At 56.6% G+C, this 114,573-nt stretch carries 106 protein-coding genes, 1 tRNA gene and 1 pseudogene (1 of these 108 only partly in view); 63 read left to right on the top strand and 45 right to left on the bottom strand.

What is annotated here, in order from left to right; genetic code table 11:
- The 8 genes and pseudogenes from ACRZ9X_RS16480 to ACRZ9X_RS16445 form a co-directional block, all read left to right on the top strand.
- Window positions 1-529 carry the 3' portion of a hypothetical protein gene (locus ACRZ9X_RS16480; RefSeq protein WP_480520803.1) on the top strand. The gene continues 92 nt to the left of window position 1, outside the view, so only the last 529 of its 621 coding nucleotides appear in the window; the start codon falls outside the window, past its left edge; it ends in the stop codon at window positions 527-529.
- A complete protein-coding gene (locus ACRZ9X_RS16475) occupies window positions 526-1,833 on the top strand; it encodes a DNA cytosine methyltransferase (RefSeq protein ID WP_480520801.1) in 1,308 nt (435 codons plus the stop codon). Before ACRZ9X_RS16480 ends, ACRZ9X_RS16475 begins: the two co-directional genes overlap by 4 nt.
- Before the next feature lie 100 nt (window positions 1,834-1,933).
- Window positions 1,934-2,071, top strand: a pseudogene (locus ACRZ9X_RS16470) (IS30 family transposase); the annotation flags it as partial.
- A 207-nt stretch (window positions 2,072-2,278) separates the two neighbouring features.
- Complete coding sequence (locus tag ACRZ9X_RS16465) at window positions 2,279-3,001, top strand: N-acetylmuramoyl-L-alanine amidase (RefSeq protein ID WP_480520799.1); 723 nt, start codon at window positions 2,279-2,281, stop codon at window positions 2,999-3,001.
- A gap of 21 nt (window positions 3,002-3,022) precedes the next feature.
- Window positions 3,023-3,463, top strand: coding sequence for a hypothetical protein (locus ACRZ9X_RS16460; protein WP_480520797.1), 441 nt, complete (start codon window positions 3,023-3,025; stop codon window positions 3,461-3,463).
- A 26-nt stretch (window positions 3,464-3,489) separates the two neighbouring features.
- The gene (locus tag ACRZ9X_RS16455; protein ID WP_480520795.1) at window positions 3,490-4,671 is read left to right on the top strand and encodes a S8 family serine peptidase; all 1,182 of its coding nucleotides are present in this window, start codon (window positions 3,490-3,492) and stop codon (window positions 4,669-4,671) included.
- 11 nt (window positions 4,672-4,682) lie between these two features.
- Complete coding sequence (locus ACRZ9X_RS16450) at window positions 4,683-6,164, top strand: hypothetical protein (protein WP_480520793.1); 1,482 nt, start codon at window positions 4,683-4,685, stop codon at window positions 6,162-6,164.
- Window positions 6,165-6,379: 215 nt separating this feature from the next.
- Complete coding sequence (locus tag ACRZ9X_RS16445; RefSeq protein ID WP_480520791.1) at window positions 6,380-7,096, top strand: hypothetical protein; 717 nt, start codon at window positions 6,380-6,382, stop codon at window positions 7,094-7,096.
- 101 nt (window positions 7,097-7,197) lie between these two features.
- On the opposite strand, the gene ACRZ9X_RS16440 is transcribed toward ACRZ9X_RS16445, so the two are convergent.
- The 7 genes from ACRZ9X_RS16440 to ACRZ9X_RS16410 all read right to left on the bottom strand — a co-directional run bounded on the left by ACRZ9X_RS16440 (window position 7,198) and on the right by ACRZ9X_RS16410 (window position 15,132).
- Window positions 7,198-8,121 carry a response regulator gene (locus tag ACRZ9X_RS16440; protein ID WP_480520789.1) on the bottom strand — a complete coding sequence of 308 codons (924 nt, stop codon included), beginning with the start codon at window positions 8,119-8,121 and terminating at the stop codon, window positions 7,198-7,200.
- Complete coding sequence (locus ACRZ9X_RS16435) at window positions 8,118-10,460, bottom strand: ATP-binding protein (protein ID WP_480520787.1); 2,343 nt, start codon at window positions 10,458-10,460, stop codon at window positions 8,118-8,120. Before ACRZ9X_RS16435 ends, ACRZ9X_RS16440 begins: the two co-directional genes overlap by 4 nt.
- Window positions 10,461-10,854: 394 nt before the next feature.
- Entirely contained in the window at window positions 10,855-12,429 is a 1,575-nt protein-coding gene (locus ACRZ9X_RS16430; protein WP_480520785.1) for a relaxase family protein, read from the bottom strand.
- Complete coding sequence (locus tag ACRZ9X_RS16425) at window positions 12,423-12,851, bottom strand: plasmid mobilization protein (RefSeq protein WP_480520783.1); 429 nt, start codon at window positions 12,849-12,851, stop codon at window positions 12,423-12,425. The genes ACRZ9X_RS16430 and ACRZ9X_RS16425 overlap by 7 nt, the downstream gene beginning before the upstream one ends.
- A gap of 19 nt (window positions 12,852-12,870) precedes the next feature.
- Entirely contained in the window at window positions 12,871-13,791 is a 921-nt protein-coding gene (locus tag ACRZ9X_RS16420; protein WP_480520781.1) for a hypothetical protein, read from the bottom strand.
- Window positions 13,792-13,815: 24 nt separating this feature from the next.
- A tRNA-Pro gene (locus ACRZ9X_RS16415) sits at window positions 13,816-13,892 on the bottom strand.
- Between the two features lie 124 nt (window positions 13,893-14,016).
- Window positions 14,017-15,132, bottom strand: a complete 1,116-nt coding sequence (locus ACRZ9X_RS16410) for a THUMP domain-containing class I SAM-dependent RNA methyltransferase (protein WP_480520779.1) — start codon at window positions 15,130-15,132, stop codon at window positions 14,017-14,019.
- Window positions 15,133-15,423: 291 nt separating this feature from the next.
- Here ACRZ9X_RS16410 and ACRZ9X_RS16405 point away from each other — a divergent pair, with 291 nt between their 5' ends.
- The 6 genes from ACRZ9X_RS16405 to nqrF are packed head-to-tail and all read left to right on the top strand — an operon-like array spanning window position 15,424 to window position 21,296.
- Window positions 15,424-16,767 (top strand): Na(+)-translocating NADH-quinone reductase subunit A, encoded by a 1,344-nt coding sequence (locus ACRZ9X_RS16405; protein ID WP_480520990.1) that lies wholly within the window; start codon window positions 15,424-15,426, stop codon window positions 16,765-16,767.
- Between the two features lie 5 nt (window positions 16,768-16,772).
- On the top strand, window positions 16,773-17,981 hold the full coding sequence (locus tag ACRZ9X_RS16400; RefSeq protein WP_480520777.1) for an NADH:ubiquinone reductase (Na(+)-transporting) subunit B: 1,209 nt from the start codon (window positions 16,773-16,775) through the stop codon (window positions 17,979-17,981).
- Window positions 17,974-18,801, top strand: a complete 828-nt coding sequence (locus ACRZ9X_RS16395; RefSeq protein WP_480520776.1) for a Na(+)-translocating NADH-quinone reductase subunit C — start codon at window positions 17,974-17,976, stop codon at window positions 18,799-18,801. Before ACRZ9X_RS16400 ends, ACRZ9X_RS16395 begins: the two co-directional genes overlap by 8 nt.
- The gene (locus ACRZ9X_RS16390) at window positions 18,801-19,454 is read left to right on the top strand and encodes an NADH:ubiquinone reductase (Na(+)-transporting) subunit D (protein WP_170710614.1); all 654 of its coding nucleotides are present in this window, start codon (window positions 18,801-18,803) and stop codon (window positions 19,452-19,454) included. The genes ACRZ9X_RS16395 and ACRZ9X_RS16390 overlap by 1 nt, the downstream gene beginning before the upstream one ends.
- Window positions 19,454-20,062, top strand: a complete 609-nt coding sequence (gene nqrE, locus ACRZ9X_RS16385; protein ID WP_480520774.1) for an NADH:ubiquinone reductase (Na(+)-transporting) subunit E — start codon at window positions 19,454-19,456, stop codon at window positions 20,060-20,062. Before ACRZ9X_RS16390 ends, nqrE begins: the two co-directional genes overlap by 1 nt.
- Window positions 20,063-20,072: 10 nt before the next feature.
- A complete protein-coding gene (nqrF, locus tag ACRZ9X_RS16380; protein ID WP_480520772.1) occupies window positions 20,073-21,296 on the top strand; it encodes an NADH:ubiquinone reductase (Na(+)-transporting) subunit F in 1,224 nt (407 codons plus the stop codon).
- 33 nt (window positions 21,297-21,329) lie between these two features.
- On the opposite strand, the gene ACRZ9X_RS16375 is transcribed toward nqrF, so the two are convergent.
- Window positions 21,330-22,343 (bottom strand): NAD-dependent epimerase/dehydratase family protein, encoded by a 1,014-nt coding sequence (locus tag ACRZ9X_RS16375; protein WP_480520770.1) that lies wholly within the window; start codon window positions 22,341-22,343, stop codon window positions 21,330-21,332.
- A gap of 165 nt (window positions 22,344-22,508) precedes the next feature.
- On the bottom strand, window positions 22,509-23,033 hold the full coding sequence (locus tag ACRZ9X_RS16370; protein WP_480520768.1) for a CBS domain-containing protein: 525 nt from the start codon (window positions 23,031-23,033) through the stop codon (window positions 22,509-22,511).
- 375 nt (window positions 23,034-23,408) lie between these two features.
- Between ACRZ9X_RS16370 and ACRZ9X_RS16365 the strand changes: the two genes are divergently transcribed.
- The 6 genes from ACRZ9X_RS16365 (at window position 23,409) to ACRZ9X_RS16340 (ending at window position 30,445) form a co-directional block, all read left to right on the top strand.
- Window positions 23,409-24,434 (top strand): FAD:protein FMN transferase, encoded by a 1,026-nt coding sequence (locus ACRZ9X_RS16365; RefSeq protein ID WP_480520766.1) that lies wholly within the window; start codon window positions 23,409-23,411, stop codon window positions 24,432-24,434.
- 15 nt (window positions 24,435-24,449) lie between these two features.
- The gene (gene nqrM, locus ACRZ9X_RS16360) at window positions 24,450-24,680 is read left to right on the top strand and encodes a (Na+)-NQR maturation NqrM (protein WP_480520764.1); all 231 of its coding nucleotides are present in this window, start codon (window positions 24,450-24,452) and stop codon (window positions 24,678-24,680) included.
- A gap of 15 nt (window positions 24,681-24,695) precedes the next feature.
- Window positions 24,696-26,366 carry a sulfatase-like hydrolase/transferase gene (locus ACRZ9X_RS16355; protein ID WP_480520762.1) on the top strand — a complete coding sequence of 557 codons (1,671 nt, stop codon included), beginning with the start codon at window positions 24,696-24,698 and terminating at the stop codon, window positions 26,364-26,366.
- Window positions 26,367-26,450: 84 nt separating this feature from the next.
- Window positions 26,451-27,968: a 2,3-bisphosphoglycerate-independent phosphoglycerate mutase gene (gpmI, locus tag ACRZ9X_RS16350; protein WP_480520760.1), complete on the top strand. Its 1,518-nt coding sequence runs from the start codon at window positions 26,451-26,453 to the stop codon at window positions 27,966-27,968.
- Window positions 27,965-29,095, top strand: coding sequence for a murein hydrolase activator EnvC family protein (locus ACRZ9X_RS16345; protein WP_480520758.1), 1,131 nt, complete (start codon window positions 27,965-27,967; stop codon window positions 29,093-29,095). The genes gpmI and ACRZ9X_RS16345 overlap by 4 nt, the downstream gene beginning before the upstream one ends.
- Window positions 29,096-29,101: 6 nt before the next feature.
- Window positions 29,102-30,445: a S41 family peptidase gene (locus ACRZ9X_RS16340; RefSeq protein WP_480520756.1), complete on the top strand. Its 1,344-nt coding sequence runs from the start codon at window positions 29,102-29,104 to the stop codon at window positions 30,443-30,445.
- 63 nt (window positions 30,446-30,508) lie between these two features.
- On the opposite strand, the gene ACRZ9X_RS16335 is transcribed toward ACRZ9X_RS16340, so the two are convergent.
- From ACRZ9X_RS16335 to ACRZ9X_RS16325, 3 genes are all read right to left on the bottom strand, one after another.
- Window positions 30,509-32,035 carry an MFS transporter gene (locus ACRZ9X_RS16335; RefSeq protein ID WP_480520754.1) on the bottom strand — a complete coding sequence of 509 codons (1,527 nt, stop codon included), beginning with the start codon at window positions 32,033-32,035 and terminating at the stop codon, window positions 30,509-30,511.
- Between the two features lie 93 nt (window positions 32,036-32,128).
- The gene (locus tag ACRZ9X_RS16330) at window positions 32,129-32,494 is read right to left on the bottom strand and encodes a hypothetical protein (protein ID WP_480520752.1); all 366 of its coding nucleotides are present in this window, start codon (window positions 32,492-32,494) and stop codon (window positions 32,129-32,131) included.
- An 11-nt stretch (window positions 32,495-32,505) separates the two neighbouring features.
- Window positions 32,506-33,267: a DUF6478 family protein gene (locus ACRZ9X_RS16325; RefSeq protein WP_480520750.1), complete on the bottom strand. Its 762-nt coding sequence runs from the start codon at window positions 33,265-33,267 to the stop codon at window positions 32,506-32,508.
- 241 nt (window positions 33,268-33,508) lie between these two features.
- Between ACRZ9X_RS16325 and ACRZ9X_RS16320 the strand changes: the two genes are divergently transcribed.
- Genes ACRZ9X_RS16320 through ACRZ9X_RS16305 form a run of 4 tightly spaced genes read left to right on the top strand, consistent with a single transcriptional unit; the run spans window position 33,509 to window position 39,748 of the window.
- Complete coding sequence (locus tag ACRZ9X_RS16320) at window positions 33,509-36,604, top strand: ABC transporter transmembrane domain-containing protein (protein ID WP_480520748.1); 3,096 nt, start codon at window positions 33,509-33,511, stop codon at window positions 36,602-36,604.
- Entirely contained in the window at window positions 36,588-37,484 is an 897-nt protein-coding gene (locus ACRZ9X_RS16315; RefSeq protein ID WP_480520746.1) for a CPBP family intramembrane glutamic endopeptidase, read from the top strand. Before ACRZ9X_RS16320 ends, ACRZ9X_RS16315 begins: the two co-directional genes overlap by 17 nt.
- A 60-nt stretch (window positions 37,485-37,544) precedes the next feature.
- Window positions 37,545-38,477 carry an acetyl-CoA carboxylase, carboxyltransferase subunit beta gene (gene accD, locus ACRZ9X_RS16310; protein ID WP_480520744.1) on the top strand — a complete coding sequence of 311 codons (933 nt, stop codon included), beginning with the start codon at window positions 37,545-37,547 and terminating at the stop codon, window positions 38,475-38,477.
- Window positions 38,474-39,748, top strand: a complete 1,275-nt coding sequence (locus tag ACRZ9X_RS16305; protein ID WP_480520742.1) for a bifunctional folylpolyglutamate synthase/dihydrofolate synthase — start codon at window positions 38,474-38,476, stop codon at window positions 39,746-39,748. Before accD ends, ACRZ9X_RS16305 begins: the two co-directional genes overlap by 4 nt.
- Before the next feature lie 66 nt (window positions 39,749-39,814).
- On the opposite strand, the gene zapE is transcribed toward ACRZ9X_RS16305, so the two are convergent.
- The gene (zapE, locus tag ACRZ9X_RS16300) at window positions 39,815-40,873 is read right to left on the bottom strand and encodes a cell division protein ZapE (protein WP_480520740.1); all 1,059 of its coding nucleotides are present in this window, start codon (window positions 40,871-40,873) and stop codon (window positions 39,815-39,817) included.
- A gap of 146 nt (window positions 40,874-41,019) precedes the next feature.
- On the opposite strand from zapE, the gene ACRZ9X_RS16295 reads away from it, so the two are divergent.
- The gene (locus ACRZ9X_RS16295; RefSeq protein ID WP_480520738.1) at window positions 41,020-42,258 is read left to right on the top strand and encodes an MFS transporter; all 1,239 of its coding nucleotides are present in this window, start codon (window positions 41,020-41,022) and stop codon (window positions 42,256-42,258) included.
- 95 nt (window positions 42,259-42,353) lie between these two features.
- Here ACRZ9X_RS16295 and mtnA read toward each other — a convergent pair whose 3' ends face one another.
- From mtnA to ACRZ9X_RS16270, 5 genes are all read right to left on the bottom strand, one after another.
- Complete coding sequence (gene mtnA, locus ACRZ9X_RS16290; RefSeq protein ID WP_480520736.1) at window positions 42,354-43,448, bottom strand: S-methyl-5-thioribose-1-phosphate isomerase; 1,095 nt, start codon at window positions 43,446-43,448, stop codon at window positions 42,354-42,356.
- Between the two features lie 115 nt (window positions 43,449-43,563).
- Entirely contained in the window at window positions 43,564-44,019 is a 456-nt protein-coding gene (locus ACRZ9X_RS16285) for a YaiI/YqxD family protein (RefSeq protein WP_480520734.1), read from the bottom strand.
- Window positions 44,016-45,476, bottom strand: coding sequence for a Si-specific NAD(P)(+) transhydrogenase (sthA, locus tag ACRZ9X_RS16280; RefSeq protein WP_480520732.1), 1,461 nt, complete (start codon window positions 45,474-45,476; stop codon window positions 44,016-44,018). Before sthA ends, ACRZ9X_RS16285 begins: the two co-directional genes overlap by 4 nt.
- A gap of 3 nt (window positions 45,477-45,479) precedes the next feature.
- Window positions 45,480-46,313 (bottom strand): S-formylglutathione hydrolase, encoded by an 834-nt coding sequence (gene fghA, locus ACRZ9X_RS16275; protein ID WP_480520730.1) that lies wholly within the window; start codon window positions 46,311-46,313, stop codon window positions 45,480-45,482.
- A 101-nt stretch (window positions 46,314-46,414) separates the two neighbouring features.
- Complete coding sequence (locus ACRZ9X_RS16270) at window positions 46,415-47,344, bottom strand: AEC family transporter (protein WP_480520728.1); 930 nt, start codon at window positions 47,342-47,344, stop codon at window positions 46,415-46,417.
- 172 nt (window positions 47,345-47,516) lie between these two features.
- Between ACRZ9X_RS16270 and ACRZ9X_RS16265 the strand changes: the two genes are divergently transcribed.
- The 3 genes from ACRZ9X_RS16265 to ACRZ9X_RS16255 all read left to right on the top strand — a co-directional run bounded on the left by ACRZ9X_RS16265 (window position 47,517) and on the right by ACRZ9X_RS16255 (window position 51,485).
- Entirely contained in the window at window positions 47,517-48,140 is a 624-nt protein-coding gene (locus ACRZ9X_RS16265; protein ID WP_480520726.1) for a TetR/AcrR family transcriptional regulator, read from the top strand.
- A gap of 406 nt (window positions 48,141-48,546) precedes the next feature.
- Window positions 48,547-50,772 (top strand): ATP-binding protein, encoded by a 2,226-nt coding sequence (locus ACRZ9X_RS16260; RefSeq protein WP_480520725.1) that lies wholly within the window; start codon window positions 48,547-48,549, stop codon window positions 50,770-50,772.
- Window positions 50,772-51,485 carry a response regulator gene (locus ACRZ9X_RS16255; protein ID WP_480520723.1) on the top strand — a complete coding sequence of 238 codons (714 nt, stop codon included), beginning with the start codon at window positions 50,772-50,774 and terminating at the stop codon, window positions 51,483-51,485. The genes ACRZ9X_RS16260 and ACRZ9X_RS16255 overlap by 1 nt, the downstream gene beginning before the upstream one ends.
- A 109-nt stretch (window positions 51,486-51,594) precedes the next feature.
- Here the strand turns inward: ACRZ9X_RS16255 and ACRZ9X_RS16250 are convergent, their stop codons facing one another.
- Together ACRZ9X_RS16250 and ACRZ9X_RS16245 are read right to left on the bottom strand one after the other, a co-directional pair.
- Window positions 51,595-52,509, bottom strand: a complete 915-nt coding sequence (locus tag ACRZ9X_RS16250) for an AEC family transporter (RefSeq protein WP_480520721.1) — start codon at window positions 52,507-52,509, stop codon at window positions 51,595-51,597.
- Between the two features lie 61 nt (window positions 52,510-52,570).
- Window positions 52,571-53,473 carry a LysR family transcriptional regulator gene (locus tag ACRZ9X_RS16245; RefSeq protein ID WP_480520719.1) on the bottom strand — a complete coding sequence of 301 codons (903 nt, stop codon included), beginning with the start codon at window positions 53,471-53,473 and terminating at the stop codon, window positions 52,571-52,573.
- 120 nt (window positions 53,474-53,593) lie between these two features.
- Here ACRZ9X_RS16245 and ACRZ9X_RS16240 point away from each other — a divergent pair, with 120 nt between their 5' ends.
- From ACRZ9X_RS16240 to ACRZ9X_RS16220, 5 genes are read left to right on the top strand one after another with little or no spacing between them, the layout of a single operon-like run.
- Window positions 53,594-54,373 carry a 5-oxoprolinase subunit PxpA gene (locus tag ACRZ9X_RS16240; protein WP_480520717.1) on the top strand — a complete coding sequence of 260 codons (780 nt, stop codon included), beginning with the start codon at window positions 53,594-53,596 and terminating at the stop codon, window positions 54,371-54,373.
- Window positions 54,374-54,394: 21 nt separating this feature from the next.
- Window positions 54,395-54,631 (top strand): acetyl-CoA carboxylase, encoded by a 237-nt coding sequence (locus tag ACRZ9X_RS16235; RefSeq protein WP_480520715.1) that lies wholly within the window; start codon window positions 54,395-54,397, stop codon window positions 54,629-54,631.
- A gap of 4 nt (window positions 54,632-54,635) precedes the next feature.
- Window positions 54,636-56,003 carry an acetyl-CoA carboxylase biotin carboxylase subunit gene (locus tag ACRZ9X_RS16230; protein WP_480520713.1) on the top strand — a complete coding sequence of 456 codons (1,368 nt, stop codon included), beginning with the start codon at window positions 54,636-54,638 and terminating at the stop codon, window positions 56,001-56,003.
- A 15-nt stretch (window positions 56,004-56,018) separates the two neighbouring features.
- Complete coding sequence (locus ACRZ9X_RS16225; protein ID WP_480520711.1) at window positions 56,019-56,894, top strand: 5-oxoprolinase subunit B family protein; 876 nt, start codon at window positions 56,019-56,021, stop codon at window positions 56,892-56,894.
- Window positions 56,884-57,855 (top strand): 5-oxoprolinase subunit C family protein, encoded by a 972-nt coding sequence (locus ACRZ9X_RS16220; protein WP_480520709.1) that lies wholly within the window; start codon window positions 56,884-56,886, stop codon window positions 57,853-57,855. The genes ACRZ9X_RS16225 and ACRZ9X_RS16220 overlap by 11 nt, the downstream gene beginning before the upstream one ends.
- Here ACRZ9X_RS16220 and ACRZ9X_RS16215 read toward each other — a convergent pair.
- From ACRZ9X_RS16215 to ACRZ9X_RS16155, 13 genes are all read right to left on the bottom strand, one after another.
- Complete coding sequence (locus ACRZ9X_RS16215) at window positions 57,852-58,820, bottom strand: CobW family GTP-binding protein (RefSeq protein ID WP_480520707.1); 969 nt, start codon at window positions 58,818-58,820, stop codon at window positions 57,852-57,854. The genes ACRZ9X_RS16220 and ACRZ9X_RS16215 overlap by 4 nt on opposite strands.
- Window positions 58,821-59,114, bottom strand: a complete 294-nt coding sequence (locus ACRZ9X_RS16210) for a hypothetical protein (RefSeq protein ID WP_480520705.1) — start codon at window positions 59,112-59,114, stop codon at window positions 58,821-58,823.
- A gap of 52 nt (window positions 59,115-59,166) precedes the next feature.
- Window positions 59,167-60,069: a polysaccharide deacetylase family protein gene (locus ACRZ9X_RS16205; protein ID WP_480520703.1), complete on the bottom strand. Its 903-nt coding sequence runs from the start codon at window positions 60,067-60,069 to the stop codon at window positions 59,167-59,169.
- Window positions 60,070-60,116: 47 nt separating this feature from the next.
- A complete protein-coding gene (locus tag ACRZ9X_RS16200) occupies window positions 60,117-61,469 on the bottom strand; it encodes an amidase (protein ID WP_480520701.1) in 1,353 nt (450 codons plus the stop codon).
- Between the two features lie 15 nt (window positions 61,470-61,484).
- On the bottom strand, window positions 61,485-62,588 hold the full coding sequence (locus ACRZ9X_RS16195) for an ABC transporter ATP-binding protein (RefSeq protein WP_480520699.1): 1,104 nt from the start codon (window positions 62,586-62,588) through the stop codon (window positions 61,485-61,487).
- 82 nt (window positions 62,589-62,670) lie between these two features.
- Window positions 62,671-63,888: an ABC transporter substrate-binding protein gene (locus ACRZ9X_RS16190; RefSeq protein ID WP_480520697.1), complete on the bottom strand. Its 1,218-nt coding sequence runs from the start codon at window positions 63,886-63,888 to the stop codon at window positions 62,671-62,673.
- Between the two features lie 67 nt (window positions 63,889-63,955).
- Complete coding sequence (locus tag ACRZ9X_RS16185) at window positions 63,956-64,711, bottom strand: SDR family NAD(P)-dependent oxidoreductase (RefSeq protein ID WP_480520695.1); 756 nt, start codon at window positions 64,709-64,711, stop codon at window positions 63,956-63,958.
- Entirely contained in the window at window positions 64,708-65,430 is a 723-nt protein-coding gene (locus ACRZ9X_RS16180) for an SDR family NAD(P)-dependent oxidoreductase (protein WP_480520693.1), read from the bottom strand. Before ACRZ9X_RS16180 ends, ACRZ9X_RS16185 begins: the two co-directional genes overlap by 4 nt.
- Window positions 65,427-66,278 carry an ABC transporter permease gene (locus tag ACRZ9X_RS16175; protein WP_480520691.1) on the bottom strand — a complete coding sequence of 284 codons (852 nt, stop codon included), beginning with the start codon at window positions 66,276-66,278 and terminating at the stop codon, window positions 65,427-65,429. Before ACRZ9X_RS16175 ends, ACRZ9X_RS16180 begins: the two co-directional genes overlap by 4 nt.
- A gap of 2 nt (window positions 66,279-66,280) precedes the next feature.
- Window positions 66,281-67,147, bottom strand: coding sequence for an ABC transporter permease (locus ACRZ9X_RS16170; RefSeq protein ID WP_480520689.1), 867 nt, complete (start codon window positions 67,145-67,147; stop codon window positions 66,281-66,283).
- Window positions 67,144-68,226, bottom strand: coding sequence for an ABC transporter ATP-binding protein (locus tag ACRZ9X_RS16165; protein WP_480520687.1), 1,083 nt, complete (start codon window positions 68,224-68,226; stop codon window positions 67,144-67,146). Before ACRZ9X_RS16165 ends, ACRZ9X_RS16170 begins: the two co-directional genes overlap by 4 nt.
- 238 nt (window positions 68,227-68,464) lie before the next feature.
- A complete protein-coding gene (locus tag ACRZ9X_RS16160) occupies window positions 68,465-69,442 on the bottom strand; it encodes a GntR family transcriptional regulator (RefSeq protein WP_480520685.1) in 978 nt (325 codons plus the stop codon).
- Window positions 69,439-70,674 (bottom strand): ABC transporter substrate-binding protein, encoded by a 1,236-nt coding sequence (locus tag ACRZ9X_RS16155; protein WP_480520683.1) that lies wholly within the window; start codon window positions 70,672-70,674, stop codon window positions 69,439-69,441. Before ACRZ9X_RS16155 ends, ACRZ9X_RS16160 begins: the two co-directional genes overlap by 4 nt.
- A 151-nt stretch (window positions 70,675-70,825) precedes the next feature.
- On the opposite strand from ACRZ9X_RS16155, the gene ACRZ9X_RS16150 reads away from it, so the two are divergent.
- The 3 genes from ACRZ9X_RS16150 to ACRZ9X_RS16140 all read left to right on the top strand — a co-directional run bounded on the left by ACRZ9X_RS16150 (window position 70,826) and on the right by ACRZ9X_RS16140 (window position 72,350).
- Window positions 70,826-71,467 carry a Crp/Fnr family transcriptional regulator gene (locus ACRZ9X_RS16150; RefSeq protein WP_480520681.1) on the top strand — a complete coding sequence of 214 codons (642 nt, stop codon included), beginning with the start codon at window positions 70,826-70,828 and terminating at the stop codon, window positions 71,465-71,467.
- Window positions 71,468-71,532: 65 nt separating this feature from the next.
- Window positions 71,533-71,733: a YgaP family membrane protein gene (locus tag ACRZ9X_RS16145; protein ID WP_480520679.1), complete on the top strand. Its 201-nt coding sequence runs from the start codon at window positions 71,533-71,535 to the stop codon at window positions 71,731-71,733.
- Window positions 71,730-72,350 carry a rhodanese-like domain-containing protein gene (locus ACRZ9X_RS16140; RefSeq protein WP_480520677.1) on the top strand — a complete coding sequence of 207 codons (621 nt, stop codon included), beginning with the start codon at window positions 71,730-71,732 and terminating at the stop codon, window positions 72,348-72,350. Before ACRZ9X_RS16145 ends, ACRZ9X_RS16140 begins: the two co-directional genes overlap by 4 nt.
- Before the next feature lie 145 nt (window positions 72,351-72,495).
- On the opposite strand, the gene ACRZ9X_RS16135 is transcribed toward ACRZ9X_RS16140, so the two are convergent.
- Entirely contained in the window at window positions 72,496-73,170 is a 675-nt protein-coding gene (locus tag ACRZ9X_RS16135) for a TetR/AcrR family transcriptional regulator (RefSeq protein ID WP_480520675.1), read from the bottom strand.
- A 254-nt stretch (window positions 73,171-73,424) separates the two neighbouring features.
- Between ACRZ9X_RS16135 and ACRZ9X_RS16130 the strand changes: the two genes are divergently transcribed.
- From ACRZ9X_RS16130 to ACRZ9X_RS16095, 8 genes are all read left to right on the top strand, one after another.
- Window positions 73,425-74,531: a sugar ABC transporter substrate-binding protein gene (locus ACRZ9X_RS16130; RefSeq protein WP_480520673.1), complete on the top strand. Its 1,107-nt coding sequence runs from the start codon at window positions 73,425-73,427 to the stop codon at window positions 74,529-74,531.
- Between the two features lie 93 nt (window positions 74,532-74,624).
- Window positions 74,625-75,590, top strand: a complete 966-nt coding sequence (locus ACRZ9X_RS16125) for an ABC transporter permease (RefSeq protein WP_480520671.1) — start codon at window positions 74,625-74,627, stop codon at window positions 75,588-75,590.
- A 10-nt stretch (window positions 75,591-75,600) separates the two neighbouring features.
- Window positions 75,601-77,109, top strand: a complete 1,509-nt coding sequence (locus ACRZ9X_RS16120) for a sugar ABC transporter ATP-binding protein (protein WP_480520669.1) — start codon at window positions 75,601-75,603, stop codon at window positions 77,107-77,109.
- Between the two features lie 10 nt (window positions 77,110-77,119).
- Window positions 77,120-78,061, top strand: coding sequence for an ABC transporter permease (locus ACRZ9X_RS16115; RefSeq protein WP_480520667.1), 942 nt, complete (start codon window positions 77,120-77,122; stop codon window positions 78,059-78,061).
- Window positions 78,058-79,095 (top strand): zinc-dependent alcohol dehydrogenase, encoded by a 1,038-nt coding sequence (locus ACRZ9X_RS16110; RefSeq protein ID WP_480520665.1) that lies wholly within the window; start codon window positions 78,058-78,060, stop codon window positions 79,093-79,095. Before ACRZ9X_RS16115 ends, ACRZ9X_RS16110 begins: the two co-directional genes overlap by 4 nt.
- 21 nt (window positions 79,096-79,116) lie before the next feature.
- Entirely contained in the window at window positions 79,117-79,674 is a 558-nt protein-coding gene (locus tag ACRZ9X_RS16105; RefSeq protein WP_480520663.1) for a hypothetical protein, read from the top strand.
- A 27-nt stretch (window positions 79,675-79,701) separates the two neighbouring features.
- The gene (locus tag ACRZ9X_RS16100) at window positions 79,702-81,204 is read left to right on the top strand and encodes an aldehyde dehydrogenase family protein (RefSeq protein WP_480520661.1); all 1,503 of its coding nucleotides are present in this window, start codon (window positions 79,702-79,704) and stop codon (window positions 81,202-81,204) included.
- On the top strand, window positions 81,204-82,805 hold the full coding sequence (locus ACRZ9X_RS16095; protein ID WP_480520659.1) for a GMC family oxidoreductase: 1,602 nt from the start codon (window positions 81,204-81,206) through the stop codon (window positions 82,803-82,805). The genes ACRZ9X_RS16100 and ACRZ9X_RS16095 overlap by 1 nt, the downstream gene beginning before the upstream one ends.
- Window positions 82,806-82,877: 72 nt before the next feature.
- Here the strand turns inward: ACRZ9X_RS16095 and ACRZ9X_RS16090 are convergent, their stop codons facing one another.
- The gene (locus tag ACRZ9X_RS16090; RefSeq protein WP_480520657.1) at window positions 82,878-83,696 is read right to left on the bottom strand and encodes an aldo/keto reductase; all 819 of its coding nucleotides are present in this window, start codon (window positions 83,694-83,696) and stop codon (window positions 82,878-82,880) included.
- Between the two features lie 146 nt (window positions 83,697-83,842).
- Here ACRZ9X_RS16090 and ACRZ9X_RS16085 point away from each other — a divergent pair, with 146 nt between their 5' ends.
- Genes ACRZ9X_RS16085 through ACRZ9X_RS16075 form a run of 3 tightly spaced genes read left to right on the top strand, consistent with a single transcriptional unit; the run spans window position 83,843 to window position 86,520 of the window.
- Window positions 83,843-85,423: an acyl CoA:acetate/3-ketoacid CoA transferase gene (locus tag ACRZ9X_RS16085; protein WP_480520655.1), complete on the top strand. Its 1,581-nt coding sequence runs from the start codon at window positions 83,843-83,845 to the stop codon at window positions 85,421-85,423.
- Window positions 85,420-86,190 carry an enoyl-CoA hydratase/isomerase family protein gene (locus tag ACRZ9X_RS16080; RefSeq protein WP_480520653.1) on the top strand — a complete coding sequence of 257 codons (771 nt, stop codon included), beginning with the start codon at window positions 85,420-85,422 and terminating at the stop codon, window positions 86,188-86,190. The genes ACRZ9X_RS16085 and ACRZ9X_RS16080 overlap by 4 nt, the downstream gene beginning before the upstream one ends.
- 18 nt (window positions 86,191-86,208) lie before the next feature.
- A complete protein-coding gene (locus tag ACRZ9X_RS16075) occupies window positions 86,209-86,520 on the top strand; it encodes a Dabb family protein (RefSeq protein WP_480520651.1) in 312 nt (103 codons plus the stop codon).
- Between the two features lie 103 nt (window positions 86,521-86,623).
- Here the strand turns inward: ACRZ9X_RS16075 and cynS are convergent, their stop codons facing one another.
- Genes cynS through ACRZ9X_RS16055 form a run of 4 tightly spaced genes read right to left on the bottom strand, consistent with a single transcriptional unit; the run spans window position 86,624 to window position 90,285 of the window.
- Complete coding sequence (cynS, locus tag ACRZ9X_RS16070; RefSeq protein WP_480520649.1) at window positions 86,624-87,094, bottom strand: cyanase; 471 nt, start codon at window positions 87,092-87,094, stop codon at window positions 86,624-86,626.
- Window positions 87,095-87,139: 45 nt separating this feature from the next.
- Entirely contained in the window at window positions 87,140-88,045 is a 906-nt protein-coding gene (locus ACRZ9X_RS16065; protein ID WP_480520647.1) for an ABC transporter ATP-binding protein, read from the bottom strand.
- An 11-nt stretch (window positions 88,046-88,056) separates the two neighbouring features.
- Entirely contained in the window at window positions 88,057-88,893 is an 837-nt protein-coding gene (gene ntrB / locus ACRZ9X_RS16060; protein WP_480520645.1) for a nitrate ABC transporter permease, read from the bottom strand.
- A gap of 3 nt (window positions 88,894-88,896) precedes the next feature.
- Entirely contained in the window at window positions 88,897-90,285 is a 1,389-nt protein-coding gene (locus ACRZ9X_RS16055) for a CmpA/NrtA family ABC transporter substrate-binding protein (protein WP_480520643.1), read from the bottom strand.
- A 202-nt stretch (window positions 90,286-90,487) separates the two neighbouring features.
- On the opposite strand from ACRZ9X_RS16055, the gene ACRZ9X_RS16050 reads away from it, so the two are divergent.
- Entirely contained in the window at window positions 90,488-92,344 is a 1,857-nt protein-coding gene (locus tag ACRZ9X_RS16050) for a sigma 54-interacting transcriptional regulator (RefSeq protein WP_480520641.1), read from the top strand.
- A 12-nt stretch (window positions 92,345-92,356) separates the two neighbouring features.
- On the opposite strand, the gene ACRZ9X_RS16045 is transcribed toward ACRZ9X_RS16050, so the two are convergent.
- The 4 genes from ACRZ9X_RS16045 to ACRZ9X_RS16030 are packed head-to-tail and all read right to left on the bottom strand — an operon-like array spanning window position 92,357 to window position 96,291.
- Complete coding sequence (locus ACRZ9X_RS16045; protein WP_480520639.1) at window positions 92,357-93,217, bottom strand: sugar phosphate isomerase/epimerase family protein; 861 nt, start codon at window positions 93,215-93,217, stop codon at window positions 92,357-92,359.
- Window positions 93,218-93,220: 3 nt separating this feature from the next.
- The gene (locus ACRZ9X_RS16040) at window positions 93,221-94,369 is read right to left on the bottom strand and encodes a dihydrodipicolinate synthase family protein (RefSeq protein WP_480520637.1); all 1,149 of its coding nucleotides are present in this window, start codon (window positions 94,367-94,369) and stop codon (window positions 93,221-93,223) included.
- 9 nt (window positions 94,370-94,378) lie between these two features.
- The gene (locus tag ACRZ9X_RS16035; RefSeq protein WP_480520635.1) at window positions 94,379-95,149 is read right to left on the bottom strand and encodes a 3-ketoacyl-ACP reductase; all 771 of its coding nucleotides are present in this window, start codon (window positions 95,147-95,149) and stop codon (window positions 94,379-94,381) included.
- Window positions 95,146-96,291, bottom strand: coding sequence for an acyl-CoA dehydrogenase family protein (locus tag ACRZ9X_RS16030; protein WP_480520633.1), 1,146 nt, complete (start codon window positions 96,289-96,291; stop codon window positions 95,146-95,148). Before ACRZ9X_RS16030 ends, ACRZ9X_RS16035 begins: the two co-directional genes overlap by 4 nt.
- Window positions 96,292-96,447: 156 nt before the next feature.
- On the opposite strand from ACRZ9X_RS16030, the gene ACRZ9X_RS16025 reads away from it, so the two are divergent.
- The 9 genes from ACRZ9X_RS16025 (at window position 96,448) to ACRZ9X_RS15985 (ending at window position 106,451) form a co-directional block, all read left to right on the top strand.
- Window positions 96,448-97,464 carry an aldo/keto reductase gene (locus ACRZ9X_RS16025; protein WP_480520631.1) on the top strand — a complete coding sequence of 339 codons (1,017 nt, stop codon included), beginning with the start codon at window positions 96,448-96,450 and terminating at the stop codon, window positions 97,462-97,464.
- Window positions 97,461-97,910, top strand: a complete 450-nt coding sequence (locus ACRZ9X_RS16020; RefSeq protein WP_480520629.1) for a MaoC family dehydratase — start codon at window positions 97,461-97,463, stop codon at window positions 97,908-97,910. The genes ACRZ9X_RS16025 and ACRZ9X_RS16020 overlap by 4 nt, the downstream gene beginning before the upstream one ends.
- Window positions 97,911-98,173: 263 nt before the next feature.
- The gene (locus tag ACRZ9X_RS16015; protein WP_480520628.1) at window positions 98,174-100,204 is read left to right on the top strand and encodes an ABC transporter substrate-binding protein; all 2,031 of its coding nucleotides are present in this window, start codon (window positions 98,174-98,176) and stop codon (window positions 100,202-100,204) included.
- Window positions 100,205-100,274: 70 nt separating this feature from the next.
- On the top strand, window positions 100,275-101,279 hold the full coding sequence (locus ACRZ9X_RS16010) for an ABC transporter permease (protein ID WP_480520626.1): 1,005 nt from the start codon (window positions 100,275-100,277) through the stop codon (window positions 101,277-101,279).
- Window positions 101,279-102,409, top strand: a complete 1,131-nt coding sequence (locus tag ACRZ9X_RS16005; RefSeq protein ID WP_480520624.1) for an ABC transporter permease — start codon at window positions 101,279-101,281, stop codon at window positions 102,407-102,409. The genes ACRZ9X_RS16010 and ACRZ9X_RS16005 overlap by 1 nt, the downstream gene beginning before the upstream one ends.
- Window positions 102,406-103,419, top strand: a complete 1,014-nt coding sequence (locus ACRZ9X_RS16000; RefSeq protein ID WP_480520622.1) for an ABC transporter ATP-binding protein — start codon at window positions 102,406-102,408, stop codon at window positions 103,417-103,419. Before ACRZ9X_RS16005 ends, ACRZ9X_RS16000 begins: the two co-directional genes overlap by 4 nt.
- Complete coding sequence (locus ACRZ9X_RS15995) at window positions 103,406-104,422, top strand: ABC transporter ATP-binding protein (RefSeq protein WP_480520620.1); 1,017 nt, start codon at window positions 103,406-103,408, stop codon at window positions 104,420-104,422. Before ACRZ9X_RS16000 ends, ACRZ9X_RS15995 begins: the two co-directional genes overlap by 14 nt.
- Window positions 104,415-105,932 (top strand): sulfatase-like hydrolase/transferase, encoded by a 1,518-nt coding sequence (locus ACRZ9X_RS15990; protein WP_480520618.1) that lies wholly within the window; start codon window positions 104,415-104,417, stop codon window positions 105,930-105,932. The genes ACRZ9X_RS15995 and ACRZ9X_RS15990 overlap by 8 nt, the downstream gene beginning before the upstream one ends.
- A gap of 9 nt (window positions 105,933-105,941) precedes the next feature.
- Complete coding sequence (locus ACRZ9X_RS15985; protein ID WP_480520616.1) at window positions 105,942-106,451, top strand: hypothetical protein; 510 nt, start codon at window positions 105,942-105,944, stop codon at window positions 106,449-106,451.
- A 19-nt stretch (window positions 106,452-106,470) separates the two neighbouring features.
- Here the strand turns inward: ACRZ9X_RS15985 and ACRZ9X_RS15980 are convergent, their stop codons facing one another.
- Together ACRZ9X_RS15980 and ACRZ9X_RS15975 are read right to left on the bottom strand one after the other, a co-directional pair.
- Complete coding sequence (locus ACRZ9X_RS15980) at window positions 106,471-107,475, bottom strand: LacI family DNA-binding transcriptional regulator (protein ID WP_480520614.1); 1,005 nt, start codon at window positions 107,473-107,475, stop codon at window positions 106,471-106,473.
- A 368-nt stretch (window positions 107,476-107,843) separates the two neighbouring features.
- Complete coding sequence (locus ACRZ9X_RS15975; protein ID WP_480520612.1) at window positions 107,844-108,626, bottom strand: IclR family transcriptional regulator; 783 nt, start codon at window positions 108,624-108,626, stop codon at window positions 107,844-107,846.
- Window positions 108,627-108,783: 157 nt separating this feature from the next.
- Here ACRZ9X_RS15975 and ACRZ9X_RS15970 point away from each other — a divergent pair, with 157 nt between their 5' ends.
- From ACRZ9X_RS15970 to ACRZ9X_RS15945, 6 genes are all read left to right on the top strand, one after another.
- Complete coding sequence (locus tag ACRZ9X_RS15970) at window positions 108,784-110,106, top strand: extracellular solute-binding protein (protein WP_480520610.1); 1,323 nt, start codon at window positions 108,784-108,786, stop codon at window positions 110,104-110,106.
- Window positions 110,107-110,175: 69 nt separating this feature from the next.
- Window positions 110,176-111,069 carry a carbohydrate ABC transporter permease gene (locus tag ACRZ9X_RS15965; protein WP_480520608.1) on the top strand — a complete coding sequence of 298 codons (894 nt, stop codon included), beginning with the start codon at window positions 110,176-110,178 and terminating at the stop codon, window positions 111,067-111,069.
- Between the two features lie 4 nt (window positions 111,070-111,073).
- The gene (locus ACRZ9X_RS15960; protein ID WP_480520606.1) at window positions 111,074-111,937 is read left to right on the top strand and encodes a carbohydrate ABC transporter permease; all 864 of its coding nucleotides are present in this window, start codon (window positions 111,074-111,076) and stop codon (window positions 111,935-111,937) included.
- 4 nt (window positions 111,938-111,941) lie between these two features.
- Entirely contained in the window at window positions 111,942-113,036 is a 1,095-nt protein-coding gene (locus tag ACRZ9X_RS15955; protein ID WP_480520604.1) for an ABC transporter ATP-binding protein, read from the top strand.
- A 6-nt stretch (window positions 113,037-113,042) separates the two neighbouring features.
- The gene (locus ACRZ9X_RS15950) at window positions 113,043-114,152 is read left to right on the top strand and encodes a mandelate racemase/muconate lactonizing enzyme family protein (RefSeq protein WP_480520602.1); all 1,110 of its coding nucleotides are present in this window, start codon (window positions 113,043-113,045) and stop codon (window positions 114,150-114,152) included.
- A complete protein-coding gene (locus ACRZ9X_RS15945) occupies window positions 114,152-114,481 on the top strand; it encodes an L-rhamnose mutarotase (RefSeq protein WP_480520600.1) in 330 nt (109 codons plus the stop codon). The genes ACRZ9X_RS15950 and ACRZ9X_RS15945 overlap by 1 nt, the downstream gene beginning before the upstream one ends.
- Window positions 114,482-114,573: the final 92 nt, after the last annotated feature.

The raw sequence follows: 114,573 nt of genomic DNA, 5'->3' as shown, positions 1-114,573 counted from the left end.
CCAACTTGATGCACCGTACCAGTCTAGAAGCTCCAATGGAGTTAGGCCAACTAGGGGTTGCTCGAATGCCACGGAATGTGAGGCCTGTGGAGGGATAGAGTATCTTTCTAGAGAGTTTTGTCGTTGCGGCCATTACTTACGTGGCCAACTAGAAGACGAGTACTTGTCTTGGTTGTGTAGGTTGGAGCATGAGGCTGACGAAATATCTACGGACTTTTTGCAGAAGCAGAAGAAGTTAAAAAAAGGATTGATGTTTACGGTGCTTTTTCTCATCGTTCCGATAGCAGTTCAAGTTATCAGCCCAGATCTAATGGGGTTTTTCGCGTACCTATGGATACTAGCCGGACTCGTTGTGGTGTTCATTCTTGCGCTCATCGAAGCAAAACTTGCGCGCCCAACCAAAGAAGCCGCTGAATTTCTGCGAAATTTTTCTATCCAAGACTATCTAGAACAAAGAAATTTAATCTTGAACTCAAGTCCAGATGCTCCTGGACAAGCCAATTCCCTCAAAAGTATGATGGAAGCATGAGTTTTAGTTCTATCGACTTATTCGCGGGCTGCGGCGGCCTTTCGCTCGGCCTTCATCAAGCCGGCTTTGATCACCTATTTGCAGTTGAAGCACACCAACACGCCTTTTCGACCTATTATCGAAACTTGGTTTTAGGGAAGAGTTATGCAACGCGATGGCCCAATTGGTTGGCGCAGAAAGAACACGACATCGTCCAAGTTTTGAAGCAACACAGAACAGAGCTCCACAAATTGCGAGGTCATGTTGATCTAGTTGCTGGCGGTCCGCCGTGTCAGGGCTTTAGTATGAACGGGCGCCGTGATCCCAACGATCCGCGAAGCAGAATGATCAACGCCTATCTAGAGTTTGTCGAAGCAACGCAGCCAAGGTTGGTGTTGCTTGAGAATGTTCAAGGTTTCGCCTCGATGCCACACGGTGATGGAGGTAAGTATCCCGACTACGCGAAACATCGCTTAAGCGAGCTTGGTTACAGCGTTTATGACTCGATACTGTATGCGTCAGATTGGGGCGTACCACAAAGACGGCCGCGCTATATTCTCGTGGGAATAGAGAGCGGGAAGCTACCCGGAGTAAATCCAATCGAACGATTGAAAGTGCAGCGAAAGCACTTCCTTCAAGCTAGAGGGCTTGGAAAAGCAGGCACTTGCGTTGAGGATGCGCTGCGCGATCTCCTGACTGAAGATGCATCCCTCCGACCTGATCCTGAATACGGGAACATGGGCTTTATGTCGTTGAATTATCGCGTGCCTGCCAAAAAGTCGGCATACCTTCGACTAATGCGCGACGGGTGGAGGGGTAAACCGACTGATATGCGTCTTGCTCGCCACTCCAAGGTAGTAAGTGAAAGACTGCAATTGATATTGGAAAGTTGCGAAAAGGGGCAATCGATATCAAAAAGTGATCGTGAACGTTTTGGCATTAAGAAGCGTTCGGTAACCCCTCTTGATCCAAATTCGCCGTCGCCAACGATTACAACGCTTCCGGACGACTTGGTTCACTACTGCGAGCCCCGCACAATGACGGTACGGGAACATGCAAGAATACAGTCGTTCCCTGACTGGTTTCAATTTTGTGGTCCATACACGACCGGCGGGCGCAGAAGGAAACACGATTGCCCTCGGTACACTCAAGTTGGGAATGCCGTTCCACCCTTGTTGGCATGCGCAATCGGTGAAATGCTTGTCAGCTTACTAGTCGACCAAAATCCTTCGAATTTCTCGCAAAGCATGCAGGTTGGAAAGGAAGTTCTTCCTATAGTCAGGGAAGTCAGCGACAGTTACATAGACATTGCCGTCTCGGCCTAAGAACTGCCGAACACGCTCTTTTTTCTTTTGAAGCGTGTTCTAACATGCTTTCGGGTCTACTCTACCAGAGCTCAAAGGTCTTCGCCAATTTGCGGAGCGTTTTCGTTCGCTGACATGGGATCGGAGCTTATTGATGAAAGGTCACCTGACATTCAACATGGCCACCAAAATCGACCTCTTCTATTGTGATCCCCAATCACCATGGCAACTCGGAACCAACGAGAAAACGAACCGGCTTCAACCGGCCACGCTCATGCATCAATGATCCGACGCCACAGGAATATGCCCACTAGTCAGTGGAAGAGAAAATACTAGCTAACTCAAATAGTAACGTAGAACGAAATAGCAGTGGATCAATGGATACGAATCTGCCCGAGTTAGAAATTCTTGACTCTCGTACCGGCGCATACGCTATGATTTGCAATATTGTTGATGGAATATTGCGATGAAACATAATGAAGAAGAACTGTTCGCCCGGTTACTTGTTGAAGACAAGATATCATATGATGAGTTTCAAGCTATCCTTGCGCTGAAAGAAAAGGCGGATGATCTTCAGGACATGCTGGAGGGCGGTAATACCGACCTATCAGTACCGCCACCTGGCACCCTTACAAAGAAACCTGGCTTAGCCGTGATTGTGGGCCACACGAGAAAACGTCCAGGTGCTCAGGGCGCAGCTCCGATAAGCTCTCATGAATATGCTTTCAACTCAGATCTCGCCCGTTCAATCCATAGCTACTGCCAGACCAAAGGCGTTCGCAGCAATATCTTCACTCGCGACGGAATAGGAATCGCCGGGGCCTATAGAGAGGCGGTTGTTTGGGGAGCTACATTTGCTGTTGAGCTGCATTTCAATGCATTTAACAAGAGTGCGAACGGCACCGAGACGCTGTACGATCAAGAAAATCACAAGAACGCGTCAACGTGGGCGTCTCACTTGCAGGATAGAATGCTTGAATCGCTCAAACTTCGAGACAGAGGCCTCAAGCAAGTCGATAAGGGTGGTCGTGGATATCGCAGTTTGTCGGCTGCAAACATACCAATTGCAATTATTGAACCGTTCTTTGGTGACAACCCTGCAGACGCCGCCGTAGGCTTTGAGAAAAAAATGCATATTGCAGAGGCGGTAGCTGATGCGGCAGTATCGTTCACTGCCGCCGTTTCGTAGCTTATTCCGGGAGTGGAGCCAGTGATCTCAACAACTGAATTTGTTGCTAAAGCACAAGCCAAAGACAATAATGGCATGGACGGGGAAGAATGGCTCCTTGAACAACTTGGTGACACAGCGGTGGGCTTCGCGCAGACTATCGATTTTGATCAGGTTGGAGACGATGTCAGGTTTGGCATACGAAGTAGGGAAGAGAGAACCGCGATTGGTCGTCGAATATTTAGACGTCTTGAACGAGAACTTTACACCCTCCTATGCGGTAATGGGGAAGAAGAAAAGGATGATCGACAAAGTCTCGGATTGAGCGGTGATGCGCTCATAGGGATCATTACTACAGCATTGACAACAGGATTGTCCGTTGGGCCTCAGGCAGCCGCAATAGTCGCAGCTCTAATTGTTCGAAGGCTTGTTCAACCCACCACAGACGAGTTGTGCAGCTATTGGAGCGAAAGGCTGACGTAGATTGTCTTTTATAGATCGGTGATGAGATGTCATTTAAATTAAGAAACAATTTGGAAATTACGATCCACGCTCCTAGTGAGCCAATGACGAAGCAAGGTCCCGGTTTGGCAGCCAAAACTAAATCGAAAATAGCACCTGTGGTTGGAGTTTCTGAGAAAACCAGTAAGAACAAACCCAGTGGTCCGGAGCCTTTTCCAGTAAGACTGCTGCCAAGCGACTCTGTTGCTAAGTCAAACAAAGAAGTAGTCGAAGATGCTATTAATGATGGAGTGGTCTGGGGTGTCGAATTCTTAGAGGCGCACGGGAACTCCTTGAACGGGGAGGGCGTGACAATCGCGATCCTCGATACTGGGATCAATCAAGATCACGAAGCTTTTCAAGGGATCAAAATTGAGACTAAGAACTTCACCGACAGCAGCGAAGACTGGGACACCGATGGTCACGGAACGCATTGTGCGGGCACCATACTCGGGAGACAACTCAAAAATGGAGTGAGAATTGGCGTAGCACCTGGTGTAGAGCGCGCATTGATTGCGAAAGTCATAGGCGATAACGCTGGAAGTGATCGACTAATGGAAGCGCTTCAGTGGGCGGTTAAAGAGGGTGCTGACATCATATCAATGTCGCTCGGATATGACTTCCCTCTCTATCGGAAACTACTTCAAGAATCTGGAAAGCCTGAACATGCGGCGACCTCCGACGCTCTTGTAGCATATGCAAGAAACGTTGAGCTCTTCAGTTCATTCTGCGAATTCGCCAGAAACTTGAGAGGAGACGATGACTCTCCCATGTTTATTGCCGCTGCCGGAAACGAGAGCGAACGAGGCGACTACTCGGTGGAAAAATCCCCGCCTTCGTCAGCTAAAGGGGTGATCTCGGTCGGTGCAATTGATAGCAACAGGCAAGTCGCCAAGTTTTCAAATGGCAATCCCATGTTTGTTGCCCCCGGAGTGGATATCGTTTCGGCTTCCCACGATAGTACAAACGGACTGTCAATAAAGTCAGGAACAAGTATGGCTTGCCCACACGTAGTGGGACTCGCTGCTTTGTATTGGCAGCATTTCGTTATTGGTGGCCTGCCTAAGGATCAGGTTGCTGCAGAAGTCGTGAGCGGACTACGAAATAGTGCTGCTGGAACACGTGGGATAGATTTTCCGAACTATTCTTATGAAGAGTATGGTCTTGGAGCGCCAAGGGCACCGGCGTAGGAGGGGGAGTAATGACCGGAACGGCAGGAGTAGTAATTCTTGACGAGTTCGATGACGACTCCATCGTAGACCTTGAGGGTGCAAAAAACAGCGCAGAACTAATTAAAACCATCTTAGAGAACGGACGGCAAAAGCTCAGACCTCTCTTTGGCATTGGGGAGGTTTCACGCAATGATAATCCTCTAAAGGTAGAGCAGTATCTTGAGCGAACTTTCAAAAATACTGAGAAGGGTGAAACAGTCTTTCTGTATGTAGTAGGCCACGGGGTGGTGCCTAAGGATAGCAAGGACAAAAACCTCTGGCTTCCGACAAAAAAAACAATAGTGAAGGAGGGTGGAGAGGCCAATTGGATCAAATTTCGTGGTAACATAGCTTCAAAATTGATGCGCGTCGGTGACTTTTCTCGAGCAGTTGTTTTCGTCGATACTTGCCATTCAGTTGAAGAAGACGATAGCGAAGAGACTGACGCGATTTCGCAAGACGCCTCAGGAGTATTGTCAAACTCAGAAGCAAAAAAAATCAACTTAGATGCTCTGGAAGACAGTGTCGGAAATAGGGAGATTATATACTTTACCTCTTCGTCGATTCATCAGAGTTCTTTTGAAATTACACCTTTTGAACATGAACGTTATTCCAAACTTCTCGCCGCTTACAAAGAATGGAAATACGCGCCGGGTGATGCCAAGAGAATGACCGCGTTTGCTCATGCTATCGGTATGGCGCTATTCATTGGGGACACAGGCGCTAAGGGGCTTGAGGCTCTAAAGCTGGACATTGACGAAGCTGATTTGGCTAGTGGTGTTCTCAAGAAGATGATTTACGATGAAGAAGGCGATGTTTCTCTTTTGAATCTTAAAGATGCAGTTCAGCTTATCCTCACAAAATTAGAGACCCAGCAAACACCCCAACTGCTGCCATCAGATAGCGATGGGTTGGCCGCCAACCTAGCGGGTGTTCGCACCCTCAACCCCGCAAAAAAGGATCTAAGGCGCAAGCTCTATTCATACATTCAAAGCCTTCAGCATGCTACTTCTGGCACACAATCAGAACTTCAAGATTTCGCGAAGAAGTTGCAAGATAATGCAAGATCAGCGTTTCCTACGCAGGCATTTGAAGTGCCTAATGAAGATGATATCAGGTGGGAGGAAAAGCTCTTTGGTTATATGGAACTATCGGAACCTGAGTTCCTAGAGTCTTTTTTGATCGGAAAGATGGAACGAAAGATTGAAGAAGCTGTCTCCAAGGCAAAACAGGAGACGGCGGATGAAGTGAGGCTAAGTCTAGAAAGCCGAAACAAAAGAATCCTTCAACTTGAGGATGATCTTGAGGCGGAAAAAGAAAAGAACTCGACGCTAGAAGCAGCCGCAGACAAAAAGAAAAAAGAATTGAACGGTAAGGTTAGGTTTTGGCGTGTAGCAGCACAGTCACTAATGAGTATCGTTTTTGCGATTTTTACTTTTTATATGATATGGCTGCTTACATCATCGACATAGGGTGCACAAATTGAGGATAGAAAAATGATAGCCGACAGAATAACTTGGTCTTCTTGCTTGGCCTCAACCGCCAGAGCGTCGTGTCGGATAGTATTTTTGTCAGCACTATTGGCCGCTGCCTCACCAGCGCTGGCATGCCCATCGGGCTATGTATCCTGTGGCAAGAATAGTTGTTGTTTGGGATGAAGTGGCTGGTTAACCTGCGCTGAAGTTAGATGCCCTGGTACACACGTTTCTTAATCTCCGCGACCATAGGCGTAGCCTTAGCGTTTGCTTTCTTGATATTTTTAGTATCTCATATCACAGAACGCGAAGCTATTTTATACAGCGGTTTCTATCCTCCTGATATTGAAGGTCGTTCGTTGGAGGTGGGGGACTTCTTCGTTGTCCAAAACGAAACATCTATTCCGTTGGAGGGTCTAAAGAACAGTTGTCCTGGCCTGGCCATCTCGCTTAGAAAAAAGTACGAAGCCACTAAGATCGAAGTAGAAGTTCGGAGCGTTCTGGCTGACAAGATCGGTTTCGTGGGGAGCATAATTCCGAGCCTCAAAGGTACTACGAGGGTTCTTGCTTCAAACACAATTTCCGGCCCGGATATAGTTGCAGCACTTGCGGAGACGACGGCGTTGCCAACTGACAGCGATGAACAAGTCAGTTGCGAGACACTGGTCGCAAAAGAATCTGATGGCAGATGTGTCGTTGTTGTAACCAATGTCCAGAGTACAAGTGTTTCCCCGACGGAGAACGAACTCTACGGCTTTTCGTTCCCAAGAGGCTGCCAACTCGTAGGCTTCAAATCAGCACCGGATGGTTGGAGCCAACCAAGAGTATCCTTTGATCGTGCATTCGGTGTTGGACGACTTGAGCGACTATGGATACAGCTTACGCAACCGTTGATACAAGTTGTCGAAAGACCCGCCGACCTGTCCTGAGCATCCAATTTTGAATTGCAATTATTGGGCGTTCGCAGCAGAGACAAAAAACGCTAAATAGGCGCTGATTATTGGCAGGTGCTAGTCTCAAGCCGTACCAGCTAGTCGATCAAAATCCTTCGAATTTCTCGCACAGCGTGCAGGTTGGAAAGGAAGTTCTTCCGGTAGTCAGGGAAGTCAGCGACGGTCATATAGACGTTGCCGTCTCGGTCTAGAATTTGCCAACCACGGTCTGTCTTCTCTTCTAAGGCATGTCCCAACACGTTCCGAACCTGAATGACGTTGTCGCTATATCTTCGAGTCTGATCTCGCAGTGCTCGCAGCTGATCTTTTCTGTCGCCATTTGGAAGCGTTGAAGTGTACTTTCTGACCAGTTCTCTAAACAATTTGAAAGTTTTCGTACTATCAGCCGCTGGATGCTTCAATCTATGCTCAAGGGTCTCGAGCAAAGGGAAATCATTCGCGTTCTTTGCAGACTGTTCTTGCACAGCCTGATCAAGAAACTTTACTGCATGTTCTTCGTGTCCCTGAGAAGCAATGTGCATAATAATGGACTGGCATGCAGTATCAACTTCAGCGACTACTTCCATCGCAAGCCCTCTCATGCCCGATAGTCGGTTAAGGGAATGAGCGTAGTCCTGAATCATTTCGCCAGCACAAGCTGTAAAGCGTTCTCGTGAGGCACAGAAAACACCTTCGATCTTGTCGGCTGCCATGCGCTGCCTAAGGCCATCTTCGCTATCGCTGCCGCTGTAAAACAAGATGGGTGTCGTGCGAAAAAGCTTTCTGACTTTTGGTGCTAGTTCGTCACCTTTGACTCCTCCCGAAAGTTTGAGATCCAACAAGACTAGGTCGAACAAATGGAATCTGTGTTGGTACTCCGCGAGTTGTTCAATATCACTGCCATCCCGCGAGTTCGTAATTTCAAGTTCAAAACCGGCCAATGCCGCACTATCAATAAGCTCTTTTTCTTCCTGCTCTGAATAGTTGTCTTCAATCCACAACAACCCAAATTTCAATCTCACTTGGCCTTCTCCGGTATTACTATAATAAATTCTGGACGACCTGCGTCGGCAGATGGGTTCAGTCGTATGGTTCCACCCATCGCCTCAAGTACTTGAGCAACGTGAAACAGGCCTAGACCGGTGCCGTTAGTCGACCCTGTGTAGTGCTTCTCAAAAATGCGGTCTGGATCAATGCGATCTAAATTCATCCCAGTACCGTCATCGTGCACGGTCATCTGTACTTCTTTTTTGGACTTACTTTCGGTAGCTTCAAACCAAATGTTCTGAGCCCGAGCCTTCCTCGCGTTGTCAATCAAATTGTCGATCACTACCGCCAAATCAAAGGGCGAAAACTCGCATTCGATAGACTGAACTTCTGTGCTGAAATGTACAACTGGAACACGTGTTTGATCCCCAAGCATGACCGAAAAATACTCATGTAGATATTCGATCAGGTCACCCTGAATGTGGCTCGTTTCCAGATCAACTTTGATATTGGGAGCAAATCTAGAGATGGTTTGAAGTCGATTGTTCTCGAGGCGTATGTATGAGAAATCATCCATTACGGCCCGGATCTGATACCTCATGGATCCTGCGACATCTGCAAAGTCTTCAGGGTCCATCTCATCGGCATTTTGGAGTAAGTCCAGTAGCTCTTTCGACTTAGATAAGCCGCGCGTCGTTCCCGATGAAATATGTCCCGAGTAAATATTCACTTGATGCAACAAAAGCTGGATGCGCTCTGCGTCTAAGTTTTGGCTCGCGGCCAAATATTTTGACTGCTTCTCAAGCTGCGCGATCCTGGCATCAGACTGCTGTCTCTCCAAAGCCATTCGTTGCGCTTCTTCACGCGCTTCGCTTTCAGCCTTTTCTAGTTCCAAAATTCGGGCGCGCGTCTGCTCAATTCTTCTAAGTAGATCACTGTCACCGTCACGCTCGGCGATTGCCACCAGATCACCAAGTGCTTTTTCCGTGGCTGTTTCTTTCGCGTCGGCGATCTCAAGAATGTCTTTATCGAACTCCAATATTTCAACGTCTTTGGAGCGGGCAAGCGATCCCACTATTTGTAAGATTCGAGCTTTAGCTGGATCGCTTTCCAAACCTTCCGCGGTGTCGCGACCCTGATCCTGTTTGTCTTTCCAATTGACGCCCACAACATATCTTTCTAGGCGCAGTATCATGAAGCTTTTGATAGCATCAAAAAGCGCTCGGCTGTTGGCATCCTCAATCAGGCCCGCGTCTCGGCTTGATGCTTCTCGGAACATTTTAGGTGGGGCGTCGACATCCACACGACCCAGAATATCTCGAGTTCCCAAGTAGCGCGACATACCTTGTTGCTTTCGTCGATTTAAGCCAAGCGTATCGTCCGTTTCTTCACCAATGGGAAATATCCGAAAACCATTTAGGAACAAAAATACACTGCCAAACTCGACTGGGCTAACCTTCATTCTTACGCTAAACGTCTGTTTCGCACTTCGATTGAGAAAAAATATTTCGCCACGAATTTCGCAGTTTCCCAGTTCAGAATATGGGTTTGGTTCTGCGATGCGATAAATCAACCGCCCCCGGTCGATCAGTGTGGAGAGTATTCTATCCCTCTTAACTTCCACAGAGATCTTGGAAGTCTTGTCCTGAAGAACGTCCGCAATGTTGTTTCCTATTGGTCCGTTCAGTTCCCTATCATTGATGTCCGTGCCAGTTACATAGGTCCTGACTTCAACGCTTTCAGTGGTGCCGAATGGATCAATTAGCTTTGCAAGATAACTTCGGAGTTTTCGTATATTGTCGTTGTCCCACACATGACGCAGAGAAGTGATTTCGAGTACCGTTCCTGTATCGTTTGGCAATGATGCTGATGCAGTGACTGGGAACTCAACTGCCTCTTCGATGTGGACAAAGACGTCCTTGAACTCATCTTTGCTGTCCTTCTCGAAGTCCTGCCAGTTAATTTCAAGCTTAACGGCTCCCTTGGCCGAACTGGCATCACGCGAATAAAGTTCCAGTTTTGAGCCCAATGTATCGCAGGAGAAGCGTCCGATGCCTTTACTGCCCGCATAAGAGCCTACAGATCGAATCTTATCTCTATAGCCTTGAGAGCTATCTTCTGTGCCGTCCGCCTTGGCAGAGTATGCGACAAACAACCATTTATCCGTGACGTCGGACAAGGACATACCTTTCCCATCGTCAACAATTCGCAAAACACTGTTGTCCGGGTCGAGTTCGATTTGCACCAGGCGGGCACCAGCATCGACTGAGTTTTTTACAAGCTCAAAAATCGCAACAAATTCGTTTGTTACTAGATCGCGGCCAATAACATCTTTGAGGTGCGTACTTATGCGGAATGGCTTTGAAATTGACATGCCCAGAACCTCGCGTATGAGCTCGTATTTGTCCACATGCGACTAGAACATCAAGGTTTCTTTTTTGATAAGTTGCGCGATTACAGGGGATTGAGCGTCAGGCCAGAACAATTTGGCCTATGCTGATCATTTTTGCATCGACCCCAAGTTCTGGTATCAAGTAGCCGTTTTTGGTCCCGAACACATTCCGCAAATACTGATTTCCGTCAATGTCCATAAACAGACACCGTAAGTTGTAGCAATCGCCCCAAACCCCTGCAATTGCAACAAGTGGAATGCCTGTCGGTAGCGAGTCGACTCTTTCAAACTCTCTGTAGTCAATCCCACAGTCGCAGGATTGGCGAAAGCTCATGGTGAAGCGTTCGTGATTCGGGGGCATGATCATTCCTTCAGATCAAAGATGGAAGCCGTAGTCTTGGTCTCGTTCAAGCAGCCCATGATTCGGCTCTCTTGCAGCAGAGTTTCGGCGTCCCTCGCTAGCTTCAAACTGGTCTGCAAGTTCTCTTCCAGCGTCGTGTAGTTCTGTTCTTCGGTCAGCAAGTCGGCCAATGTAGCTACGGACTTGAGATGTGATTTCATCAGCAGCTCGATGCACTGCGTTAAGCCATTTAGTCTGGCCTCGATCCCGGTCGTCGAGCGTTCTTCCAAATTGCGCAATTCCTTGGCGGAGGTCTCGCAAGCCGTCACCAACTGCTCGACGCACGCGAGCAAATCTCGCTCCAAGGCTGTCAGGGGTTGATCCATCTAGTTCGGCTCCACTCTGATGCAGGAAACCAATCGGCTCGCCACCGAACAGGTGCGCATGCTTGATGTTTCTGGCGGCAGGATCAAATAAGTCGCTCCCTCGTGAATTACCGTCTGGATGCCCAATCTCTCTAGCTGTGTCGAGGTGGCTATCGTTGAGAGTTTCCAGCTCCACAGAAAAGTCAGTCCTAAGGTTGCTGCGATCAACACCATACAGGCCGTTATCACCGCCCAAGGTGAGATCTGAATTAGGAATTTGATCTTGTCGATGTGACTCTGCCAGGTCGTCCCGCTCCAATCCAAAAACGTGCGGGTATCGGCTTCGATTGTATTCCGCGCGAGTGTTACACATGCTTGAATATCGGTCCTGAAGCTCTGCAATTGAGAATCCATCAAGGCGGCGTGCTCTTTTCGGATCTTGTCCAAGTCCGCGTTCAATTTCTCGCTCAGCCGGGTCGGCTTGCCAGTCGTCATGGAAAATCTCTCCTTTCAATCGCCAGCGTTCGCCTGTGTCGGGGTCTTTAGCGGTGATGTAATTTTTGCTTACGCGGGGGATATCGAAACCTGCGTCGGTCAGAGCATCGACCATGCTTGCGCGGTTGGTGATGGTGCCGATGCTGATCTGGTCTAAGATCCATTCGTGCAGTTCTTCGCGGCCCTGCGCCCTAGTTGGGGCCTCAACGGTGGCTTGAACCTCCTGTGCGCGTTCCAGATCCATCGGATCGGCCCAGTCATGCGTCTTGTTCATAAGGTCGCGCAGACTGTCATAGGCTGTCTGATAGCCAGGTGGCGCAATGTTGAGGCTCTTACCGGTTGTCAGCTCCAAACGCGGCGTACAGAAATGCAGTTCAACGCGGTCTTCGTGGCTATGCCGGACCCAGAGCAAGTCGAATTGCTCACTGTCCATACCAGCGAATGCCAGTGCCTCGAAGGCGTTCATGACTTCGACCTGCTGGGCTTCGGTAGGTGCATCCTCGCTGGCAAAGCTGATGACTCCCGAGCGGTAGGTCCACTGATTGCGACTGGCGTCGATTAGGGCCTCGGTGCGGGCGGGATCGCCGCGCAGCACGTCAGGCAAAGGATCGCGTATGATCTTCTCGGGCTGGCCATCAGCATCGAAGATTAGATCGCGATTGGCGTCATAGGCCAAGACCTGACGCGTGACGAGATAGCCAACTGGACCAGCACCCGCGCCTTTGCCGTTGGGAAAGAACTTGATCAGCATTTCCGTGCCTCATGAAGGATCTTGGCAAGCTGGCGTTCAATCATAACCAATTGTCGGGCCACGACCATCGCATCCAGGTCAACCCGACCAACCAGAAGCGCCCGATTCACAAACCGCGCAATCTGGTTTAGGTTACCGCCGATGCGTCCAAGCGTCAGGACCAGAGCGGGGTCAACGCGAGGCGCAGGCTTGCGACGACGTGCTTCCGTCAAACCCAAGGTTTCGCGCAAGAGGGTCGCGGCGGACACTCCGGCAGCTTCGGCTTTGGCGCGAAGCTCTGCCTTCTCAGCAACGCTACATCGAAAGACGAATGTCTCGGTGAGCGGCGCTTTGGCGAGGGGCGTGCCTCCGTCGGAGGGGTTCGAAGGGGAGGCTTGCCACCCCTCGCAAGGTCCCGTGTTAGCAGCGCCAGCGTATGACATGGGTCGCCTTGCTCTTTGCTCAGACCGCATGGCACAGCTCCTGCTTCGATGGTACAAACAGAGTCCAGCCTTCGGTGAGGAGCCAACTGCGCAACGTGGGCCACTCGTTTTTGTTCGTTGGGGGGAACCTGCCGGGGAGCCAGTAACCGCGCTCGTTGTTTTCGATGGCTTCAGGAAGTACCCGGTCGATCCAAGCACCAAACATTTGTTCGGTGAACTGCTCCCATTGGCGGCAGCCGAAAGATTGGCGCGAGACGAAGACGGGTTGCGCGCACCCCACGCGCGCCGAGTCGGATGGCCCTCCATCCGGCAGATCCGGTTCAAGCGCGGGGTTTTGTTCTTTAGATGGTTCTTTCTTTATATAGGAAAGATCACCCATGCGCCCTTTGCCTGTCACGGGTGAACCCTTTTGCCCTTCCGAAAGGCTCACCGGTGCATCCTTTTTCCTCTGGCGAAACGGGATGATTTTTGTTGGGGAGCGAAGGTCGTATTCTGTGTGATTGCCTGCCCCACGCCCTTCAGTTCGAAACAGCCAACCAAACTCGACAAGCTGTTTGAGGCAACGTTTGATGGTTGCTAGCGACATTCCGACCAGGAACTCATCAAGCGTTTTTAGTGAGGGATTGAGTTGGCCGGTCCTGTCGTTGGCGAACTGTACCGAAAGCGCTGAGGCAACTGCCTTAGTTGACGAGTTGAGGTCAGCGCATTGCAGGACGGCCTTGAGCCATTCAAAGCGATTGAGCCTAGACATATGCGCCTCCCGCGATTGCGGACCGGCTGCGAATTTGGTATTCTGTTCGTGCAGATAGATTTGCATTGCCGTTGAGGTGGGTGGCCGCCCCCTCAGCGGTTTTTCTTTCACTTTTCGGCGGAAACCAGACCTCGAAAACAGAATAATCCGGACAAAATCCGGGCAAGCTGCAGCAATGGCGCGGCTCATTCGCAATTAACTGACTGATTTTATTGGTCGGAGTGAGAGGATTCGAACCTCCGACCCCTGCCTCCCGAAGACAGTGCTCTACCAGGCTGAGCTACACTCCGACCGTGGCGGGTGATCTATACCCGGGGAATGGGATGCGCAAGAGGGATTCTGGTTTAGGCATAACCGAAAGGAGGGCTCAGGCTTGAAGTTCGCCGTGGGTTTAAATGGTCGTGAATTGCGAGCTCAGCTTAGCACCTCTGTTCTATGCAATCTGACCTTGGTGCCACCATGGTCAACGATTGGACCGGGTGCAAGCAAGGGCAGGTGTGTGGCGCGGGCGAGGGAGTGGTTACTGGTCACGATGCCAACGCGCCAGCCCTGAAAGCGGCTCAGCAAAACCTTTCCAAGGCTTCCGTATAGCGAACGCAGACGCTTTTCGTCACCAATGCGCGCGCCGTAAGGCGGGTTGACGATGACCAGTCCGACTGGCCCGGAAGGGGGTTTGATGTCACTGACAGATCGTTGATGGAATTGCACGACCTCTGTTACGCCAGCGCGGCTTGCATTGGCGGTTGCAGCGTCAATCGCGCCACTGTTTCTGTCGGATCCATAAAAACGGAAGTCAGATGCGCTCTGCGTGTTACTGGCAGTCATCTCAGACCAAGCCTCAGCATCGAATCCCACCAGATCTTCAAATGCGAAGCTCCGGGATCTGCCGGGACGTAATCCGCACGCAATCTCGGCGGCTTCGATCACGAAGGTGCCCGAGCCGCACATCGGATCGAGAACGGGTTCGTGCCCAGAAAAGCCGCAATCGCGCAAGAACATAGCCGCCATCGTCTCGCGCATGGGGGCTTTGGCGGTTGCGGATTTGTGACCGCGCTTATGAAGGGGGTCTCCTGAGCTGTCGACCGAGATAGTGCAGATGTCCTTTTCGATGCGCAACAGAACACGCAGGCGAGCATCGTTTGAGATTGGAGCGCCAAGCGTTTCCGAAATTGCGCCTTCAACCCGTTGTTTCGCGGCTCCGGCGTGATAGATTCGCGACTTGCGGCAAACGGCCTCGACCTTCACAGGGATATCGGGGCGCAGGGTGTCGGCCCATGGAAACTTGCGCAATCGCTTGTCCAGTTGCGCCAGATGCACGGCAGGAAAACTGCCCAGACGTACCAGAACCTTGTTTGCGCCGCGCAGGCACAAGTTTGCGCGCCAGACATCCGCCCAGGTCCCCCGGCACGTGACGCCACCTGGTCCGATTTTCGACTGTGAGAACCCCTGTTCGACAGCCTCGGCCAGCAATGGGGCCTCCAGGCCAGGTGTTGCTATCAAGAAGATGCCTAATGTGTCGGTCTGTTCCATTTCGATTGCTTACACCGGAACGATTCCCGGCGCGATAAGCAAATTGACTCGGCGGATGACCGGGTGTGCCTGCGATAATTGCGCCCGACAGATTGGTTTGAGCGGTAACAGGTTTGCGTTTGGAGCCGTCCCCGCGTAAAGGGTCTCTGATCATTGGAGGGCTTTCGGTCGGGTACGGGTGCTTGTGCACTTTTTCTCGCTCAAAGGCTTACGCGTTGATGCCGTTTTGTGCCACGATGCCGGGGCCGAGGCGACGTGGTGCAGGAAAGAGGCTTGGAAGACCGTAGCGACATGCAAACTTTCAAACTGAAAAAAGGGTTGGAACTGCCGGTGCAAGGTGCGCCGGAACAGAAGATTCAACCGGGACCAGAATTTACATCTGTTGCCGTTCTGGGCGCGGATTACATTGGTCTGAAGCCGAAGATGCTGGTGCAGGAAGGCGACGAGGTTCAACGTGGCACACCGCTGTTCTGCCACAAGGATGCGCCCGATGCGATGATGGTTGCGCCGCTGAGCGGAAAGGTCGTGGCGATCAACCGCGGCGCCCGCCGGGTGTTGCAGAGTGTGGTGATCGAGGTTTCGGACGCCAATGACGCTGGCGTCGATTTCTCTGCCATTGGCGATGCTGACAGTGCCGAAGGGATTACGGCCAAGCTTTGCGCTGCGGGTCTGTGGACGTCGTTCCGCACCAGACCCTATTCCAAGATGCCTGAACCGGGCACCAAGCCTGCCGCTATTTTTGTCACCGCGATGGACAGTGATCCGCTGGCGGGGGACGCAGCGCTGATCATTGGCGATGCCAGCGAGGCGTTCGCTGCCGGGCTGGCTGCCGTATCGCAGTTGACCGAGGGCAGGACATACCTGTGTCATCAGGAAGGTGCATCGATTCCCGGTGCCGATTTGCAAGGCGTCGAAGCTGCGGCGTTTTCTGGTCCTCACCCCTCGGGCCTGGCCGGAACACATATTCACTTCCTCGAACCTCTGGCCGGGGACAAGCAGGTCTGGACCATCGGTTATCAGGACGTGATCGCCATTGGTCGTCTGATGCAGACCGGCCATCTGGATCCCAATATCGTGATTGCACTGGCCGGACCGGGTGCCCGCCAGCCGCGATTGATTCGCACCGTAATGGGGGCGTCAACGGACGATCTGACCCGTGATGAGGTCGATGTTGATGGGACTGCGCGGATTATTTCCGGCTCGATCCTGTCCGGACGTCACGCCGAGGGCCCAACGGCATATCTTGGCCGCTTTGCGCGGCAAGTTGCGATTATTCGTGAAGATCATGACCAGATCACGCTGGGTTGGATTCTTCCTATGCCGTCGAAATACTCAGTCCAGCCGGTGTTGGGGTCGGCATTTGCCAAGAAACTCTACGCCTTCACGTCGAACCTGAACGGAGGTCGCCGTGCGATGGTGCCGACCGGCGTGTTCGAGGAGCTGATGCCGCAGGACTATCTGCCCACGCAACTGCTGCGCGCGCTTTTGGTGATGGACACCGACACGGCGCAGGCGCTGGGGGCGCTGGAACTGGACGAAGAAGATCTGGGCCTTGTGGGCTTTGCCTGCCCGGCGAAATATGAATACGGGCTGGCGCTGCGCGACTGCCTGACCAAGATTGAGAAGGAGGGCTAAGCCACATGGGTCTGCGCAGCTTCTTTGACCGGATTGAGCCGAACTTTACCAAGGGCGGCAAGTACGAGAAGTATTTCCCCATCTACGAGATGGTCGAAAGCTTTATCTACACACCGAAAACTGTCACCACCGTCGCGCCGCATGCGCGGTCTTACGTGGATATGAAGCGGATCATGACATATGTCGTGATCGCGACGATCCCCTGTATTCTGTGGGGGATGTGGAACACCGGCTATCAGGCCAACTCGGCAATCGCGACGCTGGGGCCGGATGCGGCAACAGGCTGGCGGATTACTCTGCTGCAGATGTTTGGCATTTCGCTGAACCCTGAAAGCCTGTTTGCCAATGTGATACATGGGTTGCTGTATTTCCTGCCGATCTACATCACGACACTGGTCGCGGGTGGTATATTCGAGGTCATCTTTGCCACAGTGCGTGGGCACGAGGTGAACGAAGGTTTCCTTGTGACCTCAATGCTTTACACGCTGATCCTGCCCGCTACCACGCCTCTTTGGCAGGTGGCGCTGGGGATCATCTTTGGTGTCGTCATCGGCAAAGAGGTATTCGGCGGCACTGGCAAGAACTTCCTAAACCCCGCGCTGGTTGGGCGGGCGTTCCTGTACTTCGCTTATCCGGCCAGCATGTCCGGAGATTCGGTCTGGACGCCGGTAGACGGGTTCTCTGGCGCGACAGCGCTGGGTGTGACTGCTGCACAGGGCGTTCAGGCGTTGGCGAGTGAAGGCATCACCTGGGCAAGCGCGTTTTTCGGAACGATTCAGGGCAGCTTCGGGGAAACTTCGACACTGGCTTGTATGATTGGTCTGGCCTTCCTTTTGACAACCAAGATCGCCAACTTCCGCTTGATTGTGGGCTGTCTGGCCGGAACCATCGGCTTTTCACTACTGCTGAATCTGATCGGGTCCGACACCAACCCGATGTTCGCAATGCCGTGGTACTGGCACATCGTTCTGGGTGGCTACGCCTTCGGTCTGGCCTTCATGGTGACCGAGCCCGTTTCCGCCAGCCACACCAACCTGGGCCGCTATATCTACGGCGCGCTGATCGGTGTCATGGTTGTGATGATCCGCGTCATTAACCCCGCTTTCCCCGAGGGCATGATGCTGGCAATCTTGTTCGGCAACGTCTTTGCGCCGCTGATCGACTATTTCGTCGTGCAAGCCAACATCAAACGGAGGGCGCGTCGCCATGTCTGATACGCAATCCCCGGATCAAAACGAGGCCCCCAAGGGCGCGTTTGCCAAGTTTCTGGCGGCCTCGCCGGATTCGGTCAGCAAGACCATCATCATCGCTGTTGCTGTGTGCTTGGTGGCCTCGATGGTCGTTTCGGCAGCCGCAGTCAGCCTGCGTCCGGTGCAGGAAGCAAATGCGCTGAAAGACAAGCAGGTCAACGTTCTGCAGGTGGCAGGTGTTTATGAGCCCGGTATCGACGTGACCGAGGCTTTTGCCGCGTTCGAGCCGCATGTGCTTGAGTTGGAAACCGGCAAATTCGTCGATGATCAGTTCGATCCGGCTACGTTCGACGATCTCGCAGCCGCCAGCGATCCGGACCTCAGCGTCGCGCTGGATGATGACCCGGCCGGGATCGGACGCAAGTCCAGATATCGCGTGATCTATCTGCTGCGCGACGATGCGGGAGAGTTGGACAAGGTGATCCTGCCGCTGCACGGGTACGGCCTTTGGTCCACGCTCTATGGTTTCATTGCGTTGGAAAACAACGGCAACGACATTTACGGCCTGCAATTCTATCAGCATGGCGAAACACCCGGTCTTGGGGCCGAAGTGGACAACCCGCGCTGGAAGGCGCTGTGGAACGGCAAGCGGCTGCGCGATGACGCGGGTGATCTGCAGATCACCGTTGCCAAGTCGCAGCCTGCGGCAGGTCCTGACTTCTACGTTGATGCGTTGGCCGGTGCGACTTTGACCTCGGTCGGTGTCGATAACCTTGTGCGGTTCTGGATGGGCGATGCGGGTTACGCTCCATTCCTGGCCAATCTGCAAGCAGGAGAGATCTGATGTCCCAGACCAAAAAAGAGATGCTGGTCGACCCGCTTGTCGACAACAATCCGATCACGCTTCAGGTGCTGGGTATCTGTTCGGCGCTGGCGGTGACATCCTCGCTGCAGGTGTCGATGGTGATGGCGCTGGCGGTGATCTTCGTGACCTCGTTCTCGTCCTTCTTCATCTCGTGCCTGCGCAACCAGATTCCGGGCTCGATCCGGATCATCGTGCAGATGGTCATCATCGCCTCGCTGGTGATCCTGGTGGATCAGATACTCAAGGCATACGCCTTTGAGATTTCGAAAACTCTGTCGGTTTTCGTCGGCCTTATCATCACCAACTGCATCGTGATGGGCCGGGCCGAGGCGTTTGCCATGAAAAATCCGCCGGTCGCATCTTTCATCGACGGGATGGGCAACGGGATGGGTTATGGCCTGATCCTGCTGCTGGTCGGGTTCATTCGGGAACTGTTCGGCGCGGGCTCGCTGTTTGGCGTGACCATCCTGCAGACCGTCAACAATGGCGGGTGGTATGTGCCCAACGGCATGCTGCTGCTGCCACCGTCGGCGTTCTTCATCATTGGTCTGATCATCTGGGCCTTCCGCACATGGAAGCCGAACCAGGTTGAGGAACGTGAATACAAAATCCAGCAGGTAGAGGCGCACTGATGGAAGCCCTGATTTCACTGGCCGTAAAGGCCATCTTTGTCGAAAACCTTGCGCTCAGCTTCTTTCTGGGGATGTGTACCTTCATCGCCGTGTCCAAGAAGATTTCGACCGCGCTTGGTCTGGGGATTTCGGTCATGGTGGTGCAGGCCATCACCGTGCCTGCGAACAACCTGCTGCTGAACTATCTGCTGAAACCCGGCGCGCTGGCCTGGGCGGGGTTCCCGGATGTGGACCTAACCTTCCTCGGCCTGATCTCGTACATCGGCGTGATCGCAGCGATGGTGCAGATCCTCGAGATGGTGCTCGATAAATACTTCCCTCCGCTCTACAACGCGCTGGGGATCTTCCTGCCGCTGATTACCGTGAACTGCGCCATCCTCGGGGGTTCTCTGTTCATGGTTGAGCGTGACTACAACTTTGCCGAGGCAACCACCTATGGCCTGTCCTCGGGCTTTGGCTGGGCGCTGGCGATCACCGCAATGGCGGGCGTGCGCGAAAAGCTGAAGTATTCGGACATCCCTGATGGCCTGCAAGGGCTGGGGATCACCTTCATTACCGCAGGTCTGATGGCAATGGCCTTCATGTCCTTCTCGGGCGTGAAGCTGTAAGGAGGCGTCGATGGAAACTTTCACTCTAGGCGTCGCACTCTTCACCCTGATCGTGATCGGGTTGGTAGCCATCATCATGGCTGCACGCTCCCGACTGGTCTCAACCGGGAATGTCAACATCACCATCAACGGTGAAAAAACGGTATCTGTGCCCGCAGGCGGCAAACTGTTGCAAACGCTCGCGGCTGAGAAACTGTTCGTGCCTTCGGCTTGTGGCGGTGGCGGCACCTGCGCACAATGCCGCGTCAAAGTGCATTCGGGCGGGGGGTCGATCCTGCCCACCGAGGAAAGCCATATCACCAAGCGTGAAGCTGCTTGTGGCGACCGCCTGTCCTGTCAGGTCGCGGTCAAGCAGGACATGGACATCGAAGTCCCAGAAGAGGTTTTTGGTGTCAAGAAATGGGAATGCACCGTCCGGTCAAATGAAAACGTCGCGACCTTCATCAAGGCCCTGACGCTTGACCTGCCCGAAGGCGAAGATGTGAATTTCCGGGCCGGTGGCTACATTCAGATTGAAGCGCCTGCGCACCAGTTGGCATATACAGATTTCGATGTGGAAGAGGAGTACCGCGAGGATTGGGATCGCTTCAATCTGTGGCAGTACAAATCCGTCGTGGGCGAACCTATCGAACGGGCCTATTCCATGGCCAACTATCCGGACGAGAAGGGCATGATCATGCTGAACGTCCGCGTGGCCTCACCGCCTCCGGGCTCCGAAGGTATCCCACCGGGTCAGATGTCGTCGTATATATTCAACCTGAAGCCGGGCGACAAGGTTACGATTTCGGGCCCGTTTGGTGAATTCTTTGCGCGTGAAACCGAGAAAGAGATGGTCTTTATCGGTGGTGGTGCGGGCATGGCGCCGATGCGCAGCCACATCTTCGACCAGCTCAAGCGCCTTGAGAACCGCAACCGCAAGATCAGCTTCTGGTACGGCGCGCGGTCCAAGAAAGAGATGTTCTTTGTCGAGGATTTCGACACTCTGGCCAAAGAGTTCGACAATTTCGACTGGCATGTCGCCTTGTCAGACGCGCAGCCCGAGGATGACTGGAAAGGCTATACCGGCTTTATCCACAATGTTCTGTTCGAGGAATACCTCAAGAACCACCCGGCGCCCGAGGATTGCGAATACTATATGTGCGGCCCCCCGATCATGAACCAGTCGGTCATCAACATGCTGTTGGATCTGGGTGTGGACCGCGAAGACATCATGCTGGACGATTTCGGCGGATAATTCAGATGAAACCGGCGCAACACGCGCCGGTTTTCATTTGTTGTAGTAGTCCCGGTACCAGGCGACGAACTGCGCCAGACCGTCTTTCAGCTGTGTTTCGGGTCGGTAACCGGTCAGACGCTGCAGCAGACTGTTGTCAGCCCATGTGGCAGGTACGTCGCCCTGTTGCATGGGCATGTAGTTTCGGATGGCTTTCTGCCCGACCGCCTCTTCGATGGCTTCGATGAAATCCATCAGGCGCACCTTTTCCCCATTGCCGATATTGACGACCCGATACGGTGCAACCGGAGACAGGCTGTCGCCCTCTTCGATCTCATCAGAGCTGCTTGGACGTTCGGGAGGGACATCGATCAGCAATCGGATGCCGCGCACCAGGTCTTCGACATGGGTGAAGTCGCGGTACATTTCTCCGTGATTATAGATATCGATGGGGCGTTCGTTCAGAATGGCATCGACAAATTTGAAATAAGCCAGATCGGGCCGCCCCCAGGTGCCGTAGACGGTGAAAAAGCGAAACATCGTCGTCGGCAAATTCCACAGATGCGCGTAGGAATGGCCCATCGCCTCATTCGCTTTTTTGGTCGCGGCGTAGATGGTCAGTTGATTATCGGCCTTGTCGACCTCGGTAAAGGGCATGTCCTCATTCGCACCGTAGATGGACGAGGTCGAGGCCATAAGCAGGTGATCAACGTTATGCTGCCGTGCAAGCTCCATCACGTTGAACGTGCCCACTACATTGGAATCGACGTAACTGCGCGGGTTTTCAAGGCTGTAGCGCACGCCGGCCTGAGCTGCGAGATGGATGATGACATCGGGTTCGAACTCATCGCCGATCTGCGTCAGCCGGTCATGATTTTCCAGAACATCCTCGGTCGCCGAAAAGGCCGGGTTCTGCAACAGCATCTGATGGCGGCGGCGCTTGAGTGCGACGTCATAGTAGTCGGTCATTCCGTCATAACCATGTACACGGAACCCGTCGGCAAGAAGCAATCTGGCAAGGTGAAACCCGATGAACCCTGCGGTTCCCGTAATCAATACTCGTTTCATGGCCATCCCGGATGCTGGAGCAACTTCTGTTGTCACAGATACGTTCTCGGGCACGCCGTCAAGTGCGCCGCCAGCAATTGCCCGAGCCGTGTTTCGACATCAGTGTTTCTACACACAAAGCGCCTGTCGCCGCAGGCATTGTTTCTGACGCCGCAGCAGGCCGGTTTAGCCCACGATCATCTGCTTCATCTTCAGGGCTTCATATTCCAGCTCGTTCAAGCGGAAATTGACCACATCGCCTATGGTGATGACACCGCATAAATTGCCGTCCCGCAAAACCGGCATGTGACGAAACCGGCCTTCGGTCATGGTTTTCAACACGCTCATCAACGGATCTTCGGGGGCGCAGGATTTCACCTCGCGGGTCATCAGGTCTTGGACCGATTGTGGCAGGGTCTGGCCGGGCGTTTCAGCCATCCGACGCACAATGTCACGCTCGGACAGAATTCCCTGCAACGCACCGTTCTGGTCGGTGACAACAACGGCGCCGATGCGTTTTTCTTTCAGAATCTCAACCACCGAGTGGATCGTGTCATTGGGTCGGACGGAAAATACCGCGTCTCCTTTGCCTTCCAGAAGTTTCGCGACCGTGGAATGCGAATGCGACAAATTCGTCTCGACCGATTGACTGCGGGTTGCCGGATCGGTCTTGTCGCCCCGTGTGGGCGGCTGGTAAGAGCTTGGAGCCATGAGCGATCTCCTTTTTCATTTGATCTGCCTGTTGGAACCACCTTACCGCAGGCGCAGGCGCTGTATAGGGTGCAATTTTGAAATCCTTTGTTTCCCGGTCAAATTGTAAGGATGATTACGCTGCTGAGCCAACTCTACCTGACTCCACCCGTGGCCGTTGTGATCTTCTTTGTCGTCGTCGTCTGTGGTCACAATTTCCGGATGGCATGGAAAAATCAGCCGCCGGGTTGGCAGAAGCGGGCCTGGTTGTTCGGAATTCCGGCCGCAATCGGCCTGTGCGTTCTGGCGTTTCTGCCCTTGAAAATCTGAGCTTCGTTTGACTCTGAAAAGGGGCGCTGGCATATGCCGGGCACGACTATTCCAAAAGGTTGCCCTATGCGTCACCTGACAGTTTTTGCCTTGGTTCTGATCACCGCCGGATGCTGGTTTGACGGCGCACCCGACGTCGTGCGCCTGACTGGCGAGACAATGGGGACCACGTTCAACATCACGGCCATTGGGGACGATCTGGATGAGGCCGGGCTGGCCCGCGCAGTGGATCAAACCCTGGCGGATGTGAATGCAAAAATGTCCAACTGGGACCCAAATTCCGAAGTGTCTGTCTTCTCTGCCTCGGATCGCACTGACGCCCAATCGGTGTCGGACGAATTTGCGCTGGTGATCGAGGCGGCCAATGACGTACATGCGAAGTCCGGCGGCACTTTTGACGTGACTTTGGGACCTTTGATCGAACTTTGGGGCTTTGGCCCGCGCAAACCCGAAGACCCGGTGCCTGCGGAAGAAGAGATTGCGGCCGCATTGAGCAAGGTTGGTCAGGCGCGGTTGCTCACATTGGATCGTGTGGCGGGCACTTTGACCAAATCTGATCCGGCGGTCGGGATAAACCTGTCCGCAATTGCCAAAGGCTATGGGATCGACGCAGTTGCCGGGACCCTGCGTGAGGCCGAGATTGAAAACTACATGGTCGAGATCGGCGGTGATCTGGTGGCCATGGGTGAAAACGACAAGGGTGAAAGCTGGCGCATTGGTGTGGAAAAACCCGAAGCAGGCGTGCAAGCCATTCAACTTGTTGTACCACTTGACAATCTGGGTATGGCCACATCCGGGGATTACAAGAATTTCTTTGAACAGGACGGTGTTCGATACTCGCACATAATCGATCCGACCACCGGGCGACCTATCACGCACCGAACGACGTCGGTCACGGTGCTGGCCGAGAATGCCATGATGGCGGATGCCTGGGCCACGGCGATGCTGGCGCTGGGGCAGGAGGCCGGTCTGGAGCTGGCCGAGGAGCATAAACTTGCCGTGTTTTTCATCTCGCGGGATGTGACAGGCGACGAAGAAACCTATATCACGGTACAAAGCAGCGCGTTTCAAACCTTGCTGGGATCGAACTGAAGGACCTGTCCTGACATGACCACCTTTATTCTGGCTTTTGTCATTTTGCTGATCATAATGGTCGGTATGTCCTTGGGCGTGATGCTGATGGGCAAAACCATCAAGGGCAGCTGCGGTGGTCTGAATGCGATTTCGGGTGCCGACAAATGCGTGGTCTGTCAGAAAGATATCGACCCCGACAGCCCCCTGCGAGACCAGTTGCAGTGCAAGCGCGCGAAAAAGATGCTGCAACAGATGGAAGGCTAGGATACCCCTCTTGGCATGAGCAAAGCCAAGAACATCCTCTTCATCATGTTCGATCAACTGCGCTGGGATTACCTCAGCTGCTACGGACATCCGCATCTGCATACGCCGAATATCGACCGTCTGGCCTCGATGGGCGTACGTTTTGACCGCGCCTACATCCAGTCTCCGATCTGCGGCAGTTCCCGCATGTCGACCTATACCGGGCGATATGTGCATTCGCACGGAGCGTCATGGAACGGCATCCCGCTGAAGGTCGGAGAGATGACGATGGGCGATCACCTGCGCAAGGCGGGGATGGATTGCTGGTTGGTCGGCAAAACCCATATGCGCGCCGATGCCGAAGGCATGGCCCGGCTGGGTCTGGAACCCGACAGCCTGATCGGCGCGCGCGTGGCCGAATGCGGCTTTGACGTCTTTGAACGCGATGACGGGATGCGCCCCGAAGGGCCAGATGGGTTTTATGACCCGGACGGGGCCAAAAAATACAATGAATACCTCAAAGACAAAGGGTATGAGAGCGACAACCCGTGGCATGACTTCGCCAATTCAGGGTTGGATGCGGATGGCAACGTGCTGTCGGGCTGGTTCCTGAAGAACTCCTCCGAGGCGGCGAATATCGCCGAGGAAGACAGCGAAACGCCCTATCTGACCACCCGTGGGATCGAGTTCATGGAAACCCATGACGAGCCATGGTGCTGTCACCTGAGCTATATCAAACCGCATTGGCCCTATATCGTGCCCGAACCGTACGCCTCGATGTACGGTCCCGAGCATGTCTTGCCCGTGGTTCGGTCCGAGGCCGAGCGGCAGAACGCGCATCCGGTGCTCAAGGCGTTCATGGATACGAAGATCGGTCAGACCTTCTCGCGTCAGGATGTGCGCGAGGCCGTGATCCCCGCCTATATGGGCCTGATCAAACAAGCCGATGACCAGATGGGGCGGCTGTTTGACTGGATGGAACAAGCCGGACGGATGCAGGATACGATGATCGTGCTGACCTCGGACCACGGGGATTTTCTGGGCGATCACTGGATGGGAGAGAAGACCTTCTTCCACGACGCCTCGACCAGAATGCCCCTGATCATCTACGATCCGTCGCCCGAGGCCGACGCCACACGCGGCACCACCTGTGATGCGCTGGTCGAATCCATCGATCTGGCCCCCACCTTTCTGGAGATCGCGGGCGGAGAACCCGCCGGGCACATCCTTGAAGGGCATTCGTTGCTGCCGATCCTGCGCGGTCAGGCCAACAGCACCCCGCGCGATGTGGTGATTTGCGAATACGACTATTCCGCCTCGCCCATTGCGCAGGCGCTGAATGTCTCGGTGCGCGATGCGGTCATGTTCATGGTCGCAAACGAGAAATGGAAGCTGATTCATTGTGAAGGTGGATATCGCCCGCTGTTGTTCGATCTTGAGAATGATCCCAATGAACTGACGGATGTGGGCGAAAGCGCCCAGCACGCAGAGGTCATTGCCGAGATGTATGACCACCTGTTCGCGTGGGCGCGACGTCCATCGCAGCGCACAACGCGGTCCGAAGAGCAGTTGTTGAATATGCGCGGATCAAGCCGGGGAACCGGCGTGGTGATCGGCATTTACGACGAAAACGATATGCCGCTGGAGCTGACGGTGAAGTACCGTAACCGAAAGGCGCGGCCTTTTGGCGACTACAAGCCGGACTAATTCTGCGCCAGCACACTGAAAAGACGGTTCAACCTTGCGCGGGCAGGGGGTAGAAGATGGCAACACCGCACTCGGAGAGCTTTCATGACCGCCCCCAAACCCGTTGTTCTGTGTATCCTCGATGGTTGGGGCCTGTCGGACGACACAACCGCCAACGCGCCGCATCTGGCCAACACGCCGACCTTCGATGCGATCATGGCGGAAAGCCCGCATGCGCAGTTGATCACGCACGGGCCGGATGTGGGTCTGCCCAGCGGTCAAATGGGCAATTCCGAAGTCGGCCATACGAATATCGGGGCAGGGCGCGTGGTGGCGATGGATCTGGGGCAGATCGATCTGGCCATCGAAGATGGTTCATTCTTTGACAACGGCGCGCTGCAGGAATTTATCGCCAAGGTCAAAGCCACAGGCGGTACGGCGCATCTGATGGGGCTGGTCTCGGATGGCGGGGTGCACGGGCATCTGGATCATATCGTGGCCGCCGCCAAAGCCATCACCGATGCGGGCGTTCCGGTGGCGTTACACGCCATCACCGATGGGCGCGATGTGGCCCCGAAATCGGCATTCACCTATATCGCCGAGTTGGAAGGCCACCTGCCCGAAGGCGCAAAGATCGTCACCGTCTGCGGGCGCTACTTTGCGATGGACCGTGACAACCGTTGGGACCGCGTGGCCGAAGCTTATAACGCCATGATCGAAGCGCAGGGCAGGGTGGAAAACACCGCCCATTTCGCGGTGGATCATGCCTATAACCAATCCGAAACCGACGAGTTCATCGCGCCTACGGTGCTTGAGGGATATGCAGGTCTGAAAGACGGCGACGGGTTCTTTTGCCTGAACTTCCGCGCCGACCGCGCCCGCGAGATTCTGCGCGCCATCGGTGAGCCCGGTTTTTCCGATTTCGACACCGGTTCGCGTCCGCGATTGTCGGCGTTGCTAGGCATGGTTGAGTATTCCGATGGTCACAATGCCTATATGACCACTGTCTTCCCCAAGCGGGATATTGTGAACACGCTGGGCGAATGGGTTGCCAAACAGGGCCTGCGCCAGTTTCGACTGGCCGAGACCGAGAAATACCCTCATGTCACCTTCTTCCTGAACGGCGGCAAAGAGCAGCCCGAGGGGGGCGAGCATCGCCATATGCCGAAATCGCCCAAAGTGGCGACGTATGATCTGCAGCCAGAGATGTCCTCGGCTGAGGTGACAGAGGCATTCGTTCGGGCGATCCATGAGGGCTATGACCTGATCGTCACCAACTATGCCAACCCCGATATGGTGGGCCATTCCGGCGATCTGCAGGCGGCGATCAAGGCTTGCGAGGCGGTGGATCAGGGTCTGGCGCAGGTGGTTGAGGCGCTGCGGCAGGTCGGTGGCGCGATGATCGTCACCGCCGATCACGGCAATTGCGAGATGATGGTCAATCCCGAAACCGGCGGCCCGCACACGGCACACACCCTGAACCCCGTCCCGGTCGCGCTTGTTGGTGGACCCAAAGGGGCCGGGCTGCGCGACGGGCGGCTGGCCGATCTGGCCCCGACGCTGTTACAGCTTATGAACCTGCCCGTACCGCCGGAAATGACCGGAGAAAGCCTGCTGAAATGAGGGCGTTCTGGCTCTGCCTGACCCTGCTCTGGCCATGGTCCGCAATGGCGCAGCAAAGCCCTTCCGAGGCTGCGTTGCAGGCGGTGCAAATGCTCGAGCAAGCTTCGATCGCCCTGACCGACGCAGACAGCGCCCGCGATAGGGTGCGCGCCCTGACCGAGACGATACAGGCCTATGAGGCCGGGCTCGCCGCCATGCGCGACGGTTTGCGCCGCGCCACCCTGCGCGAGGCGCAGCTGAGCGCCGAGTTGCAGGCCCGCGAACAGGATGTGGCGCAGTTGCTGGGCGTGTTGCAGACCATCGAAACGACCGCGCCTCCGGTGCTGATGTTGCATCCTTCAGGGCCGCTGGGGGCCGCGCGGACGGGCATGATGTTGTCCGAGGTCACCCCTGGCCTGAACGCACAGGCCCGCGCCCTGGCCGCCGATCTGCAAGAGGTGCAGACGCTGCGGCAACTGCAACAAAGCGCCGCTGACACGCTGACCGAAGGCCTGACCGGCGTGCAGGATGCCCGCACACGCCTGAGCGCCGCTATTGCGGATCGAACAGATCTGCCACGGCGGTTTGTCGAAGACCCTGTGCGCACAGCGATCCTGATATCTTCGACCGAGACGTTGGACGGGTTCGCCAGTGGTCTTTCTGAAATTTCCGACGGCGACATTGCCGAAACCGATGCGGATGTGTCGGACCTGAAAGGGCAGGTCGCGCTGCCAACGCAGGGTATCGTCCTGCACCGGGCCGGTGAGACCGATGCGGCGGGGGTCACGCGCCCCGGCCTTGTTCTGGGCACCCGCCCCCGCGCTTTGGTGGTGTCGCCCACCGCTGCGACGATCCGCTATCGCGGCCCCTTGCTGGAGCTTGGCAATCTGGTCATTCTGGAACCGCAACCGGGCTTGCTGTTTGTTTTCTCCGGCATGCAAGAGGTCTATGGTCATCCGGGGCAGGTGATCCCACAAGGCTCTCCGGTCGGATTGATGCCGGGTGAATCCCCGGAAATTGGCGCTATTATGTCAACAAGCAGTGATGGCACTGGAACTGACCGGTCAGAAACGCTCTATATAGAGGTAAGACAAGACAACAGCCCCGTAGATCCGGAATCGTGGTTCCGGACGGACAAGGATGGATAAACAAGCATGAAGAAATTTGTGATGGCCGGTTTGGCCGGCACCGTGGCAGGGATCATAGCGACCACTCAGATTGCTGGCCCTTTGCTGGCACAAGAAGCGGAAAACAAGGCGAGCGTCTATGAGCAGCTGGACCTGTTTGGTGACATTTTCGAACGCATCCGCGCCCAATATGTCGAAGAAGTCGAAACCGAGGAGCTGATCGAGGCGGCCATTGACGGGATGCTAACGTCACTTGACCCACATTCCAGCTATCTTTCGCCCAAGGATGCGGCACAGATGCGTGTGCAGACCCGTGGAGAATTTGGCGGGCTGGGTATCGAAGTCACGCAGGAAGAAGGGTTTGTCAAAGTTGTCTCTCCGATCGACGGGACCCCTGCCGATGAGGCCGGCATCGAGGCCGGAGATTTCATCACCCATGTTGATGGCGAGAGCATTCTGGGTCTGACACTCGATAAGGCCGTTGATCTGATGCGCGGCCCTGTGGGCTCGGAAATCATAATCACCGTTGTACGGGAGGGTGAAACCGACCCGTTTGATGTCACCATCATACGCGACACCATCAAGCTGACCGCCGTGCGCGCCCGCACCGAAGGCACCAGCGTTGTGCTGCGGGTTACGACGTTCAATGACCAGACCTACCCGAACCTCAAGGACGGGCTGGAAAAGCAGATCGACGAAGCCGGTGGTATCGAGAATGTAAACGGCATCGTGCTTGATCTGCGCAACAACCCCGGCGGGCTGCTGACGCAGGCGATCAAGGTGTCAGACGCATTTTTGGATGAAGGTGAGATTGTCTCGACTCGGGGTCGTGATCCGGAAGACGGTGAGCGGTTTAACGCAACCCCCGGCGATCTGACAGGCGGCAAACCGATTGTTGTGCTGATCAACGGCGGCTCGGCCTCGGCGTCCGAGATTGTTGCAGGAGCGCTGCAGGATCACCACCGCGCCATTGTGGTGGGAACCAAGAGCTTTGGCAAAGGCTCGGTCCAGACGGTTATGCCCTTGCGCGGTGACGGGGCGATGCGCTTGACGACGTCTCGGTATTACACGCCCTCCGGACGCTCAATCCAGTCTTTGGGTGTGAGCCCGGATATTATCGTCGAACAACCCCGCGTCCGACCCGATGAGGACGAGGAAGAAACGACGAACCCCCGCACACGGTCCGAGGCCGATCTGCGCGGTAGTCTGAACAATGACAGTCTGAGCGAGGATGAAATTCGCCAGATCGAAGAAGATCGCGCCAAGGCCGAGGCAACCGCCGAATTGCGGGAAGAGGATTATCAACTGGCGTATGCCATTGACATCCTGAAAGGTTTGTCGGCATTCAGCCCTGCTGGTCCATCGCAGTAATTCGCTACAAAATCTGATAACTGGGCCGTCCTGCAGGCGGCCCTTTTCATTTCAGTGGTTTCGCTAGCCTTCGACTTTGTGCAGCTTTTTCTCGTCCAGCATCACCGCAAGAACGATGCCCATTGAAACCGAAAGCATTGAGAAGACAAATGCCATATTCATCCCACCGTCGAATGCCGTCGCAACAGCTGATCTGACTTTCTCTGCCTCAGCCGTGCTCAGCTTTGCCATGATGTGTTGCGCTGATTCCGCTGTCAGCGTGCTGCCATTGATGATTTTCTGATCGGCGGCGGACATGTCGACTCCTTCTGTCTGCAGTTGTGTGCGCAGGCGGGAAAGGCTGGTGACATACATGATGGCTGTCGCGCAGGCGACCGAGATCGCGCCATAGACTAGATGGGTCATGAAGCTGAGCCCGCCGACCAGACCGGCACGCTCGGGCTTAACCGCACATACAGCGGCCGTACCAGATGGCCCCACAGTCAGAGTGGCCCCCAGACCGATCAGCGCCATGCCCGGCAAGATCTGAAAATATCCCCACCCTTGTGGCAGAACCACGATGAGTGCGGCCCCGACCGTTGCGCATACATAACCCCAGAAGAGCAATCGTTTCGGTCCGAAATCATTGTACAACGTGCCCGAAACAATCGAGCCGACTGCAAGCAAAACGGTCAACGGCGCCAACCCGAGCGCCGAGTGGAAGACAGACCAGCCCAGCACCTTTTGCATGTATTGCGGAAAGTAAAGCAGGCCGACAAAAGCCGCCGAGACATTGAACATATTAAGGCCGAGGGTGATCATGAACTCGCGGTTCTGCATCAACTGAGGCATCAAAAGCGGTTCTTCGACTCGTTTTTCCACTTTGGGGAAGAACACCAACAGGATCGCGCTGACAAAGAACAGAAGAAGGATCGGAACCGAGGTCCAGCCCCAGTCAGCGCCGACATCCAAGCCATAAAGCAGCAACAAGACCGCCAAGGACAGCATGCCCATGCCCGCAAAATCGATATGCTCGCCCTGTTTGTGTTGGGTCTCTCGCTCCATCAGGAAGATCGCGACGGCCATGGAAATGCATGAGAAGATGACATTGGCCAAAAAGAACAGCCGCCAATCGCCAAGATTGACCACGGCTCCGCTGATCATCGGACCAAACACATTGCCGGTGGTGACACCTGCCAGAATAAGCCCCATTACCATCGCCCGATGTTCTTCTTTGGCAACTTTAGTCGCGCCAAACGCCAGTGTGCAGGGCCAGACACAGCCAGCCCCGATCCCTTGCAATGCGCGCGCGCCGATCAGGTAATCCAGCCCAGGCGCAACGAAGCACAAGACAGAGGCGAACAGAAAGATCGACAATCCAATGATCATCATCTTGCGGTGCCCGTACATATCGCCAAGGCGTCCGCCCGCGACCATGGTCATGGCGAAAAACAAGGCATAGATGTTCAGAACCCATTGGGTGCTGGTGATGTCCGCATCAAAGGTATTTTCAATGGCCGGAACCAGCATCAAGGCGCCGGTGAAATCGATACCGATCCCGAATGCAGTGACCATCAACGCTATGATCTTGACGACGCTGCTGCGATCCATTGGACACCCGTTTTCATGATTTCACGCGTCCATGATGCATGAATGCGCCTCGAAAGATAGGTTGACAGGTGAATTTCTCGTGGTGGCAGAACCTTAGTCCTGATCTTGCGGGGCATGCGTTCGGCGGAAGGCCTGTTTCAGCATATCCAGTTCCGCCCGCAGCAAGCTGACCTCGGCCAGCAGGGTGTCGGCTGCTGGATCTCCTGCGACAATGGTGAATGCGCCCAGTTTCTGTTGGGTGGTTGCATCGTGCACCACGATCGTATGAACCCCGTCGGATATGACCGTTGGCGGGACCGAAATCTGTATCAGCCAACCTTTGTCAACTGGTGAGATATCAACATCCGGAATGGGGTGGCCATGCAGGGTCGCGATAACCCGGGGTTCCGACTCGGTGGCCAGATGTGCCTCCCAAAGGGCGTTCTCAAATCGGATCGGAGTCAGTGTGGCGTGCGACATGAGATATCCCCTTAAAGATCAGCTCGGTGATGGCGACAAAACGTCAAATCGCGCACGACCACCCGGTTCATCGCGGGGTTCTGAATGATCAGATCCAACCATAATTTGTCAATTCGGCGTTCATTCAGCGGCAAATGGGCAAGATCGAAGTCGATCGTCACCGTCGGATCCGACATGTCCAACTCACGCAGAACCTGTTCACTGTTCGGGCCGTGCTGAATGTTCAGACGCGCATAGATGCCGGTCTGCCGTTCGGTCAAAAGAGCTGCGTCGAGGCGCACCAGATGCTGCCGCGTCATACCCGTCGCGGCCTCGGGCGGGAGTTCGACGGAAAGCGATAAAAATGACCCGCGAAACGAGAACACTTCCAGCGATACGCTGAACGGCGAAAGGTCGCGATCCTCGCGATTTCGCAGTTGGCGGATAACGATCTCGGCCAGATCGCAGTCGTGAAACAGAGTAACTTGCGGATCGAGCTTTGCCTTTCTGGATGCAGAGGCGATGCCCGGCATTGTCAGAGGGTCTTTCCACACATCTGGTCGCCACGACCAATCGGTGCCAAGCGGTTTGGGAAACTGTTCGGATCCCACGATGGGATGGATCAGGCGGCCGTCCGCTTTTTGGATCAACCGATCCAGTTGCGTTTTCAGCAGGCGCGCGTGATCGCGCTGACGTCGCAAGTTCGGCAGGGCGGTCTGATCCGCCCGGTCAACAGCACGCCTCCACCGCGCCGTCGCCCGAGTGTTGAGAATGCGATCCAGAATCTTGCTCATTGTCGTTTTTCCGAAACTGGGCGCCGTGGTAGAGGACGAAGCCCAATGCGCCAAGCGGTGTTTGACCATAGAATGTGAATTTTGCCAAAAAGTGAACCGGGCTTTGCAGAAGGGTGCTTTCTGCTTGCGGGTCTGCGCTGTTTTCTTGCAATAGATCAGGCTGCAGCTTAGGGTCTGCTTTCCGTTATGGCATGCGGCCCGAGCAGTGCATACACCGCGCATTTTCAAATTGAGGCAGGGCATGGAACCTACCCTATTTTCCTTTATCTGGAAACACTCAAAGAAACAGCAACTGGTGCTTCTGGCGCTGACAGTTCTTTCGTTTCCGTTTCTGTATGCATCGCTTGAGCTGCCCAAACAGATTATCAACGATGCTATTGGTGCGCCTGCAGACAGTGTCGATGTGTTCGGAATGACCGTCACGCAGGTTCAGTACCTGTTGATCCTGTGTTTCGCTTTTCTTGCCACGGTGATTGCAAGCGGGTTGATGAAGATGCGCATCAACACGATGAAGGGCGTGTTGGCGGAACGGATGCTGCGCCGCCTGCGTTTTGTCCTGATAAGCCGCACGATGCGGTTTCCCAAATCCTATTTCGCGACGACCAGTCAGGGTGAACTGGTGTCCATGATCACATCCGAGGCCGAACCCATGGGCGGGCTGATGGGCGATGCGATTGCGCAGCCGGTGTTTCAGTTCGGTCAGATGATGACCATCGTGACGTTTCTTTTTCTTCAAAGCGTCTGGTTCGGTCTGGCCAGCATCGCCTTGATTCCGCTGCAAGCGTGGCTGATCCCGAAATTGCAGCGTCAGATCAACCTTTTGAACAAGGAACGCATTCAGGAGGTTCGGCAGCTGAGCTCGGAAATCGGCGAAAGCGCCGCTGGTATCAGCGACCTGCGTACCAATGGCGGCTGGCGATACAGATTGGCGCAGTTCAGCTATCGGTTGGGCACATTGTTCGAGATTCGTTATCGGATCTACAACAAGAAATTCTTCATGAAGTTCCTCAACAATCTGATCACCCAGATGACCCCTTTCCTGTTCTTTTCGGTCGGCGGGTATCTGGCCATTAAAGGTGAGGTCACGGTCGGTGCGCTCGTGGCCGCCTTAGGGGCGTATAAGGATCTGAGCGGTCCGTGGAAGGATTTGTTGACCTATTACAATCAGGTACAGGACATGTCGCTGCGGTGGGAGATCGTGACGGAACGGTTTGCACCATCCAACATGATCCCCGAACATCTGTTTGAAGGAGAACCCAAGACCATCCCGCGCCTGACTGGTGACATCGAGTTAAGGAACGTGACGGTGCGCGATGATGACGGCAAAACGATACTGGAAGATATCGACCTAAAAATCCCGCAGGGTGCACGCGTGGCGATCCAGTCGACGCATGCGTCCGAGCGCTCGGCCCTTGCACAGGTTCTAACCCGGGAATTGTTGCCGGTGCAGGGAGATGTAATCATTGGCGAGCACAATCTGAACGAGCTGCATCAATCGGTGATTGCCGCCCGGATCGGGTATGCGTATTCGCGGCCCTACCTGTTTGATGGCACTTTGGGTGACAACCTTCTGATGCCCCTGCGCACTCGACCACAACAGGAAAGCGAAGCGAGCCAGCCTCCCTCACGCCGTCAGATCGAGGCGGTGCGCGCCGGAAATCCGCCGGATTCGCTTAGCGACGAGTGGGTGGACCCCAGCCTGGCCGGGCTGGACGATATCGAAGAGATCCGGGACTGGTGGTTCAAACTGGTCGAAGCGATGGGCATTGATGAGTTCATGTTCCGCCGCACGTTGCGATCGCAGTTCGATCCGGACGTTCATCCGGTGTTGGCGCAAGAGATCGTCAATCTGCGCGATACGGTCGCTGAGCGGTTGAAGGAGAAAGGGTTGGATCAATTCGTCTACCGGTTTGAACCCGACAAGTTCAATCCGGCGGTGCCGTTGGGCGGCAACCTGCTTTTTGCCTCGCCGTCCAGGAATATAGCGCCGGATCTTCTGGCCGGTGACCGGCAGTTCCTGTCGATGCTGACCTCCCATGAATTGGATGATGAGGCGCTGAGAATCTCGGAAGCTGTCCTGGAAATTCTGAACCAGACATTTGGTCGGGATGGGGCGGATCACCCCTTATTCCTGCGGCTTGGGTTGTCCAAGGAAATGTATCACCGTCTTCTGGATATCGAAGACCGGCGTAAGACCAAAGGTGAGACCAATCTGAGTGACAAGGACCTGGCGTTGTTGCTGACGGTTCCATTCATGCTGACTGCGGAACAGATTGGCCCGAGCTTTCCGGACAAATACAAGGACAAGATTTTGTCGATCCGTCGCGAGCAGGCAGAAAAGTTGCGACAGACCATGGGAGATATGTTCTTGCCGGTGCGCCCCGACGTCTATGTCCCGCGTCTGACCGCGATGGAGAATGCACTTTACGGGCGGGTGTCTTTGATGGCGGGTGCCAAGGCGGACGAGATCGAGGACGTGGTCGCAGAGGTTCTCAATGAAGCTGGGTTGCGTCGTCGCGCCGCTGCGATCATCTATGATTTGCCAGCCGGTCTGGGGGGGAATAACCTTCCAACCGTCTTTCAGGAACGCGCCGCATTTTCCCGTGCTGGGATCAAACGCCCGGACATTCTGATTCTTGATAAAATTCTGGCCAGCCACGATTCCGAAAGTCGCTTACGAACCCGGCTGAAACTGCGCGAATTGCTACCGGATTCGATCATGATCTTCATGGAGGATCACTTTGCCCACCCCGAAGCGTATGATATTTTTGTCGACGTCAAGGATGGCCGTATCGACGGTGTCTCGCGCACCCAAGCCGAGACTGAGGACACCGCCTCTGATGATCTTTCGCGCAAACTCAAGATTATCTCTTCGACCGAATTGTTCTCGCGTCTCGATGGGCGAAATCAACGCCTTCTGGCATTTTCTGCCCAATGGTATGAGGCGGCAAAAGGGCAAGTGATCTTTTCGCGCGGTCAGGTCCCCGATGCGGCCTATCTTTGTATCTCGGGCCAGGCCAGCCTTGAGTGGATGGAGGAAAATGGGCAAATGCGTTCATTGTCCACGGTCGAGGCTGGTCGATTGATCGGGGATCTGGCGATCATCACCGGTGACACACGACAGTTGGATCTGGTTGCAACAACCGATTGTACCTTCTTGCGAATTGGTGCCGAGGAATTGCGGGCTGTCATCGAAAGCGATGCCGGCGTCGCAACCCAGCTTCTGATCACTGTGGCCGGTTACCTGACAACGGCCGGAGAACGATTGCGCAACACGAACACGTCGATCAACGCGGATGATCAGCCTCAGGCGCCAGAACATGATGCGTCACGCTGATCAGGCATATCGCGCCCATCGGCTTTTGTTGACCGACGCCCGTCAGTATCCGGAATTGTGGCGGTTGTTCTTGGGTTTGATGCTTGTGGTCGTGGTGGTCATCGCCATGAACGGTGTTTTACTGAGCGTGCTTGTGGGGTTAGGACCCGCTGATAGTGTCAACGGGATTTTCGACGGCTCGTCTCCGGTTGCGGTGCTGCTGCTGCTGTCCAGCTTCGGTTTTATCACGCTGGGGGTAGCAGTGGCTGCCCGCGTGGCGCAGCATCGCGGGTTGACCAGTATTCTGGGCCCGGTTTCGTTGCTGAAACAACAATTCCGGGCGGTCTTATGGGCACTTTTCCTTCTGGGTTTCGTCCTGACGGTTCTGCCGCCCTACGATTTCGGAACCCCACTGGAACCGAACCTGCCACTGTCCAGATGGCTATTGTTGCTGCCACTTTCTGCAACAGCGGTTCTGATTCAGACAAGCGCCGAAGAGATCCTGTTCCGTGGCTACCTCCAGCAATGCCTGGCGGTTCGATTCAACTCACGCGTGATCTGGATGGGCGTTCCGTCCCTGTTGTTTGCCATTGGGCACTTTGATCCGCTTACCACAGGCGACAACGCTTTGCTGGTCTCCCTTTGGGCGTTCGTTTTCGGGATACTGACGGCTGATCTGACTGCACGTGCGGGCACGTTGGGACCTGCTATCGCCCTGCATTTTTTAAATAATTTCACAGCGCTTCTGTTGATTTCGCTGCCGGATAACATCAGCGGCCTGGCGCTGTATCATATCCCGTTCGATCCAGCGGACACAGAATCCCTGCGACCGTGGCTGTTTGTCGATTTCGCGATCATGTTTGTGGGTTGGCTTACGGTCAGGCTGGTGCTTAGGCGCTGATTGCAATTCCTTCCGTTGCGTCTTATTTGACGTCAACGCCGCTCTAGCCAAGGTTCCGACATGAACTGGATCACAAACTACGTCCGCCCCCGGATCAACTCGATCTTCTCGCGCCGCGAAGTGCCCGAAAACCTTTGGCACAAATGCGATGAATGCGGCACCATGCTGTTCCATCGTGAATTGGCGGAAAACCAGAATGTTTGCACCCAGTGTGACCATCATATGCCGATCACGCCGCGCGAACGTTTTGCGCATCTGTTCGATGGGGGTATTTTCACCGAGGTCGAGGTGCCCGCACCCAAAGATGACCCGCTGCAATTCCGCGATCAGAAAAAATACCCCGACAGAATGAAATCGGCGCAGAAGAAGACAGGCGAGAAAGAGGCCATGCTCGTCGTCACAGGTGAAATCGGACGCACACCCATCGTGGCTGCGGCGCAGGATTTTTCCTTTATGGGCGGTTCAATGGGTATGTATGTCGGCAATGCCATCATCGCTGCTGCACAAGAAGCCGTGAAGCTCAAGCGCCCACTGGTTCTGTTTTCGGCGGCAGGCGGTGCGCGCATGCAGGAAGGTATTCTGAGCCTGATGCAGATGCCGCGCACGACGGTCGCCGTCGAGATGCTGAAAGAGGCGAACCTGCCTTACATCGTCGTGCTGACCCACCCGACAACAGGGGGTGTGACCGCGTCCTATGCAATGCTGGGCGATATCCATATTTCGGAACCCAATGCGTTGATCTGCTTCGCCGGACCGCGTGTTATCGAACAGACAATTCGGGAAAAACTGCCCGAGGGCTTCCAACGCGCCGAATACTTGCTGGATCACGGCATGTTGGACCGTGTCACCAAGCGGACCCAGATGCGCGACGAACTGATCACGATCACCCGGATGCTGATGAATCAGCCACCTGCGGTCAAAGGGGATCTGCCCGCGCCTTCACCGGATCCGATCGGGGAAGAAGCGCCCGCCAAGGACAAGACGGAGTCATGACCAGCCCGACATCGGACGTCATCCTTGACCGGATGATGGCCCTGCACCCCAAGATCATCGATCTGACCTTGGATCGCGTCTGGCGCTTGCTGGCGGCGCTGGATAACCCTCAGTTAAAACTGCCCCCTGTGATCCACATCGCAGGCACCAATGGCAAAGGTTCGACCCAAGCCATGCTCCGCGCCGGGCTTGAGGGGGCAGGGTTGTCCGTGCACGCCTATACCTCGCCCCATTTGGCGCGGTTCCACGAACGCATCCGATTGTCTGGTGCGTTAATCTCGGAACCCGATCTGACGGCAGTGCTGGACGAGTGCTATGCCGCCAATGGGGGCGAGAATATTACCTATTTCGAGATCACAACCTGCGCTGCCCTGCTGGCTTTTGCACGCAGCAGCGCCGATTTTGCCTTGCTTGAGGTTGGCCTCGGAGGGCGTCTGGACGCAACGAATGTAATCGAACAACCGGCAGTCACAGTGATCACGCCGGTATCAATTGACCACGAACAGTTCCTGGGGGACACGCTGGGTAAGATCGCGGCGGAGAAGGCGGGCATCATCAAGCCGGGTGTACCCTGTATCGTTGGTCCCCAAGAGGATGATGCTCTCGAGGTGATCGAATACACTGCTGCCCGCTTGGGCGCGCAATTGCTGGTGCATGGCCAGCATTGGCACATCCAAGAAGAAAACGGACGTCTGATTTACCAAGACGAAACGGGTCTTCGCGACTTGCCCCTGCCGAACCTGCTGGGCGGGCATCAAATTCAGAACGCAGGCACCGCGCTGGCTGTACTTCGACATCTCAAGCTGGGGGATGACGCATACGAAGCCGCCGTGACCAAAGCCGAATGGCCCGCACGGATGCAGCGCTTAAAATCCGGCCCGCTGGTGGCGCAGGCCGGTGGGGCGGAGCTTTGGCTGGACGGCGGTCATAACGCGGCCGCCGGACAGGCTCTGGCGAAGGTTCTGAACGATTTGCCGGATCGCCCGACTCATCTGATCTGCGGTATGCTGAATACCAAGGATATCACTGGTTACCTGGCTCCGCTGGCCGCTCAGGCTCAGAGCCTCACCGCAGTTTCCATCCCCGGAGAACCCAATACACTCAGCGCTGAGGACACGGCAGCCGCCGCAACGCGGGTCAACCTGCCCGCAAGCACGGCAGACAATGTGTCTGCCGCCCTGAAGGCCATCCTGACCAAGTCCCCGGACGCTCGTGTCCTGATTTGCGGGTCCCTCTACCTGGCCGGAAACATCCTGCGCAAGCACAGTTAAATCTTCATCTTTTTAAAAATACTCCGGGGGAGACCGGCCCATCGGGCTGGGCGGGGGCAGAGCCCCCTATTTGCCCCAATCTTTGCCCTGCATTTCGCGCAGTCGCGACGCGGTGCGCTCAAATTCAAACGTGCCTTCGCCCTCGACATACAGCATTTCCGGTGCATCGGCGGCCGAACAGATCAATCGGACATGGGCCTCATAGAGGGCATCGATCAGAGTCACGAACCGTTTGGCTTCATTAAAATTGTTTCGCGATAGACGAGGAACATCCTCAAGCACCAGCACCTTCAGCGCCTCGGCAATCGCCAGATAGTCCCCTGGGCCCAGCATTCGACCACATAAGTCATAAAACGAGGCGCGCGCGACCCCATTGCGATATGCGGGCAAAACAACCTCGCGCCCTTTTACATGCAGCACCAGCGGTTCGGCAGGACCACCCGAAAGATCAATCCAGACCGCGCGGATTTTCGATCGGGCTTCGGGTCCAATTGGCGAGAAATAGACCGGTGCGCCCTCAAGCCTGCTCTGACGATAGTCGGTTGGCGATATCAGTTCCCAGACCTGAAGCTGTTCCTTGATGTGCTGGATGAAGGGCAGGAACAGCTGACGGTTCAGCCCGTCTTTATAAAGGTCATCCGGGTGCCGGTTCGAGGTCGTGACAACCACCACACCCCCCTCATGCAGCATGTCAAACAGCCTGCCCACAATCATCGCATCGGTGATATCGGTAATCTGCATCTCGTCAAAGGCCAGGACCTTTACAGATTTGACGACCTGGTCGGCTACAGGTGCCAAAGCGTCTTCGACACCATCCTCCCGGGCTTTGTGAAGACCCGCATGTATCTCTTGCATGAAGGCATGGAAATGAACCCTGCGTACGGGCACATCGTCCATAGTATCGACGAACATATCCATCAGCATCGACTTGCCGCGCCCGACGCCGCCCCACAAATACAACCCCTTGGGTGGGGCAGGAGCCTTGCGAAAAAATCCGCGTTTCACCGGTTCGTTGAGTGCCGTGCGGATGCGCTCGAAATGGGGCAGTACTGCTTCCTGCGCATCATCACGGGTCAGGGTGCCATCCGCGATGCGGGTCTCATAGAGCGAAATCAGATCCGTCATACCCGAGCCATAACGTCCCGTCTGAGCATTGAAAAGAAACGTTTCCCACGATTCATCAAATTTACTTATCCTCCGCCGCAAAACTCCTGAATTGACGGAACAGAGGTATCAGGTGACAACTGCCGCGAGAAACTTCCGGAGGCACCATGCCGCAGCATGCCCGAATGCTAAATCCGATCCTCATCGTCGGCTGTATCGTCATCACGGTCAGCTTTGCCGTACGCGCGTCCTTTGGTGTCTTTCAGATTCCGATTGCTGACGAGTTCGGGTGGCTTCGCAGCGAGTTTTCGATGGCCATCGCGATCCAGAATCTGGCATGGGGCATCGGTCAGCCCATCTTCGGGGCCATTGCCGAAAAAATCGGCGATCGACGCGCTATTATTCTGGGGGCGCTGACCTATGCGGCGGGTTTGGTCCTGTCCGCTTGGTCCGTCACTCCGTTCGAACATCAGACCTATGCCTGGCTTGTCGGATTTGGCGTTGCGGGTACAGGATTTGGTGTTGTCCTTGCCGTCGTCGGACGCGCGTCCTCTGATCAAAACCGTTCCATGTCTCTCGCGATTGTCACAGCGGCCGGTAGCATGGGGCAGGTCATTGGTGCCCCAACCGCCGAATGGATGCTGACTTTTCTGCCTTGGCAGCAGGTCTTTATCGTCTTTGCCATCGCGATATTGGCGCTGATCCTGACATTGCCACTCATGCGGGCGCCGCAGCAAATCAGCAAGGCCGAGCTTGAAGAGACGATGGGACAAATCCTGCGCAAGGCCTTCCATGATCCATCTTTTGCACTGATCGCCATCGGGTTCTTCAGTTGCGGATATCAATTGGGTTTTGTGACCGCGCATTTTCCCGCATTTGTGACCGAAATGTGCGGCCCGATACAGCCCGGCGGGGTTCTGGACTCAATCGGAATAACGTCCACCTCCGCCCTTGGCGCGGTTGCGATTTCATTGATCGGACTGGCAAATATCGGTGGCACCCTTCTTGCAGGTTGGGCGGGCAATCACTTTCCCAAGAAATACCTGCTGGCATTGGTCTACACCGGGCGGACTTTGGCCGCAGCCGCATTCATCGTTTTCCCGATCACGCCGCTGTCGGTTATCGTTTTCTCGCTTGTCATGGGATCGCTTTGGCTGGCGACGGTTCCGCTGACATCGGGTCTTGTCGCGCATCTTTACGGTGTGCGCTACATGGGCACGCTTTATGGTCTTGTGTTCCTGAGCCACCAGGTCGGGAGCTTTCTCGGCATCTGGTTGGGCGGGCGGATGTATGACCAATATGGCGACTACACTGTGGTCTGGTGGATCGGTATCGCTATAGGTGCGTTCAGTGCCGTGGTGCATTTGCCCATCCGAGAGAACCGCGCGTCTCTCGCTGCGGCCTGAGCAGGTCCGCCGGCTTTAATTGTGAAGTGAACACAGCGTTTAGCGGATCGCCAGAGCTCCGGCAGGTACCGACATGCCGTCACGCAGGGTTCGGCTCAGCCCTGATGTTCCGGAAACAACCCCGCCAATCCTTCCTCTGAGGCCGCGCATACGCCGCGTTCGGTAATTAGCCCGGTCACCAGACGATTGGGTGTGACGTCGAAGGCCGGATTTCCGCCCTCGGTGCCATCTGGAGTAACGCGAAGATTGGCAATTCCACCCTGATCGTCGATACCCATCACATGCGTCACCTCGGTCTGATCGCGTTCTTCAATCGGAATTTCAGACACACCGTCGTGCACTGTCCAATCAATCGTTGGGGAAGGCAGCGCGACGTAGAACGGCACACCGTTGTCATGCGCCGCCAGCGCCTTGAGATACGTGCCGATCTTGTTGCACACGTCCCCTTGCGCGGTAGTGCGGTCGGTCCCGGTGATCACCGCATCCACCATCCCGTGCTGCATCAGGTGTCCTCCTGCGTTGTCCACGATATAGCGATGCGGAATGCCGTGTTCACCCAGTTCCCAGGATGTAAGCGCACCCTGATTGCGGGGGCGGGTTTCATCCACCCATACATGGATGGGAATACCTGCTTCATGGGCATGATACATCGGGCTGGTGGCTGTGCCCCAATCCACAGTTGCCAGCCAACCCGCATTGCAATGGGTCAGCAAACGAACAGGTTCGCCTTCCGGTTTCTTGGCCGCGATGTCCTTGATCAGCTGCAATCCGTGCCGCCCGATCGAGGCATTGATCTCGACATCTTCGTCCGACACATCCTGCGCCAATTGCCACGCACGCTCGGCCCGGTCGCTTAGCGCCAGTGGCATCAATACTTCGCGGCATCTGTCCAGTGCCCATTTCAGGTTGATTGCAGTCGGACGCGTTGCGTGCAGAACCTCATAGGCGTTTTCGAATGCAGCGTCCGAGCTGTCGCGTGACATCTGTTCTGCGATCCCGAACGCGGCTGTCGCGCCGATCAGAGGGGCGCCCCGAACCCACATGTCCCGAATGGCAGTGGCAAAATCAGCCAGTGACTTCAGCGTCACGATCCGAAAGTCATGGGGCAACCATCGCTGGTCGATGATGCGAACTTCCGCTTCTGATTTGTCCCACCAGATCGACCTGTAATGCGCGCCTTTGACTTTCATAATCTAACCTCTGAACTGAAAATATGTGGGCTTTTGATGCCTAACCTGCGTCTTATACCCGGCGTTGTAAACAAGTGGGTCATAATACGGGGCGCGATGGTCTCCGAAAATCGCATCAAACCCGGCGGGCGGCACGCAGTTCCTGCTCCAGCCGGTCCAGAAAGCGCGAGCGGTCGGCTTTGCCAAAAGTTTTCCCGCCCCCTTGCTGTCCCAGCGGGTTGGAGGCGCGCAGGTCAGCCATCAGATCACGCATCGCCAGTTGTTGGCCGATATTGGCGGCTGTGAACGCCTCGCCATTGGGTCGCAGTACACGCGCACCCGCCTCGATACATCTGGCGGCCAGCGGGATATCGGATGTGATAACCACATCCCCGGGGCCGCACCGGTCGGCGATCCACTTGTCCGCCTCGTCCGCGCCCTGAGATACAACCACGATTTCGACCAGTGGATTGGCAGACGGGCGCAGGCCGCCATTCGAGACCAGCTTGACCGGAACTTTATGGCGTGTGGCGACGCGTTCTGCCTCGGCTTTCACCGGGCAGGCGTCACCATCCACATACAGGGTTGTCACGCCTGTTTCGCCTGTTTGGGTGCCGGTTTGGTCTTGGGTGCCTTGCGCACCTTGAACTCTTCGGGGATCGGCATCCGGTTGAACGCATCAAGTCCGGCAATTTTGTATGCCTCGGCCAGAGTGGGGTAGTTGAACGTGTTCTGGACAAAGTAATCCACCGTCCCCTTCAGGTTCAGGACCGCCTGCGCAATGTGGATCAGCTCGGTTGCTCCTTCGCCAACGATCTGAACGCCGAGCACCCGGCGGGTTTTCAGGGAAAACAGCATTTTCAGCATACCATGTTCCAATCCCATAATATGCCCGCGTGACGTTTCTCTGAACCGTGCCACGCCGACCTCGTATGGAATTCCGCGCTCTTGCAGTTCCTCTTCCGACATGCCGCAGGTCGAGATTTCGGGGACCGAGTAGATTCCGTAGGGATACCACGGGCTTTCCGGAAGGGTCGGGGTTTCAAGGGCGTGGCATGCCGCGACACGACCTTGCTGCAAGGACGTGGAAGCCAGAGATGGATGCCCGATCACGTCACCCGTTGCATAAATATGTGACACCGAAGTTTGGTAGGTTTTACGATCCACGCCTATCCGGTTTCGATGATCGGTTTCGATGCCCACCGCATCCAGATTCAATGCAGATGTGGCCCCCATTCGACCCGCAGCGAACAACAGCATCTCGGCCCGGATGTGGCGGCCATTGTCCAGCGTCACTTCGACATGCGTGCCGGCGTCCTCGATTTTCTCGACTGCCGATCCAAGACGAAGATCGACGCCATTCTCCCGGATCTGATGCGTGAAATCATGGATCAGGGTCTTGTCTATGAAATCCAAAAAGCTGTCACGGGGTTCAATCAGAGTGACCCGGACATCCAGGGCCGAGAACATCGTGGCATATTCAACGCCGATCACACCGGCCCCGATCACGCAGAGCGAGCGGGGAATTTCCTCCATCTCAAGGAAATCATCGCCATCCACAACGGTTTTGCCGTTGAATGGCACGTAATCCGGACGGTAGGTCTTGGTCCCGGTGGCGATCAGGAACTTGGCGGCGGTCAGGCGCGTGGTCTCGCCCGCATCGGTCGCAACCTCGATCTCGTGTGGGCCGGCGAATTTTGCCAGCCCGTTCAAGGTTTCGACATGGTTGCGGTTGAACTGATGCTCCAGCACATCCACTTCGTGGTCCAGCGTCATGTGCAATCGCGCTTTCAGGTCTTCTGCCCTGATCTGATCCTTGACCCGGTAGGAGCGGCCATAAAAGCTGCGCTCGCGCCAGCCGGACAGGTTCAGAACCGTCTCGCGCAGAGTTTTCGAAGGGATTGTCCCGGTATGAACTGATACGCCGCCAAACCGATCCTTGCGGTCAATGACCAAAACGCGACGCTGCAGCTTGCCCGCCTGAATTGCAGCTGCCCGTCCCGATGGGCCCGATCCGATGATGATAAGGTCATAGTCGAAATCGCTCATACTTTAATCCCCGTACAGCGCTTCGGCGTGGAAGGTTATGTGATCTTCCATGAAGGAAGAGACGAAAAAGTAAGAGTGATCGTAACCGGGTTGCAGGCGGAAGGTGGCTTGTTGACGACGTTTTGCAATCGCTTGCGCCAAGGCCTCGGGACGTAGCAAATCCATGAATTGATCACTGGCGCCCGTGTCGATCAGAATAGGGCCGTCAAAGCCTTTGTCTTCCATCATCAACGAGGCGTCATGTTTTGCCCATGCTGCGGAATCGTCACCCAGATAGGCCCCGAGCTGTTTGCGGCCCCAATCCGCTCCGGTCGGGTTTGAAATGGGTGCAAAAGCCGAAACAGACCGGTATCGTCCGGGCAGGTTCATAGCCAGAGTCAGAGCGCCATGCCCGCCCATGGAATGCCCGGTGATCGCTTGCCGGGCGCTATCGATGGCAAAATTTTCGGCCAATAAGCTCGGTAGCTCTTCGGCCACATAATCCCACATGTTGAAGTGCGGAGCCCAGGGGGTCTGAGTTGCGTTAACGTAGAATCCGGCACCCTGACCGAGATCATAATCTTCGTGATCAGCAACACCTTCGCCTCGGGGGGAGGTGTCGGGAAAGACCAATGCGATGCCCTGTTCGGCGGCCCAGCCCTGCGCCCCGGCCTTTGTCATGGCGTTTTCATGGGTGCAGGTCAGGCCTGAGAGATACCACAGAACCGGAACCGGCCCATCCTTGGCCTCGGCTGGCAGAAAGAGGCCAAAGGTCATGTCACATTGACAGGCCGAGGACACATGGCGATACACGCCTTGCACACCGCCAAAGCAAGCGTTTTCTGAAAGAGCTTCCATCAGGAACATTCCTTGTGTTGCGTTGCGCCATGGCTAGCGTCCTGTTGCGCTGGCGTAAAGTGCGGGAGCCTCCGGCGGGAGTATTTTTGAAAAGATGAAGTCTAGAGGGTGCCGACCCAACTGATGACCAGCGGCACGGTCAGAATGCTGATCATGGTCGACAGCAATATTGCAGCAGACGCGCGGTGGGGTGCGATCTGGTAATGAGCTGCCAGCATGTAAACGTTGCCTGCCACGGGTAAGGCCGCTGCGGCCACGGCAACCGTTGCTGTGAACGGTTGAACCGGGATGACGTAGATGACCATAGCCGCGACGCAAATGGGGTGCAGGACAAGTTTGCAGAAGCTTAGCCAGCCTGCGATTTCGACGCGCTCGGCGGATTTTGTCGCCAGGGATGCCCCGATCGCAAACAGCGCGCCGGGGGTGGCAGCCCCGCCGAGAATGGTCAGAAAATCAACGGCGGGGCCGGGGACGGGAATGCGCAGGGCCGACCAGATCATTCCCGCAGATATTGACAGGATCATCGGGTTTTTAAGCAGGCCCAGTCCGATCAGATGCAAGGTTTGCAAGCTAAGCCGCCCATCACGACCACCATTGATCAGGATGACGATCAAAGAGGAAAAGACCACCAGATCGACAGTCAAAACCAGCATGACCGGCCCGATTGCCGCGTCAGACAGAAGCACGGCCAGCATGGGCAGACCCAGAAAGCCGACATTTCCGATAGCGGCGCATTGCGCTTCGACTGCGGCAGTGGGAACGTCCAGCCCCCGGATATACGCCACCAGTGTTGCCAGCCCATAAACGGCGACGGTGCCGATCAGGTAGCCGACGATCAGGCGAGCGTCGAATATCTGCTCGAACGGGAGCGTCGCCGCAAAGCGGAACAGCATTGCGGAGAGCGCGAAATAGAAGACGAACTTTGTCAGATACGCCGTCGCTTCTTCTGGAAAGAAGCGGCTGCGCCCGGCCCAGTATCCAAGGCCGATGATTGCGAAGAAGGGCAGGGTGCGCAGGAAAATCTCGACCATGTGCAACGTGTTAGCACGGTTTGCACGCGCTTCAAGACCTAAGGGATTTGCTTATCCAGTCACGGGTATTTGAAGTGACGTCAAGACACGGACACGTCATGCGACGTGAGAATCGTTGAAACTGAACCGCTCGGTTTATAGATTCACGAAAAGTATCACGTCAGGAGACCTCATGTCCCAAGCCGCCACCATCCTCCGCACGGGCCGAAAGTTCGATCAAGTTTTGCGCGGAGCACGAGAGGTGTTCATGGCGGATGGGTTCGAAGGCGCCAGTGTTGACGACATTGCGCGGGCTGCGGGTGTATCGAAAGCGACCCTGTACAGTTATTTTCCCGATAAACGCCTGTTGTTCACGGAAGTTGCGCAAACAGAATGCAGCCTGATGGCGCAACGCATTCTGTCGATGATAGACGAGACGAAACCGGCACGCGAGGTTCTGACGATTGCCGCCACCCAGTTGACGGCGTTTCTGGTCTCTGACTTTGCTCAGCAGGTTTTTCGTGTATGCGTTGCGGAACGGGACCGGTTCCCGGAACTGGGCAAGGCCTTTTACGAGGCCGGGCCAAAAAACGGCACCAATCACCTGGCTGCTTATCTTGAAAAAGCCGTGGCTAAGGGCGAGCTGGTCATCGAAGATATTCACATGGCGGCGGAACAGTTCTCGGAACTGTGCAAGGTGCGGCTGTGGGGGCGTGCGGCTTTTGGAATTCAAAGCAGCTTTGGCCAGCACGAAATCGACGAAGTCGCGTTGCAGGCCGTTGATATGTTTATGGCCCGGTACGGCGCCCGGAGCTGACGGCGTTTAGGGGCTCTGTATTAGCCATTTCGAACTGTTGGTGCACACATCGCGTCAAAAAAAGGGCGCGCTGCGTCCAAGACACCTTAATTGAGAATATATTCCTACTTTGCCTTGTTGTGAGATGTAACGAGAGCGCGCCAGTCTCGTGCCCCCGCGTTATTAGGTTTGAAACTTCACATTTTTGACATGGCGCGCAGAGCCAAACTGTAAAGATGGTGGAAGGACCACCGCGCGTTATACTGACTAGTACACGCCAGGTTCTTTGTATTGATCGAGTCAGTTTCAGATCGAGGTTTTTCTAGCGGTTTCAGAGGGGATGTTCTGAAACAATTGAAACACGAGATTTGGGTATTGAAACAGCACTGAAACACCCATGTTTTAGAAAGTTGGGATGACGGTTGGTATGGCAAATGATTTCAAGGAAATCGAGAAAGCACGCGATTTGTTGCGTGATGCCATCGAGTCGCTGAAAGAAGGGTTTGCCCTTTATGACGATGACCGTCGGCTTGTGATGTTCAATCAGCGATATGCTGAAATGAACAAAGGCGTACGCGATCTGCTGGAACCCGGGCTGGATTGGGAAATCCTGATGCGCGAGACAGCGCGCCGGGGCATCTATGCCGATGCCATCGGCAACGAAGAAAAATGGGTGTCGGACAGGCTGGCCAACGGGATCGAGTTCATCCAGGATTTCGAGCTGACTGAAACTGATGGGCGCACATACCTAGTGTCTGTCCATCCCACCCAGTTGGGTGGGTTTGTCGTCACCCGGGAAGACATCACCGAGCGGAAGCGGATCGAAGTCGAAGAACGCGACGGCGATCTTTTGATCCGGAAAGTATTGGATGCGAGTTCCGCCGTGGTGACCATGGCCAGAATTGGCGATGGGCAGCTACTGTATCGTTCGCCCGCCGCGCTGGAGATGTTCGGGCCTGCCAAGTCGGCCCGCGAACATTATGCCACGCCGGATGATCGCGCCGATTTCGTCACGCAGTTGCTGGCTGATGGGCGGGTTGATGACTACAAGCTGGATTTGCTGAACGCCAAGGGGCAGGTGTTTCCGGCATCGATCTCATCGCAGTTGATCGACTACAAAGGCGAAGACGTCATTGTCACCAGTATCATCGATCTGACGGTCCAGAAAGAGGCGGATGCCTTGATCCGGCAAGTTCTGGAGGCCTACCCCGCCGCAATAAACATGACGAAAGCGGAAACCGGTGAAGTGCTTTATGCCACACCGGAGATGACTGCGCTCTTAGGCAATTCGGCAAGTTCGAAAACCTATTACGCCGATCCGACCGAACGTGCACGATACTTGCACGAGCTGCGCGAGGCAAAATCGCTGAAAGACCGGCGGGTCGAATTCATCGATGCAAATGGGCGGCGATTTTGGGCGGCGGATTCCTCGCGCTTGATCGAATTCAACGGGGAAGAAGTGATTGTCTCGAATACGCGGGACCTGACGGATGAGCTGGCCATTGAAGAAGAGCTTTCGAAACAACGCGAATTGCTGTTCCAGAATGAAAAGATGTCCGCGCTGGGTGAATTGCTTGCTGGCGTGGCGCATGAATTGAACAACCCGTTATCGGTCGTGGTTGGGCATTCGCTTATGCTGAAGGAAGAGATCACCGATCCCGATTTGACAGTCAGGATCGAGAAGATCGGCAAATCGGCGGAGCGGTGCGCCAAAATCGTCAAGACATTTCTAGCCATGGCGCGGCAGAAACCCAGTAAGATCGAGCCCGTGGATTTGGCCAGTGTGATCGAAACCGCAGCTGATGTGGTGGGATATGGGGGCAAATCCGGTGACATCTCGATCCGGCAAAGCCTCCCCGTTGGGCTGCCGCCGATTGCGGTCGATGCGGATCAGATTACACAGGTTATCATCAACCTGATTATCAATGCCGAACAGGCGATAAACGCCTCTGGGCACGGAGATTTTATTGAGCTCTCCGCCACAGCGAAGCCCGAGACGAGGATGGTCGAAGTGCTGGTCCGGGACAATGGGCCCGGTATCCCGCAAGCGCTTCGCCCCCGTATTTTTGAACCGTTTTTTACGACCAAAGAAGTCGGAGAAGGCACCGGGATTGGTCTGGCCTTTTGTCACCGCATCATTCTGGCTCATGGGGGTCAGATAAGGCTCGACTCGTCCGGGGTGTCCGGTACCTGTTTTCGGATCACGCTGCCAATGGCGGCCGATCAGGCCGCTGACACCGAAACACCTGCAGCGCTTGGTTCGCCTTTGGCAAATCGCAGGGTACTGGTCGTGGACGATGAGGCTGAAGTCGGTGAACTGAACGCTGAAATTCTGAGGAAAGACGGGTTTGACGTCGATTTTGTGACCTCTGGAGAAGAAGCGATCCGCTGTCTGCAGAGGGAGAGGTACCATGTCCTTATCAGCGATTTGAACATGCCTGATGTCGATGGACGACGCATTTACGAGACGTTGCAGGCCCAATTCCCGGACATGTTGACTCGGACGGCCTATGTCACGGGCGACACGATGGGGGAAAGCTCGTCGGCGCTGTTACAGGAATCCGGTCTGCCTTATCTGGAAAAGCCGGTGTCGCCAGTCGAATTGAGGACACTTGTCGGCAAGTTGTTGGCCGACCAAAAGGACCACTCATAATGGATAAACAAGTCAACCATATCCTGGTTTGTGATGACGAGGTGGATGTTCGCGAAATGCTGCAGGAATATCTTGGCAAACGCGGCTACAAGGTGTCGGCAGCATCTGGGGGGCAGGAACTTCGCGACATTCTCTCGGTGGATACAGTTGATGTCATGATCATGGACATCAACATGCCAAAGGAGGACGGTCTGTCTATCCTGAGATCACTGCGTCCTGAAAACACGACCCCAGTCATAATGCTGACTGCAGCAGGCGATGTAGTGGACCGGATCATTGGTCTGGAAATGGGCGCGGATGATTATCTTGGCAAGCCGGTGGACCTTCGGGAGCTGGAGGCCCGGATCAAAGCAATCATCCGGCGCGAGGCCATCAGAAGTACACCGGAAACCGGGCAATCGGAAGGTAACGGTGCTATGTTTGGCGAGTTTACGCTGGATCTGGAGGCAGCAAAGCTGCTGGCGGCAGATGGCTCTGAGGTTCAGTTGACGGCGATGGAATATAGCTTGTTGAAAGTGTTCGCGGAAAACAAGGGTCGTGTGCTGAACCGGGACCAACTGCTGGAACAGGCGCATGACCGGTCCTGGGACCCGTTTGATCGCAGTATCGATATCAGGATTTCCCGGCTACGCCGCAAGCTTGAAACAAATCCGGAAAAGCCGGAAATTATCCGAACCGTGCGTGGCATCGGATATGTGTACGATCCGAAGTGACAAGGTAGGGAATTGGAATGTGGTGCAACGTCAATGCCTCGGCTACGGTGCTGCGTGTTTCATAAGTCTTTATTTTAGATCGTAAATCAGAGTGCGACACATGTCGCAGTCATCCGACAAGTGAAATGACGATCGGAAGGCTAACGGCGGAAAGCGCGGTGCCAAACAGCACGGCGCGGGCCGCCAGTCCGACACTTATGCCTTCGGCACGCGCCATGACATAGACATTTGCCGCCGGTGGCAGAGCGCCCATGATGATGGCCGTTGCAACCCATATAGGATCAAAACCGCCAAAGATCAGGAAGATGCAGGCCACCAACACAGGGTGCAGCACCAGTTTGCCGAAAAGGCATGTCCCTAATGGGACATCCAGATGGTTGGCCTTGTGGCGCGACAGAGTCAGGCCCAGCGAAAACAGCGCGGCCGGAGCCGCCGCATTTCGGAATCCGTCCAACGGTGTATTGATGAACGCGGGTAAGCCAAGCCCGCTGGCGGCAAACACAAGCGCCGCGAGTGTCGCCAGGATGAACGGATGTCGTATGACCTGACCCAGAGACCCCACGAGCCCTCGGAGTGAAAGACCGTCATCTCGGATCATCGCCGGCCAGATCGTGAAGATCAGCAATACATCGGCGCAGAAAATGAAGGCCGCCGGGGCGCCTGCAGCGGGTCCAAGAACTGCGACGGTCAATGTCGGGCCCATGTAGCCGATATTCGAGTAACTGGCCGACAGCCCGTATACGGCGGCATGATGTTCGGGCTTGGACAAGCGCCCTGTGCCCCAACCAAACACGAACATCAGCCCGGTTGCCATTGTGGTCAGCGTCAGGAACCCGACGATGTTCGACGCGCCGGGAGGAAGGTCCCGAACCGATTGGAACAGCAATGCGGGTAGTGCGATGTAGAATACAAACGCGTCCAACCATTTCTGCCCCTCGGCTGAAAGCCGGAGGAGTCTTTCGGCGATGACGCCTGCGAGAATATAGACGAAAAAGGGCGCAACCAGCCCAAGGCCAACAATCATTGTCGGCATTGGTTGCAAGAAAATCAGCTGACTGCAAGCAACGTTTTGGTCTCGTCCGGTCTCAGAATACAGGCTTGGGCGACAGGAACGTGTCGTTGAAATAGTTTCGCAGCACGCGCGTTGCGTCAGACAGGGTAGCCTGTTTGCGAAACGCCATGCCAACATCCATGGTCGGGATGTCGATACGGGTCTCGACTGTCTCGATCCGCCGGCCCTCCAATGACCAGGGGCGATAGACCATGTCCGACAGGATCGTGACACCGTGGCCATTGGCCACCATCGACCGTACGGCTTCGACCGACGATGTGCGCAGCTTGATGTCGGGGGCGCAATTATGCGCGTTCCAGTATTTCATGCTGGTATGCGCGGCCTCGTCCACGGTGAGCATGATGTAAGGCTCACGAGCGATGTCCTGCAAAGCGACCGGGTCATTTGCGCTCAGCGGGTGGCCGGTGGGTAGCCATAATCTGCGCTGTGACTTCAGCAGTGTGACTGTTTCGATAGTCGGGTTCTGAATATTCGAGGTCAGCGCCACGGCCATGTCGATCTGATCGCTCAACAATTGCTGCTCGATGCTTTGACGGTTCAGTTCGACAATCTGGATGTCGAGCCCGGGATAGAGCTGTGTCAGACGCCCCAGATGATAGGGCAGGAAATAACCGATCACCGTATAGGTTGCCGCCAGACGGATCACACCGGACACATCTGAATAGCGCTGATCCAACACACGGGCCGCATCCAAACGTTCCAGAATGTCTCGCGCCGAATGCAGGAATTGCTGTCCGGCCTCAGTCAGCTCCATACCCTGCGCGCGGCGCACGAAAAGGGCCGCGCCAAGTATGGCCTCGAGTTCGCGGATCGCCCCGGTGACGGCGGATTGAGAGATTGACAACAGCTTGGCCGCGCGGCTGACCTGTCCGGTTTCCGCAGTCGCGACGAAATATTTCAGATGTTTGAAATTCACGGTGAGATCACTCGGAAGAAATATCAGGAATAATGATAATGCGTGAGCGAAAAAAAGAAATATCAATTTTGGATAAAAAGACAATGATAGCTCCGTGCATTGGAATTAGGGGCTAGGCGGATGCGAGAGATCGTCGATCTGAACTGCGATATGGGCGAGGGTTTCGGCCATTGGGTACTGGGCGATGCCCCTGAAGACAAAATCATGGAGATCATCAGTTCGGCTAATGTCGCCGCCGGGTTTCATGCAGGCGATCCCAACTCCATCGACCGTATGGCCAAGCTGGCACAGACCCATGGTGTCGGGCTTGGGGCGCATCCCGGGTATGCCGATCTGAGGGGGTTTGGGCGGCGCTACATCAACATGGATCCGGCCGAACTGATCAATGACATGGTTTATCAGATCGGTGCTGTGCGCGAATTCGGGCGCCGGTATGGGGCTCCGTTGCAGCACGTCAAACCACACGGTGCGCTCTATATGGAAGCGGCGGTGAACGAGGACCTGTCACAGTTGCTTGTCGACACACTGCAGGCGATCAGTCCCGATGCTTTGCTGTTTTGCATGGGGATTTCCAAGACCTATTCTGCCGCGAAGCGGGCTGGTCACCCGGTGATCCGCGAGTTTTTCGCCGATCGCGACTATGACAACAGCGGCTCTATCGTATTTGCCCGTAAGGTAGGTCGCCCCGACCCTGAGCAGGTGGCCCAGAAATGCGTAAAGGCCTGCAAGACCGGCAGGGTCACGACGGTTGAAGGTGATGAGCTTGAGATCGAATTTGAATCGATCTGCTTTCACTCGGACACGCCCGGGGCGCTCGAGATGGGCCGGGCTATTCGTAAAGGTTTGACAGACAACGGAATTCGCATCGCAACCGCTGGCGAAATCGTCGCGACGCTTTAATCGACACGTAGGAGATAACCGATGGCAGAGATCAAATCGCCCGTGCCCGGAACGTTCTATACTCAGGCCTCACCTGATGCGCCTGTTTACAAATCCAAAGGCGATGCTGTCGCCGTCGGCGATGTGATCGGGCTGGTCGAGGTGATGAAGACCTTCATCGAGATCAAATCCGATGCCGCAGGAACATTCGCGGGCTACACGGTCGAAAACGAGGCCGCTGTGACAGCCGGCCAGACCTTGGCACAACTGGACAGCTGACCTTATGGCCATCAAGCGCTTGTTCATAGCCAATCGTGGAGAGATTGCGGTGCGCATCAATCGCGCGGCGCAAGGATTGGGGATTCACACAATTCAGGCGTATTCCGAGGCTGATGGCGACATGCTTGGAGTCCGCATTGCTAACGAAAGTATCTGTGTCGGACCTGCGCAGGCGGCTCACTCCTATCTGAACATTGACGGGTTGGTTCAGGCGGCGCAGGACTGTGGTGCCGACGCAGTTCATCCCGGATATGGGTTTCTGGCTGAAAATGCAGATTTCGTCCGCGCAGTCGAAGCCGCAGGGATGCATTTCGTTGGTCCGTCTGCCGAAACGATTGACCGCATGGGCGACAAGGTGTCGGCCCGCCAGGCGGCACAAGCCGCAGGCGTACCGGTCGTGCCGGGATCTCAGGGGCGGGTGGAGACAACTGATGACGCGTTGAATGTCGCGGAACAGATCGGCTATCCGGTGATGATCAAAGCCTCGGCCGGGGGCGGTGGAAAGGGCATCCGCGTCGCGCAGAATGCACAGGAGTTGGCGCAGATGGCCCCGCAGGCGCAAGCCGAGGCGCAGGCCGCCTTCGGAGACGGCGGGCTTTATCTGGAACGCGCAATCCAATCCCCGCGCCATATCGAGGTTCAGATTTTGGGTGATGGCACCGACGTGGTCCATTGCTTTGAACGTGAATGCTCGATGCAGCGCCGACGCCAGAAGGTATGGGAAGAGGCCGGTGCCGTCTGTCTGACGGACGCAACTCGCGCCAGCCTGTGCGCCTCTGCTGTCGCCCTGGCTAAATCTGTCAACTATGTCGGCGCAGGTACGCTGGAGTACTTGTATGATAGCGCCACGAATGAGTTCTTCTTTATCGAAATGAACACGCGTATTCAGGTCGAACACCCCGTGACCGAGATGATCACAGGGCTGGACCTTGTACAGGAAATGATCCGGGTGTCAGGGGGCGAACCCCTTTCGATTACGCAGGATCAGATCAAGCGACAGGGGCACGCGATTGAAGTGCGGATCAACGCCGAGGACCCGGCGCTTCAATTCATGCCGTTTCCGGGTCAGGTCGGACAGATACGCGTGCCCGAAGGCGAAGGTGTCCGGTTTGATCACTTTTTGTATGAAGGTTATCAAATCCCGCCCTTTTACGACTCGCTTCTGGGCAAGCTGATTGTCCATGCCCCGTCTCGTGCAGACGCGATCAGCAAACTGAGCAAAGCGCTGCAAGACCTGTCTCTTGAAGGTTTGAAAACCACCATTCCCCTGCATCAGGCGCTGGCTGCAGATGCCAGTGTTCTGGCCGATGACATCCACACCCAATGGCTGGAACCGTGGCTGGATGCGGGCCATCTGAACGCGACACCGTAACCAAGGAGACGCACCGTGAAGACACGTTATACCTATGGTGGCGACGAACACATCTATGTCGAGATGGATGATGAAATGTCGCTGGATGCTTTTTTCAAATCCCTGTCCATGAGCAACGCCGTGCGCGATGCAAATATCGACGGCGTGACCGAGATCTGCCCCGCCAATGCTTCCTTTCAGGTCAAGTTCGATCCGGATGTGATCAGCCCCGACCAGATGATGGGGCAGATCAAAAACCTTGAGCATAAAGCGGAAGACGCTGAAAAGCGCTTGAAAACCAGGATCATAGAAATCCCGGTTTATTATCAGGATCCGTGGACGCACGAGACGCTGATGCGGTTCCGCGAACGCCATCAGGACCCGAATGGCACAGATCTCGACTATGCCGCCCGCATCAACGGCTATGAAAGTGCCGAAGCGTTTATCGAGGCGCACCATTCGCAGCCGTGGTTCGTGTCAATGGTGGGCTTCGTTGCTGGCTTGCCGTTCCTGTATCAACTGGTCGAGCGGGACAAACAGTTGCAGGTTCCCAAATATCTGCGCCCCCGGACCGACACGCCCAAGCAGACCGTTGGATATGGCGGGTGTTTTTCCTGCATCTATTCCGTGCGCGGGGCAGGGGGATATCAGATGTTCGGGATCACCCCGGTGACCATCTTCGACCCAACGCAGCAGGTCAGCTATCTGCGTGATTTCATGGTGTTCTTCAAACCCGGCGACATCGTGAAATGGAAACCCATCGACCGCGCCGAATACGACCGCATCCTGGCTGAGGTCGAAGCAGGAACATACGCCCCGCGTATCGCTCAGGTCGATTTCGATTTGGACGCGTTCAATGCCGACATGACCGGAACAAATGCCAAGCTGATGGAGGCCCTCAATGACGCTTAAGATACTCTCTCCCGGCCTGTCGACCTCTATTCAGGACCTTGGGCGTCCCGGCTATTTCCATCTGGGTATTCCAATCGGCGGTGCGATGGATCGCTTTGCGCTGCGCTGCGCCAATATGCTGGTTGGCAATCCAGAAGGCGCGGCAGGGTTCGAAGTGGTGTTCATGGGGCCCGAGATCGAGTTCATGCAGGATGCGCTGGTCGCCGTGACCGGGGCTGAATTGCCGCCCAAGGTCGATGGCGCCCCGCAACCAACATGGACGGCGTTTCCGGTCAAAAAGGGACAGACGCTCAGCTTTGATTTCCTCAAATCCGGGGCGCGCGCTTACATCGCGGTCAGCGGCGGGATTGATACGCCACCCGCGCTTGGCAGCCGATCAACCTATCCCATTGGCGCATTGGGCGGCATCGAAGGACGTGCGATACAGGCCGGAGACATGATTCCGTTGGGCGAAGCGGACAAAATCGAGCCGGGCTTCAGCGTGCCGGAGAACCTGCGTCGCGGCCCTGGCTCACCTGCCGAATTGCGGGTTTTGCCGGGTCTGTACTGGCACCGTCTGACTGAAAAAGCACAAGAAGGCTTCTTTGCCGATGACTGGTCCGTCGCGCCCGAGGCGGACCGGATGGGCTATCGGTTCAAAGGCGGCCAACCGCTGGAATTTGTCGACCGCGAACAACCCTTCGGGGCCGGGGCCGATCCGTCCAACATCGTGGACGGCTGCTATTCTTACGGCTCGATCCAGGTGCCCGGCGGGCTGGAGCCGATCGTTCTGCATCGTGACGCCGTATCTGGTGGCGGATACTTTACGCTGGGGGCCATCATATCAGCGGATATGGACCTGATCGGACAGCTGCAGCCGCACACGCCGGTGAAATTCGTGCAGGTCGATATGGAACAGGCACTGGCCGCGCGCCATGCGCGAAAAGACATGCTAAGGCAGGTTCGCACACATCTGGGCTAGCCCGCGCTGAGCGAGAAATACCTGAGAGACTTGCCAAGGTCCTCTTTTGCGAAATTACGGCCAATAAATACGATTTCATTGGCCCGCTGCGTTGACGAAGAGGGCAAAATCTCGGGGGCCTGAACCGAACTGCGCACACCTTGCAGCAGCAGGTAGCCAGCGGGTGTGTCGAACACGCCCTTTACCCTGACGATGTCATGACCACGAGCATGCAACAGCGCAGAGAGCCAGACGGAAAACGCGGCCCAGTCGACCGAGGCGTCGATCTTCAGGCGCGTGGGTTGGATCGCGGGCAATCGGGACAACTCGGCCAGCGCGGGAATGGGGATCGGATGCGCGTCCGGATCAAGATCAGGCACCACGTCTTCGCCCTTGACGGCAGCAGAAATCGCGGCACCGGGGTTCACCTGTTTCAGCGTTGCATGCACGGCGCTGAATGCCCCTTGCATCTGTGCGTCCACCTTGGTCAGAATGATCCGGTCGGCCGCTTCGATCTGCGCCCGTCCCAGATGCTCGGTCCCCAACTGGTCGATGATGTTGACCGCATCCGCCAGAACGATGATGTCGTCCAGCAGGATGTGATGGACCAGCATCGGGTCCTGCTGAATGGCCGTGGCGATGGCCGCAGGATCGGCCAGACCGCTGGTTTCCAGCACGATCCGTTCAAGCCGGGCCTTGTCGGATGCGATCTGGCTGCGATCATTGCAAATCCGGCGAAGCGCGTTCAGCAAATCGGTTTTGCCCACACAACAGGCGCACCCCCCGGCCAGCAGGGTCATCCCGCTGGCGTGTTGCTGCAACAGCGTGTCGTCTACCGGAGTTTCAGCGGCCTCGTTAACCAGAATATGCGCGCGTCCGAACCGGCCCTGGAACAGCTGATGGCGCAGCCATGTGGTTTTACCCGATCCCAGATAGCCGCCCAGAATGGTCAGGCGCAATCGGGTATCGGCGGCGGCGTCAGACATTCAGGCCGCAACCAGAAACCGCGCATCCAGCGGGTCAAGCGCGGTTCCGTTCTGGGCTTCGGCCTCGGCCCAGACCGCCTCAAGATCGGGTAGGATCACGGTGCGCCCGGTGAATGAGCGTAGCTGGATACCGGGTGTCAGCCCATCATCGTGAACCGCCAGTCCATAGCTGTTCAGGATCTTGTTCAGAATCCGCGCGCGGCGAAACTTGAGCTGTAACTTGTCGCCCGAGGCATCCGCGCCCGCATCTGTCCAATGGCCCGGTTTGGTGGGGAATCCGCAGGCGTTGCACATCGCGCTCTCCTTCAGGTGTGTCAGAGGGGTGCCCCTCTGACACAGGTTTCGATCAGATCACTTCGGGGCGCTTGTCGCTGTCGAACGGGAAGCGCGCGCGGAAATCGTCAGCGATGGTGTTGAAATCGACCCACTCGACGCCGGAATGGCTGTTGATGTGATCGATCAGGCGTTCCAGCATCAGCAGAACCTGCGGTCGTCCCGCAACGTCGGGGTGAATGGTGATCGGGAATACGCCATACTCCATCTCGCGATAGACCCAGTCGAACTGATCCTTCCACAGCTGTTCGATGTCGCGGGGGCTGACAAACCCGTGGCTGTTGGGTGCGTTTTTGATGAACATCATGGGGGGAAGGTCATCCACATACCAGTTGGCCCCAATATCCACGAGGTCGATTTCCTTGCCGTGTTTCAGCGGGTGCATCCACTCGCCAGCGGTTTTGGAATAATCGATCACATTCCACTCGTCGCCGACACGCGCATAGAACGGCTGGAAATCGCGATAGCTTTGGCTGTGATCGTAGGAGAAACCATATTTGCCCAGAAGTGCAGCGGTGACGTTCGACATTTCCCACCAGGGCGCAACATAGCCCTTGGGCGCTTCACCGGTCAGACCCTTGATCAGCTCGATCGACTTGACCAGCACGTCCTCTTCCTGCGTGGGGGTCATGGCCACGGGGTTTTCATGCATGTAACCGTGCGCGCCGATCTCGTGACCCGCTTCGATGATCATGTCCATTTCCTTCGGAAACGTCTCAAGCGAGTGACCCGGAATGAAGAATGACGTACGCATGTCGTATTTCTTGAAAAGGCGCAAAAGACGCGGGATGCCGACCTCGGTCGCGAAGATGCCGCGTTGAATATCGTTGGGAGAATCTCCACCGCCATATGAGCCGATCTGGCCCGCGACGGAGTCGATATCCGTCCCAAAGGCGCATAGAATTTTCTTTGTCATGATATTTCTCCTCTGTGCATTCAAAGTTTCTGAGTTGTGGGGTTGAATCAGCCGCGTATGATGTCCTCGGTCGCAAGCGCAGCGGCCAGCACGGCGTGGTCCCGACCATGGGGGGCTGACAGCAGAAAGCCGGTCGGCATTCCGTCCTGGTCTGTGCCGTTGGGAATAGACACGCCGGGCCAATCCAGAAAATTGCCTAGTGATGTATTGCGCAGCGTCAGGCCGTTATGCTGAAAAAACACGTCCTGATCGGCTTCAAGCGGGGCGATTGCCATTGCGGTGGTGGCGGTGGTCGGGCACAGCAGAATACAGTCGCCGATCAGCGCCGCAGTTTCCGCCATCAGGCGGCTGCGGGCCTGTTGCAGGATGACCAGATCAACTGCGCTCATTGGGCTGGCCTGCAGGACGCGGCGCACAACGCGGGCATCCATCTGCGCCGCTTCGGGGCCGTTCACACGGTCTTTGTGGATCGCCAGTGCCTCGGCACCGGCCAAGAAACCATGCTGAGCCATGAGGTCCAGAATCTCTTGCAGCTGCGGCAGAGAGATGCGCGAGACACGCGCGCCAGCCCGTTCCAACCTTGCAATCGTGGCGTCAAAATTGGTCAGCACATCGGCGCTGGCGCCGTCGAACATCACCTGATCGGGGATGACGAAAGTCAGCTTCGACAACGCGCCCGGGTCAATCTCGGGCTGATCCAACCCACGCAGAACCGCGTCGACCAAAACGCAATCCGCGACGCTGTTGGCAAGCGGCCCGATCGTATCCAGAGATTGCGCAAGGGGAAACACGCCATCCATCGGATAGCGCCCCATCGAAGGCTTGTATCCGACCACCCCGTTGAACGAGGCCGGGATGCGCACCGAGCCGCCAGTATCGGACCCCATTGACATTGGCACGATGCCTGCAGCCACTACCGCCCCCGAGCCCGAGGATGACCCGCCGGGACTGCGCGGCACCTCTTTGGCGGCATGGATATTGCGCGGTGTACCGTAATGGGGGTTCAGGCCAATGCCGGAATAGGCGAATTCGGTCATGTTAACCGTCCCAACCGAGGTCATCCCGGCCCGCGCCGCGCGTGCAACGATGGGCGCATCAGCTTTAGCCGGTGCATTGGTCTTCAGAACGACGGACCCGGCAGTCGTTACGCGGCCTTTGAGGTCAAAAAGGTCTTTCCACGCGGTCGGCACCCCATCTAATGCGCTGGCGCGGAGACCTGCGCGCAACCGCAGACGTGCGGCCTCGGCCTCGGCCACGGCGCGCTCTTTCAGCAGATCAATGAACAAGGCCGGATCATTGTGATCGGCAATCCGGTCAAAGACGTCTTCGACCAGCGCGACCGGATCGGTACGCCCGGCCTTGAGATCGGCGGCCATTTGCGTGATGGTCTGATGTGTCATCTCATCCGGTCTCCGTCACGCGATCATCGTCGCGCCACTGGCGTGCCAGGCGACATAGGCTGATGCGCCCACCGACAAGCGGCCGCGATATTTGTCCACGTGGCCTTCGGTGTTGATGGTTTCGCCATTGTTCAGCCGGACCAGCATCTGCATGATGTGGCCGATGACCTGCAGGCGCTCGATCGTGCAGGGTATGATGTTCGACCCGAATGTGTTGCGTAATTCGGCCTCATCGGTCTCGCCAGGGATCAACTCGACGGCTTCGGCAGGCAGAACAATGCTCATCTTCTCGCCTTTGGAATGGGCCACATCGATGCGATTGGTTCCGGAAATTTCGCCAAAGGGTGTATCAAGCGTTATGGTCTGACCATCGGTCGTTGTGACCGTACCGGGAATGATGGTGTTCGATCCGATGAACCGCGCGACAAACTCGCTGGTCGGGCGGGTGTAAAGTTCATGCGGGGGGCTGATCTGTTCGACCCGTCCGGCATTCATCACGATGATCCGGTCCGACAAGGCCAGCGCCTCGGATTGGGCGTGGGTGACGAATACGAAGGTAATGCCCAACTCGCGTTGCAATAACTTCAATTCGTTCTGAATGCTCTTGCGCAGGTTGGCATCCAAAGCGCCAAGCGGTTCATCCAGAAGCAAAATATCCGGCTCAACCACCAATGACCGAGCAAGCGCGATACGCTGACGCTGACCACCGGACAAGCGGCTGGTCGGCATTTCTGATATATCGAGAAGGCCCAGCTTGTCCAGAATACCGTCGACCTTCTGGTCCGCTTCGGCCTTTGGCAGGCCCTTGACCTCAAGCCCGAAACGCACGTTCTGGCGCACGTTCATATGCGGAAACAGCGCATAGTTCTGAAAGATCATCGAGGTTGGACGTCGTTCGGGAGGCTGATCATTAACCCTTTGACCCCGGATCAGAAGGTCCCCTGTGGTGACGCTTTCGAATCCCGAAATCATGCGCAACGTCGTCGACTTGCCGCAACCGGACGGGCCCAGAAAGGCGATGAACTCACCCTTTTCAACGTCGAGGTTAAAGTCGATGACGGCGGGCGTGCCATTGTCATAGACTTTGCCGACGTTTTTGAGTTGCAGATCGTAAGCCAAGGACGTTGCACCCTTTTGAAGTGATTTCTTGAACGGCGGGGAGGGGGGTCAGCCGGTTTTGCCCGGCTGAACCACAAGTATTTTACGCGGACAGGAATTCGTCCCATTTCTGGATCAGCAGGTCGTACTCGTCCGGCCACTGGTGCCAGTAGGCGACATTTGCTGCACGGGTTTCCAGCGAACCGCCATCGCGCAGATCACCTTCCTTGATGCCGCGTTCGGTTGCGCCGACCCATGGCTTGCCCTCATACCAGAAGGCATATTTATCAGGGTCCATAACCTCTTTGACGTTGACGGTGGGCGAATAATAGCCTTGCTCTGACACGGCAATGGCGGGTGGACCGGACAGCCAGTAATCAGCGTAAGCTGTCACTGCTTCGAGATTGGGTGAGGTCTTGAGCGGGGACACCCCGATGGACCAGCCGCGATAGCCTTCTTTCATGGTGGCATAGGAGCATTCGACACCTTGCGCCTTGACCGCCATCACAGCGGGTTGCCACGCGTCGGCAATGACCATCTCGCCCGAGGCCAGCAGGTTTACAAGTTCACCAAAATCGCCCCACAGCGCGCGGAACTGACCGTCTTTCTTCTTCGCGATCAGGAACTTCGAGGCTTCCTCGATCGAGGCCGCATCCGGGTTGCCGGGGTTTTCGACCTCAAGCAGACCCAGAGCGTTCATCGCCAGAATGGCTTGACCGAAAGCAATCAGCGGGTCGACGTTCAGGCCGGTTTTGCCCTTGAACTTGGGGTCGAACAGCGCCGCCCAGGTCGACGCTTCTTCGGCGTCCACAAGATCGGGGCGATATCCAATGGAGTCATAATTATAGACCGTCGGCACCATGTTCAGGCGTGTCTGACTGTCGTCTTCCCAAATTTGGCCGACGATCTGGCGGTTGCGATCCCACCGGTCAGATGCGGTTGTGAACGTGTCACGGATACCCGACCAGTTTTTCAGATCGGATGCGGCAACAGGGGCCAGTTTGTCGGTTGCAACCATCGCGGCCAGGCGCTCGCCAATGATCTCCCAGCAGTCATAGGCGTCGGTGCCTGACAGAATCTCGGTCTGGGTGTTGGGGAAGATATCGGCTTTGCCATTGACCGAACCCACACCCGATTGCTGTTGGAAGTCATTCAGAATGCGTTCCTGAACCGTCACCGACAAGCCGACAGTGCGCAATTCCTGATTTCCCAGATTTGCGGCAAAGGCCTGTTGCGCGCCCATGAATGGCATGCCGCTTGCAGCCAGCGCCGCGCCGCCGGCGGTTGTCTGAAGGAATCTCCGTCGTGAATATGTACTCATTTCTGTTTACTCCTTGTTGAGGTCGAGTGTCTTTTTCTTGGTTTTGAGGCCAGTGGCCCCGCTGCATTCAGTACCGTCCGACCAACAGGCCACCATCTACAGCAATCACTTGTCCGGTGAGGTAACGCGCCCCGTTTGAGGCAAGAAAAACAACGACATCCGCGATGTCGTCAGGTTCGCCGATGCGGCCCATCGGGATGTTCTCACCCGCCGTCTCCGCGCCCGCAGGACCCAGCGAATGTTCTTCTGAGAGAAGTTGCGCGGTGCGGACATAGCCCGGGGCCACCCCGTTCACGCGCACGCCGTCACGGGCCAGTTCCACGGCCAGTCCGCGCACAAGCCCCACTACCCCGGCCTTGGCCGAGGAATAGTGGACATGTTCGTCCCAGCCATAGGCGACGCCCATGATCGAGGACAGGCAGATGACGCTGCCTGATCGGCGCGCCTTCATCCCGGCCAGCGCCGGCCGGATCACGCGGAACATGCCTTTCAGGTCGATGTCGAAGGTGTGATCCCATTTCTCGTCGGTCAGCTTGTCCAGCGGCACCCGATGGGCGATACCAGCGTTGGCGACGATTGTGTCGATGGCCCCGTGGCGCGTCTGAATATCGGCAATGACAGCGTCTGCGCGGGGCGTGTCGCGCACGTCGAGATGTTGGAATTCGGCCTTGCCGCCCGCAGCCTCGATTTCGGATACGACGGCGCGGCCTTCGGCTTCAAGCACGTCCGAAACGATCACAGTGTCACCTTGCGCTGCAAAAGCCAGCGCGCAGGCGCGGCCAATGCCGATACCGCCGCCGGTGATGAACACGGTTTTGCTCATAACATCACATCTCCTGAATTGGGGCAGAGGGTCTGGCCGACATAGATGCGCGCCGCGTCCGAACACAGGAACGCAACGGTGTCCGCCACGTCATTGGGTTCACCGAAATAGCCCAACGGAAGTTCGGCTGCCTTGGCTGCCTGCCAGTCGGGGGACAGAGCGCGCACCAGCGGCGTGTTGATCGGACCGGGCGCCACTGCGTTCACACGCACGCCTTGTGTTGAAACTTCGCGTGACAGCGCTTTGGTCATACCGATGATGCCCGCCTTGGCGGCAGAATAATGCACCAGTTCGACGCCACCGATCTGACCCAATTGCGAGGCGATATTCACCACGCAGCCTTTTTGGGCCTCCAGCATGCCGGGCAGCACGGCTTTGGTGCACAGGAAGGTGCCACGCAGATGGACGGCGATCATCCGGTCGAAATCCTCAACACTCAGATCGGCAAACGTCGCCTGATGCACATGACCCGCATTGTTGATGAGATGGGTGGGCGTACCGAAGACCACGTGGCACTGCTCGATCATCTGCGCCACGTCTGCGGGGTCGGATACATCGCCTTGATGAGGTGCCGCAGATGGTCCGATCTGTGCCGCAGTCGCCTCAGCGGCCTGGGAATCGTAGTCATTGACCAGAACCTTGTAGCCCTCTGCCGCCAGTTTCTTGGCGGTGGCTTGCCCGATACCCGATCCGGCACCTGTGACAATCGCGATGCTCATGAGATCTCTTCCTGCATCGCGATCTTCTTGGCCCGACGCACGCTGAGGCCCATGAGGATGCCGTAAACCGCCAGCAGCGAGAATGAGAACAGGGTGGTCATCACCCCAAAGGCAAAGATGTTAGGATGTATCTCGACCGAGAAGGTACCGTAGATGGCCAGTGGCAAAGTCTGATCGCGGCCCGACGCAAACAGCGTGCGGGGGAACTCATCAAAGCTGAGCGTGAAGGCAAAAAGCATCGCGGACAGCACGCCGGGAAAAATCAGCGGGAAGGTCACTTTGCGGAACGTGCGCGCGGGCGGGACGCCCAGCGACCACGCGGCCTCTTCCACCGATCCGTCAAAGCGGTTGAGAATCGCCAGCATCACCAGAAAGGCGAAGGGAAATGTATAGACCACATGAGCAACGAAAGCGGTGGTCCACCAATGGCGCTCGATTCCCACAACGTTATTGGCCAGCAGCGATGTGCCCAGCCCGGTCAGCACGCCGGGCACCATCATACCCAGAACGATCAGGTAAAAGACAATGCCCGCCCCTTTGAACCGGCGGCGAAAGGCTTGTGCCGCCATCACGCCCAGCACCGTGGCCGTGACCATCGTCATGAAGGCCAGCGTCAGCGAACGCAACAGCGCCTCACCCACGGGAAGGGGCGCAATACGTGACGGCGGTGTCATGCCGAACAGGTGGCGATACCAATAGGTCGACCATTCGATGATCGGGAATTGCGGTCCGCCCTCGGGGCCCTGTTGAAAGGACAGGATGCCCAGCACGATGAAGGGGCCGTAAAGAAACAGGATGAACGCAGCGACATAGACGGCGAGGATGGGTTTGAGGACCTTGGATTCCATGCTCACAACTCGCTTTTCAGATCAACGATGCGCAGGAAACCGGCGACGACGATGCCCAGTAGGATCGTCAGGATCACACCCACGACCGAGGCCATCGCCCATTTCAGTGAGCCCACCTGTGTGACGATGATATTGCCCAGCAGGTTCACCTTGCGCCCCGACAAGGCGCCGGATGTGGCGAACTCACCCAGAACCATCACGCTGACAAAAATCGCGCCGACGACCACACCGGGTAGGCTGAGCGGGAAGATGATCTTCCAGAATATGCGCCCGAAGCCCGCGCCAAGATCGCGCGCGGCCTCGATGATATTGCGGTCGATGCGGCCCAGCATGAAGGCAATGGGACCGACCATGAAGACCACGTAAATCTGCGTCATGCCGATGATGACCGAAAGCTCCGAGAATAGAAGAACCTCGATCGGGCTGTCGATCAGGCCCAGCTTTTGCAGAATGATGTTGATCGCGCCTTCTTTGCCCAGCATCGGCCGCCACGCCAGCACGCGGATCAGGAACGAAGTCCAGAACGGGATGACGCACAGCACCAGCAACACTGTCGAGACCGTCTTGCTTTTGACCAGCAATCCGACAAACAGCGCTGCCGGGTATCCGATGATGAAGGTCAGTGCGAGAACAATCAGCCACAGCCGCAACGTGGTCCAGAGCGCGCCGACATACGCCTCGGAACTGAAGAAGTTCTTCCAGCTGTCCAGCGTCAGGGTGGAGTTGATGGCGAATGTGGTCTGCGTCCAGAAGGAGACGTAGACAATCATCATGATTGGCGCGACCAGAAACAGGATCATCCAGAAGACACCCGGCGCCAGAAGCCAGCCGGTAAAGCCGTTGCGCTGCGTCGAAGGTGCTGTGCTCATGCCGCTGCTTCCTTGCCGAAGACGATGGCGTGTTTCGGGTCCCACGACAGCAGATAATCCTGCCCCACCTCGTATTCGTCCGGGTCGCCAAAGCTCAGGTGATGATCGACCTCGACCTGTTTGTGATCGGCGGTTTCAAAGAACGAAATTACGGATGATCCAAGATATTCACTTGCCAGATAGCGGGCTGGCAAGGCCGGTCCGGGCAGGGCATCGCCCTTTCTGAACGCTTTGGTTCGGTCATAGCGAATGGCGTAGACATCCGCGGCGTTATGACAAGCATCTGTCACTGGCACGGTTCCGAAAGGACCACTAAAGGCACCGGCTTTCAGCGTTCCGTCAAACAGATTGAAACGGTTGAGGAACAAGGCAACGTCCGAGCTGGAGGGCGCGTCATGGATTTGCTCGGGTGTGCCGGATTGTATGATCCGCCCCCGGTCCAGCACCGCAATCGTATCGCCCATGGCCAGCGCCTCGGTTTCGCTGCCGGTCACATGCAGGAAGGTGACGTCAAGACGCTCGCGGATCTGGCGCAGCTCGGTCTGCATGCGACCGCGCAGATTGGCGTCCAGCGCCCCCAGCGGTTCATCCAGCAGCACCAGTTTCGGCTGCATGACCAGGGTTCTGGCCAGAGCGACACGCTGCTTCTGGCCCCCGGAAATCTGGTCCGGCACGCGGTCCTCCAGTCCTTCTAACCCGACCAGCCCCACCATCTCGGTGACGCGGGCGTCGGTGTCCGAGGCGGCAATGTCCTCGACCCCGTTGCGCAGACCAAAGGCGATGTTTTCGAACACCGTCAGATGCGGAAACAAGGCAAAGTTCTGAAACACAAAACCTATTCCGCGCTTGTGCGCCGGAAGGTCGGTTATGTCGCGACCCAGAAAGTGAATGCGGCCTGTGTCAGGTTTTTCAAATCCCGCCATCACGCGAAGCAATGTGGTTTTGCCCGCACCTGACGGTCCCAGCAGAGAAATATATTCATTCTGCGTTGCCTCGAACGAGATGTTGTCCAACGCGGTCAACGCCCCGAAGTGCCGCGAGACACCGTCCAGCCTGAAGATGGAATCCACCTGACCCATTCACTTCCCCACTTGGTACTCAGGCCACCGACAGCTTTCCGCCTTTTGCTTAACCCCAATCAGACGCGTGAGCGGGGTCAGAAATCGCAGCCTTTTAAAACGTACTTCGTATGAAAGTTTGCAATAATGAATAGGTCAATGTTCATTTTCTAAATAAATTTTCACTAAAACAACAGAAAAAATCCAGAAAATACCGATATCACCAATTTGTAAAATGAATATTGGGCACTCAGGTCATTTATAAAGGCGAAAGGTATCGCGGAATCGCTTCGGTTTCTGGGACCAATGCGACAATCTTCAGACGTGCCACATTCTTGTCCGCCAACAGGCGCAAATGTTCTCTCAGATACTCCGCCGCCGCACTGATCTGGCGCGAGCCGATCAGATCAAACAGAATACGGTACTGATCGACAGCGACGTGATCCGCCGGCAGCCCCAGACGGTTCAAGGCCGCGTTGACCGATGACAGCAAAAGCCGGTTGTTTCGGATCATGTCGACCAGTGCGGTGTTTGGCGCGCGTTCAAGACAGAGCTTCTGGAACGCGGCCTCGTAAGCATAGGATTCACGCGTCAGACCCTGGCGAATTTGATCGCGCACCTTGTTGATCTCGGTTGTGTCGATAAAATCCGCGGCAAGGGTCAGCGCGGCGGGTTCGACAATGGCCCGCAACTGGTATTTCTCGCGCAGCACACGCGCGGTCAGCGGACCTGCCAGCCAATGCGAGGATGCGCCTTTGCGAATGATGCCGCGCTCGTTCAAGCGGCTAAGCACATCGCGCGCGACCGTACGGCTGACACCCAGAAAATCCGCCAGCTCAGTTTCGATCAGCCGGAACTCGCCAAAAACCTGACAGGCAGCTACGTCGGCTTCGACCTGATCATAGACACGCATCCATGTGCCGCGCACCGCTAGGGCTGATCTCGACCGATCAGGGATATCCAGCTGAAACTCGTCAATCGGTCGGCGGATCGGGTCAAGATCGCCTTGCCCCACCAGATAGCCGCGGCCGCGAAACCGGTGGATCAACCCCTCTTCGTGCAGCTTTCGCAATGCGACCTGAACCGGCGCTCGGCTGGTCAGCATGACCTTTGCAATCGGGCCTTCAATCAATACAAGTCCACGCGGCAGGCGGCCGGACTGGATATTGCGTCGCAGAATCTCGCTGATGACCTCATACAGAGGTTCCTGCCCGCGCAGTCCCGATACCCGGCTCATGGCTTGCCCTCCCGGATGGCCGAGATGAAACGCTTCCAGGCGCGGGCAGCATAGTTGTATTCGTCCATCACGGTGTTCCAAAGCGCGATGCGACTTACCCGTTCATGATACGCGCCTCCGGGACGGCGATGACCTTTGCGGACAACGGTTTGGCCATTGGTGCCGACAAGATCGGATCGGGCGGTCTGGCCGTCATACCAGTAATCCCATTCATCTTCGCTAAGGTATTGCCGGGTGTTTTCGGGGACCGTCATGTAATATCCCTGCCGCGCCATGACTGCGCCCGCCTGGCCGGTCAGCCACCAGTTCAGATACTCGTAGGCCATGCCCAGCTTGGTTCCGGTCAGATGTCGGGCCAGCGACGCGCCGCCATGCCATGCACGATACCCTTCACGCGGCACGCTTTCGACAAAATGCGCCTCCATCGGCCCAAGGTTACCATAGGATGGAGACCACATGCTTTGCGCGGCCACTTTTTGGGCATGTAACAGAGCCTCGGCATCCTGAGCCGATTTCCAGCTATCGCAAAAGAACCCCTGCTGGCGCAGCGTTTCCAGCAGTGCCATCAGGCTGTCAATTTCATCAATCGTCATATTGCCGATATCGGCAAAACTGAGATCACCGCTGGCTTCGGCTGCCAGAGCCACGTCGAACAGGCCGATCGCAGGCTCATCCACAATTGCGATCCGTCCCTTGGCGCGCTTGTCCAGAAGCCAGGCCCAACTTGACCCTTCTGAGCCCTCTTCGCCAAAGACCCGTCGGTCATAGCCGAACGAGTCAACATTGTGCGCTGTCGGTAACATCGAGATAAACTGCATCGGTTGCTGCCCGATCACACCGTCGGGCTGGACATAAAGCTTACGCACCGGCGCGTCACCGTATCCCTGCCGCATGTATTTACTGACGCCGCCCAGTTTGGACAGATCGCCGATATTGTCCCATTCCGCGATGCGTTGGGTATCAATCGGCTGAAGGGCGCCCCAGTACCAGACAATATCAAGGTTGTGAAAACACTGCTCGTAGATATCGTAATGTTCCGGGTGTGTGGCGGCCCGGCGTTGGCAGGTCAGGAAGTCCAGCGATTCATATTCGATATCGAACTGCAAATCCGACATGGCCATTTGGCGCACGGGTTCCAATAGGGTGACGTCTGTTCCAATGACCCTTAATGTACGGCGCTTGACCCGAGGTGGTGCGGCAAGTTTGTGCTCGACGGACAGGTCGATGGGCATTGGTGATCCAGTTTGTAGCTCGTCGCGAACACGCGTTGCCGCCAAATCTAACGTCGGGGGTTTCGACCGTAAATGATGAGTTTTGCCCGAAGGGTGTATTCGCGACGCGCTGCGCCTACATAGTGCCTGCTGGATAAAAGAGGTGCGCCCCGTGACACTGCAGAACTGGACCGACGCCATTCTGGATCGCCTGGATGAGGTTGGAACGCGTCTTGAGATCAGCGATGGAACCGAACTGTTTGCGCCAGGTGCTTATGGCGAGATGTTTTTGATTGTTCTATCCGGGGTTGTTCGGGTTGAACAAACCAGCCCATCCGGGCGGACGGTGGTTCTGTACCGTGTTGGCCCGAATGACAGCTGCGTGATGACCACGTCCTGTATGCTGTCAGACATACCGTATTCCGGATTTGGCTATGCAGAAGGTCCAGTCGTGGCGCTGGCAATCGGAAAAGAACGTTTCAACGCGTTGCTGGCATCGGATGCCGAGTTTCGCGGATCGGTCTTTGCAGCCTTCTCGCAACGAATTGTCGAACTGTCCGAGGTAATTGATGATCTGTTGCTGAATCGCATGGACCGGAAGTTGGCGCAATGGTTGGTAGAGCAAAGCCGCCAGGGATCCGTGCTCCGCACAACGCATCAGCGTATTGCAACCGAACTGGGCAGCGCGCGCGAGGTGATGTCGCGCATCCTCAAGGAATTTGAGCATCGCGGATGGGTGGCGTTGGAACGCGGCACGATCCACGTCGAAAATCTTCCGGCCCTGACCCGCCATGCGCGATCCGATTCTGTGTGACCGCGTCACATAAAGGATGAGCGGAATATGAGAATCTCAGCCCGAACAACAAAGGAGATTCGACTATGAAATTCGCCGTCAATGTAGGGTCCGCCGACCGTGTACTTCGCCTTATTCTGGGCCTTGCGCTTATTGCGGCCACAGTGGTCGGGGTCATCGGCGTGTGGGGATGGGTTGGTGTTGTGCTGGTCCTGACCTCTTCCATCAAATTCTGCCCGATTTATGCGATGTTGGGCCTGTGCACCGAAAAAAGGGCCGAGCAATGAGCCCCAAAACCCAAACAACCCGCCGGGCAATTCTGAAATTGGGGGCAGCCAGTGTGCTGGTTGCACCCGCGTCTATTGCCTCGGCTGCTGGTGGTTCCGTGACATCAAAGCTGGACCCGGCAACGCTTGAAGATCGCCAGCGCACACCACTTGGCCTGTACCTGACGCCGCACGAGGCTCATGCGGCCCTTCAGCAAGATCCGGGCATCCTGTTTGTAGATGTCCGCGACCCCATCGAGATTTCATTTGTCGGCCACCCCGAAGGTTTGGACAAAATCATCCCGCTGGCTGTGGTGACCCATGAGGTCGATCCCAACAGCGGGCAGTATCGCATGACCGGCAACCCGAACGTGGTGGCAGAATTCGATGCTTTGCTGCAATCGAAAGGTAAATCCAAGGATGATCCGGTGTTTGTGACCTGCCGGTCCGGCGCGCGTTCGGCTGTGGCCGCGCGGCAGCTTATTGAGGTTGGGTATACAAATGTCTGGAACCTGGTTGAAGGCTTTGAAGGGGACAAGGACGCGAACGGGGTGCGGGCCGTAAATGGGTGGCGCAATGCGGGTTTGCCCTGGGGCTATCGCCTGAAGCCCGGCGTGGCGTGGTCGCGTCCTGCGTAGACACGCGCGCTGCGTTTGCCTTAAGCCCAGTGAAGTCTTGCCGTCGTAAACAGAAAGGACCGGCGCTGGCCGGTCCAGATTTTGTGCCAAGGGAATGTGCGTATGGCCCGGATCGACAGTGCTCTGGCCTCGGCTGTCTTCTTTTTCAGCCCCGTTCCTTGCGAACGATCCGCAGAATACTGTCAACGTTGAAATCGAGCCGTTCGTTCAGGGCATTTTCGTCCATCATGTCCCGTTGAAACAGAAATGAGCCGGTGAAGCGGTTGGTCAGGTAGTAATAGCCGATTGCGGCGATGGTGATGTTCAACTGGGTGGCGTCAATTCCCTCGCGAAAGTCGCCAGTTTGCTGCCCGCGTTTGAGAATATTGTCCACCAGGTCAACCAGGCCCCGCATCGTTACCGGCAGGCTGGGAAGGGATTTGATATGTCGCGCCCGGTGCAGGTTTTCGCTGTTGACCAAGGTGATGAATTCGGGGTTTCTGAGATAGTATTTCCAGGTGAACCGGACCAGTGCCTCAAGCGCGTCCGGTGGTGAAAGGCTGTCGAGATCCAGCTTTTGTTCGGCCTTGCGGATGTCCAGATAGGCTTCTTCCAAAACCGTGCGGAACAAGCCCTCCTTGCTGCCAAAATAGTGATACAGCATGCGCTTGTTCGCGTTTGCCCGTTCGGCAATTTCATCGACGCGGGCGCCGCCGAGACCGTGTTTGGCAAATTCCTTCTTGGCCGCGTTCAGAATCCGGGCCTTGGTTGCCTGCGCGTCCCGCTTTTTGCTTTTCTTCGCTGGTTCGGCCACGGCCATGTCCCTTGGGCTATCGTTCATTCGTACGTTCAGTTGGGGGTCATACCCAATAACTCAGGCCAACTGAACCGCTATTTCCATACGGAATTCAGGTTGTCGTCAGGGGTGCCGGAAACCCGACACACTTATTCTTAACGCTTGACACACGCTTTCGTAAAGAAGTAACTAGTTAGTGCATAAGCTTCGCAAGGTCACGGCCAGGCGAGACTTGCATCAAGGGGGAAGGGCGTGTGAGTGCCTTTGGCTCCGGGTGCAGATCGAAAAGGGAGGAAGATATGTCATTCATCAAGAAATACATCGAACAAGAGACACTCACGCGTCGGAACTTCCTGCTGGCATCCGCCTACGGGGTGGGTGGTGCTGCAGTCTCAAGCATGTTCGGCAGTATGGCGCGCGCAGCCATCACTGACCCGACAGTTGCGTGGTCATACCGCAACCGCACCAACCCGTATTGGAACGAGATCGTTTCAGGCGGTGAGGCCTTTGTCGAAAGCCTGGGCAAGCCCAAGGATTTCCTGACGCACCTGATCAACGAAGGCTCGTCCGAGAAATCGCTGGCCGACGTCAAGGCGCTGCTGTCGAAAACCAATGGCGAACTGGCGCTGGCCATCGACACCAACGACGCGCCGAACGCGCGCCCGGTGGTGGAAAGCTGCGTTGAGGCCGGGGCCTATGTCTCGACCCTGTGGAACAAGACCGACGATTTGCACCCGTGGGATTTCGGTGACAACTATGTCAGCCACATGAGCTGGTCCGACGAAGGCCCGGCCGAGCAGACTGCACGCATCCTGCTTGATGCCATGGGCGGCTCCGGCGGCGTTGTTCATCTTGGCGGTATCGCGTCGAACAACCCGGCGATTGAGCGTCTGGCCGGTCTGAAAACCGCGCTGAACGACTATCCGAATGCCGAACTGCTGGCGGCGGAACCTGCGGACTGGGATACGCAGAAAGCCAATCAGGTCATGAGCGCCTTCCTGACCCGCTATGGCGATGACATCAAAGGCGTTCACTGCGCCAACGACACCATCGCCTACGGTGTGCTTGAGGCTCTGCGCGCCGAAGGTATCGAGGATATGCCCATCGTCTCCTATGACGGTAACCCACAGGCGGTTCAGCTGGTGGGCGAAGGTAAAATCCTGGCGACCGTGTTCACCAACCCGCATTGGGGCGGCGGCATCACGGCGGCGCTGGCCTACTATGCGGCCACCGGTCACTTTAAGCCGTCGGATGAACCCAACGAGCACCGCGAATTCTATGGCCCGACCATCATGGTCAAGCCCGAAGATGCTCAGGCGTTCAAGGCCGAATATCTGGACAGCGTTCCGTCCTATGACTGGAAAGATTTCTGGTCCACGTCGAACGGTCAGATTCAATACAAGTAAACCAGACGCGGACCGGCCAAAGCGTCGGTCCGCGCATCCGGGCCTGATCCGATGACAGCAGGCTCAGCCAATTCACTCAGTTGGAGGACGCACATGAGCAATGTGCTGACACGGGATGTTCTGATCAAATGGGCACCCCTGATCGTCCTTTTGGTTCTTGTGCTGTTTTTCACAGTGATGGAACCGCGCTTTTTCTCGCTGCGGAATTTCGCACGGATCGGAATTTCGTCCGCGCCCGCGCTGATGGTGGCCATCGGTGTGACGTTCATCATCATCATGGGCTCGATCGACTTGTCGATGGAGGGCACGGTTTCGGTGTGTGCCGTCGTGTTCGCCTTTGCGTTTATTGCCTTGGGCGGCACGCTGGCGTCTTGGGCGTGGCTGGCCATTCCGCTGGCGTTGTCGGTGGGGGCAGCCATCGGGTTGGTGAACGGGCTGGTTCACGTGCTGTTGAAAATCCCGTCCTTCATGGCCTCGCTCGCGATGGGCTTTGTCGGTACCGGTTTTGCCCTTCTACTGACCGGAGGCGACCGCGTGCGCGTCGAAGATGAGCTGTTTCGCTCGCTTTTGACCGAGCGCTGGTTCGGCTTTCCGATCATGTGTTACGTCGCGCTGGTCTTCCTGCTGATCGCATGGTTCATCCAGTCCCGCACCACGCTGGGCCGCAACTTCTACGCCGTGGGCGGGGGCGAGGAACTGGCCCATGCCTCGGGTCTGAACGTCAACCGCGTGCGGATCATGGGCTTTGCGCTGGCCGGCGTCTTCTATGCGGTCGGTGCGCTGCTGGCCGTGGGCCGGATCGGCATTGCCGAGACAGCTACGGGGTCGAATTTCATGTTTGTCTCGATCACCTCGGTCGTCGTTGGCGGCACCGCGCTGTGGGGCGGGATCGGCGGAGTGTGGAACACGCTGATCGGAGTGCTGATCGTGAATGTCATCAACAACGGCATGGTTGTGATCGGGTTGCCCGGTTATGTGCAGGATGGTGTTCTGGGCATATTGGTCATCGCCGCGGTGGTTCTGTCGACCGACCGCAAATCCGTAACCTTCGTGAAATAGGGGCGGGCAAATGTACGAACTGATCAATGTCGACAAGAAATTCCCCGGCGTCCACGCTCTGAAATCCGTGGATTTCAAGATAGGACGGGGCGAGATCGTGGGCCTCGTTGGTGAAAACGGCGCGGGCAAGTCCACGCTGATGAAGGTCATCTACGGCGCCTATCAGCCCGACGGCGGCGACATCACCATCGATGGCACCAAGGTTCGCTTCCAGAATCCACGTCAGGCGATGGATCACGGCATCGGCATGGTGTTTCAGGAACAATCCCTGATCACCAACCTGACCGTGATGGAGAACATCTTTCTGGGGTTCGAGCAGCAATTCGTAAGTTACGGCGTTATCAACTGGAAAGCCATGGCCGAGGCCGCGCGTAAGCAACTGGCCAAAGTCAAGCTGGATATCGATCCGGCGACGACGACCTCGAAACTGTCCTTCGCGCAGCGGCAACTGGTAGAGCTTGCAAAGGTTCTGACGCTGGAAGAGCGGATCGACGGCGATCTGGTCATTCTGCTGGACGAACCGACCTCGGTTCTGGCCAAGGAAGAGGTAGAGTTGCTGTTTTCGCTGGTACGCGAACTGACCAAGCGGGCGTCCTTTATCTTCGTCAGTCACCGCATGGACGAGGTTCTGGACCTGTCTGACCGTATCTATGTGATGAAGGATGGCGAGGTGGTGGACGTCGTCGCCCATGACGACGCGAATGTCGATGCGATCCAGCACAAGATGGTCGGGCGCGATGTCGACAAGGAATATTATCGCGAGCAGAAGCAGAAACCCTATCAGGCCGATGCGCCGCCGCTGGTGTCCTTCGAAAATGTCTCGATCACCGGCCGGTATTCGGACATCTCCTTCGATCTGCGCCCGGGTGAGGTGCTGTGTCTGGTCGGCACCGAAGGTTCCGGGCGCGAGGCAATCCTGCGGACGATCTTTGGTCTTGAAACCCCGTCCTCGGGTGCGGTCAGCCTGAAAGGATCTGCTGTCAGCAAATTCAAAGCACAGGCTGGGGTCGCCAGTGGCGTTGGTTACATCCCTCGCGAACGCAAGGTCGAAGGGATCGTCGCGGGGATGAATGTGTATGAGAATATGACGCTCAGCCAAATGGGAAACTATGCCAATTCGGGCGTGCTGCGGATTGGCGAGGAAAAATCGCTGGCCCGCCAATGGATCGACCGTTTGGCGATCAAGACACCGGATGTCTACAAGGATTGTGGCGGGCTGTCCGGCGGCAACCAGCAAAAAGTGGTGCTGGCCAAATGGCGCTCGGCCGGGTCGGATATCATCCTGCTGGATCACCCGACGCGTGGTCTGGATATTGGCGCCAAGGAAGATGTTTATGACATGGTGCGAGAGATGTCGGACGACGGCGTCGGCATCATTCTGGTCGCGGACACACTGGAAGAGGCCATTGGCCTCAGCCACACGATCATCGTCCTGAAGGATGGCATCGCCCAGAAACGTTTCGATTGCAGCCCGGGGGACAAACCGTCGCTTTATGACCTTGTCCACCACATGATCTGAGGCCGGACCCATGAGTTTTGAACGTATCAAACCCCATCTGCCCTGGATCACTCTGCTGGTTCTGGTGCTGGTCGTCGGCGCTGCAGATTCCAACTTTCTGCGGCCCGCCAACCTGATCTCGATGGCCGCCGACATCGTACCGCTGTTCATCATGGCGCTTGGTATGACTTTCGCGATCTATATCGGCGGGATCGACCTGTCGGCGCAGTCGGTCGCCAATATGACCACGGTGGTCGCCACGATAGCCCTGCCGACATTCGGGATCGGCGCGGCGCTGTTGTGTATTCTGTCCGGAGTGGTTCTGGGCAGTATCTCGGGCTATGTCACGACGCGGCTTTATGTGCCGTCCTTCATCTCGACCCTTGCGGTGGGCGGCATCGCCTTTTCGGCGGCGCAGTATATGTCGGGCCAGCGGGCACTGTTCATGGATGCCACGCTGCGGGATTCCACCTTTGGTTGGATGACCGGCTCGGTTGCGGGGTTGCCGAGCGAACTCATCATTGCGGCTGTTTTGGTTCTGGGCGCGTGGTTCCTGCAATCCCGCACAACCTTTGGCCGCGCGCTAAAGGCTGTAGGGGCAGGTGAGCCAGCCGCTGTGGCCTCGGGTCTGAACGTCAACCGGATCAAGATCATGGCCTTTGCCTTGTCCGGTGGACTGGCGGCGATTGCGGGCTTGCTGTTCTCGGTCAAGTTGTCCGGAGGTTCTCCCACTCTGGCAAACGGGTTCCTGCTGCCTGCGATCGTTGCGGTCCTGGTCGGAGGCACGCCGCTGACCGGCGGCGTTGGCGGGGTCATCAACACGCTGATCGGCACGCTTATTGTGGCCGTGATCCGATCCTCGATGCTGTATTTCGAAGTGGACGCGACCCAGCAGCAGATGGTGTTCGGCCTCATCCTGATCGTCGCGATTGCCCTGACCATCGACCGAACCAAGCTGAGGGTCGTCAAATGACACAAACAATGCGCGCCGCCGTTCTGGTCGAACCCGGCAGGTTCGAAGTGCAAGATGTGCCGCGCCCTGTGCCTCGGCGAGACGAGGTGCTGGTGCGCATTTCACGTGTCGGCATCTGCGGTACGGATATTCATATTTTCAACGGCCACTACGCGTCGGAGAATCTGCCGATGATCCCCGGCCATGAGTTCACTGGCACAATCGCCGAACTGGGCGAGGGTGCCTCTGGCCTGACCCTTGGTGCGCCGGTCGTCGTCGATATGAACATCGGCTGCGGCACCTGTTATTGGTGTCGCCGTAACGAGATTCTGAACTGCCCCGAGATGCAGCAGATGGGCATCACGATGGACGGGGCGTTTGCCGAATACATCTCGGTTCCCGCCCGGTTGGTAATACCCGCCGCACAGGACATACCACCCGAGGTTCTGGCGCTGACCGAGCCGCTTGCCTGCGTGGTGCGTTGCGCGCGTAAGGCCGGTATCACCTTTGGACAATCGGTGGTGGTGCTGGGCGCTGGCCCCATCGGCAACCTGCATGTGCAGTTGCTGCGCACCATTGGGGCAGCGCCGATCATCGTCGCTGATCTGTCGCAAGATCGGGTGGACATGGCATTGGATTCCGGGGCCGATATCGGCGTTACTGACGCTGCCCAACTGGAAGACGTGGTTCTGCAGCACACGGATGGGCGCGGTGCAGATGTGGTGATCGAAAGCGTCGGTCTGCCCGCGCTCTACCAGCAGGCCACGCGCCTGATCCGCAAAGGCGGCCATATCGCGGCATTTGGTCTGACCGGTGTGGGCGAAACTCTGCCCGTCGATATTCTGCAGACCATCCTGCAGGAAAACTCGATCAAGGGGTCTGTGGCCGGGATGGGGCAGGACATGCACGATGCGCTGACACTCCTGACCCACGGTCGCATCAAGACCGACCGCTTTACCGGCGCGACCTACCCGCTGGACCGCATTCAAGACGCCTTTGACACTTTTTCCGACAGACCCGGAGACCTGAAGACACAGATCGTTTTGGCCCATTAACCAAACACGGAGGACACCCCGATGACCGTTGAAGCCTATACATCCAAGCCCGAAGGTATGATCCCCAACAGCCGTTTTCCGCTGTTGATTCACCGCAATGCCATTCCCGGCGGTGGGATCGATGCGGTCAAGGCCCGGTTTCGCGAGAACGGTTGGGGCAACAATTGGGAATATCCGGGTGTCTATGAGTATCCGCATTTCCATTCGACCTCGCACGAATGTTTGGGATGTGCCACAGGCTGGATGGAGTTCAACCTGTCTGTGGAAGGCTGGACCAAGGTCCGGATATCTGCCGGCGACGTGATCGTCATGCCCGCTGGTATCAGCCACGAGATGGTGGGCCATTCCGACGATATCATGATGGTTGGCGGTTACGCAGGCGGGCGCGATTGGGACAATATTCAGGAAGCCCACTTGACGCCCGAGATGTTTCAGGCTGCGGTCAAGCGTATCATGATGCTACCGATCCCTGACAAAGACCCCGCCACCGGTGAGATACTGCACCAGTGGCACGATGCGCCGTCGTCCGTTGACGGTGGCTGGAACGATTTCCGCGACGGGCTGGACGCATCGTCCTGACCGCGCCCCAATTCTGGAGCCCTTCTGATGGATCAACAAAGTCAAATTCTGACCCCGCCCTCTGAACCGCGCGAATTCGGGTTTTTTATGGATGGTAAATCCGTGGCCGCGGCAGACCGCGATGTGTTTGAACGCGCCTCTCCTGGGCATGGAGTCCCGGTGACGCGCATTCCGCGTTGTACTGAGGATGATCTGAACGCGGTGGTCGCTTCGGCCCGCACCGCGTTTGATGATCGGCGCTGGTGCGGTCAGTCCGGCGCTGACAGGGCGGCGGTGTTGCTGAAAGCGGCGACGCTGATCCGGGAGCGGACGGATGAGATTGCCTATTGGGAAACGCTGGAGAACGGCAAGCCAATCAGCCAGGCGCGGGCCGAGGTGTCGGGCTGCGTTGGCATGTTCGAATTCGCTGCAGGTCTGGCCCGAGCGCTGCATGGCGACAGTTTCAACAACAGCGGTGACGGCGCGATGGGGATCGTCACGCGCGAACCTGTGGGTGTGGTCGGCCTCATCACGCCTTGGAACTTCCCGTTCCTCATCCTGTGCGAACGGGTCCCGTACATTCTGGCGTCAGGTTGCACCATCGTTGCGAAACCGTCCGAGGTGACCAGCGCGACCACTCTGATGTTGGCCGAAATATTGTCGGAAGCCGGATTGCCCGACGGCGTGTTCAATGTGGTCACCGGTTCGGGCAGCGTCATCGGTCAAAAGCTGGCCGAGCATATGGACGTGGACATGCTGTCCTTTACCGGCTCCACCGCTGTTGGCCGATCAGTTGTGGCGGCCTCTGGTCAGAGCAATTTCAAGAAGCTGGGACTGGAGCTGGGCGGCAAGAACCCGCAGATCGTGTTTGCGGATGCCGATCTTGAGGATGCGGCGGACGGCGTCGCCTTTGGGATTGCCTTCAATACCGGACAGTGTTGTGTGTCCGGCGCACGGTTGCTGGTCGAGCGTTCGGTCGCCGATAAGTTCGCTGAGATGGTGACCGACAAGCTGCGCAAGGTTCGCGTCGGTGATCCACTGGATGAGCGCACTCAGGCCGGGGCCATTACGACGGACGCGCAGAACCGCACGATCCTGTCCTATATCGCCAAAGGTCAGGAAGAGGGCGCGACCTTGTTGACCGGGGGAACCACACCTCAGATCTCGGGTGGGCAGTATATTGATCCGGTCGTGTTCACCGATGTGACCAACGACATGGTGATCGCGAAAGAAGAGATTTTCGGCCCTGTTCTCTGCGTCATCCCTTTCGATACGATTGACGACGCGATCGCGATCGCCAACGATACCGAATATGGTCTGGCCGCCAGCGTCTGGACCAAGAATATAGACAAGGCCCTGACCATTTCGCGCCGCGTTCAGGCGGGCCGGTTCTGGGTCAACACCACGCTGGCCGGTGGGCCCGAGCTGCCCATTGGGGGCTTCAAAGCCTCGGGCTGGGGGCGGGAAGCCGGGATGCATGGGGTCGAAGAATATACGCAGGTCAAATCGATCCATGTCGAGATCGGTAAGCGTGCACATTGGGTGGAGTGATGGTAAAAGGCGGGTACGATTATGTGATTGTCGGCGGTGGTGCCGCCGGGTGTGTTCTTGCGCGTCGTCTGAGCGAGGACAGCAATGTGCAGGTCCTGTTGCTGGAGGCGGGTGGCAAGGACAGCCATCCGTTGATCCACATGCCGGTGGGCTTTGCCAAGATGACCGACGGGCCTCACACATGGGGCTTTACAACGGTTCCGCAAGTCAACGCCAACAACCGCGAGATACCTTATGCTCAGGGTCGGGTGATCGGCGGCGGTAGCTCGATCAACGCCGAGGTCTTCACCCGTGGCAACCCCGTGGACTATGACCGTTGGGCCAATGAAGAAGGATGTGAAGGCTGGGCGTTCAAGGATATCCAGAAATATTTCATCCGGTCAGAACGCAACGCCATTCTATCCGGCGACTGGCACGGAACCGAGGGCCCTCTGGGGGTCTCGAATCTGGACGCGCCGCAAGAGATGACCCGCGCCTTCGTGCGATCCTGCCAGGAGGCCGGGATTCCCTATAATCCTGACTTCAATGGCGCAGTTCAGGAAGGTGCGGGTGTTTATCAGACGACAACCTGGAACGCCAGGCGGTGTTCGGCGGCGGTGGGTTACCTGAAACCTGCTTTGTCACGGGCTAACCTGACGGTCGAAACCGGATGTCAGGTTCATCGGGTCGTGATTGAAAACGGGCGCGCGACCGGTGTCGAATATGACAAGGGCGGCGAGGTTCAGACCGTCACCGCAGATCAGGAGGTTCTCGTCACCTCGGGAGCAATCGGAACGCCCAAGCTGATGATGCTGTCGGGTGTTGGCCCGGCGGCGCATCTGCAAGAGCATGGGATCGATGTGAAACATGATTTGCCGGGCGTGGGCGAGAACCTCAACGACCATTTCGGTATTGATATCGTGGCAGAGTTGACGGGCCATCAAAGTCTGGACAAATACAACAAACCCCATTGGGCCGCATGGGCAGGTATTCAATACTACCTTTTCGGTTCGGGCCCGGTGGCATCGAACGTGGTCGAAGGCGGTGCGTTCTGGTATGGGGATACGTCCGCGCCAGTGCCTGACCTGCAGTTCCATTTCCTGGCCGGAGCAGGGGCTGAAGCAGGCGTTCCGAGCGTGCCCAAAGGCAGTTCCGGCATTACCTTGAACTCGTACACGGTGCGGCCAAAGGCACGTGGAACTGTGCGGCTGCGGTCAAATCGGGTGGAAGACATGCCGTTGGTTGATCCAAACTTCCTCGGGCATCCTGATGACTTGAAAACCTCGGTCGAGGGTGTGAAGCACAGCGTTGAGATCTTCCGGCAGAAAAGCTTGCAGAAGTACATTCGCCAAATTCGTTTCCCCGATGAAAATGTAAAGACACAGGCGGAGTACGAGGCTTATGCACGGCAATATGGCCGGACCTCGTATCACCCCACCTGTACCTGCAAGATGGGTGTGGACGATATGGCCGTGGTTGATCCGCAGATGCGGGTGCACGGGGTTGACGGGCTGCGGATTTGCGACAGCTCGGCCATGCCAAGCCTGATCGGATCAAACACCAATGCGCCAACGATCATGATGGCGGAAAAAGCCTCGGACATGATCCGGGGCAACCACTGAGGTTCGCGGTTTTTGAAGGTGTAGGGTTTCTCCCCAGACTGGCGGTGCCGCAGATGGGCACCGCCTTTTTTGTCAGTCCCAATCGGGCGCCCAAGGCACCAGATCAGCGCTGACGATGCGATATCCGGTTTGGGTCATGGCATCGATCCTGTCCATGTCAATACTGGACAGAGTAAAGTCCATCACGTCAAAATTCGCCTGAATATTCGTGCGCTTGGTGGACATGGTGTTGATCGAAACACCCTTTTGCAGAATCCACCGCAGCACGACCTGACCAGCAGTCTTGCCATAGCCTTGTCCGATTTCTTCGAAGATCGCGTGTTTGAAGACTTCTCCGCGCGCAACCGAACAATAGGACGATAGCGGAATGCCAGTTTCGGTTGCGGCAGTCAGAAGGATGTCCTGATTTAGCAGCGGATGGAATTCCACCTGATTTGTGACCAAAGGAACGTCTATGATTTGGGTCGCATCCCGCATCATCTGAGCGGTGTAGTTAGACACTCCGATATTGCGCGCCAGCCCTTTTGTGTGTGCCTGTTCCAGCAGTTTCAGGGATGGGCCGATATCGCCTCCGACGGGTGGCCAGTGCAACAACAGGACGTCAGCATAGTCCAGGTTCAGTTTCTTCAGGCTTTCTTCGACGGATGCGAGAAAAGCCTGATCAGTGAAGTTGTCGGGATGGACCTTGGTGGTGACGCAGATTTCGTCGCGCGGCAATCCAAGCTCGGCCAGCGCGGCGCCGGTTTCCGCTTCGTTTTCGTACATCTGTGCTGTGTCGAATGATCGATACCCGACTTCGGCAGCGATCATCATCGCGTCGCGCAATTCGTTTCCCGTCAACGGAAAAGTGCCGAAAGTGCGTTGATTTGTGCCCTGATAGTATATGTTCATCGGGTGTCTCCCATATAGATCTGAAAAGTAACTTAATGGTTACTTGAGGTCAGGTCAATTCATTCCATGTAACAGATTATGTATTGATTTCGGGCGATGGCTGGGTCATACATTATATAACCAAACGGTTACTTGATGAGGGCCTTATGACCAAGCAGATGACAGCGCGTGATGCCGCCAACCTTATACCGGATGGGGCAACTGTGGCGGTGAACTCCTCAAGCGGATTGTGCTGTCCGGATGTGGTTTTGCAAGGTTTGGGCGAGCGGTTCGATGCGGAAGGGGCGCCAAGGAATCTGACTACGATCCATCCGATTGCGGCGGGGGATATGTTCGGCACGAAAGGGGTCGATCACATCGCCAAACCGGGTTTGCTGACACGGATCATAGGCGGCTCGTACCCATCGGGGCCCAGCAAGGCGGAACCGCCGCTGATCTGGCAAATGATCACCGCCGAGCAGGTGCGCGCCTATAATGTTCCCTCGGGCATCATCTTTGACATGCTGCGCGAAGCGGCAGCCAAACGTCCGGGTGTTCTGACAAAAGTTGGGATGGATACCTTTGTTGACCCCGATATCGAAGGTTGCGCCATGAACGAGGCAGCCCGCGCCGAACCCATTGTCAAACGGATGGCGTTTGAGTGCGAAGACTGGTTGTACTTTAAATCCATGGCCCCAAACGTCGCAATCATCCGGGCCACGACAGCCGATGAAAAGGGCAACCTGAGTTTCGAACATGAAGGGGCGTATCTGGGCGCGATGGAAATGGCTCTGGCCGCAAGAAATAATGGCGGCGTGGTGATCGCGCAGGCAAAGCGTATCGCCGCTGCGGGCAGTATTCGCCCCCATGACGTGCATGTGCCGGGCATTCTGGTAGATGCGATTGTCGAAGCGCCAGAGCAGTTGCAGACCACGGCGACGGAATATGACCCGGCTATCTCGGGTGAATTGACCCGCCCGATTGAAAGTTTCCGCACGGCGGAATTCAATGTCGGCAAAGTTATTGCCCGCCGGGTCGCTCAGGAACTCAAGGATGGCTGGGCCGTGAATATCGGATTTGGCATCTCGGCCAACGTGCCGCGTATTCTGGTCGAAGAAGGGCTTCATGGATCGGTTACATGGATGATCGAGCAGGGTGCCGTAGGCGGCGTGCCGTTGCTGGATTTCAAATTTGGCTGCTCTGCCAATGCCGAGGCTTTCGTGCCGTCACCCCATCAGTTCTGCTATTTCCAGGCGGGCGGCTTCGACGCGTCGCTGTTGTCTTTCCTCGAAGTCGACAAAAACGGATCGGTGAACGTGTCTCGATTGTCGGCTATCCCACATCGCACCGCCGGGGCAGGGGGATTTGTGGACATCACGGCTCGGGCGCGTAAGATCGTATTCTCTGGCAACTTTAACGCAGGCGCCAAGATGACTATCGAAAACGGGCAACTGAATATCCTGCAAGAGGGCAAAGTCGCCAAATTTGTGGATGAGGTTGATCAGATCTCGTTCTCGGGCAAACGGGCGCGGCTTCAGGGACAGGATGTGACCTATGTGACCGAGCGTTGCGTGATCAGGTTGAGCGATCAGGGCCTGATGGTTACGGAAATCGCGCCTGGTATTGATCTGCAGCGGGATATTCTGGATAAGGCGGCAACGCCACTTTTGGTGGCAGATGATCTGAAGGTCATGGACGCCAATCTGTTTGACCCAGCCTTGATGGGTCTGGCGCTGCCTGCCGCATGATGGACCATTTCCTGCTTGATATTGAGGCCGGCATTGCCCGTCTTACGCTCAACCGCCCCGAACGGCTGAATGCGCTGACCGAAGCAATGATGGACGATCTGCTGGCTGTGTGCCGTCGTATTGAGCGGGCCGAAGATGCGCATGTGGTCATCCTCACCGGTGCCGGGCGTGCATTTTGTGCAGGTGGTGACATTGATGCTTGGGCCGATCACTCAGCGGACGGGTTCGCACGCCATTGGCTGCGGGACGGGCATCAGGCGCTGGACGCGCTGGCGCGACTGCGACAACCGGTGATTGCCGTCTTGAACGGTCATGCGCTGGGGGGTGGGTTGGAACTTGCCGCTTGCGCCGATTTGCGTATCGCCGAGGCGCATATTCGCATCGGTCAACCTGAACCTGCTTTGGGTATCATTCCGGGCTGGTCCGGCACACAGCGCACCGTGCGCCGGTTTGGGGCGCAGATCGTTCGGCGTATGGCCGTATTTGGTGCACAGTTCGACGCGACCGAGGCTGCGGGTCTGGGGCTGGTGGATCAGGTTGTCCCGCAAGGTGAAGGTATGGCTGCCGCCTATGAGGTGGCCCAAAGCCTGCGTCATCGCGGGCCCGTTGCCACCGAGTTGGTCAAGATGCTGATCAACGCTGCCGAAGGCGAAGAGCGTGAGCGCGTGTTTGAAGTTCTGGCTGGTCGCGCCGCAGCCATGCAGCCGGAATTGCAAACCGGATTGTCCGCCTTTAAAGCCCGCAAAAAGGCTGATTTCTGGGAATAATATCGAAGGGAGGCTTTGATGATCCGCCACCTCGTCCATCTGCGATTCAGGGAAAACGTGCCGGAGGCCGACAAGCAGGCGCTCTATGCCGATCTGGCCGCTTTGTCAGGCCATATCGAAGGTATTTTGGACTTTCAGCATCGCAAGAACGTCTCGGTTGAAACGCCGCTGGTGCGTGGGTTCACCGATATGTTCTGGTTCGACTTTCGCGACACACCAGTGCGCGACACCTATCTTGAAGACCCGACCCATCAGGAAATCGGTGGCCGCATCGTCGCGCAGCTAGACGGTGGCGCGGATGGCGTTTTCGTGTGCGATATCGAGCTTTGATGACGGCCCCCTGAATATGCCTCACCGCGTAAACCAAAAGCGGTGAGGCAAAGCAGCCAATTGGCTTGCTTATCTGAGTGAAAAAACCGCGTAAGGGTCTGGTCTACCAGGAATTGTAAGACAGGTATTTGCCGGACATCTCGACCTTGACCCGGTCTCCTTTTTCGTGCGGTACGCGTGTGACCTGCATGTCGAAATCGATCGCAGACATGATCCCGGTTCCGAACTTTTCTTCTATCAGCGCTTTCAGTGTCGGGCCGTAGACGCCGACGATTTCGTAGAACCGATAGATGCAAGGGTCAGTTGGGACGCTTTGTTCCCAGACCTTGGTGGGGGGCTCTTCCAGCACGCCCGCCGCTTCTTGCGGCAGGCCCATCATGGACACAAGCGCTTGGGCCTTGTCTTTGGGAAAGGCGTTCATGCCCATGCAGGCGGAGTGGGTCCAGACCGGCGACATGTCAATCTTTTCCGCGATACCTTCCCATGTCAGCCCCGCCTGTTTTTTGGCGGACAGGATCATCAGCGTTACATCTTCTTTGGTCATCATTTGAGGCAGTTCAAGTGTATCTTTCATAGGGGGTTCCTCCTGCTTGGTCGTGGTGTCAAAGCGCCGGTCGGGTCAGTCATTGACCGCGCGTAATGGGGGGTTGATTTCAGCTTCGGCCGGGGCGGCTTCGGTCAGATCGATAACGACCGAGTCCGGTGTCTGCGCCGCACCATCACTGGCTTGCCCGGCCAGTTCTTTCGAGCGTTGACCCAGGAATTGCACCAGATGATTGCGGATCGCGTAGTAGTTCGGATGCTCGACGATTTCGGTCCGGCTGCGCGGTCTGGGGATCGTAATTTCAACGGACTCAGCGACCCGTGCAAACGGACCATTGGTCATCAGCAGGATGCGGTCGGCCAGAAGGATTGCCTCGTCAATGTCATGGGTGATCATGAATACCGTCTGTTCGGTTTCGCTCCAGACTTTCAACAGTTCGTCCTGAATGGTGCCCCGTGTTAATGCGTCCAATGCGCCAAAGGGTTCATCCAGCAACAGCAGCTTGGGTTGGTTGGCAAAGGCCCGCGCGATCGAGACACGCTGCCGCATTCCGCCCGACAACTGGCTGGGTTTGCGGTGAACCACATCCCCCTCCAGTCCGACCTTGGCCAGAAAGGCCCGGGCATGCGCGTCAATCTTGGCGGCGGGCCAATCCGGATATCGGGCCTTGACCCCGAAGGTTACGTTTCTCAACGCCGACAGCCATGGCAGCAGCGAATAGTTCTGAAATACGACGCCGCGATCCAACGACGGGCCAGAGACTTCGAACCCGTCCATCTTGACGACGCCCGAGGTCGGCTCGGCCAGTCCGGCAAGGATGTTCATGATCGTGGATTTGCCGCAGCCTGAATGCCCGAGAATGCAGACAAATTCGCCTTTCTCGATGCCGAAGCTGGCGTTTTCGAACACGGTCAGGGTGCCGCCCTGTCCATCCGGGAACTGCTGGGTCAGCAATTCGATACTCAGAAACGGTTTGCTCATGATGCTGCTCCTTATTCCGCGTAGGCCACGGCGCGTTGCAGGTAGGCAAAAGCCGAATCCAGCAGCATTCCGACGACGCCGATCATGAGGATGGAAAAGATGACCGAAGTCAGATCGAGATTGTTCCACTCGTTCCACACGTAATAGCCGATGCCTGTGCCGCCAACGAGCATCTCGGCCGCCACGATCACAAGCCAGGCGATTCCGATCGAGATACGCATGCCGGTGATAATTGTTGGCGCAGCAGCGGGCAGGATCACGGTAAAGGCAGTGCGAAACGGCCCTAGTTCATGCGTGCGCGCCACGTTGACCCAATCTTGCCTGACACCAGCCACTCCGAAGGCCGTGTTGATCAGCATCGGCCAGATCGAGCAGATGAAGATCACAAAGATCGCACTTGCCTCGCTGTCCTGAATGATGAACAGCGCCAATGGCATCCATGCCAGCGGAGATATGGGCCGCAGCACCTGAATGAACGGGTTGAAGGCTTTGTAGGCGACCTGACTCATACCAATCAGAAAACCCAGCGGGATTGCCACAAGGGCGGCCATGAAATACCCGGTCAGAACACGGTAGATCGAATAGCCGATCTGAATGCCGATGCCTTTGTCGTTCGGGCCTGCGTCATAGAACGGGTTCGACAACTGCTCCCATGCCTTGGCGATGACCTGGCTTGGCGGGGGGACGCCAGCCTTTTGCGCTCCTCCACCTGTCAGGCGCTCGTATTCAGTGAGTTCTCCGGCGGCTTTCTGGGCGGGAATGGCGGCCTCCCAGATCAGGAGGCCGAACACCAGCATGACCACCGACAAAAGCGCGGCCCGCTGGTTGATGGAAAGAGTGTCCAGCATCTGTCAGGCTTTCCCGATCGCGAAGCTGGAGACATAACCTTCGGGGTCTTTGGGATCGAAAGTTTTGCCCATGATTGTATGGGATTTGTAAGTCACATCGGGTGCGTCATACCCAAGATCGTTCATGATCTTCTTGGCATCTGCGGCCAAGTAAACCTGCTCGGCCACACCTTTGTAATCCACGTCGCCTTCGATATATCCCCAACGCTTCATCTGCGTCAGGATCCAGACCCCCATCGAATGCCACGGGAACGGATCGAAATCGATCCGGTCAGGCACTTGCTGCACCTCGCCCAGACCATCGGCGTAGGTGCCGGTCAGGACCTGCTCGATCACCGGAACAGGCTGATTGAGGTAATTGGTCGGCGCAATCGCTTCCGAGATATCCTTGCGGTTGTCGGGGTTTGACGCGAACTGAGTGGCGTCGATGATCGACTTGAGCAACGCGCCGTAGGTGTTGGGCAGCTCGGTCGCAAAACTCAGCGGGGCGGCGAAGGCGCAGCACGGATGCCCTTCCCAGATCTCTTTGGTCAGGGTGTGGATGAACCCGATCCCTTCCCAGACCGCGCGTTGGTTGAACGGATCGGGCGACAAATAGCCGTCGAGGTTTCCGGCGCGCAGGTTCGCAACCATCTCTGGCGGCGGCACAACGCGGATCTGGATATCGACATCGGGGTCCAGCCCGAACTCGGCCACGTAATAGCGCAGCAGGAAGTTGTGCATCGAGTATTCGAATGGCACGCCGAAGGTGAACCCCTTCCACTGCTTCGGGTCGCGCTTGTCCAGATGTTCGTTCGACAGCACGATGGCTTGTCCGTTGATGTTCTCGACCGCTGGCATAATGTATGGGGTCGCAACCGAGCCTGCGCCCAACGTCATGGCCAGAGGCATCGGAGTTAGCATGTGGCTGGCGTCATATTCGCCCGACAGAGATTTGTCGCGCGCCACAGCCCAACCGGCCGTCTTGATCACCTGCGCGTTCAGACCGTAACGTTCGTAGAAACCCATCGGTTGCGCCATGATGATCGGCGTGGCGCAGGTTATCGGGACAAAACCGATGTTCAGATCGGTTTTTTCGGGTGTGCCAAGGTTGTCCAGAATGGCCGCTTTGGCCTGATCCAGAGGAAAGACCGAGGCCAGCGCAGCAGCAGCCGTGCCACCGCCCAGCATCCCCATGAATGAGCGGCGGCTGATGTCGCTCTGACCAAAAATCGACCGGACGATCGCGCTTTCGACCACGCGTTCGGTCATTTCTTCCGAGGACATGGTTGTGGCCTCGACATGGTCCTTGTCATGCCCGTGCCCCGACAAGCATCCCTCGCAGCCGCAATCGGCCCCATGTCGCAGATCGGTTTTCTCGGAAAACGGATTTCCCAGGCTCTTCAGTGTCATGGCTTCACCCTTTCGCAATGGAGTTGCCACCATCGTGCCAGCCGGATGTCGCGTGAAACAGTAGGGGCACAAAATTTGTGCACTCATAAAAGATTAATAAGATCATGGTTTTAAAGAGAGTCATGCGGTTTAGATTTTACGATAAATCGTAAATTACGAAATTTCGTTTTCTGACGCTGCATCGCAGCGATACACTGACCCCATGTCCCTTGATCATCTGTCACCTGATTCCGTTTTGCTGTCTATGCCGGAGGCCGCACTGGTTCTCGACACCGCGTCTGATCGCGTGGTTCGTTGGAATCGGCCCGCCGCAACATTGTTGTCGGGCGCGCCCAATGCATCCCCGCGCGCCTTTTCGTCTTACCTGAAAGAGGCGCTGCCCGAGTTTATTGTGTTTATCGAGGAGGTGGATCACAGGTGCGAAAGCTGGACCCGCGACGTTACTCTGACCTCCGTGCAGGGGAAAGCCATTCGGGTCGAGCTGCGCGCCCGTCCTGTGCGAGGAAAAGCCGGTTGGTTGATGATGACGATCACCGATCTGGACGCGCTGGATCAACGGGCGGAACTGACTGCGACGGCCCAGACCTTTCGCGCAGGTATTCTGGAATGGAGGCGTACGGAGGGTTTCTTTGCAGAGCTGGAGCGCCAAAACCAGTTGATCCTGAACGCGGCGGGTGAGGGGATTTACGGTGTGAACGCCGAAGGAAAGACCACATTCGTCAATCGCGCAGCGCAAGAGATGCTGGGCTGGACGACCGAGGATCTGTTGGGAAAGGACATCCACTCGATGATCCATCACCATCATCTGAACGGCGACGTCTATCCCTCGCAGCAATGCCCGATTTACCGCTCGTTTCGTTTCGAACAGGTGCATCGGATCGAAGATGAGGTGTTCTGGCGGAAGGATGGCAAGCCGATCCGCGTCGAATATGTCTCGACTCCGATCTACGACCAACAGGTTCTTGCCGGGGCGGTGGTGATTTTCCGTGACATAACGGACCGCAAGGAAAACGAGCGCAAGTTGCGGGATGCTTTGGACGAGGTGGCCGCGTTGCGTGACCGGCTGGAACAGGAAAACGCGTATTTGCAAGAGGCGATTACCTCGGAGCGCGCCCATCACGACATCATCGGAACCTCACCCGCAATCCGTCAGATCGTAACCCGGATCGATCTGGTGGCAGAAACAGATGCGACAGTGCTTGTGTCTGGCGAAACAGGCACCGGAAAATCACTGGTCGCGACTGAAATCCACAAAGCCAGCCCACGTGCCCGCCGCCCGTTGATCCATTTCAAATGCGGGTCACTGGCACGGGACGAGATCGAGGCCGAACTCTTCGGCCATGTGCGTGGTGCGCCCAACGGGGCCACGCGCGACAAGCCGGGCAAGCTGGAGCTGGCCCATGGGGGCACCCTGTTCATTGATGATGTCGAGGAATTGCCGCTTGAGTTGCAGGGTAAGCTGTTGGCTGCGCTGCAGAATGGAACGGTTACAAGGCTGGGCGACACGCGCGAAAAGCCCATCGACATTCGCGTGATCGCATCGACATCCCTGACCGACTCGCAGGCGCGCCGTGCGGACCGCATTCGCGAGGATCTTTATTTGTTCCTGAACGTTTTTCCGATCACCTGTTTGCCGTTACGCGACCGGCAAGAGGACATCCCCTTGCTTGCAACCCATCTGCTGAACATCGCATGTCGCCGCCTGAACCGACCGGTTCCCGTGCTGACTGCCTTGGGGGTGCAGCAGTTGCAGGCCTATGACTGGCCCGGCAACGTTCGCGAGCTTCACAATGTGATCGAACGGGCGGCGATCGTGTCACATGGCACCAAGCTTGTGATCGAACTGACAGGCACAACACCGACGCCACAGACCAACGCGCCATTTCGGACGGAAACACAGATGCAAGAGTTGATGCGCGCAAATTTGGTCGCCACATTGCGCGAGACAAAAGGCCGGGTTTCCGGCGCATCTGGAGCGGCAGCCCTGCTTGGTGTGAAACCGACGACGCTGCATTCGCGCATTAAATCGATGGGTATCTCTGACGCAGAGTGGGAGTGAGATGAGACCGGCCTAGCACTGGCAGCGAAACCGGGTGACGATGGTGTCCAGAACCTCGTCCGGGTCACGTTTCCACCAGTTGTTGGCCGAGAAGATCTCGACCTCACACAACCCGTCGTAGCCGGCGTGTTCGACTGCGGCGCGTATCGCAGGCAGATCGGCTACCCCGTCTCCCATCATGCCACGATCCAGCAGGATGTCTGTCGTATCCGCCAACCAGTCGCACAAGTGATACCCCAGGATGCGGCCGTTTGCCCGGGTGGCTAACGTGTCAGCCAAAGTCGTGTCCCACCACACGTGATAGACGTCGATGGCAACGCCCACGTTATCAGCCCCGACAGCATCACAAACGTTCAGCGCATCTGCGGCGGTCATCAGGCATGTTCGGTTACCTGCGGTCGCAGGGTTCAGCGGCTCCAACGCCAGTTGAACCCCGCGCTGCGCCGCGTATGGGGCCGCGCGCGCGACGCGGTCCGCCAGAATCTTCTGGCTATCCAAAACGCCCTTGGTGCCGGGCTCGGGCCCGCCGGTGACAATGGTCAGGACCGAGGTGCCAAGATCTGCCGCCTGATCGATGGACATGTGGAAATCGTCCATGATCTGCTGATCCGAGGGCAACGCAAGCGGGCCGGTCAGAAATGGCGTGCGACACAAGCCAACCACCTGCATGCCTGCGGCGCGGACTCGTTCTCCGATCTGGGCTGCGCGCCCGTCCAGTTCCCGTCGCCAGAAGGTGATCCCGCCATAGCCGCGTGCAGCGCAGGCATCGATTACCTGCTCAGGCGACCACCCCGCGCCGTGCCCATCCAGGTTATGACCCAGCGTTGCTGTATTCAGCGCGAGTGCGGAATGATCGTTCGAGAAGTCGCGCAAGTCTCAGACTCCGTAGAGTTTCAACATATGCTCCATACGTTCCACCGCCAGATCGATGTCGCGCAGCAATCCGCATTCGTCGGCCATTTTGAAGCAATCGATGAAATAGGGCAAAGAACGTGTGGACTGGGCGCCGTTCAACATGATGAAATGATCCTGGAACCCGTTCAGCCATGCCAGAAAGACCACGCCGGTCTTGTAGTATTGTGTGGGCGCGCGGAAGATGTGTCGGGCCAATGGAACGGTGGGATCGAGCGTCGCGCGGAAGGTTTTGGAATCTCCTTCGCTCAGCTTGCTGACCGCATAGGCCGCCGCCGGGGCGAGGGGGTCGAAAATGCCCAGCAGCGCATGCGAAAAGCCCTGATCATCACCTTCGATCAACTCAGGATAGTTAAAATCGTCGCCCGTATACATCTTGACACCATCGGGCAACAGGCGGCGCATAATGATTTCTTTTTGAGCATCCAGAAGCGAAATCTTGATTCCGTCCACTTTGCCGGGATTGGATCGGATCACGGTCAAAGCGGTTTCAAGCGCGTTGTCAAAACTGTTGCCGCCCCAATACCCGGCCAATTGAGGATCGAACATCTCCCCCAGCCAGTGCAGAATAACCGGGTGGTCGCAGGCATTCAGCACGTCTGTATAGACCGAGATATAATCGTCCGGTCCGCGCGCCACCTTGGCCAGCGCGCGCGAGGCCATCAGGATGATCCGCCCGTCCAGTTTCTGAATTGCTTCGACCTGTTCCAAATAGGCGCGGCGGACATCATCCAACGATGTTGCATCTTTCGGATCCAAGTGGTCCGTGCCGCATCCGTTGGCAACCAATGCGTCAGGGAGCTCTTCTTTCGTGCGGCGGATGAGCTCCAGTGCACCGGGCCAATCCAGCCCCATGCCACGTTGGGCCGTGTCCATCGCCTCGGCGATGCCCATGCCCATGCCTGCCAGATAGTGGCGGAACTCCATGGTTTTGGCCCAGTCCACGTGGGCCGGGCCGGTCGGGTCGTGATCACCAAACGGGTCGGCCACCACATGCGCGGCGGAATACAACACTCGGGCCGAATTTTCGCTCAGCTTCGACGGCGTAACCGGCGTACCCACCAGCGCATAGTCGTGAAGTTTGCCGGTGGTGTCGGGCAGTTTGATTTTCATCGGTCGACCTCAAAAACGGGGTACAAGCATCCCGGCATCAGCCGAGATCACCTGTCCGGTGGTATAGGGAAGCTTTCCGCTCGCAAGCGCGGCGATGATATTGCCCATATCTTCGGGCTGCCCGACGCGCGGGAACAGTGTCAGCCCGTCTTTGGCGCGCTGGTCATACATCTCGATAACCGGGGCGGTCATCTCGGTGGCGATCAGACCGGGTTGCACGTCATAGACCGCAATGTCCTCGGGGCCCAGTCGCACGGCAAAGGTTTTCGAGATCATCGCGGCCGCGGCCTTCGACGCACAATATTCCGCACGGGGCGCGGCGACGGCTATAGCGTTGGATGAGGTCACATTGACGATGGAATGGAAGGCCTCGGCGTTCCGGTCGCGTCCGAGCAGGCGTTTGGCGAAACTCTGTGACAGAAAGAACATCGCCTTGGTGTTGATTGCCATGCAGCGGTCATAGCTCTGTTCGGACACCTCCAGCAGATCGCCGCGTTGCAGGACGCCGACACCTGCATTGTTGACCAAAGTGGTCAGCGGGCCAAGTTGGTCTTCGATCGCGGCCAGTTGCGCATCGTGGCTTTTGATGTCCGAGACGTCAAAAGCAGCAGCCATGGCCGGAACTCCAAGAGCGCGGATCGTCTCGAGCGCAGCCTTCAATTCGGCATCCCGTTGCGGGCCATTGACGGCAATCGCAAACCCTTCTCGCGCCAGGGCCACTGCTGCTGCAAGTCCGATACCGCGTGATGACCCCGTTACAAGTGCTGCCTGTCTGCTCATGCGGCGGCCCCTTTTGCCAGCAATTCCCTCGCGATAATCATACGTTGAATCTGGTTTGTGCCTTCATAAATCTGAGTGATTTTGGCATCGCGGTACAAACGTTCGACCTCAAAGCCTCGGATATAACCTGATCCCCCAAAGACTTGTACAGCGTCGGACGAGCGCTGTACCGCCATGTCACCGGCAAAACACTTGGCCATGGAACAGGCTTTGGTCGCGTCCTGCCCAGTGTCGATCTTGTACGCGGCCGAGAACACCAGCAAGCGTGCTGCTTCGACATCCTTGGCGATATCGGCCAGCAACCATTGCACGCCCTGAAAGTCGGCAATCGGTTTGTTGAACTGTTTGCGTTGCTGGGCATATTCCGTGGCGGCCTCAAGCCCGGCCTGACCGATCCCCACGGCCAGCGCGGCGATGCCAACTCGGCCCTTGTCCAAAACGCTCATCATCATATGAAAGCCGCGCCCTTCGGTGCCCAGCAATGCATCAGCAGGCAGACGCACATCGTCGAAAGACAGCGGCCCAACCTGACTGGCGCGCTGACCCATCTTGATCTCTTTGGGGCCGCGCGTTACCCCATCTGCGTGCAGGTCGACCAGAAAAATCGACATACCGCGATGCCCGGCCTCGGGGTCGGAGCGGGCCAGGACAAAACCAACATCGGCCACAGGCGCGTTGTGAATCCATATCTTGCCTCCGTTTAGCACCCATCCGTCCCCGTCCCGAACAGCGGTGGTGCGAATGCCCGAGACATCGGTCCCTGCTTCGGGCTCGGTGATGCAATAGGCTGGGCGCAGTTTGGCGGTGAGCAGATTGCCCAGCCACTTCTGTTGCTGCTCGACGGTCCCGTGACGCACGAGCAAGGTGGTCACCAGCTCTAGCAGCCCGCACTGATCCGCGATCGAGGCATAGCCACGCGACAGTTCTTCCATCACCAATGCGTAGGTCAGGGTATCGAAACCCGGTCCGCCCAGGTTTTCGGGAACACAGATGCCGAACAGGCCAAGCTCGGCCATTTGATCATAGATTTCAGAAGGAAATCGCGACTCATGGTCCAGCTCCTCTGCGGCCGGGCGGATAACGTCCTGCGCGAATTGGCGGGTCATGTCACGGACTTGGATATGTGTTTCGGTCAGAAACATGGTATCGCACCTTAATGTAACCAATCAGTTACTAATATGATGCCACCTACTGGTTCGTCAAGTGGGTTGATCGCGTGGGGAAACTGATATAAATAACCAATCAGTTACTTAAAATCACGCAAATCCAACAAAGCGGTTTGCATCAGGGAGGTTTGCATGACACCGAATTCCAAGGTCAAATTTGGCCGCGTCGATCTTGAGGTCTCTACCTTTGGGTTTGGAACCGCGCCGATCGGCAACATCTTTCGTGAAATCGATGAACAGACTTCGGATGCCATGATTCAGCACGCTTGGGATGCGGGGGTTCGCTATTTCGACACGGCGCCCATGTACGGCCATGGTCTGTCCGAATTGCGAACCGGTCAAAGTCTGCGTTGGAAGAACCGCGATGACTTTGTGTTGTCGTCAAAAGTTGGCCGTGTGCTCAAGCCCGCCCGTCGTCAGGATATCGCCTATGAGCCCTGGACCAACGCCGCGCCATTCACGATGCATTTCGACTATAGCTATGATGGCGTGATGCGCTCGGTCGAAGACAGTTTGCAACGTATGGCGCTGGAGCGGATGGATATCTGTTTCATTCACGATATAGACGTGTTTACGCGCGGCGACGAGCAGCCCGAGGTGTTCAGGCAGGCGATGGATGGCGCGTGGAAGGCTCTGGAAAGCCTGCGCGATCAGGGCGTTGTAAAGGCCATTGGTGTCGGGGTGAATGAATGGGAAGTCTGCCACGCCGCGTTGGAACAGCGCGACTTTGACTGTTTCCTGCTGGCCGGGCGCTATACGCTGCTGGAACAGGACGCGCTGGATAAGTTCCTGCCGCTATGTGAAGACCGCGGTGCTGCTGTTGTTGTGGGTGGCGGCTTCAATTCGGGCATTCTGGCCACCGGTGCGAAAGAGGGTGCAAAATACAATTACGCACCCGCACCCGCAGATATCATGGACAAGGTTCGCAAGATTGAGACGGTGTGCGCCGAATACAATGTACCGCTGCCAGCTGCCGCGCTGCAGTTTGTTGTCGCGCACCCTGCTGTCCCGACTTTCATGGCCGGCACCCGGACGGTCGAGCAGCTGGATCAGAACCTGAACTGGTTCAGCCATGATATCCCGACCGCGTTCTGGGCCGATCTGAAATCAAAAGGGTTGCTGCGCGAGGATGCCCCGGTTCCGGCATGACAGATTCGTTGCCCTCTGGCGTCTATGGGTTTCACGATCTGCAGGTCGGAGATGTCATTCGCACCGGGTCTGCCGAAATTTCGGCGGACCTGATATCCGATTTTGCCAATCTGACTGGCGATAAATATGTTCTGCACCTCGACGATGACGCGGCGCAGGCCCGCGGTTTCAAATCGCGGGTGGCGCATGGCCTACTGATTTTGTCGGTGGTCGATGGATTGAAATTCCGGTCAGATGCAAAAATTGATGGATTGGCATCATTGGGTTGGGACTGGCGCTTTGAAAAACCTGTTTTCGCCGGGGATGTGATCCGGGCCGAACTGACTGTGATATCCAAGCGTGTCACAAAAGGGTCGGGGCGCGGAATCGCCACCTTCCGGTTTGATGTGTTGAATCAGGACGGTCAGCGCGTGCAGCACGGCACCAATGAACTGATTTTTGAGTAACTTCCTGATGAAGATTCGGAGTTCAGCACGCAGTGCGTATATGGGCAGACGAGAAGTGATCAGCCTGCTTTTAAGGTAACTCCGATGGAAATTGCGCGCAGCTCATTTGCGAGGCATTTCGTTGACAAGCCGTAAACCGGCTCAGTTTCGTTCCGAACAAGGGTGCAAAAAAAATTTGGACTCTGTCGTAAAAACGTTATTAATTGTGAGTATGCTCACGAGAGCACAATAACAGTGCAACTGAAACACCAGTGGGGACAATAATGAAATACTTAGCTTCCGTCAGCTTCATGGTGCTGGCCAATGCCGCCTTTGCAGCCTGTCCGGCAATCACCGTCAGCGATCCGCAAAACATCAGCGGCGCTTTTCCGAAACAGCTTGAACTGGCCGAATTCGAAGCGGCTGCAAACTGTGACCTGGCATTCAGCGAGAACCCTGACATTGGCGCGCTGAACGCACGCATTGTCGGGAATGGCGATCTGCCTGTCGTCGCGGACCGGCTGCCGGAAGAGCCGCTGGTTGTCATGCCTCTCACCTTGATCGGCAAATATGGCGGTGTCTTGGACGGGTACTCGAATGCGACGGAATCCGGCACCTCGGACCTGTTGTCGGTACGTCATGTGAACCTGACCCGGTTCGATAGCGATCTGCTGACCATCAAGCCGAATGTCGCCAAGTCGTTCGAATGGAATGATGACTTTACCGCCATCACATTCACGCTGCGCAAAGGCCACAAATGGTCCGATGGTGCACCATTCACGTCGGCTGACGTCGAGTTCTGGCTCGAGAACATGACCAAGGACGAGAACGTCATCGGTTCGGTCAAAGATATCTGGGTCGTGGCCGATGAGGTCATGGGCATCGAGATCATTGATGACCAGACTTTCACGTTCACTTTTGCTGCTCCGAATCCGGGCTTCCTGGCTGCGCTGTCGCAATATTACGGACAGCCATTTCAGCCAAAGCACTTCCTGGGTCAGTTCCATCCCGAGATCAATCCGGATGCGGACAAGCGGGCGCAAGAAGCCGGGTTTGAAAACGGGTACGAAGTCATTGCCTTCTACTTTGGCGGGTCGGACTGGAAAGATGTCCCGTCACCCTACCTGAAGGATGCTTCCAAGATCGATGGCCTACCCGCGGCTGTTGTTCCGACATTGGAAAGCCATATCGTAATCGAAGACACGACGGAAACCCGTCGCGTGGTTGCAAACCCCTATTATCACGTCGTGGATACAGCGGGTCAGCAATTGCCTTATGTCAATGAAATCTTCGAGCAGTATATCCCAGACGCGGAAGTGCGTTTGCTGAAGATGCTGAATGGTGAGGCGGACTATAAATCGCAATCCAACCAGCTGACCCAGGCGCCGACATTGCTGGACGGTCAGGAAGCTGGCAATTACACGGTCAGCCTGCGCCCAGCGATTACAATTCCGACCCTTGGTTTCAACCACACAGCCAAGGATGAGGAAAAGCGGGCAATTTTCTCGTCGCAGGACTTCAACCTGGCCATGTCTCACGCCATCAACCGGGATGAGTTGAATGAGCTGGCCAATTTCGGTCTTGGCAAGCCTTCGCAATATATTGCCTTCGATCCGGTGCCGGAATTTGCCAGCGAAGAGCAGACCTCGTTTGCTACCGCCTATGACCCCGAGAAGACCAAAACCCTTTTGGACGGTCTGGGTCTGGCAGATACAGATGGTGATGGTTTCCGCGAATTGCCGTCGGGTGCCAAGCTGGTCCTGAACCTGCAATTCTCGACGCAAGGTATGACCGTTCAAACCGCCGAAGCCGTCGCCCAATACTGGAGTGATGCAGGTATTCAGACCAACATCAAAGAGGTCACCTCGGATGAATACCGCGCGGCGCAATCGGCCAACGAGCTGGATATCACTGCGTGGAACAACGGTCGTCCGGCGGCCCTCATGCAGGGCAATATCGACCGTTTGGTGGTTCCGTTCGGCACGTTTTTCCACCAGCGCAACGGGATGTTGTGGGATCGCCATTTGACAACCAATGGTGCGGAAGGGGTTGAGCCGCCCGCATGGACGGTCGAGCTGGCTGCCCTGGCCAAAGAGTGGCAGACAACCACGCCGGGCTCGGATGCTTATAATGAGCTTGGATCGAAGATTATCGACCTGCAGCTGGCTAACATGCAGTATATTGGGACGGTCCAGACACAGAACATCGTCTACCGGTCCAACAAGCTGCAGAATATGGATGAGTTCAAGACATGGTCTTATGACTATTACCGGACCTATCCCTATCACGCTGACCAGTGGTGGCTCGACGAATAATCGAACATGACCACAAGGCAAGGACGGCCCGTGCCGGCCGTCCTTGCCGCATCTGAAGAGTTTACCAAACATGTCCTCTTTCGCCCGCTTCCTGTTGTCTCGTTTCGGGGCAGCACTGACCACGATGCTGCTGGTGTCGTTTCTTGTGTTTACCCTTATGGAACTGGTCCCCGGAAACTGCGCCGAGCGCTTTCTGGCCTACAAAGACACGCAAGGTGTGGTGGTCACCGCCGAAGATATTCGCGCCGAAGAGGTGCGCATGGGCCTTGACCGTCCTTATGTCATCCGTTGGCTGAACTGGGTGTCGGGCATTTTCTTCCGGTTTGACTTTGGCGAAAGCTGTCTGTGGCGCGTCGATGTGACTCAATTGGTCGGAGACAAGATGGTGTTGTCTCTGGCACTGTCGTTTACCGCGTTGATGCTCACCTATGCGATTTCGATCCCCGTCGGGATGGCCTCGGCCACCATGCGTGACAGCTGGTTCGACAGCTCTCTGCGGGTGATCAGCTATCTAGGTCTGGCCTTGCCGAACTTCCTTCTGGCGCTGTGTGTTATGCTGTTTTCGACCATCGTGTTCGGAGAGACCCTGACCGGACTGTTCAGTCCCGAATATCGGGACGCTCCGTGGTCCTGGGATAAATTCAAGGACATGATGAGCCGGGCTTGGCTGCCGATCGTGATACTGGCCTGGTCGGCCACGGCAATTCAACTGCAAACCGTGCGGGCCTTGATGTCCGATGAAAAGGACAAATTATATGTGACTGCCGCCCGCGCGCGCGGGCAATCCGGGACGGGGTTGTTGCTGAAGTATCCCGGACGCCACGCGCTGGGACCGGTGATCAACAGCCTTGGCTTCGACCTGAATCGCGTGTTCAACGATCTGCCTATCGTGGCTGCGGTTCTGGTTTTGACAGATGCCGGAGCGCTGTTGCTGGACGCGTTGGCAAAGTCCAATGATCAACAGCTTGCTGGTGCAATCATCCTGATGATGACTGCGGTGATCGTCTTCTTCAACTTTCTGACCGATATCCTTTTGGCCGTTATCGATCCGCGTGTCCGGAAAGGGTTTTTCTGATGGCTTTGAGCATATTCAAGAAACGCAGCCTGTCCAAAGAAGACTATTTCACCGCCTCGCAGAGCAAGCTGATCTGGGAACGGTTCCGGCGCAAGAAATCGGCTCGGATTGCTGCCAATATCCTGATATTCATAATCCTTAGCGGTATCTTTGCCTCGTTTCTGTCGCCATACGAACCCAATGCGGCGGGGCGTGATACGGAATACGTGAACGGAGCGCCTCAGCTGCCGAAATTCTGTGACGCAGCAGGCTGCAGCCTGAGGCCCTTTATCCATAAGGTGGAACGACACCGCGGCGCGGATACCAATTTTCGCTGGGTGACCCGCGAAACTGATGAACGCAATTACCTCACGTTTCTGCCCAAAGGCTGGGACTACAAAATGCTGGGGATCACCTTCGACCGGCACCTGTTCGGTGTTGAAGAAGGGTTCATCCACGTTTTCGGGACTGATGCGGGGGGCAAGGACATCTTTTCGCGCACCCTGCATGCGGTGGGGGTCAGCCTGGCAGTCGGAACCGTCGGAGTGCTGATTTCCTTCGTTCTCGCGCTGATCATTGGCGGGTGCGCGGGGTATTTCGGCGGGCGGGTCGATATTGTTCTTCAGGCGCTGATGGACACGGTCAAGGCGGTGCCGACGATTCCGCTTTTCATGGCGCTTGCAGCGTTTATCCCGCAGGAATGGTCGGCGGAGATGCGGTTTTTCTTCATCTCGATGATCCTCGGCCTTGTTGGCTGGGGAACGCTGGCGCGCCGCATCCGCACCCATGTTCTGGCCGAGCGTACGGCAGATTATGTACTGGCGGCGCAGATGGCTGGTGCCCGTCCGGGTCACATCATCAGGCGGCATCTGTTGCCCAGTTTCACCAGCTATATCATCGTCGATCTGGTGATTTCTTTCCCGTATATGGTGCTCAGCGAAACCGCGCTCAGCTTTATCGGGCTGGGGCTGAAAGATCCGGTGAACTCGCTTGGGGTTATGCTTCAGAACGTGACCAATGTGGACGTGCTGTTGAACTATTCCTGGTATTTCATCCCGGTCCCGATCTTCGTCACGCTTGTCCTGGCGTTTGTTTTTGTTGGTGACGGCCTGCGCGATGCGGCCGACCCCTATGCGGAGCGAAAAGGATGAGCGAGCCAATCCTGAGCGTCGAAAACCTGACTGTAACGTTCCAGACAGGCGAAGGCCCTGTGCTTGCGGTCGATGATGTTTCCTTTGAACTGGCCGAAGGCGAGGTGCTGGGTCTGGTCGGCGAAAGCGGATCAGGCAAATCGGTGACGGCCAAAGCGATTATGCAGCTGAATGCGGGCAACACACACTATAGCGATGGCAGCCGGATTGCAGTGCGTGGCGATGGTGACCCTGTCGAGGTGATGCAACTGCGTTCGGAAAAAGAGCGCCGCGTGGTGCGCGGAGATCGCGTGTCGATGATCTTTCAGGAGCCGATGGCGAGTTTCGCCCCGGCACTGACCATCGGCAAGCAAATGGTCGAGCAGCTGCAATTGCATCGGAACCTGTCCAAGGCCGAAGCGAAACAGGTCTCGATCCAGATGCTGGAACGGGTCGGTATCTCGGATGCGGCCACGAGGTTCGGCCAGTATTCGTTTGAGCTGTCGGGGGGGATGCGGCAGCGCGCGATGATCGCCATGGCCTTGTCCACACATCCCGGCCTTCTGATCGCGGATGAGCCGACGACGGCGCTTGACGTGACCATTCAGGCGCAGGTGCTCGATCTGATCGAAGAACTGGCGCAGGAAAACAGGATGAGTGTTCTGTTCATCACCCATGATCTGGGCGTGATTGCGGAAACCGCGGACAAGGTCGCCGTGATGTATCTGGGCCGGATTGTCGAATATGGCGCCGTCGAGGATGTGATCCTGCGTCCGGCGCATCCCTACACGCGGGGTCTCTTGGATGCGTTGCCGAAGCTCTCGGATCTGACGGCTGCACTGACGCCTGTTCCGGGCGATATTCCCAGCCCGTTGGAGCGACCCGGTGGATGTGTCTTCCATACGCGCTGTCAGTTTGCCCGGGCCGGGCTGTGTGACAGTCAGGTTCCCCCGATGACCGAAGTTGCCGGACACAGTGCCGCCTGTCATCTGGCGCAAGAGATCGGAGATTACGTACATGACCACGACTGAACCGGTCTCGACCATCAGTATCCGCGATCTGATCGTGCGCTATGACGTCGGCGGTGCTTTTTTGGGCGGGCACAAATACCTGACGGCTGTCGATGGGGTTTCGCTGGATATTCCCAAGGGCAGCTTCTTTGGCCTTGTGGGTGAATCCGGATGCGGCAAGACCACGCTGGGACGCGCCACGCTCAACGCAGCGCCGGTCAGCGAAGGGTCGATTCACTTTACCGGCGATGACGGCCACGAGTTTGATCTGGGCGATCTGAAAGGCGACAAGCTGCGGGGTTTTCAGCGCGAAGCGCAGATGATCTTTCAGGATCCTTATGCGGCGTTAAGCCCGCGCATGACGGTGCGGGACATTATCGCCGAACCACTGGAAATCATGAAGATCACACGCTCGCGCAAGGAGACCGATGAACGGGTGCGCGAGATGGCGCGCCGTTGCCGGCTGAACCTCGAACATCTCCGCCGGTTTCCGCATGCGTTTTCGGGCGGCCAGCGGCAGCGGATTTCGATTGCGCGTGCTCTGGCCATGGGTCCCAACTATGTTGTGGCGGACGAAAGCGTCGCGGCGCTCGATGTATCGACGCAGGCAGATATTCTGAACCTGTTGCGCGAGCTGCAGGAGACGCTGCATCTGACCGTGCTGTTCATCAGCCATGACCTGAGCGTTGTGGCGCATGTCTGCGATATGGTGGCCGTGATGTATCTGGGCCGCATTGTCGAGATTGCGAAACCCGCCGATCTGTTCCGCAAGCCGCTGCATCCTTATTCGCAGGCACTGATCGGGTCAGTGCCCAAGCTCGACCCTCGCAAACGCGGCAAGCGCACCAAGCTGAAAGGCGAAATCCCCTCGCCGCTGAACCCGCCATCGGGCTGCCGGTTCCACACCCGTTGCCCTTTTGCGCAAGAGCGTTGCCGGACCGATGTTCCGCAGCTTGAGACGGTGGCAAAGGACCGGACGATTGCCTGTCATTTCCACGACGCTTTGGAGCCCTCCAATGTCTGACACACGCCCGAACATCCTGTTCATTACGGCCGATCAATGGCGTGGCGATTGTCTGGGCTATGCCGGACATGACGTTGTGAAGACCCCGAATATGGACGCGTTGGCTGCTGAGGGGACAGCATTTATGCAGCACTACGCTGCGGCGTCGCCTTGTTCGCCCGCGCGGGCGGCGATGTATACAGGCCTGTATCAGATGAATAATCGGGTTGTTGCAAACGGCGCTCCTCTGGATCACCGGTTCGACAATGTGGCCCGCGCCGCGCGACGGGCGGGATATGCGCCAACACTGTTTGGCTATACGGACATCGCGGCGGACCCGCGCGCCCACGATCCGAATGATCCCGCCGGGCGAACCTATGAAGGTGTCTTGCCGGGTTTCGACGTCGAGCAGCCGCTGATCGGGGATCGGGCTCCTTGGAAACGATGGCTCAAATCGCTTGGCTACGCCCCAGAGATTGTCGATGACCCCTACCGGTTGGCACCCGAGGAAAACGAACGCGTGCCCACCGGCCCTGCCGGGTTCAAGGCCGAACACAGTCAGACGGCTTATCTGACCGGACGTTTGATGGACTGGCTGGAACAGCATGACGCGGATCAAGGCTGGTTTGCGCATCTTTCCCTGATCCATCCGCATCCGCCCTTTATTGCACCCGCCCCCTATAATGACATGTACGACCCGGATCTGGGGCGCGACTTTCAGACCACCAGCCCCGAGGTCATGGCGGACCCGGTCGTGCAGATGCTGTTGAACAAACCCGTCGACGATTTTGTGCCGGGTGTCGAAGGGAACCTTCCTGACCTGAGTGTCGAAGACAAGCGCCGCATACGCAGCGTTTATTTTGGCTTGATAACCGAGGTGGACGCGCAACTGGGTCGGCTGTTCGATCACATCAAAGCGGCAGGGCAATGGGACAACACGATCATCATCATGACCTCGGATCATGGTGAGATGATGGGAGATTACGGGTTGTTCGGAAAAGGTGGTTTTTTCCCGGACAGCCAGCAAATTCCACTGATCATCCGCTTGCCGGGCCAGACAGATGGGCGTGTGTGCAACAGCTATACATCAGCGGTCGACCTGTTTCCGACGCTTTTGGGCCTGATCGGCGGCCGCGCGACCAACGCCCTGGATGGTCAGGATCTCGGCCCGATTCTGCGGGCGCAGACCGATCAAACAGGACAAGACGCTGCTTATTGGGAGTTTGACTACCGAGACCGCGTTCCAATGGGTGAAGAAGCGACAGAACATCTGGCTGATTTCCACCTTCAGGCGCGGTTGGACGCCGACATGCTTTATGTCAGCTCACCTGCAAGTCCGCCACTGTTGTTCGAAACGGGCGCCACCGCCATTTGCGCTGAAAACGTCGCCGAGCAGACGTCATTTCAGGGGAAACGTCTGCATGCGGCGGAAGCGCTCTTGCGGTTTCGACAAAGACGGAACGACCAGACATTGGCAGACCTGCGCGTGGGACCTGAAGGTGTGAAACGTGTTGGTGCGCCAGATCTCTGAGGACGAAGGATGTACTCGATTTGGCTTACCTTTGAAGAGACTCTGGCCCAAAAGCTGAGAGATCAGATTTCGACACTGGCCCGCCAAACTGGTGGCCCGGTGTTTGAGCCGCATCTGACCGTCGTCGGTGATCTGGACCTTCCACGTCACGAGGTGCTGCATCTGGCGAAATCGATCCGGTTGGCTTTTCAGCACGAATCTGGCGAATTTGGAAATATCGGCTTTGGGGCGACATATTTCCAATCGGTATTCCTAACAATAAAACTGCGCGAGGCTTTGGACGGGCTTAGGTCATCGCTGTTGGCGCAACTCGATTTGTCCGCAGAGTATCCGCCCCATGTCAGCCTGGCTTATGGCGTGGATGATACCAACATGCTGGTCGAGCATCTGAGCAGAATCGATCAGGAATTTTCCGGTTGTGTGGCCCGCTTTTCGGACCTCGTCGTCATGGCCTCGTCCGAGGACCGCCCAGTAGATCATTGGCGCAGTCTCGAGAAGTTTTCTCTGTCCGCGCAATAAGCCGATTTATTACAAAAACTCAGTGCGATTTACGCAGAACCAGTTGCGGTTCAATCAGCAACTGACGTGTTGGTTCTTCGGGGTGTTCCAGCCGTTGCTCTAACAACTGGATGATCCCGTCCACGGTCTCGGTGATCGAATTACGCACCGTCGTCAATTCAAACACGGGCCATCCAGCCATCGGGATGTCGTCAAACCCAATAACCGAAAGCTCTCTTGGAACTGAAATCCCAAAAGTTTCCCGCGCCGCCGATAAAACCCCCAAGGCCAATGCATCGTTCGAACAAAACACAGCATCCGGGGTGATGTTGTCCGAGAACAGCTTAGTGGCCGTTCGTTCACCGCCATGAAAGCTGAAATCACTGTGAATGATTTTGATGGGTTCCATGTTGTGCTCGTTGAGAGTGTTCACGAACCCGTCGAAGCGTTCTCTTTCCGAACTTAGTTGCGTGGGTCCGCCGACATAGGCGATGCGGTCACGTTTACGCTCAATCAAACAATGCGCAGCCAAGCTGGCACCCTGTGTGTTTTTGCAGACGATGTAATCGGCAAAATCGGAGTGCTCGGGCTGAGCACCAGACAATATGAGCGGTATTCCGAGGCGCCCGCATTGTTCGGCAAGGGCGGCGTCGATACTCCCGGCGCGGACAATCATCGCCTCAAGAGGGTAGGATAATACATCCAGCACGCGGGAATCCCGAATTCCGTCGCCATCACCGCCCAGAACAACAGGCCATTTCCCCATCCGAGTCAGGCGCTCGACCAGCCCGCTGATCACCTGAGTATCGTAGAAATTCGAAATGTTGCCGGACACGATGCCCACAAGGCGCGAGTCAGCACCTTTCAGGCTGCTTGCCAAAGCGTTGGGCCGATACCCCAGCTGATCTGCAGCCGCCAGAATTGCGCGGCGTTTTTCTTCTGAAACATATGTGCCATCACGAAAACACCGCGACACTGTATGGCGTGAAACACCAGCCTTCTCGGCAACATCCTGGGCTGTAACACGCCGTCCACGCTTCAACACTGTCTCACCTTGTCCATCCAAGCCAACGCTTAAGACGCGTTCCAGTGTATCTTACATGATCAGGCCGGAATTTGCTGGAACAAATTCAATGATTTCGCAACAAGATTTTATTGTTTTACAGTTACCAATCAATATGTCCGTAGAGGGTCGGTTTATGTTTGACCGTTATGATCACGATGCACTACTGGGCTGGTGTTTTGAAACACTATGACCAAGCTCATCCCGTCGGGTTTGAGGGAAGTTCCTTCGACCCGTACTGAGAGAGGCCGTAAAACCAATCAAGACACTTCGTAGAGAAGAATACGATAGCGCAGATAACTTCACTCTCCGCTAAAGACAGAACAGAAGTGCCGTGACCTGGCGGCGCGTCAACCTTGTGACTTACCGGTGTAGAAATCGGTCAGTTCCGTGGCCAACGCTTCGTAAAGCAAGTGAACTTCTTCAATTCCTGGAACGTCCAACTGGTCGATGCGCTCCAGAAACGGACAGTTCACCACGCTGATGGCCCGCCCTTCAAGGTTGAGTACCGGGTAGGCCAGGTTCGTCACGCCAACGGCGGTCGCTGATGGCATTCGTTCGTATCCCCACTCGCGAATTCTGGCGATGTGCTCCCGAAACTCGACCGGGTCCAGGTCGGGCTCACCTTGTGCAAGACGGTGTTTATCCAGCAGCTCATCAAGCTCGGCATCGCTGCGGAAGGCGGCCAGCACGCGGCCCGTCCCGGTGTTTCCCAATCCGATCACCGTTCCGACACGCAGGGCCAAGCCCCAATTCCCCGGCGACGCGATTGAGGACACGACGACAATATCACCGTTGCTTTCCATGCCCATATGACAGGATTGCCACGCCTTGCGGGTAACCGCGCGCATCTTGGGCGTTGCCATCTCAAGCAGCCGTTCCACCGGTGGATAGGCTTGAGAAATCGCAAACATCTTGAGGCTCAGCGAATAGAGGTCATCCTCGGTAGATCGAATGACATACCCGCGTCGCACCAACGTTGACAGCATCCGGTATATCTCGCTTTGGGATCGATCCAGAGCGCGCGCGATATCGCCCTGCGCCAGTCCATCCGCATGGCGCGAGAGCAGTTCGATAATATCCAGCCCCTTCTCCAGCGCAGGGGCGCGGTACTTTTCTGAAGCAGCAACCAAAATGTTCTCCCGGGCCGTATTTGCGAACCTTTGACCGTGAAATTGTCTTGAATTAGCGGCGGATGTCAATGTTGATTTATTTGTGAATAAATGTTTTAAATACGAATTATAGCGGTGCGCAAGGATCGCCATAATCAAATTTAGGGAGAAGCAAGTGATGAAATCGTCGAAAAAAATCAGCGGGTTGCTTGCCAGCTGCGCCGTCGTGGCCGCAGGTGCAGCTTACGCCGAATCAGATTGGGGTTCGTTCCCCGGGGCCGTCGTCGAGGCCAAGCTGATCGGGGGTCAGCAGTACGAAGCGCTGTATGGCCGGATTGCGGACTGGGAGGCCGCGACCGGGGCAAAGGTCGATATCATTTCGAAGAAAAGCCATTTTGAGATCGACAAGGAAATCAAGTCGGACATGGCGGCGGGCACCACCTCGTGGTGCGTGGGTTCGAACCACTCGTCCTTTGCGCCTCAGTACGAAGGTCTTTATGTTGACCTGACCGATTTGGTTCCCGCAGAAACGGTTGCAGAATTCGTGCCCGGAAACATCGGTGCGTCGACCGTGAACGGCGAGCTTCTGATGCTGCCGCGCGCGCAGTTTGATGTCTCGGTTCTGTATTACCTCAAGTCGAACTACGAAGACGCCGACAAGGCGGCAGCTTTTAAAGCGGAATACGGTTATGATCTGGCCGTTCCTGAAACATGGGAGCAGGTGAAGGATCAGGCGATCTTCTTCGCAGATCCGCCGAACTTCTATGGCACGCAATATGCCGGCAAGGACGAGGCCATCGTTGGCCGGTTCTACGAGATGGTCGTGGCCGAGGGCGGCAACTATCTGGACGAAAACAAGAAGCCCATCTTCAACTCGGAAGCGGGCCAGCGCGCATTGCAGTGGTTCGTTGACCTCTATGAGGCGCAAGCGGTTCCTGCAGGGACCACGTCGTATGTATGGGACGATCTGGGTCAGGGCTTTGCCAGCGGCACCGTCGCGCTGAACCTGGATTGGCCGGGCTGGGCCGGGTTCTTCAACGATCCTGAATCCTCAAAGGCCGCAGGCAATGTCGGTGTTGCGATCCAGCCGATGGGGTCGGTCACGCGCACTGGCTGGTCGGGCCATCACGGCTTCTCGGTCACCAATGACTGCGAAAACAAGGAAGCCGCCGTTTCATTGGTGAAATTCCTGACCAGCGAAGACAGCCAGCTGGCTGAATCCTCGGGCGGTTCGCTGCCCACCCGTAGCGCTGTTTGGGATGCGAACGTAAAAGCCGCTCAAGCGGGTGACGATCCGTTCCGCGCCGAAGCTCTGGCCGCCTTTGCTGCCGGTGCCGAATACGCGTTCGCGGTTCCGCCGATCCCGGAATGGGGTGAGACCACCAATATCGTCTTCCCCGAACTGCAAGCTGCTATCGTCGGTGACAAATCCGTCGAGGACGCGCTGAACGATGCCGCCGAGGCGGTGGACGAGCTGATGCGCGAGTCCGGTTACTACTAAGGCCTCCTCCGGCCCAAGCGGGGGTGGTTGCCACCCCCGCACCTTATACTCAATCCAAGGAAAGACGTTATGCGCCGCCGCTTACCGGAGTGGTTTGTCCTTCTGTTGCCTGCTTTCATCATCATGGCAGCCGTTGTTCTGATCCCGCTCCTCTTCTCGCTGTATTCCAGCTTTACCCCCTACAAGCTGACGCGCCCGTCGTCGCTGTGGCGCTGGATTGGCACGGCGAATTACGAAAAAATCCTTGGAGATTGGAAATTCTGGTCCGCGTTCGGCCGCACCGTACTGTTCCTGACCATCGCGCTGAACGTTGAACTGCTGCTGGGTCTGGGCATCGCGCTGATGATGAACAAGGTCACGTGGGGGCAGCGCACCCTGCGCACGATCCTGATGTTCCCGATGATGTTCTCGCCCATTCTGGTGGGCTTTCAGTTCAAGTTCATCTTCAACGACAATATCGGGTTGGTGAACAACGTCCTGCAATCACTGGGCTTCACCGATGCGGCGCTTCCGTGGCTGGTGGACGGCAAGTTGGCGATGTTCTCGATCATCTTCGCCGAGGTCTGGATGAGCACATCCGTCTTCGCGATACTGATCCTCGCCGGTCTGTTTGCCATGCCGCGCGACCCGCTTGAGGCGGCCAAGGTCGATGGTTGTACCGCATGGCAGACCTTCCGCCACATCACGCTGCCCTTCCTGATGCCGTTCATTTTCATCGCGATGACCATCCGCTCGCTGGATGTGGCGCGGGCCTATGACATCGTGCAGATCATGACCGGTGGCGGGCCTGCCCGCCGGACCGAGCTTCTGTGGACGTTGATGAGCCGCACCGGCTATGTCGATGCCCGAATGGGGCTGGCCAATGCGATGGGCTATGTCTCGATCCTGCTGTCGATTGCCTTCACCATCTATTTCTTCCGCAAACTCAGCGCCGCACGCGCCGAGCTGGGCATGGGGGGCTAAGCGCATGGACCGCAATCAATCCTACCGCAACCAGCGCCGCCTGATGAAAGCACTGCATCTCACCGGCCTGTTTCTGGTGATGTCGGTGATTTGCATTCCCGGTCTGTGGATCGTGCTGAACTCGTTCCGCCCGACGGTCGAGATCATGGCCAAACCGCCGGTCTGGACCCCGACTTTCACGCTGGACCACTACCGCGCCATGTTTGGCGGCGCGGGCGAAGGTGGCGTGCCGGTGTTCCAGTATTTCCGCAACTCGCTGATCGTGTCGGTCACGTCGACCGCGATTGCCATCCTGATCGGGATGGGCGGCGGCTATGCCTTTGCGCGCTATCGGTTCAAGTTCAAGAACGGCTATTTCGTCGGCCTGATGCTGTTCCGCGCTGTACCCGGTGTGGCCTTGTCGCTTCCACTGTTCATCGTCTTTGCCCGTGCGGGCCTGATCGACACCCATTTCGGCCTGATCCTTGTCTATGTGGCGATGAATGTGCCCTTTACCATCTGGCTGACCGATGGCTTCTTCCGCCAGATCCCCAAGGAACTGCATGAAGCGGCGGAAATCGACGGCTGCACCCGCTGGCAAGCCTTCTGGCGGGTCGAGTTTCCGGTGGCGCGCTCGGGCGTGGCCTCGGCGGCGATCTTCGCCTTCCTGACCTCGTGGAATGAATTCGCACTGGCCTCGCAGCTGACCCGTTCGGTGGGGTCCAAGACGATGCCCGTGGGCCTGCTGGATTTCACCGCTGAATTCACCATCAACTGGGGTGGCATGTGTGCATTGGCCGTGCTGATGATCCTGCCCGCCCTGATCCTGACCTTTATCGTGCAAAAGCACCTGATCGCCGGCCTGACCTTTGGCGGCGTGAAAGGATAATGAAATGACCGAAGTCACACTCACCAACGTTGTCAAGCGCTATGGTAAACAACAGGCCGTGCATGGCATCGACCTGGACATCCATGACGGAGAGTTTCTGGTGCTGGTCGGCCCCTCGGGCTGCGGCAAGTCCACCACGCTGCGGATGATCGCGGGGCTGGAGGACATTTCCGACGGAGAGATTTCTATCGGCAACCGGGTGGTCAATGACCTGCCGCCGCGTGAACGCAACATCTCGATGGTGTTTCAGAACTATGCGCTGTATCCGCATATGACCGTGCGCGAAAATCTGGGCTTTACGCTGCAGATTGCCAAGCGTCCTGAGGCCGAGATCACCAAGGCCGTGACCGAGGCGGCGGCGATCCTTGGTCTGGACGAGCTGATGGACCGCAAACCGGCGGAACTGTCCGGTGGTCAGCGCCAGCGCGTCGCCATGGGCCGTGCCATCGTGCGGCACCCGGATGTGTTTCTGTTTGACGAGCCGCTGTCGAATCTTGACGCCAAGCTGCGCACGCAGATGCGGGTCGAGATCAAGAAACTGCACCAGCGCGTCGGCAATACCATCGTTTACGTGACCCACGATCAGGTCGAGGCGATGACGCTGGCCGACCGTATCGTGCTGATGCGCGATGGCCATATCGTTCAGGTCGGCACTCCGTTGGAGCTGTTCAACACGCCGGTCAACACCTTTGCCGCGACCTTTATCGGCTCGCCTCCGATGAACCTTGTCGATGGGGTTGTCACCGATGCAGGGACCATCGTTCTGAAGGATGCGGTCACGGTGCCCGTCCCGGCCTCCGCACGCGACCACGTGCGGGCCGGACAGGCGATACAATTCGGCTTCCGCGCCGACAACCTGATGCCGGTCGGCCACGCGGTCGAGGAAAAGGGTGATCTGGTCGATTTGGAACTGCCCGTCGCGCTGGAAGAACCGCTGGGCACCGAAACCCTGCTGTTCGCCGAACTGGCAGGCGTCGAGGTTCAGGCCAAGATGTTCAACCCTCGCCCCGTGCATCCCGGCGAGACGCTGCCGTTCCACCTTGTTCTCGACAAATGCCACGTCTTCGACGCAGGCACCGGCGCGGCGCTGAGAGGGTAAGCAACCGTGGCCACGATCACTCATATCGAACTGCGCATGATCGACCTGATCCCCAAGGTCAAACGCGTCGATGCGATCCAGTCCTTTGTCAGTCAGGAAACGCCCATCGTGACCGTGACCGACAGCGACGGGGCGCAGGGTGTGGGCTATTGCTATACCATCGGCACCGGCGGCCCGTCGGTGATGGCGCTGCTTGAGAAAACGCTGGCACCCGCTCTGATCGGGCGTGATGCGGACCGGATCGAAGGCATCTGGCGCGATCTGCTGTTCCTGACCCATGCGACGGCGGTGGGGGCGATTACGTCGCTGGCCTTGGCTGCGATTGATACCGCTCTGTGGGATTTGCGCTGTCGTAAACAGGGGCTGCCGCTGTGGAAAGCCGCCGGTGGCACGCGGGATCGCATCCCGCTTTATTCGACCGAAGGAGGCTGGCTGCATCTGGAGACACAGGCCTTGGTCGATGACGCGCTGGCGATGCAGGCGCAGGGGTTCCGGGGCTCGAAGATCAAGATCGGGCGCGACCATCTGAGCGAAGATGCCGCCCGTCTGGCTGCTGTGCGCGAGGCGGTCGGGCCGGGTTATGAAATCCTGACCGATGGCAATCAAGGCTTTACCCTGTCCGAGGCGATCCGCCGGGCACAAGTCTTGGAAGACTATAATATCGGCTGGTTCGAGGAACCTCTGCCCGCCGATGACGTCGCGGGTCATGTCGAGCTGTCGCGCCGCACCTCGGTGCCGATTGCCGTCGGCGAAAGCATGTATTCGCTGAGCCAGTTCAAGGACTATCTGCAAGCGGGCGCGGCCAGCATCGTGCAGGTCGACGTCGCCCGCATCGGGGGGATTACCCCGTGGCTGAAGGTGGCGCATCTGGCCGAGGCATTTAACGTCATGGTCTGCCCCCATTTCCTGATGGAACTGCACCTGCCACTGGTCTGCGCCGTGCCGAATGCGAAATGGCTGGAATACATCCCGCAGCTTGACAGCGTGACCACGGACGCGATGCGCATCGAGGATGGGTTTGCCATTCCGTCAGATGTGCCGGGGCTTGGCATCGCGTGGGACTGGCAGGCTATTGCAGCCCAGTCCACGTCGATTGAGATCAGGGAGGGCGCATAATGCAACGCATGGGCATGGTGATCGGGGTGAAGCCCGAAAAACTGGACGAATACAAACGCCTGCACGCTGCCGTCTGGCCGGATGTGCTGGCGCAGATCGCCAACAGCAATATCCGCAACTATACTATTTTCCTACGTGAGCCCGAGAACCTCTTGTTCGGCTATTGGGAATATCACGGCACCGATTTCGAAGGGGACATGGCCCAAATGGCGCAGGACCCCAGAACGCAGGAATGGTGGAGTTTCACCGATCCTTGCCAAAACCCACTACCCAGCCGCGCCGAAGGTGAGCAATGGGCAATGATGACCGAAGTTTTCCATACGGATTGAGGACGACATGACCGAAGCACAGGGCCGTGTGGCCGGAAAGAAAGCACTGATTACCGCCGCAGGGCAGGGCATTGGCCGCGCGAGCGTCGAGA

The sequence above is a fragment of the Ruegeria sp. AL1 genome (assembly GCF_056540905.1).
This window is presented reverse-complemented; position numbering and strand designations above follow the sequence as displayed.

Bases quoted from the DNA above. Each gene is read 5' to 3' on its own strand.
- ACRZ9X_RS16475 (WP_480520801.1), top strand. From the start codon at position 526: ATGAGTTTTAGTTCTATCGACTTATTCGCGGGCTGCGGCGGCCTTTCG.
- ACRZ9X_RS16465 (WP_480520799.1), top strand. From the start codon at position 2,279: ATGAAACATAATGAAGAAGAACTGTTCGCCCGGTTACTTGTTGAAGAC.
- ACRZ9X_RS16455 (WP_480520795.1), top strand. From the start codon at position 3,490: ATGTCATTTAAATTAAGAAACAATTTGGAAATTACGATCCACGCTCCT.
- ACRZ9X_RS16450 (WP_480520793.1), top strand. From the start codon at position 4,683: ATGACCGGAACGGCAGGAGTAGTAATTCTTGACGAGTTCGATGACGAC.
- ACRZ9X_RS16445 (WP_480520791.1), top strand. From the start codon at position 6,380: ATGCCCTGGTACACACGTTTCTTAATCTCCGCGACCATAGGCGTAGCC.
- ACRZ9X_RS16435 (WP_480520787.1), bottom strand. From the start codon at position 10,460: ATGTCAATTTCAAAGCCATTCCGCATAAGTACGCACCTCAAAGATGTT.
- ACRZ9X_RS16430 (WP_480520785.1), bottom strand. From the start codon at position 12,429: ATGCTGATCAAGTTCTTTCCCAACGGCAAAGGCGCGGGTGCTGGTCCA.
- ACRZ9X_RS16425 (WP_480520783.1), bottom strand. From the start codon at position 12,851: ATGTCATACGCTGGCGCTGCTAACACGGGACCTTGCGAGGGGTGGCAA.
- ACRZ9X_RS16420 (WP_480520781.1), bottom strand. From the start codon at position 13,791: ATGAGCCGCGCCATTGCTGCAGCTTGCCCGGATTTTGTCCGGATTATT.
- ACRZ9X_RS16410 (WP_480520779.1), bottom strand. From the start codon at position 15,132: ATGGAACAGACCGACACATTAGGCATCTTCTTGATAGCAACACCTGGC.
- ACRZ9X_RS16405 (WP_480520990.1), top strand. From the start codon at position 15,424: ATGCAAACTTTCAAACTGAAAAAAGGGTTGGAACTGCCGGTGCAAGGT.
- ACRZ9X_RS16400 (WP_480520777.1), top strand. From the start codon at position 16,773: ATGGGTCTGCGCAGCTTCTTTGACCGGATTGAGCCGAACTTTACCAAG.
- ACRZ9X_RS16395 (WP_480520776.1), top strand. From the start codon at position 17,974: ATGTCTGATACGCAATCCCCGGATCAAAACGAGGCCCCCAAGGGCGCG.
- ACRZ9X_RS16390 (WP_170710614.1), top strand. From the start codon at position 18,801: ATGTCCCAGACCAAAAAAGAGATGCTGGTCGACCCGCTTGTCGACAAC.
- nqrE (WP_480520774.1), top strand. From the start codon at position 19,454: ATGGAAGCCCTGATTTCACTGGCCGTAAAGGCCATCTTTGTCGAAAAC.
- nqrF (WP_480520772.1), top strand. From the start codon at position 20,073: ATGGAAACTTTCACTCTAGGCGTCGCACTCTTCACCCTGATCGTGATC.
- ACRZ9X_RS16375 (WP_480520770.1), bottom strand. From the start codon at position 22,343: ATGAAACGAGTATTGATTACGGGAACCGCAGGGTTCATCGGGTTTCAC.
- ACRZ9X_RS16370 (WP_480520768.1), bottom strand. From the start codon at position 23,033: ATGGCTCCAAGCTCTTACCAGCCGCCCACACGGGGCGACAAGACCGAT.
- ACRZ9X_RS16365 (WP_480520766.1), top strand. From the start codon at position 23,409: ATGCGTCACCTGACAGTTTTTGCCTTGGTTCTGATCACCGCCGGATGC.
- nqrM (WP_480520764.1), top strand. From the start codon at position 24,450: ATGACCACCTTTATTCTGGCTTTTGTCATTTTGCTGATCATAATGGTC.
- ACRZ9X_RS16355 (WP_480520762.1), top strand. From the start codon at position 24,696: ATGAGCAAAGCCAAGAACATCCTCTTCATCATGTTCGATCAACTGCGC.
- gpmI (WP_480520760.1), top strand. From the start codon at position 26,451: ATGACCGCCCCCAAACCCGTTGTTCTGTGTATCCTCGATGGTTGGGGC.
- ACRZ9X_RS16345 (WP_480520758.1), top strand. From the start codon at position 27,965: ATGAGGGCGTTCTGGCTCTGCCTGACCCTGCTCTGGCCATGGTCCGCA.
- ACRZ9X_RS16340 (WP_480520756.1), top strand. From the start codon at position 29,102: ATGAAGAAATTTGTGATGGCCGGTTTGGCCGGCACCGTGGCAGGGATC.
- ACRZ9X_RS16335 (WP_480520754.1), bottom strand. From the start codon at position 32,035: ATGGATCGCAGCAGCGTCGTCAAGATCATAGCGTTGATGGTCACTGCA.
- ACRZ9X_RS16330 (WP_480520752.1), bottom strand. From the start codon at position 32,494: ATGTCGCACGCCACACTGACTCCGATCCGATTTGAGAACGCCCTTTGG.
- ACRZ9X_RS16325 (WP_480520750.1), bottom strand. From the start codon at position 33,267: ATGAGCAAGATTCTGGATCGCATTCTCAACACTCGGGCGACGGCGCGG.
- ACRZ9X_RS16320 (WP_480520748.1), top strand. From the start codon at position 33,509: ATGGAACCTACCCTATTTTCCTTTATCTGGAAACACTCAAAGAAACAG.
- ACRZ9X_RS16315 (WP_480520746.1), top strand. From the start codon at position 36,588: ATGATGCGTCACGCTGATCAGGCATATCGCGCCCATCGGCTTTTGTTG.
- accD (WP_480520744.1), top strand. From the start codon at position 37,545: ATGAACTGGATCACAAACTACGTCCGCCCCCGGATCAACTCGATCTTC.
- ACRZ9X_RS16305 (WP_480520742.1), top strand. From the start codon at position 38,474: ATGACCAGCCCGACATCGGACGTCATCCTTGACCGGATGATGGCCCTG.
- zapE (WP_480520740.1), bottom strand. From the start codon at position 40,873: ATGACGGATCTGATTTCGCTCTATGAGACCCGCATCGCGGATGGCACC.
- ACRZ9X_RS16295 (WP_480520738.1), top strand. From the start codon at position 41,020: ATGCCGCAGCATGCCCGAATGCTAAATCCGATCCTCATCGTCGGCTGT.
- mtnA (WP_480520736.1), bottom strand. From the start codon at position 43,448: ATGAAAGTCAAAGGCGCGCATTACAGGTCGATCTGGTGGGACAAATCA.
- sthA (WP_480520732.1), bottom strand. From the start codon at position 45,476: ATGAGCGATTTCGACTATGACCTTATCATCATCGGATCGGGCCCATCG.
- fghA (WP_480520730.1), bottom strand. From the start codon at position 46,313: ATGGAAGCTCTTTCAGAAAACGCTTGCTTTGGCGGTGTGCAAGGCGTG.
- ACRZ9X_RS16270 (WP_480520728.1), bottom strand. From the start codon at position 47,344: ATGGTCGAGATTTTCCTGCGCACCCTGCCCTTCTTCGCAATCATCGGC.
- ACRZ9X_RS16265 (WP_480520726.1), top strand. From the start codon at position 47,517: ATGTCCCAAGCCGCCACCATCCTCCGCACGGGCCGAAAGTTCGATCAA.
- ACRZ9X_RS16260 (WP_480520725.1), top strand. From the start codon at position 48,547: ATGGCAAATGATTTCAAGGAAATCGAGAAAGCACGCGATTTGTTGCGT.
- ACRZ9X_RS16255 (WP_480520723.1), top strand. From the start codon at position 50,772: ATGGATAAACAAGTCAACCATATCCTGGTTTGTGATGACGAGGTGGAT.
- ACRZ9X_RS16250 (WP_480520721.1), bottom strand. From the start codon at position 52,509: ATGATTGTTGGCCTTGGGCTGGTTGCGCCCTTTTTCGTCTATATTCTC.
- ACRZ9X_RS16240 (WP_480520717.1), top strand. From the start codon at position 53,594: ATGCGAGAGATCGTCGATCTGAACTGCGATATGGGCGAGGGTTTCGGC.
- ACRZ9X_RS16235 (WP_480520715.1), top strand. From the start codon at position 54,395: ATGGCAGAGATCAAATCGCCCGTGCCCGGAACGTTCTATACTCAGGCC.
- ACRZ9X_RS16230 (WP_480520713.1), top strand. From the start codon at position 54,636: ATGGCCATCAAGCGCTTGTTCATAGCCAATCGTGGAGAGATTGCGGTG.
- ACRZ9X_RS16220 (WP_480520709.1), top strand. From the start codon at position 56,884: ATGACGCTTAAGATACTCTCTCCCGGCCTGTCGACCTCTATTCAGGAC.
- ACRZ9X_RS16215 (WP_480520707.1), bottom strand. From the start codon at position 58,820: ATGTCTGACGCCGCCGCCGATACCCGATTGCGCCTGACCATTCTGGGC.
- ACRZ9X_RS16210 (WP_480520705.1), bottom strand. From the start codon at position 59,114: ATGTGCAACGCCTGCGGATTCCCCACCAAACCGGGCCATTGGACAGAT.
- ACRZ9X_RS16205 (WP_480520703.1), bottom strand. From the start codon at position 60,069: ATGACAAAGAAAATTCTATGCGCCTTTGGGACGGATATCGACTCCGTC.
- ACRZ9X_RS16200 (WP_480520701.1), bottom strand. From the start codon at position 61,469: ATGACACATCAGACCATCACGCAAATGGCCGCCGATCTCAAGGCCGGG.
- ACRZ9X_RS16190 (WP_480520697.1), bottom strand. From the start codon at position 63,888: ATGAGTACATATTCACGACGGAGATTCCTTCAGACAACCGCCGGCGGC.
- ACRZ9X_RS16185 (WP_480520695.1), bottom strand. From the start codon at position 64,711: ATGAGCAAAACCGTGTTCATCACCGGCGGCGGTATCGGCATTGGCCGC.
- ACRZ9X_RS16180 (WP_480520693.1), bottom strand. From the start codon at position 65,430: ATGAGCATCGCGATTGTCACAGGTGCCGGATCGGGTATCGGGCAAGCC.
- ACRZ9X_RS16175 (WP_480520691.1), bottom strand. From the start codon at position 66,278: ATGGAATCCAAGGTCCTCAAACCCATCCTCGCCGTCTATGTCGCTGCG.
- ACRZ9X_RS16170 (WP_480520689.1), bottom strand. From the start codon at position 67,147: ATGAGCACAGCACCTTCGACGCAGCGCAACGGCTTTACCGGCTGGCTT.
- ACRZ9X_RS16165 (WP_480520687.1), bottom strand. From the start codon at position 68,226: ATGGGTCAGGTGGATTCCATCTTCAGGCTGGACGGTGTCTCGCGGCAC.
- ACRZ9X_RS16160 (WP_480520685.1), bottom strand. From the start codon at position 69,442: ATGAGCCGGGTATCGGGACTGCGCGGGCAGGAACCTCTGTATGAGGTC.
- ACRZ9X_RS16155 (WP_480520683.1), bottom strand. From the start codon at position 70,674: ATGCCCATCGACCTGTCCGTCGAGCACAAACTTGCCGCACCACCTCGG.
- ACRZ9X_RS16145 (WP_480520679.1), top strand. From the start codon at position 71,533: ATGAAATTCGCCGTCAATGTAGGGTCCGCCGACCGTGTACTTCGCCTT.
- ACRZ9X_RS16140 (WP_480520677.1), top strand. From the start codon at position 71,730: ATGAGCCCCAAAACCCAAACAACCCGCCGGGCAATTCTGAAATTGGGG.
- ACRZ9X_RS16135 (WP_480520675.1), bottom strand. From the start codon at position 73,170: ATGAACGATAGCCCAAGGGACATGGCCGTGGCCGAACCAGCGAAGAAA.
- ACRZ9X_RS16130 (WP_480520673.1), top strand. From the start codon at position 73,425: ATGTCATTCATCAAGAAATACATCGAACAAGAGACACTCACGCGTCGG.
- ACRZ9X_RS16125 (WP_480520671.1), top strand. From the start codon at position 74,625: ATGAGCAATGTGCTGACACGGGATGTTCTGATCAAATGGGCACCCCTG.
- ACRZ9X_RS16120 (WP_480520669.1), top strand. From the start codon at position 75,601: ATGTACGAACTGATCAATGTCGACAAGAAATTCCCCGGCGTCCACGCT.
- ACRZ9X_RS16115 (WP_480520667.1), top strand. From the start codon at position 77,120: ATGAGTTTTGAACGTATCAAACCCCATCTGCCCTGGATCACTCTGCTG.
- ACRZ9X_RS16110 (WP_480520665.1), top strand. From the start codon at position 78,058: ATGACACAAACAATGCGCGCCGCCGTTCTGGTCGAACCCGGCAGGTTC.
- ACRZ9X_RS16105 (WP_480520663.1), top strand. From the start codon at position 79,117: ATGACCGTTGAAGCCTATACATCCAAGCCCGAAGGTATGATCCCCAAC.
- ACRZ9X_RS16100 (WP_480520661.1), top strand. From the start codon at position 79,702: ATGGATCAACAAAGTCAAATTCTGACCCCGCCCTCTGAACCGCGCGAA.
- ACRZ9X_RS16095 (WP_480520659.1), top strand. From the start codon at position 81,204: ATGGTAAAAGGCGGGTACGATTATGTGATTGTCGGCGGTGGTGCCGCC.
- ACRZ9X_RS16090 (WP_480520657.1), bottom strand. From the start codon at position 83,696: ATGAACATATACTATCAGGGCACAAATCAACGCACTTTCGGCACTTTT.
- ACRZ9X_RS16085 (WP_480520655.1), top strand. From the start codon at position 83,843: ATGACCAAGCAGATGACAGCGCGTGATGCCGCCAACCTTATACCGGAT.
- ACRZ9X_RS16080 (WP_480520653.1), top strand. From the start codon at position 85,420: ATGATGGACCATTTCCTGCTTGATATTGAGGCCGGCATTGCCCGTCTT.
- ACRZ9X_RS16075 (WP_480520651.1), top strand. From the start codon at position 86,209: ATGATCCGCCACCTCGTCCATCTGCGATTCAGGGAAAACGTGCCGGAG.
- cynS (WP_480520649.1), bottom strand. From the start codon at position 87,094: ATGAAAGATACACTTGAACTGCCTCAAATGATGACCAAAGAAGATGTA.
- ACRZ9X_RS16065 (WP_480520647.1), bottom strand. From the start codon at position 88,045: ATGAGCAAACCGTTTCTGAGTATCGAATTGCTGACCCAGCAGTTCCCG.
- ntrB (WP_480520645.1), bottom strand. From the start codon at position 88,893: ATGCTGGACACTCTTTCCATCAACCAGCGGGCCGCGCTTTTGTCGGTG.
- ACRZ9X_RS16055 (WP_480520643.1), bottom strand. From the start codon at position 90,285: ATGACACTGAAGAGCCTGGGAAATCCGTTTTCCGAGAAAACCGATCTG.
- ACRZ9X_RS16050 (WP_480520641.1), top strand. From the start codon at position 90,488: ATGTCCCTTGATCATCTGTCACCTGATTCCGTTTTGCTGTCTATGCCG.
- ACRZ9X_RS16040 (WP_480520637.1), bottom strand. From the start codon at position 94,369: ATGAAAATCAAACTGCCCGACACCACCGGCAAACTTCACGACTATGCG.
- ACRZ9X_RS16035 (WP_480520635.1), bottom strand. From the start codon at position 95,149: ATGAGCAGACAGGCAGCACTTGTAACGGGGTCATCACGCGGTATCGGA.
- ACRZ9X_RS16030 (WP_480520633.1), bottom strand. From the start codon at position 96,291: ATGTTTCTGACCGAAACACATATCCAAGTCCGTGACATGACCCGCCAA.
- ACRZ9X_RS16025 (WP_480520631.1), top strand. From the start codon at position 96,448: ATGACACCGAATTCCAAGGTCAAATTTGGCCGCGTCGATCTTGAGGTC.
- ACRZ9X_RS16020 (WP_480520629.1), top strand. From the start codon at position 97,461: ATGACAGATTCGTTGCCCTCTGGCGTCTATGGGTTTCACGATCTGCAG.
- ACRZ9X_RS16015 (WP_480520628.1), top strand. From the start codon at position 98,174: ATGAAATACTTAGCTTCCGTCAGCTTCATGGTGCTGGCCAATGCCGCC.
- ACRZ9X_RS16010 (WP_480520626.1), top strand. From the start codon at position 100,275: ATGTCCTCTTTCGCCCGCTTCCTGTTGTCTCGTTTCGGGGCAGCACTG.
- ACRZ9X_RS16005 (WP_480520624.1), top strand. From the start codon at position 101,279: ATGGCTTTGAGCATATTCAAGAAACGCAGCCTGTCCAAAGAAGACTAT.
- ACRZ9X_RS16000 (WP_480520622.1), top strand. From the start codon at position 102,406: ATGAGCGAGCCAATCCTGAGCGTCGAAAACCTGACTGTAACGTTCCAG.
- ACRZ9X_RS15995 (WP_480520620.1), top strand. From the start codon at position 103,406: ATGACCACGACTGAACCGGTCTCGACCATCAGTATCCGCGATCTGATC.
- ACRZ9X_RS15990 (WP_480520618.1), top strand. From the start codon at position 104,415: ATGTCTGACACACGCCCGAACATCCTGTTCATTACGGCCGATCAATGG.
- ACRZ9X_RS15985 (WP_480520616.1), top strand. From the start codon at position 105,942: ATGTACTCGATTTGGCTTACCTTTGAAGAGACTCTGGCCCAAAAGCTG.
- ACRZ9X_RS15970 (WP_480520610.1), top strand. From the start codon at position 108,784: ATGAAATCGTCGAAAAAAATCAGCGGGTTGCTTGCCAGCTGCGCCGTC.
- ACRZ9X_RS15965 (WP_480520608.1), top strand. From the start codon at position 110,176: ATGCGCCGCCGCTTACCGGAGTGGTTTGTCCTTCTGTTGCCTGCTTTC.
- ACRZ9X_RS15960 (WP_480520606.1), top strand. From the start codon at position 111,074: ATGGACCGCAATCAATCCTACCGCAACCAGCGCCGCCTGATGAAAGCA.
- ACRZ9X_RS15955 (WP_480520604.1), top strand. From the start codon at position 111,942: ATGACCGAAGTCACACTCACCAACGTTGTCAAGCGCTATGGTAAACAA.
- ACRZ9X_RS15945 (WP_480520600.1), top strand. From the start codon at position 114,152: ATGCAACGCATGGGCATGGTGATCGGGGTGAAGCCCGAAAAACTGGAC.